General features: G+C 62.8%; 105 protein-coding genes, 5 tRNA genes, 1 other RNA gene and 1 riboswitch (2 of these 112 only partly in view). Of the genes, 78 read left to right on the top strand and 33 right to left on the bottom strand.

Translation table 11 applies throughout. From position 1 onward, the window contains the following. The 4 genes from serA to metG all read left to right on the top strand — a co-directional run. A protein-coding gene (gene serA / locus JOE60_RS10985) for a phosphoglycerate dehydrogenase (RefSeq protein WP_167262852.1) crosses the window boundary here: on the top strand, positions 1-493 show its end. 1,103 nt of this gene lie to the left of the window's left edge; 493 of the gene's 1,596 nt are visible here — the last part of the coding sequence; its start codon lies beyond the left edge, outside the window; the stop codon is at positions 491-493. Positions 494-704: 211 nt separating this feature from the next. Continuing rightward, the gene (locus JOE60_RS10980; RefSeq protein WP_167262850.1) at positions 705-3,515 is read left to right on the top strand and encodes an FtsX-like permease family protein; all 2,811 of its coding nucleotides are present in this window, start codon (positions 705-707) and stop codon (positions 3,513-3,515) included. Then, the gene (locus JOE60_RS10975) at positions 3,512-4,267 is read left to right on the top strand and encodes an ABC transporter ATP-binding protein (RefSeq protein WP_167262848.1); all 756 of its coding nucleotides are present in this window, start codon (positions 3,512-3,514) and stop codon (positions 4,265-4,267) included. The genes JOE60_RS10980 and JOE60_RS10975 overlap by 4 nt, the downstream gene beginning before the upstream one ends. Before the next feature lie 33 nt (positions 4,268-4,300). Continuing rightward, the gene (metG, locus tag JOE60_RS10970; RefSeq protein WP_167262846.1) at positions 4,301-5,860 is read left to right on the top strand and encodes a methionine--tRNA ligase; all 1,560 of its coding nucleotides are present in this window, start codon (positions 4,301-4,303) and stop codon (positions 5,858-5,860) included. Positions 5,861-5,942: 82 nt separating this feature from the next. Here the strand turns inward: metG and JOE60_RS10965 are convergent, their stop codons facing one another. From JOE60_RS10965 to JOE60_RS10950, 4 genes are all read right to left on the bottom strand, one after another. Further along, entirely contained in the window at positions 5,943-8,414 is a 2,472-nt protein-coding gene (locus tag JOE60_RS10965; RefSeq protein ID WP_167262844.1) for an ABC transporter permease, read from the bottom strand. Positions 8,415-8,417: 3 nt separating this feature from the next. Beyond that, positions 8,418-9,212, bottom strand: coding sequence for an ABC transporter ATP-binding protein (locus JOE60_RS10960; RefSeq protein ID WP_167262842.1), 795 nt, complete (start codon positions 9,210-9,212; stop codon positions 8,418-8,420). A gap of 140 nt (positions 9,213-9,352) precedes the next feature. Then, positions 9,353-10,066 (bottom strand): response regulator, encoded by a 714-nt coding sequence (locus JOE60_RS10955; RefSeq protein WP_167262840.1) that lies wholly within the window; start codon positions 10,064-10,066, stop codon positions 9,353-9,355. 2 nt (positions 10,067-10,068) lie between these two features. Beyond that, positions 10,069-11,253 carry a sensor histidine kinase gene (locus JOE60_RS10950; protein ID WP_167262838.1) on the bottom strand — a complete coding sequence of 395 codons (1,185 nt, stop codon included), beginning with the start codon at positions 11,251-11,253 and terminating at the stop codon, positions 10,069-10,071. 123 nt (positions 11,254-11,376) lie between these two features. On the opposite strand from JOE60_RS10950, the gene JOE60_RS10945 reads away from it, so the two are divergent. The 10 genes from JOE60_RS10945 (at position 11,377) to JOE60_RS10900 (ending at position 21,742) form a co-directional block, all read left to right on the top strand. Continuing rightward, positions 11,377-12,429, top strand: a complete 1,053-nt coding sequence (locus JOE60_RS10945) for a 3-isopropylmalate dehydrogenase (protein WP_167262836.1) — start codon at positions 11,377-11,379, stop codon at positions 12,427-12,429. A 119-nt stretch (positions 12,430-12,548) separates the two neighbouring features. After that, entirely contained in the window at positions 12,549-13,661 is a 1,113-nt protein-coding gene (locus JOE60_RS10940; RefSeq protein ID WP_167262834.1) for a branched-chain amino acid aminotransferase, read from the top strand. A 208-nt stretch (positions 13,662-13,869) separates the two neighbouring features. Continuing rightward, positions 13,870-14,685 (top strand): MBL fold metallo-hydrolase, encoded by an 816-nt coding sequence (locus tag JOE60_RS10935; RefSeq protein ID WP_239528851.1) that lies wholly within the window; start codon positions 13,870-13,872, stop codon positions 14,683-14,685. A 53-nt stretch (positions 14,686-14,738) separates the two neighbouring features. Next, complete coding sequence (locus JOE60_RS10930) at positions 14,739-15,515, top strand: fumarylacetoacetate hydrolase family protein (protein ID WP_167262832.1); 777 nt, start codon at positions 14,739-14,741, stop codon at positions 15,513-15,515. Between the two features lie 49 nt (positions 15,516-15,564). Next, complete coding sequence (gene gltX / locus JOE60_RS10925) at positions 15,565-17,076, top strand: glutamate--tRNA ligase (protein ID WP_167262830.1); 1,512 nt, start codon at positions 15,565-15,567, stop codon at positions 17,074-17,076. A gap of 13 nt (positions 17,077-17,089) precedes the next feature. Beyond that, positions 17,090-17,818 (top strand): HAD family hydrolase, encoded by a 729-nt coding sequence (locus JOE60_RS10920; RefSeq protein WP_167262828.1) that lies wholly within the window; start codon positions 17,090-17,092, stop codon positions 17,816-17,818. Positions 17,819-17,955: 137 nt separating this feature from the next. Continuing rightward, a tRNA-Gln gene (locus tag JOE60_RS10915) sits at positions 17,956-18,027 on the top strand. A 125-nt stretch (positions 18,028-18,152) separates the two neighbouring features. Further along, positions 18,153-18,225, top strand: a tRNA-Glu gene (locus JOE60_RS10910). 119 nt (positions 18,226-18,344) lie between these two features. Further along, a complete protein-coding gene (locus tag JOE60_RS10905; protein WP_167262826.1) occupies positions 18,345-20,126 on the top strand; it encodes a dynamin family protein in 1,782 nt (593 codons plus the stop codon). After that, positions 20,123-21,742 (top strand): GTPase, encoded by a 1,620-nt coding sequence (locus JOE60_RS10900; protein WP_167262824.1) that lies wholly within the window; start codon positions 20,123-20,125, stop codon positions 21,740-21,742. The genes JOE60_RS10905 and JOE60_RS10900 overlap by 4 nt, the downstream gene beginning before the upstream one ends. Here JOE60_RS10900 and JOE60_RS10895 read toward each other — a convergent pair. Next, a complete protein-coding gene (locus JOE60_RS10895) occupies positions 21,739-22,275 on the bottom strand; it encodes a DUF1697 domain-containing protein (protein WP_167262823.1) in 537 nt (178 codons plus the stop codon). The genes JOE60_RS10900 and JOE60_RS10895 overlap by 4 nt on opposite strands. A 2-nt stretch (positions 22,276-22,277) precedes the next feature. Next, positions 22,278-22,997 carry an IclR family transcriptional regulator gene (locus JOE60_RS10890; RefSeq protein ID WP_014922101.1) on the bottom strand — a complete coding sequence of 240 codons (720 nt, stop codon included), beginning with the start codon at positions 22,995-22,997 and terminating at the stop codon, positions 22,278-22,280. Positions 22,998-23,159: 162 nt separating this feature from the next. Between JOE60_RS10890 and leuC the strand changes: the two genes are divergently transcribed. The 6 genes from leuC (at position 23,160) to JOE60_RS10860 (ending at position 29,726) form a co-directional block, all read left to right on the top strand. Next, positions 23,160-24,611: a 3-isopropylmalate dehydratase large subunit gene (leuC, locus tag JOE60_RS10885; protein WP_167262821.1), complete on the top strand. Its 1,452-nt coding sequence runs from the start codon at positions 23,160-23,162 to the stop codon at positions 24,609-24,611. Positions 24,612-24,621: 10 nt separating this feature from the next. Then, a complete protein-coding gene (gene leuD, locus JOE60_RS10880; protein ID WP_167262819.1) occupies positions 24,622-25,230 on the top strand; it encodes a 3-isopropylmalate dehydratase small subunit in 609 nt (202 codons plus the stop codon). 200 nt (positions 25,231-25,430) lie between these two features. After that, a complete protein-coding gene (gene murA, locus JOE60_RS10875; RefSeq protein WP_167262817.1) occupies positions 25,431-26,756 on the top strand; it encodes a UDP-N-acetylglucosamine 1-carboxyvinyltransferase in 1,326 nt (441 codons plus the stop codon). Positions 26,757-26,767: 11 nt separating this feature from the next. Then, on the top strand, positions 26,768-27,541 hold the full coding sequence (locus JOE60_RS10870; protein WP_167262815.1) for a lysophospholipid acyltransferase family protein: 774 nt from the start codon (positions 26,768-26,770) through the stop codon (positions 27,539-27,541). Next, positions 27,538-28,590: an NAD(P)H-dependent glycerol-3-phosphate dehydrogenase gene (locus JOE60_RS10865; RefSeq protein ID WP_167262813.1), complete on the top strand. Its 1,053-nt coding sequence runs from the start codon at positions 27,538-27,540 to the stop codon at positions 28,588-28,590. The genes JOE60_RS10870 and JOE60_RS10865 overlap by 4 nt, the downstream gene beginning before the upstream one ends. 2 nt (positions 28,591-28,592) lie before the next feature. Beyond that, complete coding sequence (locus tag JOE60_RS10860; protein ID WP_338112506.1) at positions 28,593-29,726, top strand: D-alanine--D-alanine ligase family protein; 1,134 nt, start codon at positions 28,593-28,595, stop codon at positions 29,724-29,726. Between the two features lie 91 nt (positions 29,727-29,817). On the opposite strand, the gene JOE60_RS10855 is transcribed toward JOE60_RS10860, so the two are convergent. Continuing rightward, the gene (locus JOE60_RS10855; RefSeq protein ID WP_167262810.1) at positions 29,818-30,327 is read right to left on the bottom strand and encodes a DUF3515 family protein; all 510 of its coding nucleotides are present in this window, start codon (positions 30,325-30,327) and stop codon (positions 29,818-29,820) included. A gap of 65 nt (positions 30,328-30,392) precedes the next feature. Here JOE60_RS10855 and thiL point away from each other — a divergent pair, with 65 nt between their 5' ends. The 4 genes from thiL to rsmD are packed head-to-tail and all read left to right on the top strand — an operon-like array spanning position 30,393 to position 35,311. Next, positions 30,393-31,406, top strand: a complete 1,014-nt coding sequence (thiL, locus tag JOE60_RS10850; RefSeq protein ID WP_167262808.1) for a thiamine-phosphate kinase — start codon at positions 30,393-30,395, stop codon at positions 31,404-31,406. 22 nt (positions 31,407-31,428) lie between these two features. After that, positions 31,429-32,466, top strand: coding sequence for a DAK2 domain-containing protein (locus tag JOE60_RS10845; RefSeq protein ID WP_167262807.1), 1,038 nt, complete (start codon positions 31,429-31,431; stop codon positions 32,464-32,466). Continuing rightward, positions 32,456-34,711, top strand: a complete 2,256-nt coding sequence (locus JOE60_RS10840) for an ATP-dependent DNA helicase RecG (protein WP_167262805.1) — start codon at positions 32,456-32,458, stop codon at positions 34,709-34,711. Before JOE60_RS10845 ends, JOE60_RS10840 begins: the two co-directional genes overlap by 11 nt. A gap of 33 nt (positions 34,712-34,744) precedes the next feature. Then, entirely contained in the window at positions 34,745-35,311 is a 567-nt protein-coding gene (gene rsmD, locus JOE60_RS10835; protein ID WP_167262803.1) for a 16S rRNA (guanine(966)-N(2))-methyltransferase RsmD, read from the top strand. 12 nt (positions 35,312-35,323) lie between these two features. Here the strand turns inward: rsmD and JOE60_RS10830 are convergent, their stop codons facing one another. Further along, positions 35,324-36,118, bottom strand: coding sequence for a spermidine synthase (locus JOE60_RS10830; RefSeq protein WP_338112505.1), 795 nt, complete (start codon positions 36,116-36,118; stop codon positions 35,324-35,326). Further along, a complete protein-coding gene (locus JOE60_RS10825; RefSeq protein WP_167262795.1) occupies positions 36,115-37,389 on the bottom strand; it encodes an aminotransferase class I/II-fold pyridoxal phosphate-dependent enzyme in 1,275 nt (424 codons plus the stop codon). Before JOE60_RS10825 ends, JOE60_RS10830 begins: the two co-directional genes overlap by 4 nt. 35 nt (positions 37,390-37,424) lie before the next feature. Here JOE60_RS10825 and coaD point away from each other — a divergent pair, with 35 nt between their 5' ends. The 8 genes from coaD to JOE60_RS10785 all read left to right on the top strand — a co-directional run bounded on the left by coaD (position 37,425) and on the right by JOE60_RS10785 (position 43,685). Further along, positions 37,425-37,925, top strand: coding sequence for a pantetheine-phosphate adenylyltransferase (coaD, locus tag JOE60_RS10820; protein ID WP_167262793.1), 501 nt, complete (start codon positions 37,425-37,427; stop codon positions 37,923-37,925). Between the two features lie 164 nt (positions 37,926-38,089). Beyond that, on the top strand, positions 38,090-38,617 hold the full coding sequence (locus JOE60_RS10815) for a YceD family protein (protein WP_167262791.1): 528 nt from the start codon (positions 38,090-38,092) through the stop codon (positions 38,615-38,617). Positions 38,618-38,650: 33 nt separating this feature from the next. Further along, positions 38,651-38,854 (top strand): 50S ribosomal protein L32, encoded by a 204-nt coding sequence (gene rpmF, locus JOE60_RS10810; protein ID WP_090818901.1) that lies wholly within the window; start codon positions 38,651-38,653, stop codon positions 38,852-38,854. Positions 38,855-38,877: 23 nt separating this feature from the next. Then, entirely contained in the window at positions 38,878-39,588 is a 711-nt protein-coding gene (gene rnc, locus JOE60_RS10805) for a ribonuclease III (RefSeq protein WP_167262789.1), read from the top strand. Positions 39,589-39,591: 3 nt separating this feature from the next. Next, positions 39,592-40,539 carry a bifunctional DNA-formamidopyrimidine glycosylase/DNA-(apurinic or apyrimidinic site) lyase gene (gene mutM / locus JOE60_RS10800; protein WP_167262787.1) on the top strand — a complete coding sequence of 316 codons (948 nt, stop codon included), beginning with the start codon at positions 39,592-39,594 and terminating at the stop codon, positions 40,537-40,539. Between the two features lie 102 nt (positions 40,540-40,641). Continuing rightward, on the top strand, positions 40,642-41,355 hold the full coding sequence (locus tag JOE60_RS10795; RefSeq protein WP_167262785.1) for a hypothetical protein: 714 nt from the start codon (positions 40,642-40,644) through the stop codon (positions 41,353-41,355). A gap of 6 nt (positions 41,356-41,361) precedes the next feature. Further along, the gene (locus JOE60_RS10790; RefSeq protein WP_167262783.1) at positions 41,362-42,660 is read left to right on the top strand and encodes an MFS transporter; all 1,299 of its coding nucleotides are present in this window, start codon (positions 41,362-41,364) and stop codon (positions 42,658-42,660) included. Continuing rightward, on the top strand, positions 42,657-43,685 hold the full coding sequence (locus JOE60_RS10785) for a TolB family protein (RefSeq protein ID WP_167262781.1): 1,029 nt from the start codon (positions 42,657-42,659) through the stop codon (positions 43,683-43,685). Before JOE60_RS10790 ends, JOE60_RS10785 begins: the two co-directional genes overlap by 4 nt. A gap of 39 nt (positions 43,686-43,724) precedes the next feature. Here JOE60_RS10785 and JOE60_RS10780 read toward each other — a convergent pair whose 3' ends face one another. Further along, a complete protein-coding gene (locus tag JOE60_RS10780; RefSeq protein WP_167262779.1) occupies positions 43,725-48,611 on the bottom strand; it encodes a DUF4082 domain-containing protein in 4,887 nt (1,628 codons plus the stop codon). Positions 48,612-48,962: 351 nt separating this feature from the next. Between JOE60_RS10780 and smc the strand changes: the two genes are divergently transcribed. Both smc and ftsY read left to right on the top strand, forming a co-directional pair. Continuing rightward, positions 48,963-52,565, top strand: a complete 3,603-nt coding sequence (smc, locus tag JOE60_RS10775; RefSeq protein WP_204814914.1) for a chromosome segregation protein SMC — start codon at positions 48,963-48,965, stop codon at positions 52,563-52,565. Between the two features lie 20 nt (positions 52,566-52,585). Further along, positions 52,586-53,791: a signal recognition particle-docking protein FtsY gene (ftsY, locus tag JOE60_RS10770; RefSeq protein WP_167262775.1), complete on the top strand. Its 1,206-nt coding sequence runs from the start codon at positions 52,586-52,588 to the stop codon at positions 53,789-53,791. A gap of 64 nt (positions 53,792-53,855) precedes the next feature. On the opposite strand, the gene JOE60_RS10765 is transcribed toward ftsY, so the two are convergent. After that, the gene (locus tag JOE60_RS10765) at positions 53,856-55,079 is read right to left on the bottom strand and encodes an MFS transporter (RefSeq protein WP_167262773.1); all 1,224 of its coding nucleotides are present in this window, start codon (positions 55,077-55,079) and stop codon (positions 53,856-53,858) included. Positions 55,080-55,324: 245 nt separating this feature from the next. Between JOE60_RS10765 and JOE60_RS10760 the strand changes: the two genes are divergently transcribed. Then, on the top strand, positions 55,325-56,647 hold the full coding sequence (locus JOE60_RS10760; protein WP_167262771.1) for an ammonium transporter: 1,323 nt from the start codon (positions 55,325-55,327) through the stop codon (positions 56,645-56,647). Beyond that, positions 56,644-56,982 carry a P-II family nitrogen regulator gene (locus JOE60_RS10755; RefSeq protein WP_167262769.1) on the top strand — a complete coding sequence of 113 codons (339 nt, stop codon included), beginning with the start codon at positions 56,644-56,646 and terminating at the stop codon, positions 56,980-56,982. The genes JOE60_RS10760 and JOE60_RS10755 overlap by 4 nt, the downstream gene beginning before the upstream one ends. A gap of 128 nt (positions 56,983-57,110) precedes the next feature. Here the strand turns inward: JOE60_RS10755 and JOE60_RS10750 are convergent, their stop codons facing one another. Beyond that, on the bottom strand, positions 57,111-58,511 hold the full coding sequence (locus JOE60_RS10750) for a glucose-6-phosphate dehydrogenase (RefSeq protein WP_167262767.1): 1,401 nt from the start codon (positions 58,509-58,511) through the stop codon (positions 57,111-57,113). Positions 58,512-58,690: 179 nt separating this feature from the next. On the opposite strand from JOE60_RS10750, the gene ffh reads away from it, so the two are divergent. Further along, positions 58,691-60,274 (top strand): signal recognition particle protein, encoded by a 1,584-nt coding sequence (gene ffh / locus JOE60_RS10745; protein ID WP_167262765.1) that lies wholly within the window; start codon positions 58,691-58,693, stop codon positions 60,272-60,274. Between the two features lie 55 nt (positions 60,275-60,329). After that, positions 60,330-61,052, top strand: coding sequence for an alpha/beta fold hydrolase (locus JOE60_RS10740; protein WP_167262763.1), 723 nt, complete (start codon positions 60,330-60,332; stop codon positions 61,050-61,052). On the opposite strand, the gene thiC is transcribed toward JOE60_RS10740, so the two are convergent. Next, positions 61,040-62,830, bottom strand: coding sequence for a phosphomethylpyrimidine synthase ThiC (thiC, locus tag JOE60_RS10735; protein ID WP_208381109.1), 1,791 nt, complete (start codon positions 62,828-62,830; stop codon positions 61,040-61,042). The two genes, JOE60_RS10740 and thiC, sit on opposite strands and share 13 nt — an antisense overlap. Beyond that, positions 62,825-62,932, bottom strand: a riboswitch (TPP riboswitch). Its footprint overlaps the gene before it by 6 nt. 40 nt (positions 62,933-62,972) lie before the next feature. Here thiC and JOE60_RS10730 point away from each other — a divergent pair. The 17 genes from JOE60_RS10730 (at position 62,973) to JOE60_RS10650 (ending at position 76,233) form a co-directional block, all read left to right on the top strand. Beyond that, positions 62,973-64,055, top strand: coding sequence for an amidohydrolase family protein (locus tag JOE60_RS10730; RefSeq protein ID WP_167262761.1), 1,083 nt, complete (start codon positions 62,973-62,975; stop codon positions 64,053-64,055). Positions 64,056-64,130: 75 nt separating this feature from the next. Continuing rightward, the gene (locus JOE60_RS10725) at positions 64,131-65,003 is read left to right on the top strand and encodes a VOC family protein (RefSeq protein ID WP_167262759.1); all 873 of its coding nucleotides are present in this window, start codon (positions 64,131-64,133) and stop codon (positions 65,001-65,003) included. 130 nt (positions 65,004-65,133) lie between these two features. Beyond that, positions 65,134-65,571: a hypothetical protein gene (locus JOE60_RS10720; protein WP_204814913.1), complete on the top strand. Its 438-nt coding sequence runs from the start codon at positions 65,134-65,136 to the stop codon at positions 65,569-65,571. 234 nt (positions 65,572-65,805) lie between these two features. Further along, on the top strand, positions 65,806-66,228 hold the full coding sequence (gene rpsP, locus JOE60_RS10715) for a 30S ribosomal protein S16 (RefSeq protein WP_167262755.1): 423 nt from the start codon (positions 65,806-65,808) through the stop codon (positions 66,226-66,228). A 1-nt stretch (position 66,229) separates the two neighbouring features. Then, positions 66,230-66,472 (top strand): RNA-binding protein, encoded by a 243-nt coding sequence (locus JOE60_RS10710; RefSeq protein WP_167262752.1) that lies wholly within the window; start codon positions 66,230-66,232, stop codon positions 66,470-66,472. A gap of 125 nt (positions 66,473-66,597) precedes the next feature. Then, positions 66,598-67,152 carry a ribosome maturation factor RimM gene (gene rimM, locus JOE60_RS10705; RefSeq protein WP_167262750.1) on the top strand — a complete coding sequence of 185 codons (555 nt, stop codon included), beginning with the start codon at positions 66,598-66,600 and terminating at the stop codon, positions 67,150-67,152. Next, positions 67,153-67,953 (top strand): tRNA (guanosine(37)-N1)-methyltransferase TrmD, encoded by an 801-nt coding sequence (gene trmD / locus JOE60_RS10700; protein WP_167262748.1) that lies wholly within the window; start codon positions 67,153-67,155, stop codon positions 67,951-67,953. Between the two features lie 265 nt (positions 67,954-68,218). Beyond that, positions 68,219-68,572, top strand: a complete 354-nt coding sequence (gene rplS, locus JOE60_RS10695) for a 50S ribosomal protein L19 (protein ID WP_167262746.1) — start codon at positions 68,219-68,221, stop codon at positions 68,570-68,572. Positions 68,573-68,651: 79 nt separating this feature from the next. Continuing rightward, positions 68,652-69,329, top strand: a complete 678-nt coding sequence (lepB, locus tag JOE60_RS10690; protein WP_167262744.1) for a signal peptidase I — start codon at positions 68,652-68,654, stop codon at positions 69,327-69,329. After that, positions 69,330-70,097 (top strand): signal peptidase I, encoded by a 768-nt coding sequence (lepB, locus tag JOE60_RS10685; RefSeq protein WP_167262742.1) that lies wholly within the window; start codon positions 69,330-69,332, stop codon positions 70,095-70,097. Next, a complete protein-coding gene (locus tag JOE60_RS10680; protein WP_167262740.1) occupies positions 70,097-70,819 on the top strand; it encodes a ribonuclease HII in 723 nt (240 codons plus the stop codon). The genes lepB (JOE60_RS10685) and JOE60_RS10680 overlap by 1 nt, the downstream gene beginning before the upstream one ends. A gap of 92 nt (positions 70,820-70,911) precedes the next feature. Then, complete coding sequence (locus JOE60_RS10675) at positions 70,912-71,256, top strand: DUF2469 domain-containing protein (protein WP_018776202.1); 345 nt, start codon at positions 70,912-70,914, stop codon at positions 71,254-71,256. A gap of 102 nt (positions 71,257-71,358) precedes the next feature. Continuing rightward, positions 71,359-71,724 (top strand): YraN family protein, encoded by a 366-nt coding sequence (locus tag JOE60_RS10670; protein ID WP_204814912.1) that lies wholly within the window; start codon positions 71,359-71,361, stop codon positions 71,722-71,724. Then, complete coding sequence (locus tag JOE60_RS10665; protein ID WP_167262736.1) at positions 71,725-73,266, top strand: YifB family Mg chelatase-like AAA ATPase; 1,542 nt, start codon at positions 71,725-71,727, stop codon at positions 73,264-73,266. Next, the gene (gene dprA, locus JOE60_RS10660; RefSeq protein ID WP_167262734.1) at positions 73,263-74,504 is read left to right on the top strand and encodes a DNA-processing protein DprA; all 1,242 of its coding nucleotides are present in this window, start codon (positions 73,263-73,265) and stop codon (positions 74,502-74,504) included. Before JOE60_RS10665 ends, dprA begins: the two co-directional genes overlap by 4 nt. A 54-nt stretch (positions 74,505-74,558) precedes the next feature. After that, positions 74,559-75,485 (top strand): tyrosine recombinase, encoded by a 927-nt coding sequence (locus tag JOE60_RS10655; RefSeq protein ID WP_167262732.1) that lies wholly within the window; start codon positions 74,559-74,561, stop codon positions 75,483-75,485. 244 nt (positions 75,486-75,729) lie between these two features. Beyond that, complete coding sequence (locus tag JOE60_RS10650) at positions 75,730-76,233, top strand: DUF3145 domain-containing protein (RefSeq protein WP_167262730.1); 504 nt, start codon at positions 75,730-75,732, stop codon at positions 76,231-76,233. Positions 76,234-76,335: 102 nt separating this feature from the next. Here the strand turns inward: JOE60_RS10650 and JOE60_RS10645 are convergent, their stop codons facing one another. The 6 genes from JOE60_RS10645 to aceE form a co-directional block, all read right to left on the bottom strand. After that, positions 76,336-77,571, bottom strand: coding sequence for a beta-ketoacyl-[acyl-carrier-protein] synthase family protein (locus tag JOE60_RS10645; protein ID WP_167262728.1), 1,236 nt, complete (start codon positions 77,569-77,571; stop codon positions 76,336-76,338). A gap of 132 nt (positions 77,572-77,703) precedes the next feature. Further along, positions 77,704-77,949 carry an acyl carrier protein gene (locus JOE60_RS10640; RefSeq protein WP_167262726.1) on the bottom strand — a complete coding sequence of 82 codons (246 nt, stop codon included), beginning with the start codon at positions 77,947-77,949 and terminating at the stop codon, positions 77,704-77,706. A 104-nt stretch (positions 77,950-78,053) separates the two neighbouring features. Continuing rightward, entirely contained in the window at positions 78,054-79,115 is a 1,062-nt protein-coding gene (locus JOE60_RS10635; RefSeq protein WP_167262724.1) for a beta-ketoacyl-ACP synthase III, read from the bottom strand. Next, positions 79,112-80,041, bottom strand: coding sequence for an acyltransferase domain-containing protein (locus JOE60_RS10630; protein ID WP_204814911.1), 930 nt, complete (start codon positions 80,039-80,041; stop codon positions 79,112-79,114). The genes JOE60_RS10635 and JOE60_RS10630 overlap by 4 nt, the downstream gene beginning before the upstream one ends. Before the next feature lie 88 nt (positions 80,042-80,129). Beyond that, positions 80,130-81,374 carry a PucR family transcriptional regulator gene (locus tag JOE60_RS10625; RefSeq protein ID WP_167262720.1) on the bottom strand — a complete coding sequence of 415 codons (1,245 nt, stop codon included), beginning with the start codon at positions 81,372-81,374 and terminating at the stop codon, positions 80,130-80,132. 213 nt (positions 81,375-81,587) lie between these two features. Further along, a complete protein-coding gene (aceE, locus tag JOE60_RS10620) occupies positions 81,588-84,380 on the bottom strand; it encodes a pyruvate dehydrogenase (acetyl-transferring), homodimeric type (RefSeq protein WP_204814910.1) in 2,793 nt (930 codons plus the stop codon). Between the two features lie 379 nt (positions 84,381-84,759). Between aceE and JOE60_RS10615 the strand changes: the two genes are divergently transcribed. The 7 genes from JOE60_RS10615 (at position 84,760) to JOE60_RS10585 (ending at position 89,704) form a co-directional block, all read left to right on the top strand. Then, the gene (locus JOE60_RS10615; protein WP_167265770.1) at positions 84,760-85,179 is read left to right on the top strand and encodes a DUF3052 domain-containing protein; all 420 of its coding nucleotides are present in this window, start codon (positions 84,760-84,762) and stop codon (positions 85,177-85,179) included. Next, positions 85,176-85,679, top strand: a complete 504-nt coding sequence (locus JOE60_RS10610) for a peroxiredoxin (protein ID WP_167265772.1) — start codon at positions 85,176-85,178, stop codon at positions 85,677-85,679. Before JOE60_RS10615 ends, JOE60_RS10610 begins: the two co-directional genes overlap by 4 nt. 23 nt (positions 85,680-85,702) lie before the next feature. Next, positions 85,703-86,605, top strand: coding sequence for an NAD-dependent protein deacetylase (locus tag JOE60_RS10605; RefSeq protein ID WP_204815001.1), 903 nt, complete (start codon positions 85,703-85,705; stop codon positions 86,603-86,605). 82 nt (positions 86,606-86,687) lie between these two features. After that, positions 86,688-86,760 (top strand) — tRNA-Val (locus JOE60_RS10600). Positions 86,761-86,896: 136 nt separating this feature from the next. Further along, on the top strand, positions 86,897-87,187 hold the full coding sequence (locus tag JOE60_RS10595; RefSeq protein WP_167265776.1) for a hypothetical protein: 291 nt from the start codon (positions 86,897-86,899) through the stop codon (positions 87,185-87,187). Positions 87,188-87,407: 220 nt separating this feature from the next. Further along, positions 87,408-88,202, top strand: a complete 795-nt coding sequence (locus tag JOE60_RS10590; protein WP_167265778.1) for an IclR family transcriptional regulator — start codon at positions 87,408-87,410, stop codon at positions 88,200-88,202. Positions 88,203-88,354: 152 nt separating this feature from the next. Continuing rightward, the gene (locus tag JOE60_RS10585; protein WP_167265780.1) at positions 88,355-89,704 is read left to right on the top strand and encodes an MFS transporter; all 1,350 of its coding nucleotides are present in this window, start codon (positions 88,355-88,357) and stop codon (positions 89,702-89,704) included. Between the two features lie 62 nt (positions 89,705-89,766). Here JOE60_RS10585 and JOE60_RS10580 read toward each other — a convergent pair whose 3' ends face one another. Beyond that, the gene (locus JOE60_RS10580; RefSeq protein ID WP_167265782.1) at positions 89,767-90,834 is read right to left on the bottom strand and encodes a D-2-hydroxyacid dehydrogenase; all 1,068 of its coding nucleotides are present in this window, start codon (positions 90,832-90,834) and stop codon (positions 89,767-89,769) included. A gap of 127 nt (positions 90,835-90,961) precedes the next feature. Between JOE60_RS10580 and JOE60_RS10575 the strand changes: the two genes are divergently transcribed. The 3 genes from JOE60_RS10575 to JOE60_RS10565 are packed head-to-tail and all read left to right on the top strand — an operon-like array spanning position 90,962 to position 93,721. Then, positions 90,962-91,879: an NAD(P)-dependent oxidoreductase gene (locus JOE60_RS10575; RefSeq protein ID WP_167265784.1), complete on the top strand. Its 918-nt coding sequence runs from the start codon at positions 90,962-90,964 to the stop codon at positions 91,877-91,879. Between the two features lie 16 nt (positions 91,880-91,895). Next, a complete protein-coding gene (locus JOE60_RS10570) occupies positions 91,896-92,666 on the top strand; it encodes an SDR family oxidoreductase (protein WP_167265786.1) in 771 nt (256 codons plus the stop codon). Then, a complete protein-coding gene (locus JOE60_RS10565; RefSeq protein WP_167265788.1) occupies positions 92,666-93,721 on the top strand; it encodes an L-idonate 5-dehydrogenase in 1,056 nt (351 codons plus the stop codon). Before JOE60_RS10570 ends, JOE60_RS10565 begins: the two co-directional genes overlap by 1 nt. On the opposite strand, the gene JOE60_RS10560 is transcribed toward JOE60_RS10565, so the two are convergent. Continuing rightward, positions 93,718-94,452: a FadR/GntR family transcriptional regulator gene (locus JOE60_RS10560; RefSeq protein ID WP_167265790.1), complete on the bottom strand. Its 735-nt coding sequence runs from the start codon at positions 94,450-94,452 to the stop codon at positions 93,718-93,720. The genes JOE60_RS10565 and JOE60_RS10560 overlap by 4 nt on opposite strands. A gap of 218 nt (positions 94,453-94,670) precedes the next feature. On the opposite strand from JOE60_RS10560, the gene gndA reads away from it, so the two are divergent. Further along, entirely contained in the window at positions 94,671-96,107 is a 1,437-nt protein-coding gene (gene gndA, locus JOE60_RS10555; RefSeq protein ID WP_167265792.1) for an NADP-dependent phosphogluconate dehydrogenase, read from the top strand. A 100-nt stretch (positions 96,108-96,207) separates the two neighbouring features. Further along, positions 96,208-97,047 carry an oxidoreductase gene (locus JOE60_RS10550; protein WP_167265794.1) on the top strand — a complete coding sequence of 280 codons (840 nt, stop codon included), beginning with the start codon at positions 96,208-96,210 and terminating at the stop codon, positions 97,045-97,047. On the opposite strand, the gene epsC is transcribed toward JOE60_RS10550, so the two are convergent. From epsC to msrA, 3 genes are all read right to left on the bottom strand, one after another. Beyond that, on the bottom strand, positions 97,044-97,628 hold the full coding sequence (epsC, locus tag JOE60_RS10545; protein ID WP_167265796.1) for a serine O-acetyltransferase EpsC: 585 nt from the start codon (positions 97,626-97,628) through the stop codon (positions 97,044-97,046). The two genes, JOE60_RS10550 and epsC, sit on opposite strands and share 4 nt — an antisense overlap. 42 nt (positions 97,629-97,670) lie before the next feature. Further along, positions 97,671-98,606, bottom strand: coding sequence for a cysteine synthase A (cysK, locus tag JOE60_RS10540; RefSeq protein ID WP_167265798.1), 936 nt, complete (start codon positions 98,604-98,606; stop codon positions 97,671-97,673). Positions 98,607-98,673: 67 nt separating this feature from the next. Further along, positions 98,674-99,198, bottom strand: a complete 525-nt coding sequence (gene msrA / locus JOE60_RS10535; protein ID WP_167265800.1) for a peptide-methionine (S)-S-oxide reductase MsrA — start codon at positions 99,196-99,198, stop codon at positions 98,674-98,676. Positions 99,199-99,311: 113 nt separating this feature from the next. Between msrA and JOE60_RS10530 the strand changes: the two genes are divergently transcribed. After that, entirely contained in the window at positions 99,312-100,223 is a 912-nt protein-coding gene (locus tag JOE60_RS10530) for a Nif3-like dinuclear metal center hexameric protein (RefSeq protein ID WP_167265807.1), read from the top strand. Positions 100,224-100,311: 88 nt separating this feature from the next. Further along, the gene (locus JOE60_RS10525; RefSeq protein ID WP_167265809.1) at positions 100,312-101,049 is read left to right on the top strand and encodes a zinc ribbon domain-containing protein; all 738 of its coding nucleotides are present in this window, start codon (positions 100,312-100,314) and stop codon (positions 101,047-101,049) included. On the opposite strand, the gene JOE60_RS10520 is transcribed toward JOE60_RS10525, so the two are convergent. Beyond that, entirely contained in the window at positions 101,046-101,810 is a 765-nt protein-coding gene (locus JOE60_RS10520) for a peroxide stress protein YaaA (protein ID WP_167265811.1), read from the bottom strand. The two genes, JOE60_RS10525 and JOE60_RS10520, sit on opposite strands and share 4 nt — an antisense overlap. 58 nt (positions 101,811-101,868) lie before the next feature. Here JOE60_RS10520 and rnpB point away from each other — a divergent pair. From rnpB to JOE60_RS10500, 4 genes are all read left to right on the top strand, one after another. Then, an RNA gene (gene rnpB, locus JOE60_RS10515) (RNase P RNA component class A) lies at positions 101,869-102,258 on the top strand. Positions 102,259-102,521: 263 nt separating this feature from the next. After that, positions 102,522-104,009: a glyceraldehyde-3-phosphate dehydrogenase gene (locus JOE60_RS10510; RefSeq protein WP_167265813.1), complete on the top strand. Its 1,488-nt coding sequence runs from the start codon at positions 102,522-102,524 to the stop codon at positions 104,007-104,009. A 74-nt stretch (positions 104,010-104,083) separates the two neighbouring features. Then, positions 104,084-104,293, top strand: a complete 210-nt coding sequence (locus JOE60_RS10505; RefSeq protein WP_167265815.1) for a hypothetical protein — start codon at positions 104,084-104,086, stop codon at positions 104,291-104,293. Positions 104,294-104,404: 111 nt separating this feature from the next. Continuing rightward, the gene (locus tag JOE60_RS10500) at positions 104,405-105,205 is read left to right on the top strand and encodes an HNH endonuclease family protein (RefSeq protein ID WP_167265817.1); all 801 of its coding nucleotides are present in this window, start codon (positions 104,405-104,407) and stop codon (positions 105,203-105,205) included. Here JOE60_RS10500 and JOE60_RS10495 read toward each other — a convergent pair. From JOE60_RS10495 to orn, 4 genes are all read right to left on the bottom strand, one after another. Next, complete coding sequence (locus JOE60_RS10495) at positions 105,190-106,017, bottom strand: acyltransferase domain-containing protein (protein WP_167265819.1); 828 nt, start codon at positions 106,015-106,017, stop codon at positions 105,190-105,192. The genes JOE60_RS10500 and JOE60_RS10495 overlap by 16 nt on opposite strands. Before the next feature lie 13 nt (positions 106,018-106,030). Continuing rightward, positions 106,031-106,603 (bottom strand): peptide deformylase, encoded by a 573-nt coding sequence (def, locus tag JOE60_RS10490; RefSeq protein ID WP_167265821.1) that lies wholly within the window; start codon positions 106,601-106,603, stop codon positions 106,031-106,033. Positions 106,604-106,729: 126 nt separating this feature from the next. Next, a tRNA-His gene (locus tag JOE60_RS10485) sits at positions 106,730-106,805 on the bottom strand. Positions 106,806-106,937: 132 nt separating this feature from the next. After that, positions 106,938-107,573, bottom strand: a complete 636-nt coding sequence (gene orn / locus JOE60_RS10480; protein WP_167265823.1) for an oligoribonuclease — start codon at positions 107,571-107,573, stop codon at positions 106,938-106,940. A gap of 145 nt (positions 107,574-107,718) precedes the next feature. Between orn and mptB the strand changes: the two genes are divergently transcribed. Next, positions 107,719-109,275 (top strand): polyprenol phosphomannose-dependent alpha 1,6 mannosyltransferase MptB, encoded by a 1,557-nt coding sequence (mptB, locus tag JOE60_RS10475; RefSeq protein ID WP_167265825.1) that lies wholly within the window; start codon positions 107,719-107,721, stop codon positions 109,273-109,275. Positions 109,276-109,293: 18 nt separating this feature from the next. On the opposite strand, the gene JOE60_RS10470 is transcribed toward mptB, so the two are convergent. Beyond that, positions 109,294-109,974: a DNA alkylation repair protein gene (locus JOE60_RS10470; RefSeq protein WP_167265827.1), complete on the bottom strand. Its 681-nt coding sequence runs from the start codon at positions 109,972-109,974 to the stop codon at positions 109,294-109,296. Positions 109,975-110,094: 120 nt separating this feature from the next. Then, positions 110,095-110,664 (bottom strand): single-stranded DNA-binding protein, encoded by a 570-nt coding sequence (locus JOE60_RS10465; RefSeq protein ID WP_167265829.1) that lies wholly within the window; start codon positions 110,662-110,664, stop codon positions 110,095-110,097. A 206-nt stretch (positions 110,665-110,870) separates the two neighbouring features. Here JOE60_RS10465 and JOE60_RS10460 point away from each other — a divergent pair. The 3 genes from JOE60_RS10460 (at position 110,871) to ettA (ending at position 113,270) form a co-directional block, all read left to right on the top strand. Further along, positions 110,871-110,946 (top strand) — tRNA-Arg (locus JOE60_RS10460). A 340-nt stretch (positions 110,947-111,286) separates the two neighbouring features. Continuing rightward, positions 111,287-111,532: a DUF6993 domain-containing protein gene (locus JOE60_RS10455; RefSeq protein ID WP_167265831.1), complete on the top strand. Its 246-nt coding sequence runs from the start codon at positions 111,287-111,289 to the stop codon at positions 111,530-111,532. Between the two features lie 55 nt (positions 111,533-111,587). Next, on the top strand, positions 111,588-113,270 hold the full coding sequence (ettA, locus tag JOE60_RS10450) for an energy-dependent translational throttle protein EttA (protein WP_167265833.1): 1,683 nt from the start codon (positions 111,588-111,590) through the stop codon (positions 113,268-113,270). Between the two features lie 97 nt (positions 113,271-113,367). On the opposite strand, the gene JOE60_RS10445 is transcribed toward ettA, so the two are convergent. Further along, complete coding sequence (locus JOE60_RS10445; RefSeq protein ID WP_167265835.1) at positions 113,368-114,273, bottom strand: acyl-CoA thioesterase; 906 nt, start codon at positions 114,271-114,273, stop codon at positions 113,368-113,370. Positions 114,274-114,352: 79 nt separating this feature from the next. On the opposite strand from JOE60_RS10445, the gene JOE60_RS10440 reads away from it, so the two are divergent. After that, on the top strand, positions 114,353-115,024 hold the full coding sequence (locus JOE60_RS10440) for a DUF8185 domain-containing protein (RefSeq protein WP_167265837.1): 672 nt from the start codon (positions 114,353-114,355) through the stop codon (positions 115,022-115,024). A 68-nt stretch (positions 115,025-115,092) separates the two neighbouring features. Here the strand turns inward: JOE60_RS10440 and JOE60_RS10435 are convergent, their stop codons facing one another. Beyond that, positions 115,093-115,343: the 3' portion of a globin gene (locus JOE60_RS10435; RefSeq protein ID WP_167265839.1), read on the bottom strand. Its footprint extends 232 nt past the window's final position; only the last 251 of its 483 coding nucleotides appear in the window; its start codon lies beyond the right edge, outside the window; it ends in the stop codon at positions 115,093-115,095.

The following is a 115,343-nucleotide window of genomic DNA, read 5'->3' as shown; positions in this document are numbered from 1 at the left end:
TGCCGCACTGAAGGGTGTCTTCGCCGACGTCGTGACGGAACAGGTTTCCTACGTCAACGCGCCGGTTATTGCCGAGCAGCGCGGCATCAACACCCGATTGATCACCACCGCCGATGCTGAGGACTACCGCAACGTCCTGACCATCCGGGGTGCGCTCAGCGACGGCTCGCAGATCTCCGTGGCCGGAACCCTGACCGGTCCCAAGCAGGTGGAAAAACTGGTGGGCGTCAACGGATACGACGTCGAAATCCCCATCAGCGAGCACCTGGTGGTGGTGGCCTACGCTGACCGTCCCGGCGTGATTGGTACTATCGGACACATTTTGGGCATGAACAACATCAACATCGGCGGTATGCAGGTGGCCCGCCAGACCGAAGGCGGGCAGGTACTGGCCCTCCTGACCATTGACAGCTCGGTTCCGCAGCAGGTGCTGGAAGCCATCAAGGCCGGCATCGGTGCTGACATGGTCCGTGAGGTGGACCTGGAGGACTAGCACCGGGATTCTTCGGTTCAGTCAACGTGCCTGCGACACACCCCAAGGCACGCAGTAGTGGCCGGTCTGCTTACAATGGCTGGGTCCGGGATTCGGACCCGGCAGCAGGCCGGCCACAACTTTTTGCACATACAGCCCGGTATTCCCTTGCGTCTGACGCGGATTTCCGGACCATGTGTGCGCGCCCGCAATCAAGGTCTCAGGGAGCCCAATGAACGCCGTCCAAAGGTTCATCAGAAGCCGTGTGCTGCTGCTGACCGCGGCCATTTTGATCGTCGCCATGTGCTTGTCCGTGCTGGTCCAGAGTCAGTCCCAGGCTGCCCTGAACCGGACCGTGGATGAGAACTCCAGGGGACTCTACGACATCCTGGTCCAGGCCAAGCCTGAGCAGTCCCAGGACGGCCAGGGTGGTGCGCTGATCCAGCCCGAAATCGCCAACGGCCAGGGCGGCATCAGCTTTGACCAGTTGGAAAAGATCCGCGCCATGGGACAAACGGCCGTGGCCGCGCCCATCAGCCTGGTGTCCCGGGTCTCGCAGAACCTTGAAGCGCCAAAGCTCAACGCCATGGACTACCTGGGCTACAACTCCGGCCTGGCCGGTGCCATCACGGCCGGTGATCCATCGGCACTGGACGCCGGCAAATGGCCTGCAGCCGAATCCGTGTTGAGTGATACGCCGAAGAAGTACCGGCTGACCGCCTCCGCCACCAGCTCGGATGGCGTCAACCAGCAGACACTCTTCAAGACCAGCGCCGAAGGCACCCTGGGCAAGGGCCGCCTGGTCCAGGAGCAGGCAGCCGGCGGAAGCAACGTACGCATCGCCGGCCCGTCGGGGGAGACCGGCATTAAATTCCCGGCACCGGCACTGGGCTCTGAACACAACCTGTTCAATCTCTCAATAGCGCTTCCCATGGCGCCCGAGGTGACCGAATCCGTCGTCGCCGTTGACCCTGCCGCCGAACGGGCGCTTCTTGGCTCTGCCGGTGACTTCCTGGCACCCCTGGAAAAAGCTCCGCCGGCCGATGCGCGCGACGCAGGGGCCATTGGCCGCCACTTCGAAAGCCTGTTCACCACCGGATTGAGCATGAAACAGCTGGAAGAAGGCCCCGACTTCCTGGGCGTCAAGCTAAAATACTGGGCTCCCTTGATGACCCAGTACCAGCAGGCCAAGCGCGACGGTCTCCTGACCGACGATTCCAAGGCCATCCCGCTGATCGTCCGCACCGGTACGTCCCTTGACCTGCAGTACTCGGTGAAGATCGAGGAACTCGATGACAGCGGGAAGGTTGTCAAGGACGTCGGAACAGTGACGCGTTCGCTGGACAAGGATTACCTTCCGTTCGTTTCCAAGTCGCCTTTCGCACTCGAATGGCCGGGTTCCACCGACCACAGCCAGCTTTTGGGAAGCACTGCCTCCTTCAGCCAAGGCCTCTACAACCCCGCCACGTGGAGCGCGGATTTTGCTGCTGCTCCGCAGTACAAGGACGGTGACCAGGCCGCCAATGGCGCCTCGGACAAGAGTGCGACGCCGGGCGACTGGGTGACGGTCAACCGCCTGCCGGAGAAGTCCTCCCTTGGCGCAGCCGTGGACCAGACCCAGCGCAAACCTGTTGACGAGCGCTCGTATCGCGAGGACCTCGAGACCGGCAAGAAGCCTGCCGCCCCGTTGCCCATGGTGTACGGAACATTCGATCCGTCAGCAGTGCAGTCTGCCGCCGGCGATGTGAACAAGCTGCCGTTGGGTGGCTACGACCCAGCACCGATGACCCTCACCAAAGACGCCAACGGCAAGGACGTTGACCCCCAGGGCCTCAAGCCTTCGTTGAGCGCCACGGGCCTGGTCAGCCAGTCCGCCGGTGCCATCACCGATTACTATGGTCTCGCAGCCGCCCGGGGTTATGACTCCAACGCCAACGTGATTGACGCCGTCCGTGTCCGCGCCAGCGCGCCAGGCAACTGGAAGACCGCCCAGCCGGACGTTGAGAAGTTGGCCACCCAGATCCGGGAGCTTGGACTGGAAGCCACCGTGGTGGCAGGTTCAGCCCGTGAAGACGCGAACATCTTTGTTCCCGGATACAGCAAGGACGACGCCGGCAAGGAGTCTCCGCTGGGCACCGTCCAGCAGTCCTGGGTACGCCAGGATGCGGCTGATGCCGTCTCAGGGTCCCTCACCGGAACAAACATCACGCTGCTCTTCCTCACGCTGCTGGGCGCCACGTTGCTGACCGGTGCCTCCACCGTGAGTTACATCCGGCAGCGCCGTTCCGAGGCCGGCATTCTCCGCGCCATGGGATGGACACAGAAACGTATCCGCTCGTGGGTCTTGGAAGAATTCGCCGTGGGTGCCGCTGCACTGACAGCAGCGGGCGTTATTCTCAGCTTGCTGAGTTGGAACATCGCCACGGTCATCGTCTCGGCCACCATGCTGGTCATTTACTGCGCCGCAGCCTTGTTGGCCGCACAGCAGTTGCGCCACCGTGTGGTGGTTGACCAGGAACCCCAGCACGACGAGCGTTTGGTGACAGTGGATTCGCCGCTGACCTTCGCCAACCGCCAGCTCACCACCAACCGGTTCAACTCCATTTCCCTGGCGATCGCCGTGGGTGTCTTCGGCGCTGCGGTCGGTGCGCTGATCGCACTGCTGATCGATATTCCCCGGGCCGCTGGTGCCAGTGCCTTGAGTGGTTTGGCTGCCGCCAGCATCGCCCTGCCCAGCGTGATCCTGGGTGTGTTCGGTGTGGTGGTGGGATTGCTGCTGACCCTTGTCACCGGACGCTTTGAGCTCCACGCCAAGCGGGAGTACTTGGGGACCCTGCGTGCCATGGGCTGGAACCCGGACATGCTCGGCCAAGTGCGCTTCTTCGAAAACGCCTTGGTAGGTACGGTGGCACTTCCCCTGGGCGTCCTGGGTGCCCTCGGCCTGGGACTTCTCCTGGCCCCCTACGCAGCCTTGTGGGCCGGGCTGGCCGGTTTGCTGGCCGTAATTTGCTGGATTCCGATTGCAACGAAAGTAGTCAAATGACTGACAACCTCAACCCCGAGCTGACGGCCACCCCGGAATCCACGGAAGAGTCGCTGCAGACCCGCGCCAACACCATTGTCAGGGCCGCGGACCATGCCACTCCGTTGGAGCTGAGCCGTGTCACCATCCACTACGGCGGAGACAAGGGCGGAGCCGAAGAGGTGGACGTCGTGGACGACTTCAACCTCACCCTGCACGCGGGGGAGATGCACTGCATCGCCGGCCGAAGCGGCTCCGGCAAGACCAGCATCCTGACCGTCAGCGCCGGCCTGACCCTGCCGACGTCGGGCAAGGTCTTTTGGGAAGGCGTCCCGTTGGACTCCATGGGCGACGACGAGATCGCCGACCGCCGACGCGCCCTGATTGGTTACGTCGATCAAGGCGGTGCCCTGATCGACGGCATGAGCGCCCTGGAAAACGTGCTGCTTCCCGCGGTTCCGGATGGCGAGGTGGAACAGCGCACTGAGATGGCGAAGGACCTCCTTGACCTGGTGGGCCTTGGACGCCGTATGCGGCACCGTCCAGCCCAGCTCTCCGGCGGTGAGCGCCAGCGTGTTGCCATTGCCCGCGCACTCATCCTGGGTACCCGTGTCCTGGTGGTTGACGAGCCCACCGCCAGCCTGGACCGTGCCGCTGCAAATCGCATCATCGGAATCCTGAAGGACACCACCAGCGATGGCATCGCCGTCATGGTGGCTTCCCACGACCACGAGCTGGTGCGCCTCAGCGATACGCTGACCGAACTTAACTAAGCTGTTTCAACCGAATAAAGGTAACTTTTTAGAGTGACGTCTCCAGAGAAATCCCCGTTCTACATCACCACGGCCATCAGCTACCCCAACGGCGTGCCGCACATCGGCCACGCTTATGAGGTCATTGCAACTGATGCCATGGCGCGTTTCAAGCGCCTTGACGGTCACGACGTCTTCTTCATGACCGGGACGGACGAGCACGGACTGAAGATGCAGCAGTCCGCTGAGAAGGAAGGGATCTCCGCCAAAGAGCTCGCGGACCGTAACTCGGCTGCCTTCCAGCAGATGAGCCGTGACCTGGGGATCTCGCACGATCGCTTTATCCGCACCACTGACCAGGACCACCACGCCGCCTCGCAGGCCATTTGGAAGAAGATGGAAGCCAACGGCGACATCTACCTGTCCAAATACGAAGGCTGGTACTCCGTCCGCGATGAGGCGTACTACGTCGAGGACGACACCGTGGTGAAGGAGGACGGGCTCCGTTATTCCAAGGAGACGGACACCTTGGTGACTTGGACAGCGGAGGAAAGCTACTTCTTCAGGCTCTCCAACTACCAGGAGAAGCTGTTGGCCCTGTACGGGGACCAACCTGAGTTCGGTGCCCCGCAGTCCCGCTTCAACGAGGTGATCAGCTTCGTCAAGCGCGGACTGGAAGACCTCTCCATCAGCCGCACCACTTTTGACTGGGGCGTTCCCGTACCCGGGGACAAAAAGCACGTCATGTATGTGTGGGTGGACGCGCTGACCAACTACCTCACCGGCGTGGGGTACCCGGACGTGGAATCGGAATCCTTCAAGAAGTTCTGGCCGGCAGATGTCCATGTGATCGGCAAGGACATTTCGCGCTTCCACGCCATCTACTGGCCGGCTTTCCTCATGAGTGCGGGCCTGGAACTTCCCCGGCGCGTCATGATTCATGGCTTCCTGACCAACAACGGCGTGAAGATGTCCAAGTCGCTGGGCAATGTTGTGGCCCCGCAGGACTTTGTTGCACAGTACGGCCTGGATCAGTGCCGCTACTTCTTCCTCCGGGAAGTCCCTTTCGGCGCAGATGGCAACTACAACCACGAGGCAATCGTGGGACGCATGAACTCGGACCTTGCCAACAACTTCGGTAATTTGGCGCAGCGTTCGCTTTCCATGGTGGCAAAGAACTGTGAGGGACGCGTTCCGGCTCCGGCGGCGTTCACGGACGATGACACGGCCCTGTTGGCCCAGGCCGGAAAATTGTTGGACATCGCCCGCTCTGCCTATGAAAAGCAGGAGTTCAGCCGCGCCCTCGAGGCCATCTGGACCGTGCTGGGTGACACCAACGCCTACTTTGCCGAGCAAGCCCCGTGGGTACTGCGAAAGACCGACGTCGAACGCATGAACACGGTGCTGTACGTCACCCTGGAAGTTGTCCGCATTGTGGCGATCCTTTCACAACCGGTGATGCCGGCGTCGTCCGCGAAGCTCCTTGAGGTTCTTGGACAGCCGGAAGGCGAGGCGAGGCAGTTCTCCGCGATCGCAACGCCGCTCCTGGCCGGTACCCAGCTCCCTGCTCCGGCGCCGGTTTTCCCACGGTACGAAGAGCCGGCCGAAGCGTAGCCGCACACCCGCAAAAAGAGTGCCAACGGAACGCCCTCCCACCCCAGCCCTGGCGGCGCGGGTGGGAGGGCGTTGTGCGTTCTCAGGCGGTGGCCAAACCCTCCACCGGTGACAAGCGTGCAGCGCGCCGGGCCGGGAGGACGGAGGCCAGCAGACCCGCCATGACCGCCACAGCAAGGACGGCCAGCAACTGCAGCCACGGCACGGAGGGCGTCACCGTCGCTACGCCGCCGAGGGCTGACTGGGCCCCCATCCAACCGTAGACAGCACCCAGGCCGGCGCCCAGGACTGCCGCCACCCCGGCCACCAGCACGGCTTCGATCGCCAACATGCCCCGGAGCTGTCCCTTGGTGAGCCCCAGGGCGCGCAACAACGAGTTCTCCCGGGTTCGCTCAAAAACCGACAGGGACAGGGTATTGGCAACGCCGATCAGGGCAATCACCACGGCGATGGCGAGCAGCCCCGTGACCACCAGCAAGAGCACATCGATAATGCTGTTGAAGGTAACCCGTTCAATGGCTGCGCCACTGACAGTCCGTTCCTGCACGCCGAGGGCCGCGGCAACCTCCTTCTGGATGCCTTGAACCTGTTCAGTGGAGACGGCGTCGCCCAACTTCACCCAGACCATGGCCGGGGTCCCCGCCAGAGCCGCGGACGGGAGGCTTGAAGACTCCACGAAGGCCGGCACATTCCGCGTGCGGAGCACCTTTGACTCAAGCTGAACGGAACCTGCCGCCGTGGCCACATCAGTGGGTCCGGCAGGGGAGTCCTCCGGCAAGTAGACAATTCCCTTGGCCGGACGGATGCTGTTGTCCCGCAGGACCGCCGCCGCGTCGGCCCCGGACAGCGCATACACTGTACGGCCCGGGCCGGAGCTGTCGGGATCGGCCAAGGTAGCCACCGGCTGCAACAAGGTGGCAGAGCTGACGCCGTTCAGTCTTTTGATCTTCTCCACCGCCTGGCGCGGGTCGACCGAACCTCCATCCACGGCAGTTGGTGCCGAGAGGTCCACCGGGTAGTTTTCGGCCAGGGCGCCATTGAACGCCTGGCGTGACGTGGCGGCGCCCGTCATCATCATGGACACCAGGGTGACACCTATGAGCAAGGCGGCTGCTGTTGCCGAGGTCCTGGCAGGGTTCCGTGTGGCATTGACCGCAGCCAGTTTTCCGGGCACCCCCGCGGGTGCGGCGAGCTTGCCTGCCAGGGCCACCACTCCGGGAATGAACAAGGTGGAGCAGACCAACAGCCCCACAAAGGAGAGGGCGCCGCCCACCAGGGCCACAGGGAGGGAGACATTCATGCTGCCATATGCCAGCAGCGCTGTTCCGCCCACCACAGCCATCAAGCCAAGCACCAGCCGGACTTTGCCCCTGCGGTTGCGGACCGTAGCGTCGTCACTGGGCCGCAGCGCGGCAAGAGGGGCGACGGCGGTGGCCGCCTTGGCGGGGATCAGTGCGGCCAGAATGGTCAGCCCTGTACCGGCCACCAATCCCCAGATAATGGCCGACGGCGGGACGGCCAGTGTTGCGAAAGCCTGCTCCGGCTGGGACCTTGCCCAGGCGATGAGGCCGGTCATCAGGGCCGTGGCAGCCAGGACACCCAGCACGGAAGAGATGAATCCCACCACCAGTGCCTCCAGCATCACGGAGCCGCGAATTTGGGAACGCCCGGCTCCCAGGCATCGCAGAAGCGCCAGTTCCCTGGTCCGTTGAGCCACCAACACGGAGAAAGTGTTGGCCACCACCAGGGTGGACACCAGGATTGCAATGCCGGCAAAAGCCAGCAGCACAAGGGTCAGTTGATCCTGCCCCGCACTCAGCGTGGCAACGGTGGAAGTGACCTTCTCCTGGGCTGTTTCCAGGACCGGTGCGGTTGCACCGGCAGCCTCCATTCGGTGGAGGATGTAGTCCTTGGCCGCCTGAACGTCCTCGCCGGGCTTCAATGAGAACTGGACCCCGGAATAGCCCGAACCTGCATCCTGGACCGCATTCAGGACCGGTGCATCGGCAATGAACTGCGCCGCGGAGGAAGAAAAGGGATCGTTGGTGGATGTGAGCAAACCCGTGATGGTCACTTTGGCGTTCTTGACGGGCCCGGCACCGTGGAGCTCAAGGACGCTCCCCACACCGAGGCCAAGGTGCTCCGCTGTCTTGACGTCGAGCACAGCTTCCGAAGCTCCGGACGGCATCTTCCCTGAGGAGAGGGCGGACGCCTCGAGGGGTGCTGGCGCGGCATTGCGCAGGCGGCCAAACTGCTCGCCGCCCCCGGCCTGGAACGTCACACAGGTGGAGCGCTCGGCGTAGCTCTGCTCCACAGCGGGGGAGCCGGCCGCGGCATCCACCACTGATGGGGTGAAGGGTTCGCCGTTTCCGGGCGTCGCCACCAGGTCAGCGTTCCGGTAGGCCTCGCCGATGCTGGCCCCCAAGGAGGCCGTGGTGCTGGCGCCCACCATAAGGGTGGCTGAAAGGAACATCACGGACAACATGACAGCCAGCCCGATGGCAACAAATCGCCGGAAGTGGGTTGTCAGTTGGGACCATGCAACACGCAGCATGCCTCACGCCCCCAGTTTGCCAAGGGCCGTGAGCACGGAATCGGCCGTCGGTTGGTGGATTTCGCCCACCAGGCCGCCGTCGCTCATCAGCACCACACGGTCCGCGTAACTGGCTGCCACGGGATCGTGGGTGACCATGATGATGGTCTGGCCCATCTCCCTGCTGCTTCGTCGCAGGAGGGCGAGAACCTCACCTCCGGCTTTCGAGTCCAGGTTCCCCGTGGGTTCATCGCCGAACACCACATCAGGCCGGGTCAGCAACGCGCGCGCCACGGCTACACGCTGCTGCTGGCCACCCGAAAGCTCATGGGGACGGTGCTTCAGGCGATCCTTCAGCCCCAGTGTGCTGACAACGGTATCCAGCCATCCGGCGTCGGCGGTGGTTCCCGCCAAGGCCAGCGGCAGGGTGATGTTCTGCTCGGCTGTCAGCGTGGGGACCAGGTTGAAGGCCTGGAACACAAAGCCGATCCGTTCTCTTCTCAAGGCAGTGAGCTGCTTGTCATTGAGGCCCGTGAGTTCCGTACCGCCCAGGACGATGCGTCCGGAGTCGGCACTGTCCAAGCCCGCCAGGCAATGCATCAGCGTGGATTTGCCGGAACCGGAAGGACCCATGATGGCAGTGAATTTTCCGGCCTCGAAACCCACCGACACGTTGTTCAGTGCGGTGACACGGGTGTCAGCGCGGCCATAGCTCTTGGTCAATTCGAAGGCCTCCACAGCGGGAAGCGCCGGATCATGGGGTGTGCCGGAGACAGGGTGGCTGCCCGACGGGTGCGGAGAGGGCGTGAATGTTGTCATGACTCCACGCTAGGCAGCGGAGGTGTGCCGCCGCATCGGGCCGCAGGTCCATTGCCGGGAAAGCGTGCTCATACCCTGGTCTGATGGTCGTGGGCAGCCGGTATGACAGATGCTGTCTGGTGCTGCTGTCTGGTGCTTCGCTATGTGCCGGGGGAGACAACGCCGGTCTCGTAGGCAATGACCACCACTTGGACCCGGTCCCGGGCACCCAGCTTGGCGAGGATATGGCCCACATGGGTTTTCACCGTTGCTTCCGAGAGGAAAAGCCCTGCAGCGATTTCCGGATTCGATTGGCCTTGGGCGATCAACCGGAAGACTTCGTGTTCCCGGGCGGTAAGCCGTTCCACCGCTTCCGCGTGGAGGCTCTGTTCGGGGGTTTGCGTCCGGAGGAGCGGGGCCACGTGGTCCAGGAGGCGGCGCGTTGTGGACGGTGCTATCACGGCATCTCCGCGGTACACCGTCCGTATGGCCTCAAGGAGTTCTTCGGGCGGGGCATCTTTCAGAAGGAAACCGCTGGCCCCGGCTTGGATGGCCGCCAAAGCATACTCGTCCAGGTCGAACGTGGTCAGCACCACGATCTTGATCGCTGCCCGTTGGGAGCCTTCGGGTTCCGAGGCCGCCTGTTCCAGGATGCGGCGGGTTGCTTCGATGCCGTCCATGCCCGGCATGCGGACGTCCATCAGCACCACATCCGCGGCGGTGGCATTGAGGGCCTGGACAGCTTCCATTCCGTTGGCGGCCTCGGCCACCACCTCAAGATCCGGCTGCGAGTTGATGAGCATGCCGAAGCCCGAGCGGACAAGGTGCTGGTCATCCACCAGGGCAACGCGGATGGGTGATGGGAATTCTGGCATGCTCAGGCCTCCGAATAGGGGATGAATGCTGATACGCGGAAGCCGCCGCCGTGTTCCGGTCCCGCGGCCAAGGAACCATCGTAGAGGGAAACGCGCTCTTCCATTCCCCGCAGGCCGTTGCCCCCTCCAACCGCAGGCGGATCAGCGGCGGCGCCCCGGCCGTCGTCGTCAATCACTATCTGCAGCCCCCGCTGCTGCCACGTCAGCGTCACTGCAGCCGTCGCTTTTGGTCCGGCGTGCTTCATCACGTTGGTCAGTGCCTCCTGGATGATGCGGTAGGCCGTCAGTTCCGCGCCGGCAGGAAGCGGGCGCCGCGGATCGCCGCTTTGCTCGAAGGACACGTTCAAAGTGGCGGCGCGGAATCCCAGGAGGAGCTCGTCCAGGTCAGACAACCTGGGCTGCGGCCGGGTGGTGGAGTCGTTGTCCGACCGCAGGACGCCCAGCAACCGTCGCATCTCGCCCAGGGAAGACCGGCCTGTGGATGCGATGGTCGCCAGTGCCTCGGTGGCGAGTTCCGGGTTGGCCGCGGCGGCGTAGCGTCCGCCGTCGGCCTGCGTGATGATGACGGAGAGGGAATGCGCCACAATGTCGTGCATTTCCCGGGCGATGTGGGATCGCTCGTCGGCCGCAGCGAGTTGCCGTTCCTGCATCTGCTCCACTTCGAGCCTCCTGGTGCGGTCCTCCAGGGCCTGCAGCTGAAGTCGTCGGACACGGGTGAGGTCTCCGAGTGTCCAGCTCACCAAGACCAGCATCCAGATCAATACCGTATACAGGGTGCCGATGGTCAGGCCCAGAATGCCCGACTCTGCTGTGGAGGAGAAGTCCCGGGCGGTGAGCATGACCCCGCCCACCAGCCCTGCAAGAAGGACTGTGCGGCTGGCCCAAGCCGGGCCATAGGCAGCGGTTGCGTAGATCACCAGCGGTACAGCGATCTGTCCCGCCACCGGTTCGGCGCCGAACGCCCACTGGATAAGGCAAACCAGGATGACGACGCCGGCCGCCGTCACCGGGCGGGTACGTCGCCATGCCAGGGGGAGCAGGAGCCCGCACGACAGGAGGAACAGATACGGGTGGCCGGCCAGGAGGTAGACAGGACCAAAGAGGAGAATCAGCAGGCACGTGGCCGTCAGGTCTACCTTGAAGCGGTTGATCCGGAACCATTCGTATAACTTGTGCCTGCTGTCCACAGTAAGACTCTATGCGTTCCCGAGGACCAGGGGATCATGCCCAGGTCTGATCCTTGGGCAGCGGCTCGTTCGCAGAGTGAGACGATTTTGACCAACATGTGGATTCCTTGGCTAGATAGAACCATGAGTGCACCGTCCATCAACCTCGCTGTCATCCCCGGCGACGGCATCGGCCCCGAAGTAATTGCCGAAGCCGTCAAGGTCCTCGAAAAAGCTGTAGCTGCGGAGGGCGTCACCCTTGACCAGACGCACTACAAGCTCGGCGCCCAGCACTGGCTGGAAACCGGCGAAACTTTGCCGGACGAGGTTCTGGCGGATCTCCGCACCCGCGACGCCATTCTGTTCGGAGCCGTTGGAGCTGCACCAGGCGACACCCGGATCCCCTCGGGCATTATTGAACGCGAGATGCTGCTCAAGCTCCGTTTCAGCCTGGACCACTACGTTAACCTGCGCCCGTCCCGTTTGTACGGAACTGTCGGCAGCCCCTTGGCCAACCCCGGCGACATTGATTTCATCGTGGTCCGCGAAGGCACCGAGGGTCCCTACGTGGGCAACGGCGGAACCCTGCGGGGAGGCACCCCGCAGGAAGTGGCTACAGAGGTTTCCTTGAACACTGCCCACGGTGTGGAGCGCGTGGTCCGTGATGCCTTCCGCCGCGCCAGTGAGCGTCCCAGGAAGCACGTGACGCTGGTCCACAAACACAATGTCCTGGTTTTCGCCGGCCATCTCTGGAAGCGCACCGTGGAAGCCGTGGCGCAGGAATTCCCCGACGTCACGCACGATTACCTGCACATTGATGCGGCCACCATCTTCATGGTCACCAACCCTTCCCGCTTTGACGTCATTGTCACGGACAACCTCTTCGGTGACATCCTGACCGACCTCGCTGCGGCCGTTACCGGTGGCATCGGCCTGGCAGCGTCAGGCAACATCAACATGGACCGCACAGCACCGTCCATGTTCGAACCAGTTCACGGCTCTGCCCCGGATATTGCCGGCCAGCAGATTGCCGACCCCACCGCCGCCATCCTCTCGGCAGTGCTTCTCCTGGACCACCTTGGGTACCCCACGGCGGCCCGCAAGATCGAGGCGGCAGTGATCGCCGACGTCGAAAGCCGCACCGGCCAGCCACGCAGCACACGTGCGATCGGCGACGCCATCGCGGCCGCACTTTAGGCCCAAAACTCAGGCGTAAGCTTGTGATGAATTATTTACCTGCTTCCCTGGTCCATCGCTGAACCGCACCCCTCGGGGAAACCGGTTCGCCGTGCCAGGTGGCTGATTGTGGAGGAATCATGACTCAGACTGCCCACGGCGTCGAATTCAGCCAGCAGCACTCGGAAACCCCGAAGTCTGCTGAGGAGCGTGCAGCCATCCTGGCCAACCCGGGATTTGGCGACTACTTCACCGACCACACCGCGGTTGTCGACTACAAGGTCGACGCTGATGGCAACGGCGGTTGGCAGAACGCACGCATTGAGCCTTACGGACCCATCACCCTGGATCCTTCTGCCGCTGTGCTGCACTACGGCCAAGAGATTTTTGAGGGACTCAAGGCGTACCGCCACGCAGACGGTTCCGTATGGACCTTCCGTCCGGAGGCCAACGCGGCACGGCTGAATAAGTCCGCCCGCCGCCTGGCACTGCCTGAACTGCCCGAAGAGTACTTCCTCGGCGCGATCCGGGAACTGGTACAAGCAGACCAGGAATGGGTACCCTCAGGCGACGGCGAAGCCCTCTACCTGCGCCCGTTCATGATTGCCACGGAAGCATTCCTCGGCGTTCGCGCAGCACGCGAAGTCTCCTTCCGCGTCATCGCCTCACCCGCAGGAAACTACTTCGGCGGCGAGCTCAAGCCCGTCTCCATCTGGATCTCCCGTGAGTACGCCCGCGCCGGCCGTGGTGGCACGGGTGCGGCCAAGTGCGGCGGAAACTACGCTGCCTCCCTGATCGCGCAGCAGGAGGCCGAAGCGAACGGCTGCAAGCAGGTTCTTTTCCTCGACCACTTCAACGACGACGCCGTGGAAGAACTCGGCGGCATGAACGTCTTCTTCGTCATGAAGGACGGCTCGCTGGTGACTCCGGCGCTCAGTGGCACCATCCTCGAGGGCGTTACCCGCATGTCCGTCATCCAGGTGGCCAAGGACATGGGCCGGGAAGTTGTCGAGCGCAAAATCACCCTGGATGAGTGGCGCGACGGCGTTGCTTCCGGCGACATCGCCGAGGTGTTTGCTTGCGGTACCGCGGCAGTCATCACGCCGATCGGTGTCCTGAAGGACGAAACCGAGTTCATCGGTGCCGAGGACGCCAAGGCCGGAGAAACCACCATGGCCATCCGCGAGCAGCTTCTGGGGATCCAGACCGGCAAGGTCCAGGACACCCACGGCTGGCTGACCCGCCTGGTCTGATCGGCACCATCCAAAGACGCCGACGGCGGTTCTTCCCTCTCGCTGGAGACGGAAGGACCGCCGTTCTGCATCCCCCGTTGCTCTCTCACTTCCCGCTGGTTTTTTTGGGTTGCTCTCTCACTTCCCGCTGGAACCGCCGTTGGCAAGTGATAGAGGGATGTTGGATTGGGGGTGGGATGTGAGAGAGGGGCGATTGGGGGAAGATGGAATGGTGACTTCAGAATCGATGGCGACTCCCGGCACCCCACTCACGGACGGGTCCTCCCTGCAACGCGGCAGCGACTTGACCCGCTTCCGGCTCGCACCCAATCCCGGGCCCATGAGCCTTGACGGAACCAATTCCTACGTGATCGCAGCCCCGGGTTCCTCCCGGGTGGCAGTGGTGGATCCGGGGCCGGCTGACGAAGGGCACCTTGCTGCCCTTGCCTCGGCGGGAGATGTGGAGGTTGTGCTGATCACCCACCGCCACGCCGACCATACGGAAGCCTCGGCGCGATTCCACGAACTGACCGGGGCTCCGGTACGGGCGGCAGCACCCGACCATTGCCATGGCGGCGAACCCCTGATTGATGGGGAAATCATCCGGGCCGGAGGCGTGGACATCTACGTGCTGGCAACTCCGGGCCACACCTCCGACTCCGTATGCTTCCACCTGCCTGGCGACGGCCCCGCTGGATCAGTTCTCACCGGGGATACCATCCTGGGCCGCGGGACCACGGTGCTGGATTACCCGGACGGCAGGCTGGGGGATTATCTGGCCAGTCTGGACCGCTTGGAGGCTTTGGGTCCCGCAACCCTCCTTCCGGCCCACGGGCCCGTCCTGCCCGCCTTGGACGAAAAATGCCGCGAATACAGGGCGCACCGTGAGCAGCGCCTGGGCCAGATCCGTTCTGCCCTGGAAACCGTGGGCGGGAACGCCACCATCGAGGAAGTCACCGACGTGGTGTACGCCGACGTCGACCCGTCCGTCAGGTGGGCGGCTGAAACGTCGGTAGCCGCCCAGCTGGATTACCTCCGCAGCTGAATCCCGCATCTGCTGTCACAGGGGAGTTCAAGGGGGACGGTAGGCTTGGGATCATGCGTATCGCCCGGTTTGTAGTAGATTCTGATCCCCTTTACGGCGTTGTTGAAGGCGAGCCCGGCAGTGAGGAGATCACTGTCATCAACGGTGACCCGTTCTTCAATGGCGTGGAACGTACCCACGTCAAGCACAAGCTGGAGGACGTCCGGCTGCTGGCTCCGATCATTCCCCGCAGCAAGGTGATCGGCGTTGGCCGGAATTTCGCCGAGCACGCTGCCGAGCTGGGCAATGAGGTGCCCCAGCAGCCTTTGCTGTTCCTGAAGCCGAACACCTCCGTGATCGGCCCCAACGATCCGATCATCCTGCCCGAGTTCTCCGACGAGGTCTCCTTCGAGGCCGAGCTGTGCGTCGTGATCGGACGTATCTGCAAGGACGTTCCCGAAGAGCGCGCGGACGACGTAATTTTTGGTTACACCTGTGGCAACGACCTCACAGCCCGCGACGTCCAGAAGACGGACCTGCAGTGGGCGCGTGCCAAGGGCTTCGACACCTCCGCGCCGCTGGGTCCGTGGATTGAGACGGAGCTTGACCACGAGGACGTGAGCATCCAGGGCCGGCTCAACGGTGAACTCCGCCAGGACGGCAGCACCAACCAGATGATCCGCGGTGTCCGCGAGCTCGTCTCGATTGTTTCCCGTGCCTTCACCTTGCTCCCCGGTGACGTCATCATGACCGGCACGCCCGCAGGCGTTGGCTTGGTCAGCGAAGGCGATCGGTTCGAGGTAGAGATCGAGGGCATCGGCCGACTCTCCAATCCGGTGGTCCGCCGCTAGGGCGTCCCAGGAATCAGGGCGGTCATCTCGCGGTAAAGTTGGAACCACTATGACTACTGCTCCCGCGTCGAATACTGCCATTCCAGCCGTCAACGCTGACACTCCTGTCCGCGTCCGCTTCTGCCCGTCGCCTACAGGTACGCCCCACGTCGGCCTGATCCGCACCGCCTTGTTCAACTGGGCCTACGCGCGCCACACCGGCGGAAAACTGGTATTCCGGATCGAGGACACGGACTCTGCCCGTGACAGCGAGGAGAGCTACCACCAGTTGCTCGATGCCTTGAAGTGGCTGGGCATCAACTGGGATGAAGGCGTGGAAGTCGGCGGACCGCATGAGCCGTACCGCCAGTCGCAGCGCGGCGCGATCTACCAGGATGTCATTGCCAAGCTCAAAGCCGGCGGCCATGTCTATGAGTCGTACTCCACCCCGGACGAGATCGAAGCCCGCCACAGGGCAGCCGGCCGCGATCCCAAACTGGGTTACGACGGCTTCGACCGCCACCTGACGGATGAGCAGCTGGACCAGTTCAAGGCCGAAGGCCGGGAGGCCGTCCTGCGTCTCCGTATGCCGGACGAGGACCTCACTTTCAACGACCTGGTCCGTGGCGAGATCACGTTCAAGGCCGGTTCGGTACCTGACTTTGCGGTGGTCCGGGCCAACGGAGCGCCCCTGTACACCCTGGTCAACCCGGTGGATGACGCCTTGATGGGAATCACGCACGTGCTGCGTGGCGAGGACCTACTGAGCTCCACGCCGCGGCAGATCGCCCTGTACCGCGCACTCCACGCCATTGGCGTGGCCGAGTACATGCCGGAGTTCGGCCACCTGCCGTACGTCATGGGTCAGGGCAACAAGAAGCTCTCCAAGCGCGATCCCGAGTCCAGCCTTTTCCTCCACCGCGAGCGTGGGTTCATTCCGGAGGGCCTGCTGAATTACCTGTCCCTGCTGGGCTGGTCCCTCAGCGCTGACGAGGATATCTTCACGGTGGAGCAACTCGTAGCCAATTTCGACATCCACGATGTCCTGGGTAACCCTGCACGTTTCGACCTCAAGAAGGCCGAAGCCATCAACGGAACGCATGTCCGCATGCTCGAGCCGGAAGATTTCAAGCAGCGGTTGGTGCCGTACCTCCGCGCTGCCGGTTTCGTGGGGGAGATCCTCACGCCAAGGCAGGAGGAAATCCTTGCCGAAGCAGCACCGCTGGTACAGGAGCGCATCACGTTGTTGGGTGAAGCGCCGGAAATGCTGGCTTTCCTCTTCAAAGCCGACGATGCCATCGATGTCGCGGACGATGCCCGCAAGGGTCTTCCTGCCAACATTGAGGAAGTGCTCGACGCTGCCTTGGCTGCCCTGGAGCCTTTGGCGGATTGGAACGCCGAGTCCATTCAGGCTGCACTGAAGCAGGCCCTTGTTGAGGACCTGGGGATCAAGCCGCGGGCTGCCTTCGGTCCCGTAAGGACTGCCATTTCCGGACGCAGGATTTCCCCGCCGTTGTTTGAGTCCATGGTGATTCTGGGCAAGGATTCCTCTTTGGCCCGCGTCCGCACTTTCCGCGGCTAGGAACGGAACGGTCATGGTTGTTGATACTTCCTTTGGCGCCATCAATGGTGTCTTGTTCGATATTGACGACACGTTGGTGGACCTGGAGTACGCCATGACCACAGCGCTGCGTGAGGTCAGCGAACATCTCCTGCCCGGCCTGGACCAGGCCGGGTGGGTGAAGTTCGGCCGGATCTTTACCCACGAAACAACGCACTTCTACGACCGATATCTGGCTGGCGAGTTGACGTTCAATGAGCAACGGCTGCTCCGCGGCCGGGCGGCCCTGGGGCACTTCGGCGTCGATCTTGACGAGGGCGACGAATCCCAGGCCTGGGTGGCCGACTACCACCAGCGCCAAACGGCATACGTCAGGGCCTTTGAGGACGTGGCACCTGTGCTGGATGCCCTGGACGCTGCCGGAGTTCACTATGGAGCCGTGAGCAACAACGTCCATGACTACCAGAGGGCCAAACTGGACAGCGCCGGCCTCTCGCGCATCAAGGTGCTGGTGGGTACGGACACGATCGGCGCGGCCAAACCTGATCCCGCCATCTACCTCGAAGGTGTTCGGTTGCTGGGAACCCAGCCCGGAGAGACGCTGTATGTGGGGGACAACCGGCTGCTGGATGCTGACGGCGCTACGGCCGCCGGATTGGTGGGTGTGTGGCTCAACCGCAGCAACGAAGCAGTGGAAGGGTTCGGCGGGCGCCAGGTATCGTCCTTGCTAGATTTGATGGCAACGTCACCATCAGTAGCCTGAGCTCCATGTGATGCAGGTAACTGCCGGACGATTTGTGCAGGTGGCAAGACTCCGGTAGAGTCATTACTCGTGCTGAGGGGCACGGAGGGAAAAGCCAAGAGTTACAGAGGCTGGGAACTCCGGTCCGAAAGTCACTTTGGGATATGGTGTAATTGGCAACACTACGGTTTCTGGTACCGTCATTCTAGGTTCGAGTCCTGGTATCCCAGCTCTGAAAATCCGCGTAATGACGCGGAACTTCGGAAGTTCCAAACAGCGAAAGCGATTTGGAGCATAGCTGAAAGTATGAAATACTCATTCAGCTTGATCGCCGGAAACGGCGAAAAAAGTGCAAGGCCCCATCGTATAGCGGCCTAGTACGCTGCCCTCTCACGGCGGTAACGCGGGTTCGAATCCCGCTGGGGTCACAGAAAAATCCCCCGGAACTTTGGTTCCGGGGGATTTCTTTTTGCCCATTTCCATCCTTTTTCCAGAAAGCCGTGCCATACGGTCCGGGCAATCGGAACAGGGCTGGCATGATGATGCTGTGACCGCAAAAGATGAGCCCCCGGCATTCGCCGCAGCGCCAGACCCAAGGGGAGTGGCCGCCGCCGTCGACACCCTGGAGGGCGCGCGTGCCGCACTCGCGGAGACAACCCTTCCCCTCGCCGTGCAGGACGCTCCAGAAGCCCGCTTGTGGGTCCGTGAGTCACTTGCGCAACTGGATGACTACATCATTCCCCGCTATCGCAGCCTGGACGCTCCCTTGCTTGCGGTAGTTGGTGGTTCCACCGGTGCCGGGAAGTCCACGCTGGTCAACGCTTTGGTGGGCTTCCCCGTAACCCGTGCCGGCGCCATCAGGCCCACCACCCGGCAGCCCATTCTTCTGCACAACCCCCGTGACGAACAATGGTTTGCCGGCCACAGGATTCTGCCCAATCTGGAAAGAATCCGCGGGACGGTGTCCTCCCAGCCGGTCCCGGCCAACAGGGCGGGTGCGGCTCCGGACGCGCAGGCCATCACCTCCTTGGTGCTGGTGGGGCATGACCGGGTTCCGGCGGGAATCGCTTTGTTGGACGCCCCGGACGTCGATTCCATCTCTGACGACAACCGCCGGCTTGCAGGCCAGTTGTTGGCGGCCGCGGATCTTTGGGTCTTTGTCACCACCGCAAACCGCTACGCCGACGCCGTTCCTTGGCGGCTGCTTCTTGATGCGGCTTCACGGGACATCACCGTAGCTGTGGTTCTGGACAGGGTCCCGCCGGAGGCAGAAGCGGAGGTCAGCCAGGACCTGCGGGGCATGTTGCAGCGCCAGGGTCTTTCCCAGGCAGCGCTGTTTGTTGTTCCCGAAACCGGTCTTGATGCCCTGGGCATGCTGCCCCGCGATGCGGCGGTACCCCTTCGGACGTGGTTGGAGACCTTGGCTGCGGACTCGACGGGCCGGGCGGAAGTTGCCAGACGCACCTTGAATGGAGCGGTCAAAGCCGTTGCCCAGAGGTTGGAGGGGATCGCAGATGCTACGGCGGCCCAGGAGGCTGCTGCCCGGGATCTGGGGTCTTCCAGCAGGGAGGAGTACCAGCAAGCGCTCCAGAGGATTCTTGACGCCACCAGGGACGGGGCCCTCCTGCGAGGGGAAGTCTTGTCGCGTTGGCAGGACTTCGTGGGCACCGGGGAGTTCTTCCGGGCACTGGAGCAGAACATCGGACGCATGCGGGATCGTCTGGGCGCCTATTTCCGTGGCGAACCTGCGCCCGCGGTCAAAGTGGAAACGGCCATTGAAACGGGTCTGCAGGCCGTCATCGTGGACGAAGCCGCTACGGCTGCAGAGAACGTGGACAGGCGGTGGCGCGCCACCCCTGCGGGGCGGCAACTCCTGGGCCCGGACGACCTTTCCGGAACCAGTGAGGGCTTCGAGGCCAGGGCCGCAGCAGCCATCCGGTCCTGGCAGGAAGGCCTCATGGAAATGATCCGCACCCAGGGGCAAGGCAAACGGACCCAGGCCAGGTGGCTTTCCTTTGGGGTCAACGGACTGGGTGCCGCGCTCATGGTGGTGGTGTTTTCGATGACGGCCGGGCTCACTGGCCTGGAGGTGGGGATCGCCGGGGGTACGGCGGTAGTGGGGCAGCGATTGTTAGAAGCGGTGTTTGGTGAGGACGCGGTCCGCCGCTTGGCGCAGCAGGCCCGCGAGGATCTCCATACGCACTGCAAACTCCTCCTTGAAGGGGAGGAACAGCGGTTCCTGGCCCGTCTGGAGGCAGGATCTCCCAGCACCGGAAACCAGCTCGCCGCCCATGCCAAGGCCCTCCGCAGCTTGGCGGGTGCTGCATGAGCCGCCACAGCCAGGTCAGGGAGTCTTCGCAGCTTCAGCGCCGCCTGGAATCGCTCAACTCGGCCAGGGAGCTTGCAGAGGGCGTGCTCCCGGACGAAGACCTGCTCAACGTTTACGATGTCTTGGAACGTGCGGCATCGCGGCGCTCCTTGTCGGCCGGACACACGGTGATTGGCTTTTTCGGCGCCACCGGCAGCGGCAAGTCGTCGTTGTTCAACGCGGTTTCCGGAAGCGAACTGGCCACTACTGCGGCACGCCGGCCCACCACCTCCGCGCCTTTGGCGGGCATCTGGGGCGAGCCTGGAAGCGGTCCCCTCCTGGACTGGTTGGGCGTACTCGAGCGCCACAATCTTCCCGCAGTCCCCGGGCTCGCGGATGATGACTCCGGCTTGGTCCTGCTGGATTTGCCGGACTTCGATTCCACCCGGGCGGAAAACCGGGAAATCGTGCAACGGCTGGTTGGCATGGTGGACGTGCTGGTGTGGGTCATGGATCCGCAGAAATACGCGGACGCTGCTGTCCACAATGACTTCCTGGAGCCCCTGGCATCCCATGGAGCCGTGACATTGGTTGTCCTCAATCAGGTGGACAGGCTCACAGCGGACGACGCGGCGGGGGTCCTCGAGTCCCTGAAGGGGATATTGGCGCAGGACGGATTGGGCAAGGTTCCGGTGTTCAGCGCCTCTGCTGTCACCGGTGACGGCGTCACGGAGGTTCGTGGGGCGATCCGGAAGGTCGTGATTCAGCGGGAGGCCGCCACGCAACGCCTGGCGGCGGATGTGGCCGCTGCTGCCGACCGCTTGAGCGCGGTATCCGGTGAGGGGGAGGCGCGAGGGATCAAAGCGGGCAGTACCTCACGGCTTGCCGGTGAATTGGCGACGGCGGCAAACGTGCCTGTTGTTGTGGATGCCGTCCAGCGATCTTTCGCCAGGGAGTCGGCACGCAGAACCGGGTGGCCGGTGACCCGCTGGCTGCTTCGCTTCAGGCCGGACCCCCTCAGGAGGCTCAACCTGGGACGCAGTGACGCGAAGCCTGACGTGAACAGGACATCCTTGCCGCCTGCGGGAGCGCCCGAACGTGCAAGGACCGACGCCGCAGTGCGCGAGTTCGCGGACGAGGCGTCCTTGGGTGCGCCCGGGCCCTGGCGGGCTGCAATCCGCGCAGCAGCCAGGGAAGGACGGGAGCAATTGCCCGACGCCCTGGACCAGGCGATTGCGAATGTTGACTTGAAAACCACCCGGCGTCCTTTGTGGTGGTTCCTTTTCAATACCGTCCAGTGGCTTGCTTTGCTGTTGGCGGTGGGCGGCCTGCTGTGGCTGGGTGTCCTGGCGGCCCTGGGGTATTTCCAACTGCCGGTCCCCGAGGTTCCGCGGACTGAGGGCTGGCCCTGGCCGACGCTGATGGTGGCTGGCGGGGTATTGCTGGGCATTCTTTTGGCCATGACCGGGAGGGTTCTGGGCGGTTGGGCTGCCAGGGCAAAAGCTTCGGCTGCGTCCAGGCGCTTGAAGTCGGCAGTGGCAGAGGTCGCCCGGGAGAGGATCGTGGAGCCCGTGGAAGTGGAGATTGCCCGGCTGAAGGCCTTCACCGCAGCTTTGAAAGCTGCGCGCCAGCGCTAAAGGGCGGCAGCGGCATCCCGGACTTTGATAAGCGTACGAAGGTTCCGGGTGGTGGTGCTCGCCTTATACCGGGTTTTGGCTGTGAGCTTGCTGAAGGGACTGTCCAGGGTGCCTCCGGCGGGCGCCAACCATGCCAGCGCTTCCGGGCCAAGCCGGATTTGTTCAACGGTGCCGAGGTCCTGGCCCGCCTTGAACAATTCGTCCAGCATCCCGGCGTCGGAGGACAACGTCACGTAGCTGTGGGTGGATTTGTCATCCGCAGGGTAGGGGCATGCCTCCACCAGCCCGGCCACCCGGGGCGCGGAAAGAACCACCACCCATGCGTCATATCCGAAGGAATCCCTGAGGCACTTCTCGAACTGCGCCTTGACGTCCTGCGGGGGAAGGTCGGCCTGCAGGACCACGTTGCCGCTGGCCAGGAGCGTCTTGACCTTCTCGAAGGGGTAACCGACCAGGGCGGCTTTGAGGTCGGCCATTTTGATGTTGATCCCGCCCACATTGATTCCGCGGAGGAATACGGCGTAGGAATCCACGGCTAGTCGTTGTTCTTCCGCAGTGCCTCAGTGAGCACGCGGGCTGCGTTGCACACTACCTCGGCGTGGAGGCGGCCGGGCTGGCGGGTGAGGCGCTCAATGGGCCCGGAGATGGAGACGGCGGCGATCACCCTCCCGGAGGGGCCGCGCACAGGAGCGGAAACCGACGCAACCCCAGGCTCGCGTTCGCCGAGGCTCTGACCCCAGCCCCGGCGTCGTACTCCTGCCAAAACGGTGGGGGTGAACCTGGCGTTCTGCAGTCCTTCAAGGAGGCGGTCATGATCTTCCCAGGCCAGCAGGACCTGCGCTGCCGAGCCGGCTTTCATGGAGAGTTGGGTACCCACGGGAATAGTGTCCCGAAGTCCGATGGGACGTTCCGCGGAGGCAACACAAACCCGCCAGTCACCCTGGCGTCGGAAGATCTGGGCGCTTTCTCCGGTAGCATCGCGAAGTTGGATGAGAACGGGGCCTGCTGAGGCGATCAGGCGGTCCTCCCCGGCGGCGGACGCCAGCTCAACAAGGCGGCTGCCCAAAACGAACCGCCCCTGGATGTCCCGGCTCACCAGCCTGTGGTGGACCAAGGCCAGCGCGAGCCGGTGCACGGTAGGCCGGGCCAGGCCCGTGGCCGCAACAAGTTGGGCAAGAGTGGTGGGTCCTGCCTCGAGCGCATCGAGCACTTGTGCCGCTTTATCAATGACACCGACTCCACTAGAATTGTCCATGTAATGATATTGCCGTCTCAATATCTGAGATGCAAGTTGTTTCGCTGGCCTCTTTCAAGGCCGTCCTGATTCAGTAGAGGCAGAGATTGTGGATTCCTGCCCATCAGCGGATCCTCATGAGCCATCGGATAACCATCCAAAACGCAGTGAAGGGAGCAGGCCGTGGGAAAAACACTGGCCGAGAAAGTCTGGGACGCGCACATCGTGCGCAAGGGTGAAGGCGAAGGAGCCAACGCCCAGCCCGATCTTCTCTTCATCGACCTGCACCTGGTCCATGAGGTCACCTCGCCGCAGGCCTTCGAGGGTTTGCGGCTGGCCGGACGTCAGCTGCGGCGCGTGGACCTGACCATCGCCACCGAGGACCACAACACGCCGACGCTGGATATCGACAAGCCCATTGCCGACCTCACCAGCCGAACCCAGATTGAGACGCTGCGCGCCAATTGCAAGGAGTTTGGCGTCCGCTTGCACTCCTTGGGTGACAAGGAACAAGGCATTGTGCACGTGGTGGGTCCCCAGCTGGGGCTGACCCAGCCTGGCATGACCGTGGTCTGCGGCGATTCGCATACCTCCACGCACGGTGCGTTCGGTGCCCTGGCCATGGGCATCGGAACCTCCGAGGTGGAGCACGTCATGGCTACCCAGACGTTGTCGCTGAAGCCCTTCAAGACCATGGCGATCAACGTTGAGGGCACTCTGCGTCCGGGCGTCACCGCCAAGGACATCATCCTGGCTGTCATTGCGAAGATCGGCACGGGCGGCGGCCAGGGCTACGTGCTGGAATACCGCGGCTCGGCCATCCGCTCCTTGTCCATGGATGCCCGGATGACCATCTGCAACATGTCCATCGAGGCCGGCGCGCGGGCAGGCATGGTTGCCCCGGACCAGACCACCTACGACTACATGCAGGGACGCCCCCATGCGCCCGAAGGCGCAGACTGGGACGCCGCCGTCGAATATTGGAACACCCTCCACACCGACGACGACGCCGTGTTCGACGTCGAGGTGGATCTTGACGCCGATACGCTGGAGCCCTTCGTGACGTGGGGGACCAACCCGGGACAAGGCGTTTCGCTTTCCGCAAAGGTGCCCTCTCCCGAGGACTTCGGCGACGAAAATGCGAAGGCTGCCGCCGAGCGCGCCCTGCAGTACATGGGACTGGAAGCCGGCACCCCCATGAAGGACATCCGCGTGGATACGGTCTTCCTGGGATCCTGCACCAACTCCCGTATTGAGGACCTGCGTGTAGCCGCAGACATCATCCGTGGCCGAGAAAAAGACCCCAACATCCGCATGCTGGTGGTTCCGGGGTCCGCAAGGGTCAGGTTGGAAGCCGAGGCCGAGGGGCTGGACAAGGTCTTCAAGGAATTCGGGGCCGAATGGCGCTTCGCCGGCTGCTCCATGTGCCTGGGCATGAATCCCGACCAGCTGGAGCCGGGAGAGCGCTGTGCGTCCACCTCCAACCGGAACTTCGAAGGCCGTCAAGGCAAGGGCGGCCGCACCCACTTGGTGTCCCCGGTGGTGGCTGCTGCCACGGCCGTCCGCGGCACGCTGAGCTCACCGTCGGATCTTGAATCCGCGTCCGCGGGCACATTGACCGGCATCGCAGTCTAGGAGGATTCCCATGGAAGCATTTACCACCCACACCGGCATCGGCGTGCCCCTGCGTCAAAGCAACGTGGATACCGATCAGATCATCCCGGCCGTGTACCTGAAGCGCATCACGCGAACGGGCTTCGAAGACGCCCTGTTCGCCGCGTGGCGCAAAGACGAGTCCTTCATCCTGAACCAGGCCCCGTTCTCCTCGGGATCCGTGCTGGTTGCCGGCCCGGACTTCGGTACGGGATCCTCCCGCGAGCACGCCGTCTGGGCACTGAAGGATTATGGTTTCAAAGCCGTCCTGTCGTCCCGGTTCGCCGATATTTTCCGCGGTAACTCCGGCAAGCAGGGCCTTTTGGCGGCGCAGGTGTCCCAGGACGATATTGAACTCATCTGGAAGGTCCTGGAGAACGCCCCGGGCACCGAGGTAAAGGTTGACCTGGTCTCCAAAACGGTGGAGTGCGGCAATGTTGTTGCACCCTTCGAGATCGACGACTACACCCAGTGGCGGCTGCTGGAAGGGCTGGACGACATTGGCCTGACCCTCCAGCACGAGGAAGACATCACGGCTTACGAGGCGACCCGCCCGTCATTCAAACCAAAGACCCTCCCCGCTAAGGTCGACTCCCACTGACACGCTGAATCTTGCCTGCTGTTCATAACCGCCGGGCCCTCTCAACGAGGGTCCGGCGGTTCTTTTTTGGCGCGCACCCCTGTGAGCAGGAACGTCGCGGCGCGGGGCGGATGCATTTCGGTTCGGTAACACGAGCTTCTATGCTTAGTTGGAGCCTTTGTTAGTTTGGGGGGCGAGTAGTCGTGAGGAAACCGGTATAGATGAGTAGTGTTCTGACAATCCGCGGTGGCGTCCCCCTGACGGGACGAGTGACCGTTCGCGGTGCCAAGAACCTGGTGCCCAAAGCCATGGTGGCTGCGTTGCTGGGCAGCGAACCATCGGTGCTCCGCAACGTGCCGGAGATCAAGGACGTGGAGGTTGTCACCAGCCTTCTGCAGCTGCACGGGGTTACCGTGGCAAAGGATCCTGAGACGGGCGACCTGACTCTTGACCCCACTGGAGCGCAGACCGCGTCCAGCACCGCGATCGACGCCCACGCGGGCGACTCGCGGATTCCCATTCTTTTGTGCGGGCCGCTGATCCATGCCATTGGCGAGGCCTTCATCCCTGACCTTGGCGGCTGCAAGATCGGCGACAGGCCGATCGACTACCACCTTAACGTGCTGCGCCAGTTCGGCGCAGTGGTGGAGAAGCGCCCCGGCGGGATCCATATCTCAGCGCCCCACGGCCTCCAAGGTGCCAAGATCTCGCTCCCGTACCCGTCGGTGGGAGCCACGGAGCAGGTCCTGCTCAGCGCAACCCGCGCCGAAGGCATCACGGAGCTCATTGGAGCAGCTACCGAGCCGGAGATCATCGATCTCATTGCCGTGCTGCAAAAAATGGGCGCCATCATCAGCGTCCAAACGGACCGCACCATCCGTATTGAGGGCGTCAAGAACCTCCGCGGCTACAACCACCGGGCGCTGGCAGACCGTAACGAGTCAGCCTCCTGGGCTTCGGCGGCCCTGGTCACCCGCGGCGATATCTTCGTCGAGGGTGCGTCCCAGCGGGACATGATGACGTTCCTGAATACCTACCGCAAGGTGGGCGGCGGCATGGACATCGGCGACGACGGCATCCGCTTCTACCACCCGGGCGGCAAGCTCTCCCCATTGGTCCTGGAAACGGATGTGCACCCCGGCTTCATGACGGACTGGCAGCAGCCGCTGGTGGTGGCCCTGACCCAGGCCGAGGGAGTCTCGATCGTCCATGAGACGGTGTACGAGAACCGCTTTGGTTTCACCGAAGCCCTGGCCCGCATGGGTGCCAGCATCCAGGTCCACCGGGAGTGCCTGGGAAGTGTTCCCTGCCGGTTCGGCCAGCGGAACTTCCTTCACTCGGCAGTGATCTCCGGACCCACGCCGTTACGCGGGACCGACATCGACATCCCCGATCTCCGGGGCGGCTTCAGCCACCTCATTGCTGCCTTGGCCGCCACTGGAACCTCCCGGGTGACGGGCATTGACATCATCAACCGGGGCTACGAGCGCTTCACCGGCAAACTTGCCGGCCTCGGCGCCGATTTCGACATCACCACCACCAAGTAGCGGGGGATCCTGTGAAGGAACCGGCCAAGAGCCGCGCCACGTTCATTCTCCTTGCGGGGCTGGCCCGTCCGCTGATGAACCTCTTGATGAGCAAAAAGTGGGAGGGCTTGGAGAAGTTGCCCGAGGGCGGCTTCATCGTGGTGCCGAACCATTGCACGGAGATTGACCCCATCGTGGTGGGCCACATGGTGTACAACCAGAACCGCCCGCCGCACTTCCTGGCAAAGTCGGGCCTTTTCAAGGTTCCGGTGTTGGGCGCGCTGCTGCATGCCACGCGCCAGATTCCCGTTGAACGCTCGACGGCGGGCGCCAACCGCTCGCTGCAAGTGGCCAAGGAGGTGGTGGACGCCGGAGGCGCCATCATCATCTATCCCGAAGGCACCCTGACACGCGATCCCGATCTTTGGCCCATGAAGGGGCATACGGGTGCCGCGCGGCTTGCCCTGCAGACCGGAGCGCCAGTGGTACCTGTTGCGCATTGGGGTGCCCATGAGGTCTTTCCCCGGTATGCCAAGAGGTTCCACCTGTTCCCGCGGAAGACTGCCCGCGTCCTGGTGGGAGACCCCGTTGATCTGGGTTCCTTCCGGGACAGGCCGTTGGATCGGGCAACCCTCACGGAAGCCACGGAGGTGATCATGGACGCCATCACCGGGCTTTTGGAAACGCTGCGCGGCGAAAAAGCTCCTGCTGAACGGTGGGACCCTGCGCTCCACCAGCAGACCAAGCATGGCCGTTTCGCGGACGGGAAATCCACGGACGAAGCCGGTCCGGAGGGCGGCAAGTGAGCCTGCTTGAAACCCCGGGTTTCAGCCCGGCAAAGGTTGCTGTCCTGGGTGCGGGATCATGGGGGACGACGTTCGCCAAAGTGCTCGCCGACGCCGCTGCAGCCACCGGGGTGGAGCGCAGCGTTTGTCTTTGGGGCCGACGCCCTGAAGTGGTGGAGCAGATCAACTCTGTGCACCGCAATGAGCAGTACCTCAAGGACATTGAACTGCCCCACACCGTGGCAGCATCCACCGACGTGGCTGAGGTGCTGGCCGAGGCGGAACTGGTTGTCCTGGCAGTGCCGGCCCAGTCCCTGCGGCCACAGCTGGGGGAGTGGAAGGCGCTTCTTGCCCCCAACGCCGTGGTGGTGTCCCTGATGAAGGGCCTGGAGTTGGGGACCGATGCCAGGATGAGCGAGGTCATCGCCCAGGAACTGGGCCTGCCCGAGTCCCGGGTAGCCGTGGTTTCCGGACCGAACCTCGCTATGGAAATCGCCCGGGAGCAACCCACCGCCTCCGTGGTTGCCTGCACCGACAGCGACACCGCTGCGTCAATAGCCCTGTGTTGCACGGCCCCCTACTTCCGCCCCTACACCAGCACCGACGTCGTCGGAGTTGAAATAGGCGGAATCGTCAAGAACGTCATTGCCCTGGCTGTGGGTATCTGCGAGGGCCGGCAGATGGGTGACAACACCAAGGCTTCCGTCATCACGCGCGGACTTGCTGAAACCTCCCGGCTGGCTCTGGCCTTGGGCGGGGAAGCGCACACCATGGCAGGGCTGGCAGGGCTGGGCGATCTTGTGGCCACGTGCTCGTCGGCTCTTTCACGCAACCACACCGCCGGCCGGCTGCTCGGTGAGGGCCTCAGCCTCGAGCAAGTGGCCCTGAAGATGACCCAGACCGCCGAAGGCATCAAGTCCGGCCCGGCTGTCCATGAGCTTGCCGGCAAGCTCCATGTGGAAATGCCCATCACTGCGGCTGTGGTGGCGGTTCTGGAAGGTCGAATGTCCGTTGATGACCTGGGCCCACGACTCCTGGCCCGGGCACTGAAGTCCGAAGGCGACTACTGATAGTGACTGAACTAAACAAACCAGCAACAGGGCGCCCCCGGGTTGCCGTCCTTTTCGGTGGTCGCTCCAGCGAACACGCTGTCAGCTGCGTGACGGCCGCCGGCGTCATGGGTGCCATCGACAGGGACAAATATGACGTCATCCCTATCGGAATCGCCAAGTCAGGGCAGTGGGTCCTTGCATCGGGGGATACCAGCCAGTGGTCCTTGAGTTCGGCGGCCCTCCCGGAGGTTGCACCGTCCGGACAGACAGTCACCCTTGCCGAGGTGGGCGGCGAACACCAACTGATAGTGACCGAGCCCAACGCCGTTCCGCAGGAGCTTGGCTCAGTGGACGTGGTTTTCCCATTGCTTCATGGACCATGGGGTGAAGACGGAACCATCCAGGGTTTGCTCGAATTGTCCGATACCCGCTATGTGGGCGCCGGTGTGCTGGCATCGGCCGTGGGCATGGACAAGCACTTCATGAAGGTGGTTTTTGAAGCCGCCGGGCTCGCTGTGGGGCCTTACATTTCCGTCACGGACCGCGAATGGGTAACCGACGCAGAGGCCGTGCGGAAAAAGGTGGACAAACTGGGCTTCCCGGTGTTCGTCAAGCCCGCCCGCGCCGGTTCGTCCATGGGTATCTCCAAGGTCGATTCCCTGGATGGACTGGATGAGGCCATCGAAGAAGCCCGCCGCCATGATCTGAAGCTCGTCATCGAAGCTGGAATTATTGGCAGGGAAATCGAGTGCGCCGTTCTCCAGGGCCGTGGCACTGAGGCGCCGCGGACGTCCATGCCTGGAGAAATTGCCGTAGCTGCCGGTGAGCATCAGTTCTACGATTTCGCCGCCAAGTACGTTGAAGATGGCGCCGCCGCGCTCAGCTGCCCCGCGGATATGCCGGACGAAGCCATTGCGCGGGTAAGGGACCTCGCTGCGGTTGCCTTCGACTCGGTGGGTGCCGAAGGCTTGAGCAGGGTGGACTTCTTCTACACACCCGCCGGAGAACTCATCATCAACGAGATCAACACCATGCCGGGGTTCACGCCCAAGAGCATGTACCCCCAGATGTGGGCCGCCTCAGGGCTGGGCTATGCAGAGTTGATTGACGAGTTGATCCATTTGGCGTTGACCCGCAAGACAGGCCTGCGCTGACCCGAAAACGCGCTGACCTGAAACCGCGCTGACCTGGAAACTGCGTTGGCCGCATCAGGGCCATGGCCCCCTTGCTGTATCAGCGAGGGGGCTATTTGCTGCCCGGAAGATTCTGCAGGTCCTCTTGTCCCACACACTTGCCGGTGGCCTTGATCTTCCCCACTGCCGCTGCGAGTTCCGTCAGGACCGTGGCTGAGCTGATGTTGGCGGATTCAAGCTTGACCGGATCAACAAGTATTTCCGTGGCCGGCTGGCGTCCGAAGGTGGTCAGGGTGTAAACGGGATCACCTTCCTTGATAACCCAGTCGATCCCGTTGACACTGACGCAGCGGTCGGTGGTGGGACCCGGGACGTTGACACCGCAGCGAAGGATAACCTGCGAAGGGTCACCCCAGGCGGCCGTCGCCTGGCTGTTGGTTTTTCTCAGGTTCGCATCGCCGATCTTGTCGGGCAGGGCAACCATCATGGGGGCGCATGCGGGATTGGCGGCATCGGCGGCCGCGGTGACGTCCACGGTGGGAGCACATGCGGAAAGCGCCGGAACTGCTGCAGCAGCAATGAAAATGGCCGCGGCAGAGCGACGAAGCGAGGTGTGTTGCATGGAACCAGCCTATCCCGCGGGTACCCCGGCACTATCCTGTCGGGGGTTCGCGATAGCGTAGTTCCGTGCTTGTTGAACAACTGACAGTCCAGGACCTCACGGAGTCGCAACTCCTGGCCCGGATCTTCCCGCGTTTGAGCCAGGGGTCCGGGGTGTTGCTGGGGCCGGGCGACGATGCCGCACTGCTGGAATCACCTGATGGGCGGACCCTCATCTCCATCGACACCCAGACCCAGGACCAGGACTTCAGGCTGGTATGGAACAACGGCTACCGCACCACCGGGTTCGACGTCGGGTGGAAAGCGGCGGCACAGAACCTCAGTGACATCAATGCCATGGGAGGCACGGCAACCTCGCTGGTGGTAAGCCTGACCATGCCTCCCGGCACTCCCGTGGACTGGGTGGAGTCATTCGCGGATGGGTTGACTGCTGCCATCGAGCAGTTGGGCGCAGTTGGTTGTTCGGTGGCCGGGGGGGACCTTGGCCGGGGCCGCGAAATTGCGGTCACTGTGGCCGTCGTCGGGACCCTCAACGGGATGCCACCGGTGGTGCGGTCGGGCGCCCAACCCGGTGACACCGTGGCATTGGCGGGAACCCTCGGCAGGGCGGCCGCGGGACTGGCCCTTTTGGAAAGTTCCGTGCCGGTGGCGGACCTCCCGCCGGAGTTGCTGGCCCTGGTCAGGAACCAGTGCCGGCCCCAGCCTCCGCTGGCAGCTGGACCCTTGGCTGCCCGTGCCGGGGCAACGGCCATGCTGGATGTTTCGGATGGCCTCCTGAGGGATGCTGGCCGGATCGCCGCGGCCAGCGCAGTGGTCCTTGACTTTGATCCCCTGGCGCTGGGAAGACTTTCCGTGCTGCTGCGGCCCGCCGCGGAGATACTGGGTGTAGACGCCATGGAGTGGGTACTGGGCGGTGGCGAGGACCACGGCATTCTGGGGACCTTCCCGGCTGGAATTCAGCTCCCGGAGGGCTTCACTGCGATAGGCTCGGTGCAAGCCGTTGTCGAGCCACCAGGCAGCGGGGTCCGGATTGCCGGACAATCTGCTGACACCGTTGGATGGGATCACTTTGCAGACTAAGATCGCCGCGAACGCGCATGCCATGAAACGTTGGCTCAGCAAGGCGGAAGTGGTTCTGGGGAATCACAGCGATCGCCTGAACGCGATCAACATCTTCCCCGTAGCCGATGGGGATACCGGCACCAACTTGTATCTCACCGTCCGTGCGGCTGTGTCGGCCATCGGTGAAGCCGCGCCCGACGCTGCCGCAGCAACCACGGATGTTGGAGCAGTTCTCTCCAAGGCCGGCCAAGCTGCCATGGAGCAAGCACGCGGCAACTCAGGAACGCTCTTTGCCGTTTTCCTGTGCGCGGCTGCCGAACCTTTGGCAGGCAAAACGCGGCTCAGCGCGCCGCTCCTGGCAACCGCGCTGAACAGGGCGCAGATCCGTGCGTGGTCAGCCCTCAGCGAACCGGTGGCCGGAACCATGCTGTCAGTACTGGAAGCTGCGGCCCACGCCGCCCAGTCCGTGGAAGCTGCCCAAAGCGGTGATGACAGCAACCACGCCTTGGGTCTGTCCCTCGACGCAGTGGTGGATGCCGCTTACAAAGCCGTGGTCCGCACAGAGGGCGAACTCTCACAGCTGCAGGAGGCCCGGGTAGTGGACGCAGGGGGCGTTGGAATGCTCTTGGTCCTGGACTGCCTCCGCTCGGCCGTCCTGGGCGAGGAACTCCAGGATGATCTCTTGGACGGGTTGCACGGCTACAAGCTGCAGGACCCCCATATCCACGAGCACATGCCGGCCGACGACGGCGTGGAAGTCATGTGCACCATCAGCCTGTCACCTTTGAATGCGGCCATCCTCCGGCAGCGTTTGGATGAGATGGGTGACTCCGTGATCATGAGTCAGGTGGGCGGTGTCCAAAGTTCCGATGACGACGACGAGTCCGTGATGGAGGCAAGCTACCGCTGGCGGGTGCATGTCCACGTTCCGGACCCGGCGCCGGCTGTCGAGCTCATCCGTTCGCTGGGCGAGCCCACGGATATCGCCGTCAGCCAGCTTTCCGTTGCGTCCGGCAACGAAGCTCCGCCCGCAACGCAGCCGGCATCCGGCACTGGCTCCCTGCAGCATGGACTCTGAGCTTGAACTGCCCCTCGAACGCAGGATCGGTAAACGCTCTGCCGGAGTGATCGAGAAACATCTGGGCTTGAAGAGTGTCGGGGCACTGCTGAACTATTTTCCCCGCCGGTACCTGAGCCGCGGGGAGCTGACACCCATCAGTGAGCTTCCCTTGGACGAGGAAGTCACCCTGATCGCCCGCGTGGTCTCCAACAGCACACGCCAGATGCGTGCACGCCGCGGATCCATCACGGATGTTGTTGTCTCGGACGAGGTAGGTGGCAGCAGCACGCCTGGAACGCTCAAGCTCAGTTTCTTCAATGGCTTCCGGGCCAAATCGGAGTTATTGCCGGGCCGCCGCGCCATGTTCTCCGGAAAGGTGTCACGCTATGGCGGCGCTTTGGGTCTGACCAACCCTGATTTCATCCTGTTGGACGAGGACCCCGGTGCGGAAGGCTCCATGGATCCGGAGAAACTGGCTGCCATGCCCATCCCCGTGTATCCGGCCACTGCCAAGCTCACCAGTTGGTCCATCCACAAAGTCATCAGTGCGCTGCTCCAGACAATTGATCTTGACGCCATGGTTGACCCCCTTCCCCCCGCGATGGTGGGCAGGGACGGTCATGTGGGTGTCGCCGAGGCTTACCGGTTGATCCACATGCCGGACGTGGCGCGTGACTGGCAACGCGCGCAAGAGCGCTTCCGTTACCAGGAAGCACTGGTTCTTCAAACCGCCTTGGCCCGGCGACGTGCGCAGTTGGCTGCAGAAGAAGCCACCGCCCGGCGTCCACTGAGCGGCGGATTGTTGAGCGGCTTCGACCAAAACCTGCCCTTCACCCTGACGGCGGGGCAGTCCGCTGTGGGCGCCACCCTCGCCGAAGAACTGGCCAGGGACACTCCCATGAACAGGCTGCTCCAAGGAGAAGTGGGGTCCGGCAAGACCATTGTGGCCCTGCGCGCCATGTTGCAGGTGGTGGATGCCGGTGGGCAGGCCGCACTCCTGGCTCCCACGGAGGTGCTCGCCGCGCAGCACTTCCACTCCATTCGCAAAACCCTGGGTTCACTGGCCAAGGACAATCTGTTCGCGGGATCAGGCATGCTGGGCGGCGGGTCCGGCGGGAATGGCGTCCAGGTCACGCTCTTGACGGGTTCCATGCCCACGGCCGCCAAGAAACAAGCCATGCTCGATGCAGCCTCGGGCAATGCGGGAATTGTGATCGGCACCCACGCGCTCCTGAGCGACAAGACCAGTTTCCAGGACCTCGGCCTGATTGTGGTGGACGAGCAACACAGGTTTGGTGTTGAACAGCGGGACGCGCTGCGTGCGAAAGCCCAGCGGCCACCGCATCTTCTGGTGATGACGGCCACCCCCATTCCACGGACCGTGGCCATGACTGTGTTCGGTGATCTTGAGACGTCCATTCTGGATGAGCTGCCGGCGGGCAGGGCGCCTATCTCCACCCACGTGGTGGGTCTGGCGGAGAATCCCGGCTGGGTGGACCGTATCTGGAAGAGGTCCAGGGAGGAAGTCGACGCCGGGCACCAGGTTTACGTGGTGTGCCCGAAGATCGGCGATGACGACGACGGCGATTTCAGTCCCGGCGAAAACGAACCCAGCGATGCTGAACTGTCAGACGAGGGGCCGGCGAGGGAACTCGCGTCGGTGACCGCCGTCGTCGAGAGTCTGGTGCAGGAGCCGGCCCTGTCCGGTGTTCCCGTGGCCCCGCTTCATGGGCGGCAGGAGCCGTCGCTGAAGACGGACACCATGGCTGCGTTCGCGGCCAATGAGACCAAGATCCTGGTGTCCACCACAGTCATTGAAGTGGGTGTGGATGTTCACAACGCCACGCTGATGGTGATCCTGGACGCCGACCGTTTTGGGATCTCGCAGCTTCACCAGTTGCGTGGCCGCGTGGGCCGCGGCGGATTGCCGGGAACGTGCCTGCTGGTCACCACTTTGGAGCGCGGACACCCGAGCCGGCGGCGGCTCGATGCCGTGGCATCCACCACTGACGGTTTCGAATTGTCCCAGGAGGACCTGAAGCTGCGCAGGGAAGGCGATATTCTGGGGGCTTCGCAATCAGGCGGCCGCTCCACCCTGAAACTGCTGCGGGTCCTGGAGCACGAGGACGTTATTGCCCGTGCCCGCGCGGATGCCCAAAAGCTGGTGCAGGAAGATCCCACGTTGATTAACCAGCCGGGCCTTGCAGCCGCGATCGATGAGTATTTGAACCCGGAAAAGGAGGCGTTCCTTGAACGCGGTTAGACATCCATGGCCGGCCCTGCGCCGGGGTACCCCATGAGCCGGATCATTGCCGGAGTTGCCGGTGGAAACCCCTTGACCAGCGTCCCCGGGACGGCCACCAGGCCCACCACGGACAGGGTCAAAGAGGCACTGTTTTCCCGGTTGGAATCGCTGGCGGTCATCGACGATGCGCGGGTGCTGGACCTGTACGCCGGGTCGGGTTCCCTGGGCCTGGAGAGCGCCAGCAGAGGTGCCCGATCGGTGGCCCTGGTGGAGTTTGATGCCAAGGCCAGTGATGTTTGCCAGCGCAACGCCGGCATGGTTAACCAGATTTTGGGGCACAGGAGAGTGTCGGTTCACCGTTCCAAGGTTGAGTCCTACCTGGAACGCGCCGGCGACCGGGACGCCTGGGACCTCGTGTTCCTTGACCCGCCTTACCCCCTGGATGAGGAGGCCCTCACCGCAGTGCTGACCAAGCTCGCCCCGCATCTGGGGGAGGGCGCCGTGGTGGTGGTGGAGCGGAGTTCGCGCAGTCCCGAACCAGCGTGGCCTGAAGCGATGGAATGCTTTGCCGACAAGAAGTACGGCGAAACCACGCTGTGGTTCGCAGAGCCCGCCTGAGCCGCCGGTGACCTAACCGGTAATGCTGTCCAGGTCCACGCCCGTCAGGACAGCGGCCGGATGCGGGCCCCGCGCCAGCAACCTCTCGGTCCATTCCTGTGGCCAGGCATGGCGGGTGGCGGCCAGGATGATGTTGCCGGGATAGCGGCCGGCAAACATGCCCGTTTCAGCAGTGGCAGCAACATCCGTCATCGCCTGCCGGAGGGCCGCCACCTGGCTGCGGACCAGCGTCATGGCGGGCTCGTCTCCTACGTTGACGATCAGCACGCCCCGGGGTCCCAGGCGGGCCGCGGCTTCCTCGTAAAACTCCCGGCAGGCAATGTGCGCCGGCGCCTCGGGCCCGGAGAAAATGTCGAGAATAATGACGTCAAATGCCAGGGCCGCGGGCAACTCCGCCAGAGCGTCCCTGGCATCACCGATGTGGGTGGTCAATGACGTGCCAGCGGGCATGGGCAGTTTCTGCAGAACGAAATCCAACAGCTCGCGTTCCAGCTCCACGGCGTACTGGTCGGAACCCGGACGGGTGGCCTGGATGTACCTGGCAAGCGTGAGCGCTCCCGCCCCCAGGTGGAGGGCGCTGATGGGCTCTCCGGGCTCGGCGGACAGATCCACCAGGTGTCCGATCCGACGCAGGTACTCGTAGAAGATTTCCCCCGGCGCGGCCAGGTTCACATGGGATTGCTCGGCCCCGCCGATGGTGAGTATGTAGCTGCCTTCCACCAGGTCATCCGCCTCGATGGTGGCGTGCTGGCCGGTGGTACGGAGAAAACGGCTGGCATGCACGGGGTGCGGCGCCGACGGGCTCACAGGCGTTCCTTGAGGGTTGCCAGGCGTCCGGCCGCTTCTTCCAGGACTTCGGTTTTCTTGCAAAAGGCAAACCTCAGCAGGGAACGGGTTCGCTGGGCCCCCTCCGGATGGCAGAACACCGGAACCGGGATGGCGGCAACGCCCACCAGGCCCGGAAGGCGACGCGCCAGGTCAACAGAGTCAACAATTCCCAGCGGAGCTGTATCCACATTGATGAAATACGTGCCATCGGGGACGTAAACCCCAAAGCCCGCGGCCTGGAGGCCCTGTGCCAGAATGTCGCGTTTGTCGCGGAGCGTCCGGGCGGCTCCGGAGAAGAACTCATCGGGGAGCGCAAGCCCCACAGCTATGGCGCTCTGGAACGGAGTGCCTGAACTGTAGGTCAGGAATTGCTTCACGGTTCGTATCGCCGCCACCAAGTGGGCCGGGCCGCTGAGCCACCCGATTTTCCACCCGGTAAAGGAAAACGTCTTACCTGCTGAGGAGATCGTGATGGTCCGCTCGGCTGCGCCTGGCAACGTTGCCACGGGAAGATGGGCAGGACCAAAGGTCAGGTGCTCGTACACCTCGTCGGTAACAATCGTGGCATCGTATTTCCGTGCCAACTCCACCACCCGTGCGAGCACGTGCTCCGGGAAGACCGCGCCCGTGGGGTTGTGGGGGTTGTTCAGCAGAACCACCTTGGTGTTGCTGGTGAAGGCCTGTTCCAGGACAGCCATGTCCGGCATGAAGTCCGGTGCCAGCAGGGGAGCGGTGACATGCGTGGCTCCCGACATTCCGATGATGGCCCCATAGGAGTCATAGAACGGCTCAAAGGTCAGGACCTCGTCGCCTGGTTCAACAAGCGCCAGCAACGTTGCCGCGATTGCTTCCGTGGCGCCGGTGGTGATGAGGATTTCGGACTCCGGATCCGGCGTCAATCCGTAGAATCGCTGCTGGTGGCTGGCTACGGCTTCCCGAAGGACCGGAAGCCCTTTGCCAGGGGCGTACTGGTTGGCTCCCGCGGAGATGGCGGCCTGAGCCGCTGCCTTGATCTCCTGGGGACCGTCCTCGTCCGGAAACCCCTGGCCAAGGTTGATGGCGCCGGTGGAAACCGCCAGTGTGGTCATCTCCTCGAAGATGGTTACTCCCAGCGCACCGTCAGCGCCCAGCAGGTTGGCACCCAGCGCCGCCCGCTGCCACGGCGCAACAGTGCCGCCGTGCCCGCTGGTGATGCTGCCTGGGGTGGGGTCAAGGGGAGTGCTGCTGCCTGCGGGTGCCATGGCAGCCATGGTATCCCGATGAATCCATGGGGTAGGTTCGTCTCATGAGACGCGCGGTATGCCCTGGATCCTTTGACCCCATCCATAACGGACATCTCGAAGTCATCGCCCGGGCTGCCGGTCTTTTTGACGAAGTGATCGTCGCGGTGTCCACCAACTACGCCAAGAAGTACAGGTTCAGCCTGGAAGACCGGATGGAGATGGCCAGGGAAACCCTGGCCTCGTTGCGGGGGATCATCGTTGAGCCCATGGGTGAGGGGCTCCTGGCCGAGTACTGCCGGCATCGCGGAGTCTCCGCGATCGTAAAAGGGCTGCGCTCATCATCTGATTTTGATTACGAACTGCCCATGGCCACCATGAACCGTCAGCTGGCCGGCGTCGAAACCGTCTTTCTTCCGGCCGAGGCCCACTACGTCCATCTCTCCTCCACCCTCATTAAGGAAATCAGCGTGCTTGGCGGGGACATCTCCGATTTCGTGCCCAAATCCGTGTTGAGGAGGCTCTTGGCGGGCGAGCCGCCAGCGGAGTCGCCCCGCAAGGGGTAAGCTTGGCAGGTACCTTGCGCCTGGCAGTGAGGGTCCCCACCGAAATGAGCCCGTATTTACGCGCGCCCATCGTCGGTTTGAGTCCTTCGAACTGATCAGGCTAAGATGGTACGTCGGTCATATGTTCTACAGGAGTTCTCATTAAGCGAGATGCAAGTTCGCCCTTGGCGTTGGTAGTCAAGGACCTTGGACGCAGTCCAGGGACCATGCGGACACTGAACGAGCATGTACCTGCACCAAGTGACCTTGGTGTGGCGCTCATTGGCGTGAAGGAAGGCTCGGACATCGAGCTGGATCTTCGCTTGGAGGCCGTACACGAAGGAATTCTGGTATCAGGAACCGTAGTCGTTGAAGTAACCGGCGAATGCGGTCGATGCCTGGATCCCCTTGCGTATGACCTTGATGTCAATGTGCAAGAACTTTTCTTCTACGAAAGCTCTGAGCTTTCCGCTGAGGAAGACGATGAAGAGCAACGTCGGGTCGAGTACGATCTCATCGATCTTGAACCGCTGTTGCGGGACGCAGTTGTCACTATGCTGCCGTTCCAGCCGGTGTGCCGGGAAGACTGCCAGGGTCTGTGTTCCGAATGCGGAGCGCGCCTGGAAGACGAGCCGGGGCACCACCACGAGGTCATTGACCCTCGCTGGGCTGCCCTAGCTGATCTAGCTAAGACTGACCGGCAAACCGATTAGTAAGTGTTCGTCTAAGAGAGAAATGAGATAGCCGTGGCTGTTCCCAAGCGGAAAATGTCTCGCGCAAATACACGCGCCCGTCGTGCCCAGTGGAAGGCAACTGCCCCCAACTTGGTCAAGACCATCGAAAACGGTCAGGTTGTCTACAGCCTGCCGCACCAGGCAAAGGTCGTCACTGACTCTGCTGGCACCGCGCTGTTCCTTGAATACAAGGGCCGCAAGGTCGCAGACGCCTGATCTGCCCTACAGGCTGATTAAGGATGCCTTCAACTGAAGAGCTTCTGAAGCGTCTCGGTGTCTCCATTGACACCGAGACGCTTCGTCTTGCTCTCACACATCGCTCATACGCGTATGAGAATGGCGGGATACCCACCAACGAGCGCCTCGAATTCCTTGGCGACTCAATTTTGGGCTTTTCCGTGACGGATTCGCTGTACCGGGACAACCCCACGCTGCCTGAAGGCGAGCTGGCAAAGCGGCGTTCCGCCGTGGTCAGTACCCGCGCACTGGCCGGCATAGGCCGGTCCATTGGTGTGGGCGAATTCATTTACCTCGGTCAGGGCGAAAAGCTCACCGACGGCAAAAACAAGGCTTCCATCCTGGCTGACACCATGGAAGCCCTCATTGGTGCAACGTACCTCTCCAACGACATCGAGACCGCCCGCCAACTGGTGATGCGCCTGGTGGGCCCCCTGCTCAAGGATGCGGGAGCGCTCGGTGCCGGAACGGACTGGAAAACCAGCATCCAGGAACTTGCCGCGAGCCGGCAACTCGGCGGAATCCACTATGCGGTGGAGGGCTCCGGACCGGACCACGCCCGGACCTTCGAAGCCGTGCTCAACATCGGCGGAACTCCTTATGGCAGCGGCTCCGGCCACTCCAAGAAGGAAGCTGAGCAGGAAGCGGCCGCCGATGCTTGGCGGACCCTTAATGCTGTGGACGCCAGCCCGGCCGGCCCTGCCACGGCCTGAACCGTGCCCGAGCTCCCCGAAGTAGAGGTGGTACGCCGCGGACTGGCCCGTTGGGTCCGCGGGCGCACCATCACCGGCGTGGACGTTGTGGATCCACGGTCAATTCGCAGGCATTCATTGGGTGCCGAGGACTTCATCGGCAACCTTGAACATGCCACCGTGCTGGACGTCGTCCGCCGGGGCAAGTTCCTCTGGATGCCTTTGGCCATGGAGGGAACCTCCGAAGGTCTTCCGAAAGCGGCTTTGATGGCGCATCTGGGAATGAGCGGCCAGCTTTTGATGCAGGACCCCTCCGTTCCCGATGAGAAGCATCTCAAGGTCAGGATCAGCCTCAGCCCTTCTGCAGGGATGCCTGAACAGCTGAGGTTTGTAGACCAGCGGATCTTTGGCGGGATGTTTGTCACCGCGCTGGTACCCACCGCAGATGGTGGACCCGGAGGCCTGGGGGAAACCCCGTTGCCGGAGATCGCAGCGGAGGCCGCCCATATAGCCCGCGATCCTTTGGATCCGCATTTTTCGTTCGAGGACTTCTTTGGGAAGGTCAAGTCCCGCCGTACCGGTGTGAAGCGCGCGCTTCTGGACCAGGGCGTGGTTTCCGGGATCGGCAATATTTACGCTGATGAGGCACTGTGGCGTGCACGCCTGCACTATGCCCGGGCCACCGATACCCTGCGCCGTCCTGACGCTGCACGGCTCATTGAGGCCACCCGCGATGTCATGAATGCAGCCTTGGCCGCAGGAGGGACAAGTTTCGACTCGTTGTATGTGAACGTCAATGGCGACTCGGGGTACTTTTCCCGCTCTTTGAACGCCTACGGACGTGCCGGCGAACTGTGCCTTCGCTGTGAAGCGGTGGGCCTGCACAGCATCATCAAACGCGAGCAGTTCATGAACCGTTCCTCCTACACTTGCCCGGTCTGCCAGCCGCGGCCACGGAACGGACGTTGGTAGTCCCCACACTGTTCCGCAATCCGGATGGCAATGGCAGACTGTCCCCATGAAAAGGATGGGACCGCAACCACTGCCAGACGGCGAGTCCGGACCGGACCTGCCATGATGGCGCGGCGGCTGGTGATCGCGGGTATTTGCCTTGCAGTGCTGATCGCCGCCGCAGCAGTGCTTCTGGACCGGTTGGCCGCCAGTCCCGGGACCGCTTCAGCCCGGGAGACGTCGTCGAACGTTTCACCCGGTCCGGTGGCCTCAGGCACCCCGTCCCCATCCGGAAACCAGTCCGGCAACCAGCCAGCCAACCCATCCCAGTCCGGCAACCAACCAGGAAACCAGGCCACCGGCCAGGATCCGGGCGCCGGTGGCACGGCACTGTCGGACAAGCCTTTGGAAGTGCTGCCCCCGGTGGCGGAGACCGCCAAGGGCTTGCCGGCCCCGTCCGAGCCTGCACCTTTGCTGTCCGGCTCACTTCCCAAACCCGGAAGTGCCACAGGAAAACTGGTTGATGGGTGGCCGGGCGATATTGTGGCGCTTCCCGGTGGGACTGCCGTGGGCTCTACCTCGGTGTCATCGTCCGGCAATGTCCTTCAGGTATCCGCCGACGGCGTTCTCTCCAAGCCGCAAAATGAGGTCCTGGATTCATTTCGCCAATCGCTGGCAGCCCACGGGTTCGTCGCCGTGAGTGCGCCTGCCGCGGATGGCTCCGTTGCCTCATCGTTCAGCCGCGGCGCTGACACGGTGACCGTTTCTGTTTCCACCACCGGCACAGGAGCATCCCGCTTCCAGTTGTTGGGCAGCCTCCGCACCGCGGCGAAATAGGGAGCCATGTATATCTCTCTTTCCTACCGGGGCGGCAAAAAGGAAAAACCAGGCGGGCAAGGCATGGGGCTCCGCAGCGAGGTTCCCTTCAAACTGTCTCCGGTGATCCTGTGGCTGGGCATCGTCAGCATGGTGACGGACGTGTCCTCGGAATCCGTGACAGCGATCCTTCCCCTGTACGTGACGGGATTCCTGGGGCTCTCCACCATTGCTTTCGGTTTCATAGACGGCATCAACCAAGGCGCCAGTGCCATTGTGCGTATCGCCGCAGGCTGGGCATCGGACCGCAGCGGCCATCCCAAGCGCATTGCCATGGCGGGCTATGGCCTGTCCATGGTGGCCCGGATCGGCTTCCTCTTCGCAGGGGGCTTTTGGGCGATTGCGGCCATTGTCACCGGTGACCGAATCGGTAAGGGAATCCGTACAGCACCCCGTGACGCCCTGATTTCCGTCTCAGCCCAGCCTGAACATTTGGCCCGGTCCTTCGGTACGCACCGGATGCTGGACAACATCGGGGCTGCCGCCGGGCCGTTGATTGCGTTCTTTGTGTTGCTGATGATTCCCAATGGCTTCAGCACGGTCTTTGTTGTTTCGTTGGCTTTCGCAGTCATAGGTGTTGCTGTTCTGGCCCTGGTTGTGCCTGACATCCGGGCACGCAGCCTGAAGGGCGCGGAGGAACGCGAAAACCGCAAGATCCTGGCCTTCCGGTGGAGCCATTTCAAAGAGCCCGGTCTGGGCAGGGTGTTGGCAGCTGCGGGGCTCCTGGGGTTGGTGACCATTGGCGACGGCTTCATTTACCTTGTGCTGCAAGCCCGTGACTCCTTCGCGGTTCAGTGGTTCCCCCTGTTGTTTGTTGGAACGAACGTCGTTTTCCTGGCGTTGGCCGTGCCGATGGGTCGGTTGGCGGATCGCGTGGGAAGGGTCCCGGTGTTTGTTGGCGGGCATGTGGCACTGCTGGCCACTTATGTTCTGGCTGCGGCGCCCGCCGGCGGCTTGGGCACCACACTGGGTTGCCTGGTCTTGCTGGGCGCCTTCTACGCTGCCACCGACGGCGTACTGGCTGCGTTGGCCAGCCAACTGACGCCCCCCGGAAAACTGGCCACCGGCATAGCCTCCGCCCAGACGGTGGTGGCTCTGAGCAGAATGGCCTCCTCCGCGGGCTTCGGTGTGCTCTGGTACGCCGTGGGGGCTCCGATGGCCATGCTGCTGGCCGGAGCTGTGTTGGCTATCGCAGTAGTGGTCGTTGCGTTGATCCTGAAAACCCGTGATTCCCAGGGCATCCAGGATCCGGGCGGGGTGGCATGACAGGAACGTTGACCAACGGCAGGACCCGGTGGGGAGTTCTCCTGGTGGTGACTGCCGTGGTCCTCATCGCTGCTGCGGTCTACGCCTTTACTGCCTACCAGCGTTTTCAGGAAAGCCAGACGGCGGCCCCTGCCGTGGGCGTCACGGCGGCGGAACCACTCCCGGATGTCCCTTTCGTCCTTTTCAGGAATACAGCTGCCGGGCAGGGGTACGGCCGCGCAGCAACTGTTCCACTCTCCGCACCGTCCGGTACCCGGGCAGTGAGCGAGCAGGACTGCGACCGCGTTTATGGCACCAGCACCAGCGTCGTGTGCCTGCGGTCCAAGCGCGGCCTGGTCACGTCGTTCGATGCCGTCGTCCTGAACAGGGACTGGCAGCAGCAAAAGTCCTGGCCGTTGGCGGGTATACCCAGCAGGACCAGGATCAGTCCGGACGGCTCCATGCTTGCCACCACGGTATTTGTCACCGGCCACTCGTACGCCGCGGCGGGGTTCTCCACGGCCACGGAGATAACCCTTCCGGATGCTGCGCCGGAGAATCTGGAAAGCTTTTCCCTCCTGGTCAACGGCGAGCCCTTGCTGTCCGTCGACAGGAACATCTGGGGCGTGACGTTCGTCCCCGGTCAGAAGAATGCTTTTTACGCGACGGCTGCCTCATCAGGAAGGATCTGGTTGGTCCGCGGAAGCGTGTCGGCGCGGACACTTACCGCGGTGCACAACAACGTGGAGTGCCCTTCCATCTCACCCGACGGGACCAGGCTCGCCTTCAAGAAGAACGACGGCGGCGGGCTGGCAGCCCACTGGAAGGTCGCCATCCTTGACATCGCCTCGGGCCAGGAATCGGTGCTCTCGGAAACGCGCAGTGTTGATGACCAGATCGAGTGGTTGGACAACGACAGTGTCCTCTATGGATTGCCTGATGACGCGGTGGAGGGCGACAGCAATATATGGAAGCTCGGGACAGAGGCTGGGTCCACGCCAAGCCTGTTCATCGCCCATGCGTGGTCGCCGAGCGTTACCCGCTGAACGCACAGGGCCTGCGGGTAACTACGGAGCAACCAGGGCTTAGCAGATCCGCAGCAACCCGCAGACCAGTCCTCCTGACTGCGATGGGCTGGGGGAGGGCGTAGGTGTGGCCGTGGCTGTGGGAGTTGCTGTTGGAGTGGGTGTGGGCGTCGGGCTCGGGGACGGCGATGGTGCCGCGAGTTGCTGGGCCGGCGCTGCTGAGGAGTACAACACGTCTACGAAGTAGTTGGTGGCGTTCCATGAGCTTGCGGGCATGACCCCGCCTGTTCCGTACCGATACCTGCCGTTGTTGGGTCCTGCGGCGGTGAACACGCCGCTGGTCCACGTCTGGTTGAAGAACCCGGAAGTGGAGGAATAACGGCCGTTGGGGGCCCGATAGGACACCACATAGATTTGGCCGGTCACCAATGCTACGGGGCTGGCAAGCGTGGCGGTCTGCCAGCCCGTGGCGGTCTCATTGGTGAACGTCACCTGCGCCAACCGGGTACCGGCTGCATTCCACAACGAGCCCACGTGGGTGCCGGTATTTCCAGTCCCTTTGTAGAACCTGATGCCGGTGACGTTGCCGGGTTGGGAGACGGTGAAGGCAGTACCGAGTTCCACTGACAGGGGATCGGCGTTGGCGGCAGTCTGCGGCACCAGTGCGCCGAATATTGTGGATTGCTGCAAGGCCGGTGCCGCGGTGGTGAACTGCCAGGTGGTGGTAGGGAAGGCCTGCCCCTGTTGGGAGACCACGTTGGCCACGCTGGCCGTCACCGTCGTGCTGCCTGCCAAGGGCGAGGTGGGGGAGAAAGTGACAGTACGTGAATCTGCCGACAGGGAGGCTGCACCGGCTATTTGGCTACCGTTGGCCGTGAGGGTGAAGGACGCTCCGGTGCGGATCGCGGAAGAGAAGGTGATGGACGGCTTCACGTCAGCCGGGATTCCGGAGGCTCCAGGCGCAGGCACCTGCTCGCTGACGGTCAGCGGCGGAGTCGCCACGTTGAAGACCAGGTCCACCAGATAATTGGCTGTGGACGTGGAATTCGGGAAGTCGCTGTTATAGGCGAAGGCACCGGAGTCCGGGGCCGTCCGGAGAGGACCACTGGTGATGCCTTGCCCGAATCCATTGGCTGTGTAGGAGTACTTGCCCGTGGTGGATTTGTACGCCACCACATATTCCGTGTCCGCTTCCATGGTCACGGGTTGACTGAAGGAGGCAGTCTGCCACCCGGTGCTGGTTTCATTGGAGAAGGTGACGGTGCCAAGGAGCTGGCCGGCGGTGGTGTAGATTGCCCCGGTATGTGTCCCCGTGTTGCCCACGGACTTGTAGAACCGCACGCCGGTGGCTTGTCCCGCCGTGTTGCTGGCGAACCTGACACCCAAGGACAGCGGCACGCCGTCGTCAGCGTCCGGCGTCGTGGGTGTCACGGTGTCCGCGAAGAGGGAACATGGGCACACCCCGGGGGTGCCGGGCGCTTGGACGGTGGTGAAGGACCACGTCCCGCCTCCGGACATGGGTTGTCCGGAAACGGCCGTCGCCGTGACGGTGGCTGTATAGGCGGTACCCGCCGCCAGGGCGGCTCCGGGAGTGAACGTGACCTTTCGGTTGGACGGGTCGTAGGTGCTGGATCCGGCAACTGCCGCGCCATTGCTGATCTTCACGGCCATGGACACGCTGGAGGTCACTGCTGCTTCGGACAGCACTGCGCTCACCACGGAGTTCAGCGGCACACTTCCTGCGTTGGGCTGCGGGGACTGTCCGCCCACCGTAAAGGGCGCGTTGGGAACAGTGACCACAACGTCCACCAGGTAGCTGGCCGTTGAACGGGAGGACGCGAAGTCCCCACTGTAGGTATACGCTCCGGCGTCGGAGGCCGCCCTCAGGGGTCCTACGCTCATGCCGGAACCAAAACCGTTGGCCGTGGCCGAATAGGTGCCGGTCAGCGACTTGTAGGACACGATGTAGTCGGTGTTCGCGGACATGGGCACAGGTTGGCTGAACATTGCGGTCTGCCAGCCCGAGGCACTCTCATTGGTGAAGGCAACTGTGGCCAGCTGCTGTCCCGTGGCGGAGTAGAGCGCGCCGTTGTGGGTCCCGGTGTTGCCGGCTGATTTGTAGAAGCGGACACCGGTGACCTCTCCGGCGGAAACGCTGGAGAACCGGACCCCGAGTGTCACCGGAACGCCCTCACGCAGCTCGGCGATGCCCGGGGTCACCGAATCATCGAACAGGCTGCACGGACAAGCTCCAGGCACCGGAAGGGTGGCTGCAGTGGTGAAGGTCCACGTACCGCCAGCCGTCACGGGGCCACCTACCGAATCCGTCCCGGCCAAGGTGGCGGTGACCTGCGTACTGAACGGCAACGCGCTGGATGGCGTGAAGGTTGCCCTGCGGGTGGCGGCGTCATAGGCGGTGGTACCCGCCACCGGACCTCCCGGCGTGCTGACCGTGAGTTGGACGGAGGCTGCCGTAACGGGCTTGGAGAAGACCGCACTGACCTTGGTGTTGACCGGCACGCTGGACGACGACGGTATGGGAGTCTGTCCCGACACCGTCATGGGGCTGCTGTCCACGGTGCTGAACACCGCATCCGCGAAGTAGTTGCCACCGTTGAAGCTGGTGGTGGGGAAGCTGGAGGACGTCGCATAGACGCCGGCGGGCTCTGCGCCGAAGCCTCCGGCCACCTTCAGCGGTGCGTCCGTGGCTCCGAAGCTGGCCCACTGGGTGTCCTTGCTGGCGTAATGACCGTTGGGGGCCCAGTAAGAGACAGTGTATTTTTGGCCGGCCGCAACAGGGACGGCCTGGCTGAACAGGGCAGTTTGCCACCCTGAGGCTGTTTCATTGGTGAATGTTGTGGTGGCCAGGCGCTCGCCGGTTGAACTCCACAGCGATCCGGTGTGCGTGCCCGTGTTGGCCGTGCTCTTGTAGAACCGCACGCCGGTGATGAAGCCGTCCACGGACGGAGTGAAGCGCAGCCCCATTTCGTAGGCACCGCCGTCGCCGGAGTCCTTGACCACCGGAACGGTTTGGCCGAACACGCTGTAGGGGCCGATCAGCGTCAGATTGACGGTGGCTGCAGTTCCCGTATTGACGCTGTCATCGATGGCCCTGGCTTGGACGGTTGCCGTTGACAGGCCTTTCTGGATGTAGGTGTAGGTCCAGTTTTGCTTGCCTTGGGCCGGGTGCCAGGTGGCGCCTGCGTCCGTGGAGACCTCAACCCCTGCCACCACGCCTCCCACATCCGCTGCAGTTCCTGACACGGTGACGCTGCTGCCGTGGGCCACGGTGGCGCCATTGGCAGGGGAGGTGATGGTTGTTGTGGGCTTGGCGGTGTCCGTGCTCGCCACGGCAGCTGCCAGACCGGCGGCACGCGTAGCTGGCTGGGCGCCCATGTCGGCCAGCAGGTTTACCTGCGCCTGGCGCATGCGAACGTCCGCGGGGGCGCCGGCGCCGTCGTGTTCCTGGTCCAAGCCCCAGGTCCACTGGACACTGCCTGCAGAGAAGACCAGAGCGCCGCTGGGTGCACGGTAGAGAGTCACGTTGTGGGTAGTGGACCCGGGTGCCACGGTATTTCCGTAATCCTGGAGGTATTCGGGCACGCTGCCCACAGTGGTGGACAACCGGATCACACCGGCAGGACGGAAACCATTGTCCAGGTCCTCGTTGGATTCATACCCCACCGTATGGGGCGCAAGAGCAACTGACGACCCCGCCGGTATTGACGTCAGGGACGTGTTCCGCCACAACCTGGTTTTACCTTCGTCAGCTTTGACCGTTACCGGCAGGTCCGAGTGGTTGGACATGTACATGGTTCCCGTCAAGGCATTTTCCGGCAGGCCGCCACCGTTGGACTGCGCGGCGAACCGGGGATCGCGCCACGTGCCTGTCCACTGGCTGCTGGGATCAATTTTGGCGTTGCCCCAGGTTTCCTTGTAGCAGGTCAGCGTGCGGTTCGCCGTACCGTCAACTGCTGACGGCTCAAACCGCGTCCGCCAATACATCTCATTGCCGGACAGGAACTGGAGGTTCACGCCCGCGTCCCTCGCGGCTGTGACGTTGGCACGTTGCGGGCCGGACCAATATTCGTCGTGCCCAACGGAGAGGAACACTTTGTGGTTCAACAATTCGCCGCCGCTGCGGTCCGAGTCCAGGCCGCTGATGTAACTGACGTCGTAGCCGTTCTGCTCAAGGAACCGCACCATGGGGTACTCGTTGGAGAAGTAGAAATCCCTGCCACCCGGGCCATCGCGCGTAGCCATTGGACGGTTGTAGCTGACCTTGTAGGCCCGGCCGTTCGCTGCGCCCTGGTAAAAGTCCGATCCTCCATAGGTGTTGTACGCCTGCCAGGTTTGGTCAGCTGTCTGGAACACGACGGCGGACCGGTTGCCGTCGTTGCGGACAATAAAGGTGATGTGGCTCTTGGCTCCCGTATCCGGCCGCGTGAGCAGCGCTATATACACGCCGGACACCGCTGTGGCAGGAACCTGCCAGGTTGCGGAAACGGCCCATGTGCCGCAGTCATAGAGCTCGGTGGTGAGATCGCTCCGGCAAGCAGGCTGGGTCTGGCGAAGCACTGAGGGTGTGACATCGGCAATCTTCCGGGCGCCGTTGCCGCCGTACCAACCGGTGCGGTAGATCGCGATCATGTAATTCAAGGCCTTGGTATCCACCTTGAACCGTATGGGCTGGCCGGCGTTGACGCTGATGTCCGTCGCGAAGCCCTGGATGCTGTCATCGCCCGCGCCGTTGATATCCCACTCCGAGGGAGGACTGCCCGTCTTGGAGTTCTCGCACACCACCGCATTGACCACGGGGTCGCAGGGGCCGGCGGCAACCGCCGTCGTAGCCGTCAGTGGCAGCAGGGCCGCCACCAAGGTGACCACCAAAGGAACCAACAAGCTTTTCATGACCCGCAGAGGCCGTGGATCGGTGGGACCGGGCATCAGAACTCCTGGAGTGGTACGCCGATAGCTATGACGGGTCCGCTGCAACCACGCGGACCCAGCTTGTCGCTCCCCAGCCAGGGTCAAACCTTGGACTTCAGTTATGGAACATCGAGGCCTTCATCTGGAGGTAACGTTCCGAAGAACGGGACCGGAACCGGCACCTGACCGAACCTTGATTCGGATCCACGCCGGAACACCGGAACGCTAAGTCCACATTGCCCTTGGCAGGAGTGTAGGGGCGGGGTGGGCCGCCCGCAAGGCATTCCGCCTGAAGATCCGCGTATTTCACTCCAACCACAGTAGATTTGGTGGAGAGACAACCGGTCCATCCAGGAGAACCGAAGCACCTTGCACCTGAAAAGTTTGACTGTTCGCGGATTCAAGTCGTTTGCGTCGGCCACGACGTTCGACTTCGAACCCGGCGTCACCGCCGTCGTCGGCCCCAACGGATCCGGAAAATCCAATGTAGTGGACGCCTTGGCGTGGGTCATGGGAGAGCAAGGAGCCAAGACCCTCCGCGGCGGCAAAATGGAAGACGTCATTTTTGCCGGGACTTCCGGCCGCCCGCCGCTGGGCCGGGCACACGTCTCACTGACCATTGACAACGCGGACAACGCCCTCCCCATCGAATACAGCGAAGTCACCATCTCACGGACGCTGTTCAGGACCGGAGGATCCGAGTACGCCATCAACGGCGCCCCCTGCAGGCTCCTTGATATCCAGGAACTCCTTTCGGACTCCGGACTCGGCAGGGAAATGCACGTGATCGTGGGCCAGGGCCAGCTGGACCGGGTCCTTCATGCGACGCCTGAGGACCGGCGCGGCTTCATCGAAGAGGCCGCGGGCATCCTGAAGCACCGCCGTCGTAAAGAAAAGACCGTGCGGAAGCTCGAGGCCATGCAGGCCAACCTGGCACGGCTGGGCGATCTGACAGCGGAAATCCGTCGGCAACTGACCCCTTTGGGCAAGCAGGCCGAGGTTGCCCGCCGGGCCCAGACAGTCCAGTTCGACGTCCGCGACGCCCGAGCCCGGCTCCTGGCTGATGACCTGGTGCAACTGACCACCTCCCTTGAACAGGATGTAGCTGACGAAGCAGCCCTGAAAGAGCGCCGCACCGTAGTGGAAAGGGATTTGGGGGCGGGACGCCTCCGGCAGGCCGCCCTGGAACGCCAGGCAGCCGACGCCACACCGCGGCTCAACGCTGCGCGGGAGCAGTGGTACCAGCTCACCACCGTCCGGGAGCGGCTGCGTTCCTTGGGCTCCCTCGCCACAGAACGGCGACGCATCCTGGGATCTACCGAATCCCCCACGGACAGCGGCCGTGATCCGGACCAGCTGGAACGCCAGGCAGCGCGGGTCCGTGAGGAACAGGCAGCCTTGGAACACGACATTCTGGCCAAGCAGGCCGGCCTTCTTGAAGCAACTGTGGCGAAAGACGCTGCCGAGGCGCTCGCGGCCGCTGAAGACAAGCGGTTGACGGCCATGTTGCGGGCCGCCGCGGATCGCAGGGAAGGCCTGGCCCGGCTGGCGGGGCAGGTGGCTGCCGCACGCTCACGGGCGGAAGCTGCCGAGGCCGAGCGCGGACGGCTCCGGGAGTCACTGGCCGCAGGCAATGAGCGGCGGCGCCAGGCCAAGAGTGAATTTGTCGCCCTCGAATCACAGGTGGCCGGTGTGGAGGATGGCGAAGAGAGCCTCGATGCCGAGTACGAGGACGCCACCGCCATCCTTGACGAGGTGGCAGCGGAGATTGAAGAGCTCAAAGCCGCTGAGCGGGAGGCGCTCCGGGAACGTGACGCGCTGACTGCCCGCCGTGATGCCCTCCAGCTGGGGCTCAACCGCAAGGACGGCTCAGGAAAGTTGTTGGAGGCCAGCGGTGTTCTTGGAGAACTGGCTGCGCTGATAGCCATAGAGCCCGGCTACGAGGCCGCTGTTTCCGCGGCCCTGGGCTCTGCGTCGGATGCGTTGGTGGTTGGCAGTGCGGAGGACGCGGTGGCGGCCCTCGCCTTGTTGAAGGATGACGACGCCGGCCGGGCAACCCTGGTGCTTTCCGGCACCGACGCTTCTGGCATCCACAGTAACCCTCCAAGTATCCACAGTGACAAAACCCGCAGCGGGCTCCCGCTGGGATGCCGTTGGGCGGCCGAAGTAGTGAAAATCTCCGATCCCATCGCCCAGGGCGCTTTGGCCCTTCTTTCGGAGACCGTGGTGGTGGAGGACATCCAGGCAGCCGCTCCGCTCATCAAAGACCGCCCGGAGCTTAAGGCTGTGACGCGCGAAGGTGACCTTTTCAGTGCCTTCTCCGTAACGGGTGGTTCAGCCAATGCGCCCTCGCTCCTGGAAGTCCAGGCGGCTGTGGATGATGCGGTTGCACGGCTTCAGGACGTGACTTCACGGTTGGAGCGCGGACGATTCGCCCTGGCAGCTGCCCAGGCGCGACGCACGGAAGCCCAGGACCGGGCCGACTCCGCCTTGGAACGGCTCCACGAATCCGATGCCAGGCTGGCAGCCGTGGCTGAGCGGCTGGGGCATCTGAACTCTGTCCTGCGCAGTGCCGTGGGCGAAAGCGAACGCCTGGAAGGATCCTTGGCACAAGCGGAGGCGAACATCGCGGAGGCACAGCTGGACCTGGAAGTCGCGGCGGAGAGATTGGCCGCGGCGGAGGAAGCCCCTGACGAAGAGCCCTCCACCGACCACCGCGATGAGCTGGCGGCGGATGCCAGGACGGCGCGGGCCCTTGAAACGGAAGCCAGGTTGGCTCTGCGGACCGCGGAGGAGCAGTTGGGCGCCATCAGCAACAGGGCAGCTTCGTTGGAGAGGGCCGCCGCCACTGAGCGTCGCGCCCGGGAGGAAGCTGCCCGCCGGGCGCAACGGCGTCGCGCCCAAGCCCAACGTGCCGCTGCGGTTGCGGGCGCCGCCGAGCATACCCTCCTTTACGTGGACGTCTCGGTGGACCTCGCCGCCCGCGACCGCGATGTTGCCGAGGAAACCCGGGAGACCTTGGACAAGGACCTTGGCGCAGTCCGTTCCGCCAACGACGCCTTGGCGCGTGAACTGGCTGAATTGACCGACTCGGTACACCGGGATGAGATGGCCAGGACCCAGCAGCGGCTGCGGATAGAGGCCGTGGAAGCACGGGCCATCGAGGAATTGGGTCTTTCTGCAGAGCAGTTGGTGGGTGACTACGGGCCCCATTTGCCAGTGCCCCTGCCACCCGGCGCCACCACTGACAAGTGGGCTGAACTCCGGGCGCCCGTGGACCAGGACGGCGAGGCAATCATTGAGGGCGTGCCGTTTGTCCGGGCCGAACAGGAGAAAAGACTCAAGAAAGCGGAACGTGATCTGGCGGCTTTGGGCAAGGTCAACCCCTTGGCCCTGGAAGAGTTTGCTGCCTTGGAAGAGCGTCACCAGTTCCTCAGCTCGCAACTGGAAGACCTTAAGTCCAGCCGCAAGGACCTTCTGGACATCATCAAGGAAGTGGATAACCGGGTCCAGCAGGTCTTCGCTGAAGCCTTTGCCGATACCTCGGCCCAGTTCGATCACGTCTTTGCGCGGCTCTTCCCCGGGGGTGAAGGAAAACTGGTCCTCACGGATCCTGAGGACATGCTGACCACTGGAATTGAGGTGGAAGCACGGCCTGCCGGCAAGAAGATCAAACGGTTGTCCCTGCTCTCCGGCGGTGAACGCTCTTTGACAGCGGTGGCACTGCTGGTGGCAATCTTCAAAGCACGGCCTTCGCCCTTCTATGTCATGGACGAAGTTGAAGCAGCCCTGGACGATACCAACCTGGGAAGACTGATCACCATCTTCGAAGAGTTGAGGGAGTCCAGCCAGCTGATCGTCATTACCCACCAGAAGCGGACCATGGAGGTGGCCGACGCGCTGTACGGCGTGACAATGCGCGGTGATGGGGTGTCCACCGTCATCAGCCAGAGGCTCGGTGCCGGGGCTTGACTTTATGAGAAGGTAGGGGAGTGAACGATTTCCTTCCCATAATTTTGTCCATTGTCGCTGCGCTCGTAGTGGTCGGCGGACTCGTGCCGGTACTCCTGAAGGCCCGGAAGTCCGGGGCCAAGTACCCCGGACCGCGGGACGCCAACGATCCCGTCCAGTCGTCCACAGCAGGCAGTGGAACCCTGGTGGAGGACCGTCCTGATGCAGTAGCTGCTCCGCGTCCCACCCTCGACGGCACTGTTGCAGGTACCGATGTTCCAGACGACGCCGCCGGGCTTGAGACCATCGGTATTGACACTCCCGCCCCCGTGGAAGGCCGACTCAACCGCCTGCGCGCGCGCTTGGTCAAGTCCAACAACATCCTGGGCAAGGGACTGCTCGCGTTGTTGTCCGGGGACAATATTGACGAGAACGTCTGGGACGAGGTGGAAGAGACCCTTCTGCTGGCCGATCTTGGCACGGAACCCACCATGCAGCTGGTGGATGCCTTGCGCGAGCGGGTCAAGGTGCTGGGCACGCGAAGCCCGGAAGACGTCAAGGCAATGCTGCGCGAAGAACTGATCAAGCTCGTGGATCCCGGCATGGACCGGTCCCTGAACGTTTCCCGCAAGGGTGACCGTCCCGCCGTCGTCCTGGTGGTCGGCGTGAACGGCGTCGGCAAAACCACCACGGTGGGCAAGCTGGCACGTGTTTTGGTGGCCGAAGACAAGGATGTGCTCCTGGGCGCAGCCGACACCTTCCGCGCTGCGGCAGCGGAACAGTTGGCCACCTGGGGCCAGCGTGTAGGTGTCCCCACCGTCAAGTCGGACATCGACGGCGCCGACCCCGCCTCGGTTGCCTACGAGGCCGTCAAGGCCGGCATCGACCAAGAGGTGGATGTGGTCATGGTGGACACTGCTGGACGGCTCCAGAACAAGACCGGCCTCATGGACGAGCTCGGCAAGGTCAAGCGGGTCATTGAGAAGCTCGCCGAGGTTGATGAGGTCCTGCTGGTCCTGGACGCCACCACAGGGCAGAACGGCCTGAACCAGGCCCGGGTTTTTGCAGAGGTAGTCAACATCACCGGCATCGTCTTGACCAAGCTGGACGGCACAGCCAAGGGCGGCATTGTGGTGGCCATCCAGAAGTCGTTGGGTGTTCCCGTGAAGCTGATCGGCCTGGGTGAGGGCCCGGATGACCTCGCACCCTTTGACGCTGAGAGCTTTGTGGATGCGCTCCTGAACTGATTGACGTGTTGAACTGAATCAGCCTTCATGCTGACTGGAGCCCTGGCGCGACAAGCCCGGGGCTTCAGTCAGTTTTTGGTTTAAGCGGTTCCCGTGCCGGCAGCCAGGCAAGTGCCGTCACCAGCAGGACGCCGCCGGTAATTCCAAAGGCCCAACCGTAGCCCAACCGGTCAGCGAGGAGGCCCGCGACAATCGGGCCAACAATTGCCCCGGAATCGGAGGCCATCTGGAAGACGGCCAGGACCTTTCCGCCGGATCGTCCCCGGCCAATGACATCAGCGACGGCGGCCTGCTGCGCCGGGCCCAGCAATCCTGAGCCGAAGCCCGCTGCTGCGGAGGCGGCAAGGAACCACGGAAGTTCGGCTGTCAGTCCGATGACCCCGGTGGCCAATCCGGTCATCACCAAACCCGGAAGAATCAAGGGCTTCCGTCCCCAGGCGTCGGCCAACCGGCCGGAGAACGTCAGGGCAAGGGCGTTTCCGACGGCGAAGATCGCCAGGGCCCATGCCGCCGTCTCAGGCTTCGACTGCAGGACGGCAACGGCGAACAGGGGAATGGTGGCCATCCTGACGCCGAAGGTGACCCAGCCATTGCCGAAGCTGGAGAAGACGGCAGCACGGTAGGCGGAATCGCCCAGTGCTTCACGGAGTGACATGGGCGGGGACTGGACGGAGTCCACCGTTGCCCTGCCTTCCCCGCTGAGCATGGTGCGCACCACCACGGCGGCCACCAGGAGAGCTCCTGCGTAGGCCAGGAAGGGAACCCGGAGTCCGAAGCCTGCCAGGAGCCCACCAACAACCGGCCCCAGGACGCTGCCAATGAGGAACGACGAGGCGTAGGCGCCTGAGACCCGTCCCCGGCGTTCCGGGGGAGCGAGCCGGATGAGCAATCCCATGGCCGCAACGGTGAACATCACGGAACCCGCGCCACCAAGTCCACGGTAAATCAGCAACTGCCAGTAGTTTTGGGCGAAGGCGCAGGCGGCTGTGGAGACAGCCACGATCAGGAGCCCGGACACGTACACGTTGCGTTCCCCGAAGCGTCCTATCAGGGCGCCGCCGGCAGGCGCGAAGACCAGGCGCATGAAGGCAAAGATGCTGACGATCACTGCAGCGGCGGTAGCGCCGACGTCGAACGTGGTGGCGAACTGGGGGAGAACCGGAGCCACCAGGCCAAACCCAAGCGCAATCAGGAAGGCTGCTGCCAGCATCACTTTTATATCGCGGGGCAGCGGTGTCCTCTCAGGCCGGATCCTCGGGGTTGTGACGGATCGTGGCGACTGGGTCATGCGGCGGGCGTCCTTCAGGTGGGGTTGTGGAGGTGAAAAGCACCCCTCACGGGTCAAGTGGTTCGCCTGAAACATATCCGTAACAGAGGGGATATGCACCATTTACGTTGGGGAGGTTGTTGTAACCGGCCCGCAATATAAAACCCGCGCAAGCGAAACACGGTGGCACAAAACTCTTAAGCAGGACGCAAAGGGCGTCAGGACAGCGGTTGAACCGCAGATTCAGCAAGAGAGGAACGTGCACCATGGAACTTACCGCAGGTCACGTATGGGTCATGGTGGCAGCGGCGCTTGTGCTGTTCATGACACCTGGTCTGGCATTTTTCTACGGCGGCATGACACGCGCCAAAGCAGCCTTGAACATGATGATGATGAGCTTCATCTCCATTGGCATCGTAGGCGTTGTATGGGTGCTGTGGGGGGCATCCATGAGCTCCGGCGAGGGCTTCATGGAAATCGTGGGCAATCCGTTCGCCACCTTCGGCTTGGACGGCATCAACACTCCTGACGGCCTGATCAAGGTGGGCTACGCTGCCACCTTCGCCATCATCACCGTCGCGCTGATCAGTGGTGCCATTGCAGACCGTGCCAAGTTCGGTGCCTGGAGCATCTTCGTTCCGGTCTGGGTGACGCTGGTTTACTGCCCCTTGGCCTACATGGTCTGGGGTGGCGGACTCTTCGGCCCCGAAGGTGCAATCGGCAAGGCACTTGGCCCGGCAATCGACTTCGCCGGTGGAACAGTGGTCCACATCAACGCCGGTGTAGCCGCATTGGTCCTGGTCCTCATCATCGGCAACCGCCGCGGCTTCGGCAAGGACCCGAACCACCGCCCGCACAACATCCCGTTCGTCATGCTCGGTGCTGCAATCCTGTGGTTCGGTTGGTTCGGCTTCAACGGTGGCGCGGCCGCCACGGCTGAGCAGGCTGGACTGATCTGGGTCAACACACTGGCAGCTCCCGCAGCGGCCATGATCGGCTGGCTCATCACAGAACGCATCCGCGACGGACACCCCACATCGCTGGGCGCTGCCTCAGGTGTGGTGGCCGGCCTTGTGGCCATCACCCCCGCCTGTGCCAACGTCAGCCCTGTAGGTGCACTTGGCCTGGGCGTCGTAGCCGGTGTGGCGTCCGCCCTGGCTGTTGGCCTGAAGTTCCGCTGGGGCTTCGACGATTCACTCGATGTTGTGGGCGTTCACCTGGTTTCCGGCATCATCGGTACCGTGGCCCTGGGCTTCATCGCCCTCCCCGCCAACGGCGTGGGTGGCGGCCTCTTCTACGGCGGCGGAATGACCCAGATGTGGGCACAGCTCGCAGCAGCAGGTATTGCCATTGCTTTCTCGGCCATCATGACCGCGATCATTGCCCTGGCAATCCACAAGACCATGGGCTTCAGGGTCTCCACCGAGCAGGAAAATGTGGGCGTGGACCTGAGCCTGCACGCTGAGACGGCGTACGAATTCGGAGTCAACGGCCACGGTGGCAGCTTCCAGCCGCTGCACGAAGCCATGACCGGTAAATCTGAAGCAGCCAAGACCCCCGCAGAAGGCAAGGAGAGTGTCCAGGCATGAAGCTCATCACAGCGATCGTCCGTCCCGAAAAGCTTGAAGCAGTAAGGGAAGGCCTCGAAGCATACGGGGTCCAGGGCCTGACGGTCAGTGCGGCCAGCGGATACGGCCGGCAGCGGGGTTACACGGAGGTGTACCGCGGAGCTGAATACAACGTGGACCTGCTCCCTAAGATCCGCATTGAAGTACTGGCCACGGATGAGCAGGCAGATGACATCCTGGATGTCCTGATTGCCAGCTCCAACACCGGCCGGGCAGGAGACGGCAAGGTGTGGACCATGGACGTCTACGAGGCTGTCAGGGTGCGGACCGGAGAGCGCGGCGCTGCCGCCATCTAACGGTTACGCGGCCATCCTGGCCACATAACGCCGAAGGGCCGGATACCCGAGGGTATCCGGCCCTTCGTGGTCTCCGGCGGGATGCTTGCCTCGCCGAGCTGTTCCAATCGGTGGTGACCCCGGGGCGCCTAGCGCCTCCTGGAGGTGGACCAGTGGGCCGGACCGTTGCTGCCGGCGTCGTATTCCTCCAGTGGAACGGCGCCTGTTTCCCAGGCACGAAGCACGGGCTCAATGATCCGCCAGCAGTCCTCGGCGGTGTCACCACGGACTGAGAGCAGGGGATCGCCGTTGATGATTCCCTCCAGGACCTCGCCATAGGGGAGCATGCCGGCCGCGTTCAGTTCTGCCACCAGGCTTGCCCTGTCCAAGGAGAAGATATCGCCGGGACCATTGACGTCCACGTCCAACTCGAGGACGTCCGGGCCAAAGCCGATCCGCAGCTGGTTGGGTGAATCCACGCCGGAAAAGCCCTTGGGCAGGTGGGGCACGGGGCGGAAGGTGATGATGGCTTCTTTCCTCTTACGGCCCAGGGCTTTGCCGGATCGAAGAATGAAGGGCACTCCCTTCCAACGCCAGTTGTCGATGTCCACCCGAACCTGGGCAAGCGTCTCCGTGTTGCGGGAGGCGTCCACGCCATCCTCTGCGGCGTAGTCAGGGACCGCACGCTCGCCCAACGCGCCGGCGGTGTACCGGGCGCGCCGGGATGACTCGCCATAAGGGGCCTTGATGCTGCTGGCCCTCAGCACGGTGGCTACCGCATCCCGCAGGTCCCGCTCCTCGATGGTGGCCGGCGCGTCGATGGCAAGGAACGCCATGATGTGCAGGAGGTGGCTTTGGATCATGTCGCGCAGGGCGCCTGCAGTGTCGTAGTAGCGGGCGCGCCCCTCAAGCGCGAGGTCCTCGTCGAAGATGACCTCCACCTTCTCGATGTGGTCCCGGTTCCATACGGGCTCCAGGAACCTGTTGGCGAAACGCAGGCCCAGGATGTTCAGGACCGTGGCCTTGCCCAGGAAGTGGTCAACGCGGTGGATGCGGTCCTCCGGGACCAGGGCCGCAAGGGTCTTGTTCAACGCATGGGCGGATTCCGTGCCGGATCCGAACGGCTTCTCCATGACCAGGCGGGTGCCTGCGGGGAGCTGCTCGCGGCGCAGGACCTCACAGGCTTTCTGGCTGATGTGCGGTGGCAGGGCAAAGTAGATGGCCACCGGTCCTTCAAGGGTTTGCAGGAGGGCGGCCAGGGGACCATCGGCGGTCACGTCCACTTGGTGGTATTCAGTGGTAGCCACTACTGCGTCCAGGGCCGTCCGCCCGGCGTCGTCAGTGGCTTTTAATGCGGTGTCGAAGGCGCCCTCAACCCGTTCCAGCCATTGGTTGGGGGTCCAGGGATCGGACCCGGCGCCCACCAGCCGGAGGCCGGAAGCGCCCCCGCCGGCCAGGAGTCCGGCCAGGCCGGGCAGCAGGAGCCTGCCGGTGAGGTCCCCGGACGCACCGAGGATGAGCAACGTTTTTACAGTTGTTTGACTGGTCACTGTGCCAGCATGCCATCTTGGAGGTGCGACTTGGTACCCTAGATAGTCGAGTCCCGCAGTTGGATCGGATTTGTCGGTAGTTGCAGGTATCGAGGCAAATATCCGGGACAAGACACAGTCAAGACTCTGGCGAGTCGCTTGGCCGCCATTAGCAGACCATCGAAAGAAGTGCACGGCGCGTGTTCAATTCACTCTCTGACCGGTTGACAGCAACCTTCAAGAACCTTCGTGGCAAGGGCCGCCTCACCGAGGCTGACGTTGATGCCACCGTCCGGGAGATCCGCCGCGCCCTGTTGGACGCAGATGTTGCCGTGTCCGTGGTCCGTGAATTCACGGGCCGCATCCGCGAGCGTGCCCTGGGCGCAGAGGTTTCGGGGGCGCTGAACCCCAGCCAGCAGATCGTCAAGATCGTCAACGAGGAACTCCAGGAGATCCTCGGTGGCGAGACCCGCCGCATCCGTTTGGCCAAGAACGGCCCCACCATCATCATGCTTGCGGGCCTGCAGGGTGCCGGTAAGACCACCTTGGCGGGCAAGTTGTCCAAGTGGCTCAAGTCGCAGGGCCACAGCCCCATGCTGGTGGCCTGTGACCTCCAGCGTCCCAATGCCGTTACCCAACTCCAGGTGGTTGGCCAGCGCGCGGGTGTTCCTGTGTTCGCGCCGCACCCGGGCGCCACGTCCACCGAGCTGGACCACCCCGCCGGCGATCCCGTGGCAGTTGCCAAGGCCGGCGTGGAGGAAGCCCGCCAGAAGCTGCACGACGTCGTCATTGTTGACACCGCCGGCCGCCTTGGCGTCGATGCCGAAATGATGGACCAGGCTCGCCGCATCCGCCAGGCGATCATTCCCAACGAAGTCCTCTTCGTGATCGACTCCATGATCGGCCAGGACGCCGTCAACACGGCCATGGCCTTCGATGAAGGCGTCAACTTCACGGGCATCGTGCTGTCCAAGCTCGACGGCGACGCCCGCGGTGGTGCCGCGTTGTCGGTGGCATCTGTGACCGGCAAGCCCGTGATGTTCGCGTCCACTGGTGAAGGCCTGGACGACTTCGAACTCTTCCACCCGGACCGTATGGCCTCGAGGATCCTGGACATGGGTGACGTCCTCACCCTGATCGAACAGGCCGAGAAAGCCTGGGACAAGGACGAAGCAGCCCGGATGGCAAAGAAATTTGCCGACCAGGAAGACTTCACCCTGGACGACTTCCTCGCCCAGATGCAGCAGATCCGCAACATGGGCTCCATGAAGAAGATGCTCATGATGATGCCGGGGGCGCAGAACATCCGGCAGCAGCTGGAGAACTTTGATGAGAAGGAGATCGACCGCGTTGAGGCGATCGTCCGCTCCATGACTCCCCACGAGCGCGTTGCTCCCAAAATCATCAACGGATCCCGCCGTGCCCGTATCGCCAGGGGCTCAGGTGTCCACGTCTCCGAGGTCAATGGCCTGCTGGAGCGATTCGGACAGGCCCAGAAGATGATGAAGAAACTTGCTCAGGGTGGGGGCATGCCGGGGATGCCGGGGATGCCCGGCCTTGGTGGACCAGGTGGTGGCCGCAAGAACGCGAAGAACGCCCCCAAGAAGAAGGCGCGTTCCGGCAATCCGGCCAAGGCAGCGCAGGAACTGCGTGATGCCCAGGCCAAGAAGTCTGCTGCAGCGTCGGCCGCTCCCACGGGTGCGGCGTTCGGCCAGGGCGCGGCCGACTTTGATCCTTCGCAACTGAACCTGCCCAAGGGCTTCGACAAGTTCCTGGGCAAGTAGGAATTCCACGGCTCCGCCTCCGATGGATGTCGGAGCCGTGGAATAGTCTGATCTGATGCACAAGCAGCGCGTAGTTTTTGTCCACGGCCTTGGCAGTTTTGGAGCTGCGGCCTGGCCAAAGCAGCACGGAATGGCGCTGTCCCATGACGCACTTTTCTTGAGGCGCCATGGCTTCGACGCCACCGCCGATCCCTTGGAATCCAACGTAGCCGCGGACATGGCCATTATTATCAATGCCTTGCGGGAGTCCGGCGGAGGCCACGTAGTAGCCCACGAACAGGGCGCGATCTCCTCAATGCTGACCGCCATTGAACGTCCGGACCTGGTCTGGTCGTTGACCCTGGTGGAACCGGCGTGTTTGTCCCTCACAAGTGAGCTCCCGGCAACCGCTTCGCACAGGTCACTCATGGAGCCCCTGTTTGCGGTACGGAACCAGCTCAACGACTCCGATTACCAGCGCGAGTACTACCGCCGCGCATTCTCTGCCGAAGCCGGTGACCTGGATACGCCGGAGGCGCGCCGTTCCGCACGCCGTCTTCGACTGCAGGCTCCCCCGTGGGAGGCGCCACTGCAGATAGTGCCCGGTGTTCCCACCCTTGTCCTCACCGGTGGCTGGGAGCCGTTGTACGAAGAAATCGCGGGTTACCTCCGGGAAACCGGCGCCGTCCACCGTGTAGCAGCGGGCGGGCACCGGCCCCAGGACTCAGCCGACGGAGACCGTATCATCAGGTCTTTTGTGGCTGATGCCGGACGAGGTATCTCTGCTCAAGCCTCCTGAACCGCCGGCTGTTCCTTCCGAAAGGACAGGGGGGCCGCGGGATCCGGAAGGTACACCTTTCCGAATTCGTCGCGGATGTCCTGGCTGATCCGCATGGAGCAGAACTTGGGGCCGCACATCGAGCAGAAGTGGGCCGTCTTGGCCGGTTCAGCAGGCAGTGTTTCGTCGTGGAACGCCTCGGCGGTGACAGGGTCGAGGGACAGGGCGAACTGGTCGCGCCAACGGAATTCGAACCTAGCCTTGGAAAGGGCGTCGTCTCTCTCGTTGGCCCCGGGGTGGCCCTTGGCGAGATCGGCAGCGTGGGCTGCGATCTTGTAGGTAATGACACCGGTCTTCACGTCATCCTTGTTCGGCAGCCCCAGGTGCTCCTTGGGAGTGACGTAACACAGCATGGCCGTGCCGTACCGTGCGATTTCGGTTGCTCCGATGGCCGAGGTGATGTGGTCGTAGCCGGGCGCCACGTCGGTGACCAGCGGGCCCAGTGTGTAGAAGGGGGCTCCCTTGCACAGCTCCTGCTGGCGTTCAACGTTTTCCCGGACCAGGTGGAACGGGACGTGGCCGGGGCCTTCCACCATCACCTGAACATCGAATTCCCATGCCCTGTGGGTCAGCTCGGCGAGGGTATCCAGTTCGGCGAACTGTGCGGCGTCGTTGGCATCTGCCGTGGCGCCGGGGCGCAGGCCATCGCCCAGGGAGAACGCGACGTCGTACTGGGTGAAAATTTCGCAGAGCTCGTCAAAATGCGTGTACAGGAAGTTCTCCTGGTGGTGTGCAAGGCACCAGCCGGCCATGATCGACCCTCCACGGGACACTATGCCAGTGACCCTGTTGGCGGTGAGCGGCACATAACGCAGGAGCACACCGGCGTGGATGGTCATGTAGTCCACGCCTTGCTCACACTGTTCAATGACGGTGTCGCGGAAGATCTCCCAGGTGAGCTTGTTGGCTTCGCCGTTGACCTTTTCCAGGGCCTGGTAAATGGGTACTGTGCCGATCGGGACAGGGGCGTTGCGGATGATCCATTCACGGGTGGTGTGGATGTCGTCGCCCGTGGAGAGGTCCATCACCGTATCCGCGCCCCACTGGGTGGCCCACTGCAGTTTGTCCACTTCTTCGGCGATGGAGCTTGTCACGGCGGAGTTGCCTATGTTGGCGTTGATCTTCACCAGGAAGGCCTTGCCGATGATCATCGGTTCTGATTCCGGGTGGTTGATGTTGTTGGGAATGATGGCCCTGCCCGCGGCGACTTCGCTGCGGACCAGCTCAACATCGCAGTTCTCCCGCAACGCGACGAACTGCATTTCCTTTGTCACGATTCCCTGCTTGGCGTAGTACATCTGCGTGACTCTTTTCCTCTCGACAGCGCGGCGGGGAATGGGTTGGCCGCCTTTCCATTCCGCTGATGCCGCCCCGCGCCGGACCGCGGACTTGCCGTCGTCGAGCAAGTTGCGTTCGCGCCCGGAGTAGGGCTCGGTGTCGCCACGGCCCTCGATCCATGCTGAGCGGAAGGGCTTCAGTCCCACCACCGGATCACTGCCGGGTCCGGCTGTTCGGTACACCTGCAAGGGCTCGTTGGCCACGCCATTGGGAGAGGGCTCCAGCGCAATCTCTGTGACAGGAACGCGGATGCCGGTCCGGGGGTCCTCCACCCATGCCAAGGAGTGGGATTTCAGCGATTGCGTGACGGTTTCTGCCGTCTTCCGGGCCGCGTTGACCGGGTTTTGGACAGGGCTGATCTGGTTTTGGACAGGGCTGTGCTGTGTTTCCGTGGTGCTCAAGGATTACTCACTTCCTTCGCCGGCATTACCCGGACAGGTTCAACGGTCGCAGACTGCATCAGTCCGATCTCAGCCCCTGCAAGGGCACCCGTGTGGTCGTAGACGAAGCTACCACAGCTGCTGCCGGGACTAGGCTTTTCCCATGCCAAACATCATCGAATTCACCGGTCCAGTGCTCGTTTCGGGGGAGGAGGAGCGTCATGGTTTGTGGTCCGTGGACGGAGTCCTCACGTTTGACCGGCCGGTGGATGCCCCGGACGTGCTGCTGGACGGTTGGGTGCTGCCGGGCTTCGTGGATGCCCACTGCCACATCGGGCTCGGAACCGGTGGGGCGGTGGACCACGGCACCACCCTGGCCCAGGCAGTGGCGGACCGCGACGCCGGAACGCTGCTGATCCGGGACGCCGGTTCACCGTCCGATACCAGGTGGGTTCAGGAGCGCGGGGACTTGCCGCGGCTGATCAGGGCAGGCCGGCACATTGCCCGGAGCAGGCGATACCTCCGCGGGCTGGGGCATGAAATCGAACCTGCCCAGCTGGTGGAGACCGTCCGTAAGGAGGCCCGCGACGGCGATGGCTGGGTGAAACTCGTGGGGGACTGGATCGACCGCGGCCTTGGAGATCTGGCTGCCTCGTTCCCGGCGAAGACCGTCAAGGACGCCATCGCTGCGGCGCATGATGAGGGTGCCCGCGTCACCGCCCATTGCTTCGCCGAGGACACCATCGATGAGATGTTGGATGCCGGGATTGACTGCATCGAGCATGCCACCGGGCTTTTGCCCCGGCATATTCCGCGGCTGGTTGAGCAGTCGGTTCCCATTGTTCCAACGCTGGTCAACATCGCCACTTTTCCCGATATTGCCGGGCAGGCCGCCGGGAAATTCCCGGAGTATGCCGCACACATGCTTCGGCTGTGGGAGGGGCGCCGGGAGCGGGTGTTGGAGGCGTTCGAGTCCGGTGTTGCCATCTACGCGGGGACAGATGCCGGCAGCGTCATCAAGCACGGCAGGATCGCCGATGAAATGCAGGAACTGCACGACGCCGGCCTGCCGCCTGTCGCGGTGTTGGAGGCTGCCGCGTGGGGCGCCCGGGAATGGCTGGGAGCTGGGGGTATCAGCGAAGGTGCCAGCGCCGACGTCGTGGTGTGCGCAGCAGATCCACGCCGGGAGTTGGGAACCGTACAAGAGCTCAGCCACATTGTTTTGCGGGGCCGGGTCATCCGTTAGGAATAAATTGAAGCTTCAAGTAATTTATAAGGGTAGATGATGTCGAACCGGCGGCATCAGAACCAGGAGTTTCACATGAAAGCGACACCAAAACAGGATCTCCTTCCTGCCGAACTGACCATGGGCACCGTGATGCTCAAGGTTGGCGACATGAAGACCATGAACGACTACTACCAGCAGGCCCTCGGCCTGGACGTCGTGGCTGAGCAGGACGGCGGCCTGTATCTTGGCCGCGTCGGCAAGCCCCTGGTTCACTTGGCGCCCGCAGCAGGACTCCAGGTTCCCGGTCGGGGAGAAGCCGGGCTGTTCCACACTGCGATTCTCTTCGAGGACCAGCCTTCGCTGGCCGCAACCGTTGCCACGGCTGCCGAATTCGAACCCCGCGCTTTTGCCGGCAGCGCCGACCACCTGGTCAGCGAGGCTTTCTACTTCACCGATCCTGAAGGCAATGGCATCGAGCTCTACTACGACAAGCCTCGTAGCCAGTGGCAATGGGACGGCGGGACGGTTGTCATGGACAATGTGGCGCTTCCTCCGCAGCGCTACCTTCAGCAGCACCTGAGTGAAGCAGCCGTAACGGGCCAGCGGGAGTCCGCAGCCGGCGTCGGGCACGTTCACCTGCAGGTGGGAGACGTCCAGACCGCCAGTGACTTCTACGTGGGGACCCTTGGATTTGAGCGGACTGCGGGATGGCATGGCCAGGCCCTGTTTGTCTCTGCCGGCGGCTATCACCACCACATGGCGATGAATGTGTGGAACAGCCGGGGCGCCGGCCCCCGCCGCGACACCCTGGGCCTGGGGGAAGTCCTGATCGAGGTGCCGTCCTCCGAGGACGTTGCCCAGTTGGCTGACCGGTTGAAGGTGGCAGGGGTTGCCAGCCACCACACGGGGCTTGAACTCCGATTTGATGACCCGTGGAAGAACAAACTCCGGGTGGCCGTCCGCTAAAGGTTCGGTGCTTCTGCCCTTGGGCCGACACCCCTCACGGCTGCCGCTGCATTAGGCTGGATTTGGACGGCGTCCATCCACTGGTGCCGCGCCGCCGCCCCGTCAGCACGAAGGATTGAGAGTAGTCTCCATGGGCTTTGCCGAAATTTTTGTTGCCACCCACAATGAAGCGCTCAAGCGGGCAGCTGCCCTGGAGAAGGGGGCCGGGGTTTCCGGCCCCGCAGTCCGCATCGAAGGTGTCACCGACTACGAAGTGGAGCAGCTGGGCGATCTTGCCGGCCAGGCCGTCCACGCGTCGGGGGCCGACTACGAGCTGGCGCTGGTTGATGTCACCAGTGATTCCCTCCTTGGCGTTCCCGAGGCCATGGTCCGCGCCCTTGCTGAGTTGCTGACCTACGAAAGTGAAGGCGACGGCAACGTCCTGGATGATGTAGCCGCGGCTTGGGCGCAGCAGGATGACATGCCCTTCGATTCCGCTGCCGCGCGGCAATTGGTGCAGCAGCTGGCCGCCTTGGCAACTGATGTGGAAAAAGCGGACAAGGCTGGGCTGTACGTCTGGTCCGAGTAGGGGGACGGCCGCCCCGCGCGCCGCTTGTGCAGGCCCGTGTGGGGTAAAACACGCCGGGTTACGGCGCGTGAGTCGTAATTGCCACGGGTATCTGGCACAATAGACAGGTACTCGATCGGTACGGCCCCTCTCTCCGTGTCCGCATCTTGTCCTTCGAACCGTCCAGTATGGCCCGCCCCACGGGTGCAGAACGTCGGGTTCAACCCCGTTTCAGAAACAGGAGTGACCACAAAAGTGGCCGTAAAGATTCGCCTTAAGCGCTTCGGTAAGATGCGCGCACCGTACTACCGCATCGTCGTCATGGATGCCCGCGCCAAGCGCGATGGCCGTGCCATTGAAGAAATCGGCAAGTACCACCCCACCGAAGAACCGTCGTACATCGAGGTCGCTTCCGAGCGTGCCCAGTACTGGCTCTCCGTTGGCGCCCAGCCCACTGAGCAGGTTGCTGCGATCCTCAAGATCACCGGTGACTGGCAGAAGTTCAAGGGCCTGCCGGGCCAGGAAGGCACCCTGAAGACCAAAGCTCCGAAGGAAGCCTTCGTAGCCCCGGAGAAGGGTTCCGTCATCATTCCGGAAGCCATCACCAAGAAGGCCAAGCAGTCGGACGCCGATGAGGCTCCCGCTGAAGCTGAAGCAGAGACCACCGAGGCTGAGTAAGTTGCTGGCAGAAGCGCTCGAGCACCTGGTTCGCGGGATCGTTGACAGCCCTGAGGATGTCAAGGTCAGCGCAAAGAACAACCGCCGCGGGGAATCCCTCGAGGTGCGCGTTCACCAAGAGGACCTCGGCCGTGTTATCGGTCGTCAGGGACGCACTGCACGCTCCTTGCGAACAGTAGTTGCGGCCTTGGCGGGCGGCGAGCAGGTCAGGGTCGACGTCGTCGACACCGACCGTCGCCGGTAGCGCTCAGCAATTCTTGTCTTAAGTCCGGCCCCTTCACCGAATATGGTGGAGGGGCCGGACTGCTTTATCCCCATTCATTACCGCGCCCGCCCGGCGGCCGGCAGAACAGAAATTCAGAGGAATCCATGCAGCTTCAGGTGGCCCGGATCGGTAAACCCCACGGCATCAGGGGTGAAGTAACCGTGCAGGTACTGACGGATGCTCCCGCGGAACGCTTTGTAGCAGGTACTGAGTTCGTGGTGGAGCCGGCTTCCTCCGGCCCGCTGACCATTCGCAGCGCGCGGTGGAACAAGGACATACTGTTGTTGGGCTTCGAGGAAGTGGCCGACCGTAATGCAGCGGAAGCCGTCCGTGGCGCCAAGCTCTTCATCGAAACAGAAGAACTCGACGATGAGGATGACGACGAGGGCTGGTACGAGCACGAGCTCGTGGGCCTGGAAGCCCGCGTCGGTACGCAGGTGGTAGGGAAGGTCACTGCCCTCACCACCCTCCCGGTGCAGGACCTCCTGACCGTCACCTCGGCCGACGGCAAGGAGATCCTCATACCGTTCGTGGATGAGATCGTTCCCGAGGTCAACATTGAGGACGGCTACATTCTGGTGACCCCGCCTGAGGGGCTCTTCGAGATCAACAGCGCTTCCTCGGAGGAACCTGAGGGTGACACCGGGGATGATGCCTGAATGCGCATCGATGTTGTCAGTATCTTCCCGGAATATCTGGCGCCCTTGGAACTGTCCCTCATTGGTAAGGCCCGGCAGGATGGCCTGCTGCAGCTGAACGTCCATGACCTCCGCAGTTTCACCACCGACAGGCACCGCACGGTGGACGACACTCCTTATGGCGGAGGGGCGGGTATGGTGATGAAGCCTGAGCCGTGGGCCCAGGCGCTGGAGTCCGTGGCGGGAGCCGCCGGGGACAAGAAGCCCGTACTGATTGTGCCTTCGCCTGCGGGGGAGAGGTTCAACCAGGCCTTGGCCTACGAGCTTGCAGAAGAGGATCAGCTTGTCTTCGCCTGCGGGCGGTATGAAGGCATCGACGAGCGGGTCATCGACTGGGCCAAGGACCATTTCACTGTCCGGCCCGTCAGCCTGGGGGACTATGTCCTCAACGGCGGTGAGGTGGCCGTTCTGGCCATGGTGGAAGCAGTCGGCCGTCTCCTTCCGGGAGTCGTCGGCAACCCTGAGTCCCTCATTGAGGAGTCCCACTCGGACGGCTTGTTGGAGTACCCGGTCTACACCAAGCCGTCGTCCTGGCGGGACCACCAGGTTCCCGATGTCCTCCTCAGTGGCAACCACGGCAAAATCGCCCAATGGCGCCGGCACGAGCAATTCCGCCGCACCGCAGAACGGCGCCCGGACCTAATGGAGGACTTCGACGCCGGTTCCCTGACCCGCGCCGACCGCAACGCCTTGGGGGAACTGGGCTACGACGTCGTGGATGGTCGCTTGCGTGCGCGGCCGGCCGGTGACCTGCAGGGCTGACGCCTTGCGCCGCCGTCGGGCGTTGGCAGTTCGCGCACTTGGCCGTACGCCTCCCCATATGGCAGAATTAACCCTTGTGTCTACTGGGCTGACACCTGCCACAGGGGGAGTTCAGCCAACAGTGAGGCAACCCGGCGATGCCAATCAGTGGCGTCACTGGGCACAAAGAAAACTTCGGCGGTAATTTCCGGTGCGCTTAGGCTGCCCGGGCTTGCCCGCCGTAACCCAAAGTGAATGACCTGTGGCGTTCACCAGGAGTGGATTAATGCATATCCTCGATAGCGTAGATGCAGCATCGCTGCGTAACGATGTTCCTGAGTTCCGCGCGGGTGACACCCTCAAGGTTCACGTCAACATCATCGAAGGCAAGAACTCCCGTGTCCAGGTATTCCAGGGCTTCGTCCTGGGCCGCCAGGGTGACGGCGTTCGCGAAACCTTCACCGTTCGCAAGGTCTCCTTCGGCGTCGGCGTAGAGCGTACCTTCCCGGTACACTCCCCGATCATCGACAAGATCGAGGTCGTCACCAAGGGTGACGTCCGCCGCGCCAAGCTTTACTACATGCGCGCACTGCGCGGTAAGGCTGCGAAGATCAAGGAAAAGCGCGACTTCGTCAAGTAAGTCCCGTAGCTTTCGCAACGGGTCCAGGATTCGTGCCCGGTGTTCCGGAGCAATCCGCAACGCACCAGGGATACGAGTCATGGACACAACAGAACGCCAGCCCCGAAAACAGGGCTGGCGTTTTGTTTTGCTCGCCCTCATCCTGGCCGTCGGCATCAGTGGCCTTGTCCGCTCCCTATGGCTTGACGTGTACTTCATCCCGTCAGAGTCCATGGAGCCACTCCTGGGAACCGGTGACAGGATCCTGGTCTCGCGGACGGCATTTGCCGGCGAGCCCATAGCCCGCGGTGATGTTGTGGTGTTTGATGGCCGCGGTTCCTTTGCGCCATTGAACAGCGGCAAGGGGCCCTTCGTCGATGCCGCAGCGGCGGCGAGCCAGTGGTTTGGGCTCACCGGCAGCGATACAACCTACGTCAAACGGGTTATTGGCGTCGCGGGGGACCACGTCATGTGCTGCGATGCGCAGGGGCTGCTCACAGTGAACGGTCAGGCTCTTGAGGAACCCTATCTGTACCCGGGGGACCAACCCAGCAGGCAGAAGTTCGACGTCGTCGTGCCCGACGGCCGCTTGTGGCTGATGGGCGACCACCGCTCGCGCTCAGCGGATTCCCGAGGGTTGCTGGGCGCTCCCGGCGGAGGCATGGTCCCGGTGGAGCGCGTTATTGGGCGACCGGTCCAGATCATCTGGCCACTTGATAGATTTGCAGGGATACCTCGCTCTGCGCAGGTCGGAACACCTTTGAAGGACGGACAGTAAATGCCGGATAAAGCTCCCGGGAATTCCGAGCGGCACGACGACGACGCCCGGCTCCAGGACGGAACGGCGACGACCGCCGGCAAGCCCCACAAGAACCCGTTGATGGTGTGGGTCAAGGAGATAGCCACAGTGGTGGCCATCGCCCTGGTGCTGTCCTTCCTGCTCAAGACTTTCCTGTTCCGGGCGTTCTACATCCCGTCCGAGTCCATGGAAAGCACCCTGGACGTCAATGACCGCATCTTCATCAATCTTCTGGTGCCGGGACCCTTCGATTTGTCCCGCGGTGACGTGGTGGTGTTCAAGGACACCCAGGCCTGGTTGGAACCCGTACCCGAGAAGCCCGCTGGTCCCTTGGATTGGGTGGGGGACAGCTTGGAATTCGTTGGGCTGATGGCTGACCAAACCGATCAACACCTGGTCAAGCGGGTCATTGGGCTGCCCGGCGATCACGTCAGCTGCTGCGATGCCCAAGGGCGTGTCAGTGTCAACGGCGTTCCGCTGGAAGAAACGTATATCAATCCGGCTGAAACGCCGCGGCCCGATGCCTTCGATGTGGTTGTCCCCGCAGGCAAGGTCTGGGTCATGGGCGACAACCGTAACCATTCGGCCGATTCCCGGCTGCATCAGGACGTCAACGGCGGCTTCATCAATATTGAGGACGTAGAAGGTAAAGCGACGGTCATCGCGTGGCCCATATCCCGCTGGACCATTCTGGACAACCACTCGGACGTCTTCCGTAACGTTCCCCAAGGGACCCCGGCGAAGTAATGGCTGCTACGTCCACGTCCAAAACCCGTGGAAAGACCAAAGCATTGGGCTTTCCCACGTTGGACCATGAGCGTTCATTCCTTGCCCCGGGCGTACGCCTCCTTGCAGGGGTGGATGAAGTGGGACGGGGCGCCTTGGCAGGGCCCGTCAGCGTGGGCATCGCCGTGGTCAACCTTGAGGACCATTCACTGTTGGCTGATGTCCGTGACAGCAAATTGCTCAAGCCGGAGGACCGCGAGCGTCTGGAACCCATGGTCCGGCAGTGGGCAGTGGCCAGCGCGGTAGGGCATGCCACGTCCGGGGAGATAGACCGGATCGGCATCATCGCCGCGCTCAGGCTGGCCGGAACCCGGGCCTGGTTGGACATCCTGGCGGGTGGAACCCGGCCCGACGTCGTCCTGTTGGATGGCAGCCATAATTGGCTCTCCCCGGAGGTCCAGGCGTCCCTTTTCGACACGGCCCCCGTGGTCCCGTCGTGCGACGCGCCGGTCCACACCAAGGTCAAGGCGGACATGACGTGCCTCAGTGTTGCCGCCGCCAGTGTCCTGGCCAAGGTGGCCCGGGACCGGATCATGGTGGATCTGCATGACGGGTCCCCGGCCTACGGGTGGAATGAGAACAAGGGGTACGCCACGTCCTCGCACCGGGATGTCATCCGGATCCAAGGACCCAGCATCCACCACCGGACCAGTTGGAATCTCACGGGTCCCGCCATCCCCTGATTGTCGGGTCCGCTGAGCCGCGCGGTCCCGTCGTGTGGCGCGCAGCCCCCTGCGTGGCGCGCTGCGTCCGGACCATGGTGCAAGATGGAACCATGAGTGCCGAAGACCTTGAGAACTATGAAACCGACATGGAGCTGCAGCTCTACCGCGAATACCGGGATGTCGTTGGTCTGTTCAGCTATGTGGTCGAGACGGAACGGCGTTTTTATCTTGCGAACCATGTTGACCTTCAGGCCCGGAGCGCGGACGGCGAGGTGTACTTCGATCTCACCCTCCAGGACGCGTGGGTGTGGGACGTCTACCGCTCGGCCCGTTTTGTGAAGAACGTCAGGGTGATCACCTTCAAGGACGTCAACGTAGAGGAACTCCCGCGCAGCGAAGACCTGGCTTTGCCGAAAGACGGCGGCCTGGGTGACCTCGGCGATCTGGGCAACTGAGGTCCCACTGTCCCTCCACATGGGCCGTAAACCCCTGTTTATCCACATAGGCCCGTAAGCTCCTGCCGCCTGCCCCGGCCAGCGTGAAAGCTGGTAGCGGAGGTGATGGTCATGAGAGCAAAAGACCTGCTGGGCCACGATGGTGAGGCATTGGCCGCGGAATTCCTGGAAAACCAGGGCATGCGGATCATGGACCGCAATTGGAGATGCGCCGACGGCGAGATCGACATTGTGGCGTTCGAAGGCGACGTCCTGGTTGTTGCGGAGGTAAAAACCCGGAGGTCGCTTGACTACGGGCACCCCTTCGAAGCTGTGGGTGCGGCCAAGCTTGCTCGCTTGGGCCGTCTGGCCAGTGCCTGGTGCTCAGCCCGGGGCATTAGTGCCGTCCGTCGACGGATCGACGTGGTGGGTATCGTTGCCGATGGCCGGAGCGTGCCCCAGGTGGAACACCTGCAAGGTGTGGGCTGAATGGGAGTGGGCCGCTCCTACTGCATGGCATTGGTTGGCCTGAACGGCTTCATCGTGGAGGTGGAGGCGGACATCGGCCAGACTTTGCCAAATTTTGTGATCCTGGGGCTTCCTGATGCCGCATTGAACGAGGCGAAAGAGCGCATCCGTTCAGCTGCCCAAAATTCCGGGTTGCCGTTGAGTCGACGGAAGATCACCGCCAACCTGATACCTGCATCACTTCCCAAACGCGGGTCAGGATTCGACCTCGCCATCGCCATGGCCGTGCTCGGTGCCGCCAAGGACGTTCATCCCACGGGCAGAACAGTCTTCATTTCAGAGCTGGGCCTTGATGGCAGGCTCAGACCGGTAAGGGGCGTATTGCCGGCGGTCATGGCTGCCGTCAAAGCGGGGTTTCCCGACATCGTGGTGGCGGAGGCAAACTACGCCGAGGCGTCCCTGGTTCCCGGCGCGAAGGTGCGTGGCTACAGGACGCTTGCGCGGCTTGCAGTGGACTTCGGCGCGAATTCCCGGGACCTGGTACTTGACCATGACCCCTCCGAGGTCATCAGTGATGACGGCGGCGGACCAGGCGTCACACCCACGCCGGACCTTCGCGATGTTTCCGGACAGGGCGAAGCCCGCAGGGCCCTGGAAGTGGCCGCCGCGGGAGGCCACCACATGCTTCTGATGGGACCGCCGGGGGCGGGAAAGACCATGTTGGCCGAACGTATGCCGGGGCTTCTGCCGGATCTGACGGACACGGCTGCCATGGAAGTGACGGCCATCCATTCGTTGGCCGCGGTCCAAGCCTCTACGTCTGCTTTGGTCCGGCGGCCTCCCTTCGAGAATCCGCACCACAGCGCTACGGCCGCAGCTGTCATCGGCGGGGGCTCAGGATTGCCACGGCCCGGAGCAGCGTCGCGGGCCCACCGTGGTGTCCTGTTCCTCGACGAAGCCCCCGAGTTTGAGCGGCGCGTCCTCGATGCCCTCCGCCAACCATTGGAAAGCGGTGAGCTTGTGATTCACCGGGCCGCGGGAACAGCGGCCTATCCTGCACGTTTCCAATTGATCCTGGCGGCCAATCCGTGTCCGTGCGGCAAAGCGACCGGCAAAGGAACCGACTGTACGTGCACGGCCATGTTGCGCCGGCGCTACCTGGGAAGGATCTCAGGCCCCTTGCTGGATCGTGTGGACATTCAACTCCATGTGGAACGGGTGTCGTTGGCTGATTTCGGCAGCGGCGGTGATGGAGAAGACTCCGGAACCGTTGCTCGAAGGGTCAGGGGTGCCCGGGCGGTGCAGCTGGAGCGGCTGGCCCCGTTGGGGCTTGAGACAAATTCACAGGTCCCCGGGAGGGTGCTGCGTGGTGGGTTCCGTCTGGAACCGGGGACCACCCGGATTCTGGACACTGCTCTGGAACGCGGCAATCTGACAGCACGCGGCTACGACCGCGTCCTTCGCCTGGCGTGGACACTGGCCGATCTGGACCAGATGGACAGGCCGGGGGCTGACCACATCGGACAGGGGCTCGCCCTCCGTCAAGCAGCGTCGGCAGCATGAGAAGCGCACATACGAAAGGACGTCAGGCCGTGGTGGTCAGTGGAGCGCAGGAAAAGGAACGGATAGCGCGGGCTGCTTTGGCCCGGCTCATGGAACCGCAGGATATGGCGGGCCTGGCTCTGGTGAAGGCCGTGGGGCCCTTGGAAGCCCTGGGGATTGCTACCGGGGAGGTGGCAGCGGGCCCACGCCTGGAGCAGGAGCTCACGTCCCTTCTTGTGGACGCAGGCGGCCCGGGGCAGTGGCCAGGGCTCGCCGCCAGCCTGCGCAGGTGGGGACCCAGGGTGCCGGACCTCGCGCCGGAACGGGACCTTGAAACCATGCGCCGCCTTGGTGGCAGGGTGGTGGTTCCCGGCGACGACCTATGGCCGGCCCAGTTGGCAGATCTGGGTTTGCAGGAGCCGCTGTGCTTGTGGTGGCGGGGACACGAAGAGCCGTTTCCCTCCGCTCGGCAGAGCATCGCGTTGGTTGGCTCCAGGGACAGCACCGGCTACGGCGGTTCGGTGACCGGAGATCTGTCGTATGGTCTGGCCCAGAGAAGCTACACGGTTGTTTCGGGTGGTGCCTACGGGATCGATGCCCATGCCCACAGAGGCGCCCTCGGCGGCAGTATTACGGCCATGCCCACCATCGCGGTTATGGCGGGCGGTGTGGACAGGTTCTATCCGTCCGGGAACGAGGACCTCCTGAGGACGGTTGCGGCCAGGGGAGCGGTGATAGCCGAGGTACCACCGGGGTCGGCGCCCACCAGGTACCGGTTCCTGCAGCGGAACCGCATCATTGCGGCCTTGGCATCCGTCACTGTGGTGGTGGAAGCCAGATGGCGGTCGGGGGCGCTCAACACGGCCCACCATGCGGAAACCCTTGGGCGGGTTGTTGCGGCCGTGCCCGGCTCCGTCCATAGCGCGAATTCCGCAGGCTGCCACCGTTTGCTCCGTGAAGGTGGTGCTGTGTGCGTCACGGACGTCGCCGAGATTACCGAGTTGGCGGGTGCCATGGATGTGTCGGGCAGTGAAGGGCCGGCCGCGCCTGCGTCACCGCACGATGGCTTGTCCCTGGAGGACCTGATACTGCTGGACGCTCTACCCCTCCGGGCCACCACGTCCGTAGAGAAATTGTGTGTGGTGGCCGGCATGGGTCCGGACGCTGTGCGGGCCGGGCTCGGAAGGTTGGGCCTGTTGGGCCTGGCTGTTTCGGACCGGGGTGGCTGGAAACGTTCCAGGACTTCGCCGGCATCCTAGGCAGCGGCATGTTGCTGTGATCAGTTGGGCAACGAGGCTGGCAAAGTAGTAAGGGTGGACAAACAGGACCTGCCGGTAGCCCTGCAGAAGACGGTCGGTGACTTCCGGCGTTACCTTGATGGTGAGCGGGCGCGCTCCGATCACACTATCCGCGCGTATGTCGCGGATGTGGAGAGCCTGCTTGGGTTCGCTGCACTGGAGGGCATCAGTGATCTGAAAGACCTGGATCTTGGGTGCCTCCGGCGCTGGCTGGGTGCCCAAAGCGAATCGGGCATGGCCCGGTCAACACTGGCCAGACGTGCAGCAACCGCCAGGTCTTTCCTCGCTTGGGCACTTCGGGAGGAACTGATTGACGTTGATCCCGCGGTCCGGCTTCGTGCACCCAAACGGGAAAAGTCACTTCCCGGTGTCCTTCACCAGCAGCAAGTGGGCCGTATCGTGGATGATCTCGCCGTGGCGGCTGCTGACGGCGCGCCCATGGCCGTGCGCAACAAGGCCATCGTGGAACTTCTGTACGCAACGGGTGTCCGGGTGGGGGAGCTGGCTGGTTTGGACGTGGACGACCTCGATCAGGACCGTCGTACCCTGCGGGTCCTGGGCAAAGGCAACAAGGAACGAACCGTTCCCTATGGTGTTCCGGCAGCAGTGGCCGTGGACGACTGGATCCGGCGGGGCCGTCCGGTGGTGGCAACGGGCCACAGCGGCCCGGCGTTGTTTCTGGGTGCCCGCGGAAACCGCATAGACCCCAGGCAGATCAGGGAAGTGGTTAATAATTTACTGCGGTCCCTAGGCGACACCTCAGCTACTGGGCCGCACGCCCTTCGGCACAGTGCGGCCACCCATTTGCTGGATGGGGGAGCCGACCTGCGCGCTGTCCAGGAAATTCTTGGGCACAGCAGCTTGGCCACCACCCAGATCTACACCCACGTGTCCGTGGACAGGTTGCGGCAGAGCTACCAGCAGGCCCATCCCAGGGCCTGAACTGGTCCCGGCTGCGCATGTTGCCGTCACTGCACTGGCGGAAACCGGTGTGGTACGGCAAAATGAGAGCACCATGGGAGACCTTCACTACGTCCTTGAAGGATATTTCTATGCCAAGATCGTCAGTAGCATTATAAATAACTGAAAACAGAGGGCCCGCAGAGCGCAGGGCATCCGGCAGCACAAGGCAGCCATTCCGGCAGAGGTCGTTGGGGAAGACGTACCTACAGCTATGGAGGATGGAATGTCTGTTGCAACAACCCGCGGTGTCTTGTTCGTGCACTCAGCCCCTACAGCACTGTGCCCGCACGTTGAGTGGGCCATTGGATCGGTTGTCGACAAGAGAACCGATCTTGAGTGGACCCCTCAGCCGGCTGCGCCCGGAATGTTCAGGGCCGAGCTGTCCTGGACCGGCGCGCCCGGCACAGGTGCCCTGCTGGCATCCGCGCTGCGAGGATGGGCACATCTGCGCTATGAGGTCACGGAGGAACCAAGCCAGGGCGTCGACGGGGCCCGTTGGTCCCATACGCCCGAGCTCGGAATTTTCCATGCGGTGACCGACGTCCACGGCAATATCATGGTCACCGAGGACCGCATCCGCTATGCCTACGAATCAGGGGCGGGTGACGCCTCCGCTGTTTACCACGAACTGTCGCTGGCGCTCGGTGAGGCCTGGGATGAAGAACTGGAGCCGTTCCGCCACGCAGCCGAGGGTGCTCCGGTCCGCTGGCTGCATCAGGTCGGATAGGAACCCGAAAAACCCACAATCCCCATAGCAACAGGAGAGGGCCCCACCATCAGGTGGGGCCCTCTCCTGTTTGCTTCACCGGAATGCGGCGGCGGGTAATTGTCAGACGTTACGCACAGCGATAACGGCGTTGTGGCCGCCAAACCCGAAGGAGTTGCTGAGGGCCACGATGTCCCCTGAGGGAAGGTCGCGGGCAGTCGTCACAACGTCGAGGGGGATCTCGGGATCCTGGTTCTCGAGGTTGATGGTCACGGGCGCCTTGCGCTCATGGACGGCCAGGACGGTCAGGACGGCTTCCACGGCGCCCGAAGCACCCAGGAGGTGGCCCATCTGGGACTTCGTAGCGGAGACCGCCACGTTGTCCACGTGGGTGCCCAGGGCGGCCCTCAGGGCCGTGTACTCGGGCTTGTCGCCCACGGGAGTGGAGGTGGCGTGCGCGTTGACGTGCACCACGTCTTCCGCCTGGATACGGCCGTCGAACATAGCGGCCTTGAGTGCGCGGGTGGCACCCAGTCCTTGGGGATCCGGGGCCGTGATGTGGTAAGCATCCGCGGTCACGGACGTTCCGGCAAGCTCGGCGTAGATGCGGGCACCGCGGGCGAGGGCGTGCTCTTCGGCTTCCAGAACCAAAGCGCCGGCACCTTCACCCATGACGAAGCCGTCGCGGTCGGTGTCGTAGGGTCGCGATGCGCGCTCGGGAGCATCGTTTCGGCGGGACAGCGCCTGCATGGAGGAGAAGGCGGCCATCGGCATCGGGTGGATGGCAGCTTCGGCGCCGCCGCACATGACCACGTCGGCTTTGCCGGAGCGGATCAGGTCCAGCCCAAGGTGCAGTGCCTCGGTTCCGGAAGCGCAGGCAGAGACAGGGGTGTGCGCGCCGGCGCGGGCGCCGAGGTCCAGGCTCACGGCCGCGGCGACGCCGTTGGGCATCAGCATGGGAACGGTCATCGGCAGCACACGGCGGGGGCCCTTGTCGCGAAGAGTGTCCCAGGCGTCCAGAAGCGTCCACACGCCGCCGATGCCTGTGGCGAATGCGACTGCCAGACGGTCGTGGTCGATTTCTTCGATGCCGGAATCGGCCCAGGCTTCCCGGGCGGCGATGACGCCGAACTGGGTTGACGGGTCCATCCGCTTGGCTTCAACGCGGCTCAGGACATCCAGGGCCGGCGTCGTGCACCGGGCTGCAAAGTGGACGGGGAGGTCATACTTGGCCACCCAGTCATCACCGAGCGTGTGGGCACCGGAGACCCCTTTCAGCGCGTTCTGCCACATTGTGGGTACGTCGCCGCCGATGGGAGTGGTGGCCCCCAGACCGGTTATGACTACTTTGCGTGCCATGCGATCACTCTCTGTAGGGTCAGCCGTCCCGGCTGTGAAGACCACAGGGGAGGCAAAAAATCTTTGGGCTGGTGCGGCTGTGCCGGGCACGGGGAACTGGCTGGTCCCGGCCCGGCGCAGCTGGAAACAGGACTAGGCCTGTGCGTTGGCGATGAAGTTGACGGCGTCGCCGACGGTCTTGAGGTTCTTGACCTCTTCGTCGGGAATGCGTACGCCGAACTTCTCTTCAGCGTTGACGACGATCGTCATCATGGAGATGGAGTCGATGTCGAGGTCTTCGGTGAAGGACTTGTCGAGCTCGACTGCTTCGGGGGCGAGGCCGGTTTCTTCGTTGACGATTTCAGCCAGGCCGGCCAGGATTTCTTCGTTGCTAGCCATGATTGGCTCCTTTTCTTGTTGTACCGGCTACTGCCGGAAAGGGGGCAAACCGTGGTTACGGTTTGGGTTTGTAAGCCGTATTAAGTTGGGGGCGTTGTCCGGGCCTATGGCAGGACAACCACTTGGGCGCCGAAGACCAGTCCTGCGCCGAAACCGATCTGCAGGGCAAGGCCACCGCTCAACTCAGGATTCTCCTTGAGCAGGCGGTGGGTTGCCAACGGGATGGACGCGGCGGACGTGTTTCCGGCCTGGGCAATGTCCCTGCCGATCACTACGGACTCGGGAAGCTTCAGTTTCTTGACCATTTCATCGATGATGCGCATGTTCGCCTGGTGCGGGACGAAAGCAGCAAGGTCGGTGGCCTCGATGCCGGCTGCGTCCAGCGCTTGCTGGGCAACCTTTGCCATTTCCCACACCGCCCAGCGGAACACCGTCTGGCCGTCCTGACGGAGGGTGGGCCAGACGTCCTGGGTGGCGGAAAGGATCGCAGGGTCATCGATTTCATCGGAGTGCCGGGCCGATTCGCCGAGCTTCTTGACGTCTTCCAGGGAGTGGGTCATGCCGATGGCATCCCACTTGCTTCCGTCCGAGCCCCACACGGAAGGTCCAATGCCGGGCGTGTCGGACGGGCCGACCACAACGGCGCCAGCACCGTCTCCGAGCAGGAACGAGATGGTCCGCTCGTGATTGTCGATCACGTCGGAGAGCTTCTCGGCGCCGACCACCAAAACGTACTCCGCCGCTCCTGACCGGACCAGGGCGTCAGCTTGCGCGACGCCGTAGCAGTACCCGGCACAGGCTGCCGAGATGTCGAAGGCGGGTGCCGGCGTCGCTCCCAAACGGTCGGTGAGGGCCGCAGCAGCCGACGGAGTGGCGTAAGGATGAGTCACGGTGGACACGATCACGGCACCCAGCTGGGATGCCTCGATACCGGCCTGCTGCAGGGCTTCGCGGGCTGCGCCCTCAGCCATGTCAATGACGCTGACATCGGCAGCGGCGCGATGGCGTGTGATGATGCCTGTGCGCTGGCGGATCCACTCGTCGGAGGAGTCGATCCATTGGCAGACGTCCTCGTTGGTGACGATGACGTCGGGGCGGTAGGCGCCGATGCCAAGAATCCTTGCGTTCTCGTTGACCGCAGCCTTTTTGAGTACCGGAGTGCTCATGCCTGTCCTTCCAATTCAGCAAACAGCGCCAGAGCCGCGGACAAGTCATCCGGGGTCTTCACAGCAACGGTCTTGACGCCCGGCATGCCGCGCTTGGCAAGACCGGCCAACGTTCCGGCAGGAGCCAGTTCGATGACACCCGTGACACCGCGGTTGACCATGGTTTCCATGCACAGGTCCCAGCGGACCGGACGTGACACCTGGGCAATGAGGCTGTCGACGGCGGCAGTTCCCGCCGTGACCTCCTTGCCGTCGTGGTTGGACAACAACGGAACGGAAGGATTATGCGGCGACAAGGAAGGCTTCAGGGCCTCCAGCGCGCTGACTGCGGGCGCCATGTGCAACGTGTGGAAGGCACCGGCTACCTTCAGGGGGATAACCCGGGCTTTTGCCGGCGGGTTATCCGCCAGTGCCTTGAGTTGCTCAAAGGTTCCTGCGGCGACGGTCTGTCCGGCACCGTTGACGTTGGCGGGAGTTGCGCCGGCGGCTTCAATCGCCGAGAGAACCTCTGCAGGGTCTCCACCCACAACAGCGCTCATGCCGGTGGGTGTGACGGCGGCTGCGGCCGCCATGCTGTTGGCGCGTTCGCGGACGAAGGACATGGCGTCCGCTTCGCTCAGGACTCCGGCCAGGGCAGAGGCGGTGATCTCGCCGACAGAGTGCCCGGCAAGGAGAACCGGGAGGGTGCTGAGCTCAACATCGAACAAGGACTTGGCGGCCACCAAGCCGGCTGCCACGATCAAAGGCTGGGCAACAGCAGTGTCCTTGATGGTTTCTTCATCAGAGGTGGTGCCATGGGCCTTGAGGTCCAGGCCCGCGATCTCGCTCAGGGAGGCCAGATGACCTTCTACGGAGGGGAGTTCCAGCCAGGGAGCCAAAAAACCGGGGGTCTGGGAGCCCTGTCCAGGGCAGACGATTGCAAGCACGTATCCAGCTTTCCAAATTGCCGCGTGATCCACTGGTGTTTCGGTACACCAAGCTCACTGGGTCGGTTTGTAGGAAGTCTACAACGGTTCAGTTCTGCGAACGGGACGAATGACGCTCTGGAGCGGCTTTCGGCTGGGCTGAAAGGCGGCCCACCACCAACGCGGTTTGCAGCACGAATGCCTCCCGCGGCAGCAGTGGATCCCATCCTGTGACGTCACAGACGCGCTTTAGACGGTAGCGCACTGTATTGGCATGGACGAACAGTTCACGTGCCGTGGCTTCCAGGGAGTGGCCCAGCTCGAGGTATGTCCCCAGGGTCTCCACCAAGCCGTTGGAGGCAGCCAGCAAGGGCCTGTAGATGTTTTTGATCAGGGATCTGCGGGCGGCGTCGTCACCGGAGACCACGCGCTCCGGCAGAAGGTCGTCGGCAGCTACAGGGCGGGGGGCGGACGGCCATGCGCGGGCCGCGGTGAGTCCCGCAAACGCTGCCTGCGCGGAACTGCTGGCCTCCACCAGGGAACCCGCCTCCGGCCCGTAAACAACCGCTCCCGGGGCAAAAAGTTCACTGAGCTTGACGTATGCGGTGTCCCGGTCCTGGAGTCCTCCCAGGATCAGAATGAGCCGATCGCCTTGGATGCCTACCAAAGCGTCTTCTGCAAAGCGGCCGGCTGTCCTGCGAAGTTCGCTGACATAGCTGGCGCTGGGTTCGGACGGCGAATTGCCCACCATGACGGTGAACCGCTCCTGTGCTTTCCATCCCAGTGCGGCGATCCGGGACCTCAGAGCATCGGTATTTTCTCCGCGGAGTATTGCGTCCACTATGAGGGCTTCCAGCCGGGTGTCCCACGAACCGCGTGATTCTGCAGCGCGTGCGTACACGTCAGCTGCGGCAAAAGCCACTTCGCGGGAATACCTGAGGACGGCTTCCCTGAGCGAGGGCTGATCCGCTTCCGGCGCGATGACGGGAACCTGGTCCTCCACCACTTCAACAACGATCCGGATGAGTTGGAGGGCCTTTTGCAGGCTGATGGACCGCGTGAGTTCTGTGGGTGCGTTGCCGAAGACGTCGGTGAGGATCCATGACGGCGAGCTGGGGCGCTCGTACCAGGTCACAAAAGCTGCGATGCCGTTTTGGGCCACCAGCCCCAGTGCCGAGCGTTCATCGGAACTCAAGCGGCTGTACCAGGGGAGTGACTTCTCCAGTTTCCGCATGGTGCTGGTGGACAGTTGGCCAACGTTGGCGCGCAACTGCCGCAGGGTTTCGGCCTTTTCCGGCGACAGTGCCGCTGATGCTGCCTTGCGCTTGGAAGTTGATGTGGTGGGCTCGGCCATGGAATGAGCATACGGCCCATTCCGGGCAAGCTCCATTTGTGAGAAGGCTACAACTTGCGTTGTTGCATGTCACCTCCGTCCTGGCCCCGCTCCCGCGGGCCCAACAGGAGCGTCCGGAGATTAAAAGTACGACGGCGGCCCCCACCTTACGGTGGAAGCCGCCGTCGCGGTACTTCTGGCACTACGGGAATTCAGGCCCAGGGCCTCAATTCATCAGGCGTCTCCGCCGGCGCCGCCGGTGGTGCCGGCGTTCACGTCCAAAAGCTGGTACTTCTCGATTGCCTTTTCCAGCGACCCGGCTGCAACTTCTCCCTTGGCTTCAAGGAGTTGCAGGGTTTTGGTGACGATGGAGTGGGTGTCGTTTTTGAAGTAGCGGCGTGCGGCTTGGCGGGTGTCGGAGAAGCCGAAGCCGTCTGCTCCGAGGGAGGCGAAGTCGTTGGGGATGAATTGGCGGATTTGGTCGGGGACGGCTTTCATGTAGTCGGACACGGCGATGACGGGTCCGGTGGTGTTGGCGAGTTGTTGTGTGATGAAGGGTGTTTGGGTGGGTTGGCCGGGGTTGAGGAAGGTGTGTTCTTCGGCGGCGAGTCCGTCGCGTCGGAGTTCGTTCCAGGAGGTCACTGACCAGACGTCCGCGGCGACTCCCCAGTCTTCGTTGAGGATGCGGGCGGCTTCGAGGGCCCAGGGGACGGAGACGCCGGAGGCGAGGATGTTCGCGGTGGGCCGGTTCCCGTTGTTCCCGTTGCTCTCGCCGGTGGGGGCTTCTGCGAGGCGGTAGATGCCTTTGAGGAGTCCGTTGATGTCGAGGTTTTCGGGTTCAGCGGGTTGGGTGATGGGTTCGTTGTAGACGGTGAGGTAGTACATGACGTTTTTATCGTCTGAGGCGTCGCCGTACATTTGTTCGAGGCCGTGGCGGATGATGTGGCCGATTTCGTAGCCGTAGGCGGGGTCGTAGGTTTTCACGGCGGGGTTGGTGGAGGCGAGCAGGGGTGAGTGTCCGTCGGCGTGTTGGAGTCCTTCGCCGGTGAGGGTGGTTCGTCCTGCGGTGGCGCCGATGATGAAGCCGCGGGTCATTTGGTCTGCTGCTGCCCAGAACGAATCGCCGGTGCGTTGGAAGCCGAACATGGAGTAGAACACGTAGATCGGGACCAGGGGTTCGCCGTGGGTGGCGTAGGAGGTTCCGGCGGCGGTGAACGCTGCGACGGCTCCGGCTTCGTTGATGCCGGGGTGGATCAGTTGTCCGGCGGGTGATTCTTTGTAGGCCAGGACGAGGTCGCGGTCCACGGAGAGGTAGTTCTGGCCTTTGGGGTTGTAGATTTTCGCGGTCGGGAAGAACGCGTCCATCCCGAAGGTCCGGGATTCGTCCGGGACGACGGGCACGAAGCGTGCGCCGAAGTTTTTATCCCGCATGAGGTCCTTGAGCAGCCTCACGAAGGCCATGGTGGTCGCGGCTTGTTGTTTACCGGATCCGCGTTTGGCTACGTCGTAGGATTTCGCTTCGGGGAGGGTGACCTCGGTGTGGGTGCGGCGGCGTTCGGGGACGAACCCGCCGAGCTCTGCCCGGCGTTCCATGAGGTATTTGATTTCGGGGGCGTCCATGCCGGGGTGGTAGTACGGGGGCCGGTAGAGGTCAGCGTCGAGTTGGTCATCGCTGATGGGGATCCGGAGGTGGTCACGGAAGGCTTTGAGGTCTTCCATGGTGAGCTTCTTCATTTGGTGGGTCGCGTTGCGGCCCTCGAAGTGGGGTCCGAGTCCGTAGCCCTTGACGGTTTTGGCCAGGATCACGGTGGGTTTGCCCTTGAACTCCGTGGCGGCTTTGTAGGCGGCGTAGACCTTGCGGTAATCGTGGCCGCCTCGTTTCAGGCCCCAGATCTGTTCGTCGTCCAGGTCCGCGACCATGTCTTTGGTGGCCGGGTTCTTCCCGAAGAAGTGTTCCCGTACGAACCCGCCGGACTCGGCTTTGTAGGTTTGGTAGTCACCATCGGGGGTTTCGTTCATGATTTTCACCAACGCCCCGTCGGTGTCTTTCTCCAGCAGGGAATCCCATTCCCGGCCCCAGACGACCTTGATCACGTTCCAGCCCGCGCCGCGGAAGAACGCCTCGAGCTCCTGCATGATCTTGCCGTTACCGCGCACCGGCCCGTCCAGGCGCTGGAGGTTGCAGTTGATCACGAAGTTCAGGTTGTCCAGGTTCTCGTTCGCTGCCAGTTGCAGCAGGCCACGGGACTCGGGCTCGTCCATTTCCCCGTCCCCCAGGAACGCCCAGACCTGCTGGTCCGCGGTGTCTTTGATCCCACGGTTCTGCAGGTACCGGTTGGACTGGGCCTGGTAGATCGCGTTCATCGGGCCGATACCCATCGACACGGTCGGGAACTCCCAGAAATCAGGCATCAGGCGCGGGTGCGGGTACGAGGACAGGGCATGGCCCTCCTTGGACTTCTCCTGCCGGAACCCGTCCAAATCCTCTTCCGTCAAGCGCCCTTCCATGAACGCCCGCGCGTACATCCCCGGCGACGCGTGGCCCTGGAAAAACACCTGGTCCCCGCCCGAAGGGTGGTCCTTGCCGCGGAAGAAGTGATTGAACCCCACCTCATACAACGTCGCAGCACCGGCATACGTGGAAATATGCCCACCCACACCAATATCAGCCCGCTGCGCACGATGAACCATCACCGCAGCGTTCCACCGCATATACGCCCGGTACCGGCGCTCGAACTCCTCGTTCCCCGGGAACGGCGCTTCCTGATCCACCGGGATCGTGTTCACATAATCAGTCGTCGTCACCATCGGCACGCCCACACTCCGGGCACCAGCACGCTGCAACAAACTCCGCATAATAAACTGCGCACGCTCAGTACCCTGCTCCGCGATCAACGCATCAAGGGACTCAATCCACTCCGCAGTCTCTTCCGGATCACGATCAGGCAGCTGGGCAGTCAACCCGCTGAGGATGTGTGAGGTCTCTTCTCCTACAGCCACGTCCAACCTTCCTTTAGGCGCATGCATCGGCGCCTCAGGTCCGGCAGGGTATCTGCCCGTCGTGAACGCGTCGTGTGCGACATGTCGTTTCAACAGCCCGGTCCGATGCGCCGGGCAGGTCTGTGAGCGTACGGCTGCCCAGTAGAATTCTTCGGGGCGATCGCCCTGCAGCCATAGCGCTCATGGCCACTCTAGCTTTCACTGCGCCGCGATGCGTAGCCGTGGGCCTTGGGACGCGTTGTATGTCACATCGGTTTTGCTGTGGTGATGGAAACCACGTCGCAGTCTTGGCCCCAAAACGGGCCTGATGGTGCGGATTGTGGCCCGCGGCAGGGACAATGGCTTGAAGCACAAGCCCAAAGGGTGTTGGCTGTTAGTAATGGAAGTCACTTCAAAAGGAGGAAACGTGAGCGAGGCCGACGCCGCCACATCGGTAAATGTGGCGGAACGAATGGGTTTCAAAGACGGGGATCTGATTCAGGAGCGCGGCTACGACGATGACGTTGACTTCGACTTGCGCGACGACATTGAGGACCTCACAGGTTCTGAATTGTTGGATGAAGAAGATCATGACGTCGTGGATGCCGTTGTCTTTTGGTGGCGCGATGGAGATGGCGACCTCGTAGATGCCCTCATGGATTCGCTCACTACGCTCAAAGAAGGTGGAGTTGTCTGGGTACTGACCCCCAAGTCAGGCCGTGACAGCTACGTCTCGCCGGCTGATATCCAGGACGCCGCCCCCACATCCGGGCTGCACCTGACCACCTCCGCTGGAGTCTCCAAGGACTGGAGTGCAACGCGGTTGGTGCCTAAGAAGAACAAGTGACCCAAACCCGACCCGCGCCACGGCAGCGAGTCATTCCAGCCGTGGGTGATCCCGCGCCTGACTTCACGCTCCCCAACCAATACGGGGAGCCCGTCCGGTTGTCCGGCTATCGTGGCCGGAACGTCGTTGTGGTCTTTTTCCCTTTCGCTTTTTCAGGTATTTGTACCTCTGAGCTCAGCGAAATCCGGGACAATCGGGCGGTTTTTGAGGAATCCGATGCCGTGGTGCTGGGCGTATCCGTGGACAGCAAGTTTGCACAGCGCGCTTACGCTGAGCAAGAAGCACTGGAGTTCGACCTCCTGTCCGACTTTTGGCCGCATGGTGCGGCTGCCAGTGCTTACGGAGTCTTCGACGACGGGAGCGGCATGGCATTGAGGGGAACCTTCATCATCGATCCCAGTGGCGTCGTCCGCTATGTAGTGGTCAACCCGAGGGGTGAAGCCAGGGACTTCTCCGGCTACCGCCGGGCTCTGGAGGAACTTTCCGGGCGGTCAGCGTGAGCAACCCAGGTCCAGGCATCGGTATGACCGGCTTCGCGAGCATGGAACCCACGGAAAGCAGTCCGCTGGCGTCCGTTGACGTTGAGGCAGTTCAGGAAGCGACGGAGATCCTCAGTTCCAAGCGCCTCGCTGTACTCACCGGAGCGGGCCTCAGCACCGATTCCGGAATCCCGGATTACCGTGGCCCCGGATCCGCACCGAGGAAGCCGATGACTTTCCAGGAGTTCATCGGCAGCCAGGCGAACCGGCGTCGCTATTGGGCCCGCAACCACATTGGCTGGTCTCACATCAGGCACGCCGACCCCAACACGGGGCACCGCGCCATCGCCGCGATGGAAAGCAGGGGCCTTCTGACGGGTTTGATCACCCAGAACGTCGATCGCCTCCATGAGGACGCGGGGAGCGTCAACGTTGTTGATCTCCACGGCCGGTTTGACCAAGTGATTTGCCTGGACCATGGGCATGTTTTCTCCAGGTCTTTAATTGCCGGCATCCTTGAGGAAATCAACCCAGGTTTCCTGGAGGCTGCAACTGAAACCGGTGTGGTGGAAATGGCGCCGGATGCTGATGCAACTGTGGAAGATCCGGAGCTGATTACCTCGTTCGTGATGGCTGTTTGCCCGGTATGCGGCGGGATTTTGAAGCCGAACTTCGTGTATTTCGGGGAGAACGTACCCAAGGATCGCGTCGAAAGATCCTATGCCATGGTGGACGCGGCCGAAGCTTTGCTGGTAGCAGGTTCATCACTGACGGTGCAGAGCGGCCTGCGCTTTGTCCGGCACGCTGCCAAGGCAGGCAAGCCCGTGGTCATCATCAACCGTGGATCAACCCGCGGCGATGAGTTCGCCACGGTCAAATTGGACCTCGGCGTCAGTGCAGTCTTGGAGCATTTTTCGGAGGTCTTTCCCGATCTTCCGGTCCAGTAACTGCCGATTGGTGTTTCCAGCGGATCATGATGTAGAGTCATTGTTCGTTGGTTGAAGCGCTAAGGCACTGAAGCCGCATTACGGGTCTTTAGCTCAGCTGGTAGAGCGCCACGTTTACACCGTGGATGTCATCGGTTCGATCCCGGTAGGACCCACAAGGAAAGTCCCGGTATTCGTCAGAATACCGGGACTTTTTTGTGTGCTGATTTCCCCGACAAGCCCGCGGCAGCATGTGCCCACCGAAGGGTTGGTTACCCAAAATTGTCGGTGGCCTGCCCTAGTGTCCGGGTCATGGAATACGTGGAAGTCCGGACAACGGAACTCGGGGCACCATCAACGATCACCAGGAATGGGCATGACTGGGACATTGTGGTGGAGCCCACGCGCTGGTTTGAGAGGATCCCGTGGTGGGAGACCTCCAAGCGCATGCCCCGCGGCCATGGCAGGGTGGACGTCGAAGTATGGCTGGTCCAAGTCATTCCCTGGGGGAGGGAAAAGCATGATCCAGTGACTTGGGAAGTGGTGTGCTCCGGCGACGGACAGGAATGGCATCTGCGGGCTGAGCTGGCGTTGGCCGCGTGAAGTGCCGCTTAAGTGGATGAGCTCTCCACCGCGGCTATTGGGGGATGCCGCGGTGGAGAGCTCGTGAATGAATATACAGTGAACTCTTCCCCTTTGAAAAGTGATTCCGCCGGATTGCGCTGACTGAATGCAGTACGACAACCGCGACCCCACGGCAAGCCACTATGATGGGTACTGTCCAGCTGAATGAACAGTAGGGCGACGTTGACGAAGGAGAATCATGGCGGATTCACGTACCACCCGCACAGAGGGGTTGGGCGCTTCGTCGCCGGCCCCGGCTGTCACCCGCGCGGCCGCCGTGCTGGAGGCCCTTGCGGACTCGCCGTCCGGTCGGTTGACCCTCAGTGATTTGTCCCGTGAGCTTGGCATCCCGAAGTCCTCCACCTCAAACCTGTTGCTGGCGCTGGAAGAATCGCGGTTGATCACCCGGCAAGGAGCGGATTTTGCCCTGGGCCGGAAGCTCGTGGAGCTTGGCGCCGCCTATCTAAGCCGCTTGGATGAAGTGCAGGAGTTCTATAAGTACTGCGAGCAAGCTCCAACTCTCTCCGGGGAAACGGTGAGGATCGCGATGCTGGATGGCGATCACGTGATCTACCTTGCGCGTTATGAAGGTCACCCTGCCGTGCGGCTGACGTCCAACATCGGCGACAAGATGCCCGTGTCGCTCTGCAGCGTCGGCAAGGCCCTGCTGGCCCAGCTTCATGACCACGATATTGACGCCATGTTCCCTGATGGCATGGCACTTCCCGTCATGACGGCAAACTCCCTGCGGACCGCCGAGGAGCTGAAGGCGCAGTTGGAGGCCATCCGCAGCCAGGGTTTCGCCTTCGAAGACGAAGAATCCACCGTGGGTGTGGTGTGTCTCGCCGTGCCAGTACCCACCCATGGAGCCCATGGCCCCAGCCTGGGCCTGTCCGTAACTGCCCTGAAGGCCACGTATTCGGACGAGCAAGGAGCCCTGATGGTCAAGGAGCTGAAAGAGTTGGCGAGATCGTTGGGCAACCCCATGGGCTGACCAGCCCGCGGAGTCGTTTTCTATAAATCCGATTTTATTCTTGGCACTGCGTTCAATCAGCTGTACTCTGTTCAACATAGTGATCTTGGCGGTGATGCCGTTCACTATCTCACTGGGCCAACGGGGGCCCGGAGTGATTTGAGGGAGTGCTCGTGACAACTCGTACTAAGACAAATTCAGCGGAGGCTGACGAGGCCGTAGTTGAGCCGGAGCAGCTGAGGCGGGCGACGCTTGCCAGCTCCGTCGGTTCGGCGCTGGAATACTACGACTTCTACATTTACGGCCTGGCCTCGGCCCTGATTTTCGGGCCGCTGTTCTTTTCCCCCTTGGGCCCGGACGGCGCGTTGATCGCATCTTTCGCTACCTACGGCGTGGGCTTTGCGGCCCGGCCGTTCGGCGGACTGATCTTCGGCTATATCGGAGACCGGTTCGGGCGCAAGATGGTCCTCATCCTGACCATCGCCCTGATGGGAACTGCTAGCTTCGCCATCGGCCTCCTGCCTACCTTTGAGCAGGCCGGCATGCTCGGAGCCATCCTGCTGGTGACGCTGCGCATCGTCCAGGGACTCGGCGCCGGTGCTGAACAGGCCGGAGCCACCACGCTGATTTCGGAAGTTGCACCGCGCCGCCGTCGTGGTTTCTTTGCTTCGCTTCCGTTCGTTGGCATCCAGCTGGGCACATTGCTGGGCGCCGGAACATTCGCCCTCATCACCATGGCAGACAAGTCTGTCCTGGAGGGGTGGTTGTGGCGGGTACCGTTCCTGGCCAGCTTCGTCCTGATCGTGATCGCGGTCTTCATCCGCCTCAAGCTCAAAGAGACGCCGGCGTTCCAGGAGCTCGAAAAACACAAGAACGTGGTCAAGAACCCCATTGGTGAGTTGTGGAAGCACTCACGCAAGAATGTGCTGATCGGCATTGGCCTGCGGATGGGCGAAAACGGCAACTCCTCCATCTACTCGGCGTTGCTGGTGTCCTTCATGAGCATGCCCGCCGGCGTGTTCGCGGGGAACAATTCGATCGGCCCCGTGGGCCTTCTGATTGCTGCAGGCTTCGCAGCGGTCATGGTTGTGACGTTCGGAGCGTTGTCTGACCGCTTTGGACGCGTTCCGGTGTACCGCTACGGCGCATTGTTCCAGGCAATCATCGCTGTACCCGCGTTCTACCTGGTCACCTTGGGCAACGTCACTCTGGTGTGGGTTGTCATGACGGTGGGCATCGCTCTGGGTGTGCAGTCGATGCTTGGTCCCCAGTGCCCGTTGCTGCCCGAACTCTTCGGCTCCCAGTACCGCTTCACCGGGGTGGCCATGAGCCGGGAAATCTCTGCAGTGCTGGCCGGTGGCCTGGCCCCGTTGCTGGGCGCTTTGATGCTGGCTGCCACCAACCACTCCTGGATGGTTTTGGCCATCTACTCCCTGGTGCTGGCCCTGATCTCCTTCGTGACAACGTTCTTCACGCCGGAAACTGTTGGCCGCGACCTCGTCAGCACCGAGGACGCAAAATAGCAGTACCGCCAAGACAACAACAGCGCGGCACCCCGGAGGGTGCCGCGCTGTTTTCATGTCGTCTAGTAGAAGTGGATCGGATCCACTACGTGGGGCAGTTCGCCGCCGGCAAGGAAGGTGCGCAGGTTGCTGCAGAAACGCTCGGCAATCAGGCGGTTTTCCGCGGAGCTGAGGGCGGACGTGTGCGGGGATACCAGGACCTTGGGGTGGCGCCACAGCGGGCTGTCCTGGGGAAGGGGCTCCACGGCAAAAACATCGAGGCAGGCGTAGGAGACCTGGCCGTTGTCCAGCGCTTCCAGCAGTGCTTCCTCATCCACCACTGTTCCCCTGCCGACGTTCACAAAGACCGTGCCCGGCTTCATGGCGGAGAAAAGGTCCTTGTTGAAGAGCTTCTCGGTGTAGGGGGTGCCGGGAAGTGTGTTGACTACGGCATCCGCCTTCGCGAGCAGTCCGGGCAGTCCGGCATTGTCCGTCACTTCGTCGATGCCTTCAATGGCTTCAACGTTGCGCTTGGAGCCACTCACCTTCATGCCCAACGCCTTGGCGATCCTGGCGGTTTCCATGCCGATCTCACCGAGACCGGCAATGACCACTGTGGAGCCGTTGGCCAACTTGGTGGGTGTTCGAAGTTCAGGCCACACCTTTGCTGCCTGGTCCTGGGCCATTTCCGCGCTCCGTTTGAAGCCGTTCAATATTCCGAAGGCCGAGAATTCGGCGAGCGGAAGTGCGTGGACCCCGGCGGAGGTGGTGACCCGGAATTTCCGGAGTGTCTCCGTGTCCAGGCCTGACGCCTTGACTGCGCCACCGGCGCCTGCTGCCATGGCGTGGATCCACTCCAGGTGGGGGTTGCTTTTGGCAATCTTCGCCAGCCCTGCAGGGCTCTCGTTGGGCAGGCCGTAAAGGATCTGCGCCTTGTTGAGTATTGCCCAGTAGCGTTCTTCCTGCTCAGGGGTCCGCTTGAAGTTGGGGTCGCCCGCGTGGTCTGCGGGGAAGCGCTCCGGGGGAAGCAGGTCTGGTTCGTAGAGAACCGTGATGGAGGGATCTACAGCGCGGATCAGCTCTACGTGCTCAGCTTCGAGTGGTACAGCGATGGCGATGGTAAGTTCATCAGTCGTCATAGTGTTCATCATACTGAATAGCGGCTAGGATATTGAACAGATTTCCGGGCGTGACATCGACGCCGGTTGACCTCCGCAAGCAAGCACCGCGCCGCAGAAACCACGCGGCAACTACCCACAGAGAAGTGAGGACGGGTTCATGACCCCCACAGGGACTGTCGGCTTTGTAGGCCTGGGACTGATGGGCGCCCCCATGGCTGCGAACCTGGCCCGCGCCGGTTGGGGCGTTACTGCATGGAACCGCTCGGACGCGGTCTTTGAACGCCTTGACGGAATACAGCGGGCAGCGGGGGTTGCGGAACTCCGCGATCAGCCGGTCATCATCTTCATGCTGCCCGATCTCTCTTTCATCGAGGACGCTGCCGGCGGGCTGCTTGACGCCTGGCGCGCCAAGCCTCCGCAGCCGGGGACCGCCGTCGTTGTTATGAGCAGTGTCTCGCCGGAGGCCGTCCGTGCGTTCGGTGAAACCGTCAGCAGCGCCAGCGGTGGAAACGCCGTAGTGGTGGATGCACCCGTCAGCGGCGGTACGGTAGGCGCCCTGAATGGCACGCTGGCCATCATGGCGGGCGCATCACAGCATGACTTCGACAGGCTGGCGCCGCTGTTCGCCGCCATGGGAACAACGGTGCGTCGGATGGGCCCATTGGGTTCGGGTTCGCTGGCGAAGGCCTGCAACCAGTTGATTGTGGGGACCACGACGGCGGCACTCGCCGAGGCCGCAGAGCTTGCCGAACGCTCGGGAATGGACGTTGAAGCCCTCTACGAGGTCCTCTCCGGAGGGCTCGCCGGAAGCAGGGTCCTGGACGTCGTAGGACCACGCCTGGCCGCAAAAGATTACGCCCCCACAGGGCCGGCGAAATTCATGCACAAGGACCTCTCTTTCGTGGTCCAAAGCGCCGGGGCCGTTGGGACCTCCGTGCCGATGGCGACCGCCGCCATTGAACTCTATGCAGAGCTTAAACGCCAGGGACTCGGGGATCAGGACCTCGCCGTTGTCCGCCAAACCATTGCCACCATGAGCCTGGCCGACGCCGGCTCCAACGGCACCAACCTTTAAGGAAAGAACACAGAACATGAGTGGACTCTTCGACCTGACAGGGCGCATCGCGCTGGTCACCGGTTCAAGCCGGGGGATAGGAAGTGCGTTGGCCCGCGGGCTGGCAGATGCCGGAGCGACGGTGGTATTGAACGGCATTAACGAGGAAAGGCTCGCTGCCGCCCAGCGTGCGCTGGCCGCCGATTTTCCCGAGGGCCGCATTCACAGCCGTGCCTTCGACGTCACGGATGCGCAGGCAGCCGCGGACGGTGTCGCTTGGATTGAAAGCAACGTAGGCCCCTTGGACATTCTGGTGAACAACGCGGGGATCCAGCACCGCGTTCCCATGCTGGAACTCGATGTCAAAGACTGGGACCGGGTCATCACCACGGACCTCACCAGCGCCTTCCTGGTGGGCCGGGAAGCCGCCCGACACATGATCCCCCGGGGCCACGGCAAAATCATCAACATCTGCTCGGTCCAGACGGACCTTGCCCGTCCAACCATCGCACCCTACGTCGCGGCCAAGGGCGGCCTGCGCAACCTGACCCGGGCCATGACCGCCGAGTGGGCCGCCTCCGGCCTGCAGATCAACGGTATTGCGCCGGGCTATATCCACACCGAAATGACCCAGAACCTGGTGGATGACCAGGATTTCAATGAATGGATCCTTGGCAGGACTCCGGCCAACAGGTGGGGAACGGTGGCTGATCTTTCCGGGCCCACCGTGTGGCTGGCTTCGCAGGCCTCCAACTTCGTCAACGGCCAGACCATCTTTGTTGATGGCGGAATGACGGTGGTGGTCTGATGGGCATCACTCTTCCCCGCTCCGGGCCCGCAGTGGTGGCCCATGGCAAGGGCGATCTGCGCATCGAGGACATTCCCCTGAATACGCCGGCGGCTGATGAAGCGATCGTGGAGATTGCCTACGGTGGCATCTGCGGTTCCGATCTTCACTACTGGTTGCACGGAGCTGCGGGGGAGTCCATTCTCAAGGAACCCATGGTGCTGGGACACGAAATCGTGGGCACCGTTATCCAGCAGGCTTCGGATGGAACGGGTCCTGCCGTGGGAACACCCGTGGCTGTCCACCCCGCGACCCCCGCGGCGGGAAACGTCAGGTACCCGGAGGGCAGGCCCAACCTGTCGCCTGGTTGCACCTACCTCGGCAGTGCCGCGCGCTATCCCCACACCGATGGCGCATTCAGCCGGTACGCCACGCTGCCAACCCGGATGCTGCGCCCGTTGCCTGCGTCTTTGGACCTTCGCACGGCGGCTTTGATCGAGCCGGCCAGTGTGGCCTGGCATGCGGTGGCAAGGGCCGGGGACGTGGCCGGCAAAACGGCGCTGGTAATTGGCAGTGGCCCCATCGGCGCGCTGGTTGTCGCGGTCCTGAAGAGGGCCGGGGCTTCCCGGATCACAGCGGTGGACATGCATGACAAGCCCCTGGAGATTGCGCGCGCTGTTGGTGCTGACCACGTCCTCAAGGGCGATCAGGACGATGAGATCGCAGCCGTGGATGCCGACGTCGTCATTGAATCCTCCGGCAGCCACTTTGGGCTGGCTTCTGCCATCAAGGGTGCAACCCGTGGAGGAAAAGTGGTGATGGTGGGCCTGCTGCCCTCAGGGCCGCAACCGGTGTTCATCTCCTTGGCGATCACACGGGAGCTCGAGCTGGTGGGCTCTTTCCGGTTCAATGACGAGATCGATCACGTGATTGAAGCACTGGCGGACGGTTCGCTGCAGGTGGATCCTGTGGTGACCCACGAGTACAGCCTGGAAAAGGGATTGGAGGCTTTCGAGGTGGCAAGGAACTCCGCGGAGTCCGGCAAAGTGCTGTTGAACTTCCGGCCGCAGCCCTAATCCTGGTTCTTGGCTACGGGAACAAACACGCGGGGCTGGTTGTCCCAGCTGGGCGCCAGCTCCGCGATGGTTTGCCGCATGATCTTGGCGGCAGCCTCCCGTGCAAGCTGGCCATTGCCGGCCTGGATGGCTTGGGCTACGTCCATGTGCCACTGCAGGGCCTGCTTTTGCGGGTGCTCCGGCATCAGCCCGTGGACTGTCCGCCCGGTCAGTGTTTCGGTGACCTGGCCTATGAGGTTGGCGAACATCTCGTTGCCGGAGCCGGATAGAACCAGCGCGTGGAAGCGGATGTCAAGGTCCAGGAAACGCGCCATATCCCCGGCGTCCCCTGCTTCCTTCATGGCCACGGAGATGGCTACCAGCTCCTGGCGCAACTGCTCCGGGGCGTTTCCCGCCGACAACTCGGCGGCAACGGGCTCGACGGCGGAGCGGAGTTCAGCGAGGGACCTCAACTGGGCGCCGCGGCCTTCGCCCGCAAGCCGCCAGCGGATCACCAACGGATCGAAGGGGTTCCACCGGTGGGCGGGAAGGACACGGATTCCGACGCGCTTGATGGTTTCCACCAGTCCCAGGGACTGCAGGACCCGCACAGCTTCCCTGACCACTGAACGCGAGACGTTGAGCTCGTCTTCCAGCTGCTCGGCCAGCATGACGTGTCCGGCGGGGAGTGCGCCGCCTACAATCCGGGTGCCCACATGCTCTATGGCTCGGTGGTGGAGGCTGGTTGACATAGACGTAAGCATAGTGGCGCGGAAGGGACCGACGACGCAGGGTCAGGTCGGCACCATAGACTGTTTATGACGTGGAGACGTTCCACAAAGTGGGCGTCCCTTTCCCGCTTCTTGGAATAATACGTATGGTTTATTACAGCCCCTGGATTTGATGAAGCTTCCTGCGTCCCACGTCGGGAAACAGGCATCTGTATTAACACGAACGAATTGGAGTTTTGATGTCAGCACACATCGGTGTCACCGGCCTTGCGGTGATGGGTGCCAACCTGGCCCGCAACCTCGCCCGCAACGGCTTCACCGTGGCTCTCCACAACCGCTCCGTGGAAAAGACCGACGCGTTGCTGGAAAAGCATGGCTCCGAAGGTGATTTCATTCGCACTGAAACGCTGCAGGAACTTGTTGACTCCCTCGAGAAGCCCCGCCGTGTCCTGATCATGGTCAAGGCCGGCGCGCCCGTTGACAACGTCATTGAGCAGCTCGAGCCGCTGCTCGAAGCAGGCGACATCATCATTGACGCAGGCAACTCGCACTACGAGGACACCCGACGCCGCGAAGCCGCCCTGGCAAAGAAGGACCTCCACTTTGTTGGTGTTGGCGTCTCCGGTGGCGAAGAAGGAGCGTTGAACGGTCCGTCCATCATGCCCGGTGGATCACGTGAGTCTTATGACGCACTGGGACCGCTGCTGGAAAAGATCTCCGCCAAGGTGGACGGCGAGCCATGCTGCGCATGGATCGGCACCGACGGTGCAGGCCACTTCGTGAAGATGGTCCACAACGGCATTGAATACGCTGACATGCAGGTTATCGGCGAAGCCTTCGATCTCCTCCGCTCCGGTGCCGGGATCGAACCTGCCGAGCAGGCCAAAATCTTCACCGAATGGAACAAAGGCGACCTCTCTTCCTTCTTGATCGAAATCTCGGCCGAGGTCCTCGGCCACGTGGATGCCAAAACGGGCAAGCCGTTCGTGGACGTGGTGGTTGATGCTGCCGGCCAGAAGGGTACCGGCCGCTGGACGGTCATCTCGGCCCTGGAACTTGGCTCGCCCGTATCCGGCATTGCCGAGTCCGTGTTTGCGCGCGCACTGTCTTCCCAGGCTGAGCAGCGCAAGCTGGGCCAGGAACTGCTGGCCGGCGAGGAAGCCGACGTCGAAATTCCCGAGACCTTCGTGGAGGACGTACGCCAGGCGCTTTACGCCTCCAAGCTGGTCTCCTACGCCCAGGGCCTGGATATGCTGACGTCCTCGGCCAAGGAATACGGCTGGGATCTGAAGCTGGACGAGATCGCCTCCCTGTGGCGCGCAGGCTGCATCATTCGTGCCGAGCTGCTCAAGGACATCACGAAGGCCTACGCCGCTGATGAGAAGCCGGCCAACCTGCTCTTCGCACCGGCCTTCACCAAGGCCATTGCCGAGGCACTGCCGGCATGGCGCCGTGTGGTTGCCACCGCTGTGCAGTTGGGCATCCCGGTGCCCGTGTTCTCCTCTTCACTGGCCTACTACGACGGCCTGCGCCGTAAGCGTGTTGCCGCTGCCCTGATCCAGGGCCAGCGCGACCTCTTCGGCGCCCACACGTACGGCCGCGTGGACACCGAGGGCACGTTCCACACCCTCTGGGGCGAAGACAAGTCCGAAATTTCGGCAGTCGACACCCACTAGCAGCAGCTTTCTCCCGCCAAGGCCGGCCCGCCCAGCTACGCTGGGTGGGCCGGCCTTTGCCGTACTCAAGAGCCAGGCCAAACAGCTGAAGGAGGCCACCATGGCAGCCCGGATTGCGCTGGTCACCGGCGCCTCCACCGGAATCGGTTTTGACACAGCCATTGCCCTCAGCGCTGCCGGATTCACCGTGTACGCCGGAGCGCGCCGGATGGACAAGATGGAGCCGTTAAAAGAGCACGGCATCAATGTCCTGTCTCTGGATGTCACCTCTGAGGACTCCATGGTCCAGGCAGTGGCGGCGATAGAAGCGGTACACGGCACAGTGGACGTGCTGGTAAACAATGCCGGTTACGGGTCATACGGCTCACTGGAGGAAGTTTCGCTGTCCGAGGGGCGGCGACAATTCGACGTCAATGTCATGGGTTTGGCGAGGATGACCCAGCTGGTGATTCCCGGGATGCGAAAGGCACGCGCGGGCCGGATCATCAATGTCACCTCCATAGGCGGCAAAATTTACGAGCCCTTGGGGGCCTGGTATCACGGCACCAAATTCGCGGTGGAGGGGATGAGCGATTCGCTGCGGCTGGAACTGGGTCCCCACGGAATCGACGTGGTGATCGTGGAACCATCGGGAACCAACAGTGAATGGGGAACCATCGCCGGAGAGGGTCTGTTACTCTCCTCAGGCAGCGGGCCCTACAGCGATCAGGCGCACATTGTGGCTTCCGCGCTGGCCTCGACCTCCGGAGCTGGCCATGTGATGGCTACACCGGCCACTGTTGTGGCTCGAACAATTGTTCGGGCTGCAACGGCAAAACGCCCCAGGACCCGCTACCCGGTGGGCAGGGGTGCCTGGAGCGTCCTGGCATTGCGACGTATTCTTCCGGACCGGGCCTTCGATGCCGTCTTCTGGAACCTTTACCGGAGGCTGGCCGGCTAGATCCGGTATTCGATGTAGTACTCCGCAGGATCGACGGCAGGCTTGGTTTCAGACTTCGCATCGCGGTGGCGCCACGTGGCAGGTATGCCGGTGATGATGGACTCCGGCGGTGCGTCCTTGACCACCACGGCATTGGCGCCCACTGCGCTGCCCGCGCCGATGGTGATGGGGCCCAGCACTTTGGCGCCGGCGCCGATGGTCACGCGGTCCCCAATGGTGGGGTGGCGCTTGACCTTGGCCAAGGATCGCCCGCCAAGGGTGACCCCGTGGTAAATCATCACGTCCTCGCCGATTTCGGCGGTCTCTCCGATCACCACTCCCATGCCGTGGTCAATGAAGAACCTGCGGCCGATGGTGGCGCCGGGGTGGATTTCGATGCCGGTCATGAACCGCGCCAGTTGGGAGATCAGGCGTGCGGGAAACCGAAGCGCAGGATTTTGCCACAACCGGTGAGTCACCCGGTGTGCCCAGATGGCGTGGAGGCCGGAATAGGCGAAGAAGTTCTCAAAAGAACCTCGAGCCGCCGGGTCATGCGACCGGGCGGCGTCGAGGTCTTCCTTAAGCCTTGCGAAGAAGCTCACAAAGACCTTTCTACAGGAAACGAAGGGGGTGCTGGCCTGGTGTTAGCCGCGGATATCGTCGAACAGCACAGTGGAGATGTAGCGTTCGCCGAAGTCGCAGACCACTGCCACGATCAACTTGCCGGCGTTCTCGGGGCGCTTGGCGAGTTCCAGGGCGGCCCAGACGATGGCACCTGAGGAGATGCCACCAAGGATGCCTTCCTTGGCGCCGAGTTCCCGGGCAACCCGGACGGAATCCTCCAACGTGGCGTCAAAGACTTCGTCGTAGACGTTGGTGTCCAGGATTTCAGGCACGAAGTTGGCGCCGATGCCCTGGATCTTGTGGGGACCGGGGGCGCCACCGTTGAGGATGGCCGAATCCTTGGGCTCCACTGCCACGATCTGGACGCCCGGCTTGCGCTCTTTGAGGACCTGGCCGACGCCGGTGACGGTTCCGCCGGTGCCGACGCCTGCAACAAAGATGTCCACTTCGCCGTCGGTGTCATCCCACACCTCTTCAGCCGTGGTGGCACGGTGGATAGCGGGGTTTGCTTCATTCGCAAACTGCTGCGCCCAGATGGCGTTCTCCGTGGTGGCGACAATTTCCTGGGCCTTCTCCACGGCGCCACGCATGCCTTCGGAGCCGGGGGTCAGCACAATCTCGGCACCGTAGGCGCGCAACATGACGCGGCGTTCGGTGGACATGGTCTCCGGCATGGTGAGGATGACTTTGTAACCGCGTGCTGCGCCCACCAGGGCCAAGGCGATGCCGGTGTTTCCCGAGGTGCCTTCAACAATGGTGCCGCCGGGCTTGAGGGCCCCGGACTTTTCTGCGGCGTCAACAATGGCCACACCGATGCGGTCCTTGACGCTGTTGGCAGGGTTGTAGAACTCGAGCTTGACTGCCACGGTGGCGTCGAGGCCTTCGGTAAGCCGGTTCAAACGGACCAGAGGGGTGCGGCCCACCAGCTGCGTGACGTCGTCGTAGATCCTTGCCATGAAGATTATGCCTGTCTCTGAGGAGGGAAATGCTGAGGTCAGCCTAACCAGCGGAAACGAAACCTTGCTAAGCAGTAAGCCATGCAGAGTAATATTTCCGGGCCTTGGCCAGCTTCGGGTTGATGATCACCTGGCAGTAACCCTGATAGGGGAACTTGGCGTAGTAATTCTGGTGCACGTCTTCTGCCTCGTGGAACTCGGGAAGCCTGCTGATCTCGGTCACAATCGGATCGGTCCAGAGGGCTTGGGCGCGCTCGATCGCCTTCTCGAAGAGTTCCTTCTCCTCGGCAGTGGTGTAGAACATCGACGACCTGTACTGGGTCCCGACGTCGTATCCTTGCCGGTTCAACGTGGTGGGGTCGTGCAGGGCGAAGAACATGTCCAGGATGACCTCTTCCGGGACCACAGTCTCGTCAAAGGTCACCGCCACCACCTCCGCATGGCCCGTCGTGCCCGAGCACACCTGGTAGTAGTCAGGATTGCGGACATGGCCGCCGGTGTAACCGGACACCACTGAGCTGACACCCCGGGTCTTTTGGTAAACAGCGTCCAGGCACCAGAAGCAGCCACCGCCAAGTACGAAAGTTTTCATGTCCTCTTCAATGTCCGGGAAGCCGTGATGATTCCCGCAACACCTTACGGGACAGTAACGTGTGCTGCCCGGACGAGGCTGCTTCATTTGTTCCAGTAGGTAAGAATAAGAGTATGGAAGCTGTAAACACCGACATTTCCGATGCGGATTCCGGCGATGACGACGGTTTGGCTGAAGAGTCCGGGGAGCCGACACTCGGCGAAGTGTTGCTCGCTGTGGAGGAACTGTGGCCGGAGTCTTTGGCGGAAGACTGGGACAAAGTCGGGCTGGTGGCAGGACATCCGGATGCCCTGGTGACCAAGGTCCTCTTTGCGGTGGACCCCACCCTCGAGGTGATTGACGAAGCCATCGAATGGGGTGCCGGGCTGTTGATAACGCATCACCCCCTCCTGCTCAAAGGCGTGAATTCGGTGGCAGCCACGTCGGCCAAAGGACTGGCAATCCACCGCCTGATTGAAGCCGGCACGGGACTCCTCACGGTGCACACCAATGGGGACTCGGCCGTAGGCGGTGTCTCGGACGTCCTGGCGGACGCCCTGGGGCTGGGCAACGTGACGCCGCTGTCGCCTGCGGGCAACGGACTGCCAGAAGAAGGGATCGGCAGGGTGGGCGATCTTGCTGAGCTGACCACCCTGGGGGATTTTGCAGCACGCGTCTTCGAAATCCTTCCGGCCGTGGCCGGGGGAGTGCGCGTCGCCGGCGACAAGGATGGATTGGTGCGGCGGGTAGCCGTCTGCGGCGGCGCCGGGGACAGCCTCCTGGACGCCGTGGGGGCCAGCAACGCTGATGTGTACGTCACCGCGGACATGCGTCACCATCCCGCGTCCGAGGCCAGGGAGGGTTCCGGCAATGGACGCCCTTATCTCATTGACGTTTCACACTTCGCCAGCGAATGGCTGTGGCTTCCTGCGGCAGCGGGTGCCTTGGGAAACGTGCTCGCGGACCAGGGCTTCGACGTCGAAATCCGTGTCAGCGGCATCAACAGTGATCCGTGGGACTTCATACTCACTCCCGGCGGCGACTAGAGTCTAAGGACATAAGGACGGCTCGTGAAGATGATCCCGTCCGGCTGGACCTGAACGGCAGGCCGGCAATGAGCAAGCGGAGGCAAGCGTGGCGAAAGCAGCACCGGCAGAACAACTGAAATTGCTTGAACTGCAGGGGCTGGATGCCAAGCTGAAATCGTTGGCGGGTCGGCGCAAAGTCCTGGAGACGGATCCCCGCATCACTGACCTGACGGATGCGCTTGGTGTGGCTAACGGGGAGTTGGGCTCGGCCAAGGTTGCCGTGCATGACGCCGAGGCCGAACTGCGGCGGGCGGAAGCCGACGTCGAGCAGGTTGCGTCCCGGATTCAACGGGACGAAACACGGCTGAACAGCGGTACCGGCCTTTCCAAGGATCTTGTGGCCCTGCAAAACGACATTGCCTCGCTGAACAAGCGCCGGTCCGATCTGGAAGACGTGGAACTTGAGATCCTTGAGCGCCTGGACTCGCTGCGGGAGCGCCAGTCGGCCCAGCAGGCGATCGTTGATGACATCCAGGGTTCTTTTGGCAGTATCCGGGCCGAGCTTGACGAGGCCATCGCCGAAATTGCAGCTGAAGAAACCGTGGTTCGTGGACAGCGGGCCGCTTTCGCGGATTCCCTGGACACTGGAATGCTTGCCGTGTACGAGAAAACCATTGCCAAGCGCGGCGTTGGCGCCGCCCGGCTGTTCCACGGAAAGTCGGAGGGCTCGGGCATGATGCTGAGCCCTGGCGACCTCGCGGAGGTTAAAGCCGCAGCCGAGGACGAGATCGTCTTTTGCCCGGATTCAGGCGTGATCCTGGTCCGCTCGGCGGAGTGGAACTAGCCCGCCAGAATAATGTTCAGTGCGTGCGGCTTCCGGGCCGTGGCCTGTAACAGTTCGGCATTCCATTTTTCCCGCGCTGCTTTGGCCAGCTGTTCCGGCGTTGCCGGAGCCTTGCCGCGGCGCGTCAGCAGGTGCCGTGCCAGTTCGCCGCGGGTGTGCTTGGCGAAGTGGCTCACCACCGTCCGTTTTCCGTTCGCCTCGCTGAAGACATTCACGTTTACTGTTTGCCCCGGAGGTGGAGCCCAGGCCGCGGCGTAAGTGCTGGAGCGGCAATCCACCAGAAGCTCATCTGCAGCGCGCCCGGCCAGGGCCGCGCTGAGCTGGGGCTTCCAGTAGGAAGCCAGGCGTCCGACGTCGGGCAGTGCAGTTCCCATGGACAGGCGGTAGGCGGGAACATGGTCGCCAAAGCCGATGGCTCCCCACAGGGCAGAGACAACAAGGATCGATTCGGTTGCCTTCCGGCGTTGCGTGGGCGTCATGCTGTCATATCCCAAAGCATCGTAGAGGACGCCCGAATAGACCTGGTGGGCGGGAGCAGCCGGTTCAGCGTGGAGGCGCGTATTGCGTTCGACGTCGTCCCGCAAGGAGGGGCCGACGCCCAGCAACGCCAGGGCATCCTCATGCGCGCTGACGGTTCCCAGCGCCTCAAGAACCGCCGCCCGGTACTGGTTCAGTTCGGGAAAGCTCAGCGAATCCCAATCGACGGAGGGGCCTTTGGTTGCGGGGGTCTTGCCTTCGGATGGCGGCAGCAGAATCAGCACCAGTCGATATTACCGTCGGACTTTGGAAGGTTCCGACGCCGGTAGACTGGACTGCGGATGGGTCGACCAGGCGGCCGCGCGTCACGCAAGTGGCTCGAGGAACGTCCGGGCTCCACAGGGCAGGGTGGTGGGTAACGCCCACTCGGGGTAACCCGCAGGCCAGTGCCACAGAGAATAGACCGCCTGTGCTTTCCGGTATTGCACCGGTTGCGGCAGGTAAGGGTGAAACGGTGGTGTAAGAGACCACCAGCTCCCTGGGTGACCGGGGAGGCTAGGTAAACCCCACCCGGAGCAAGGCCAGACAGGACACGTTCGAGGGCTGCCCGCCCGAGTGTCCGGGTAGGCTGCTGGAGGGCGTCGGCAACGGCGTTCGTAGATGGATGGCCGCTACTCCCTTGTTGGCAACGGCGAGGGATGACAGAACCCGGCGTATCGGTCGACCCATCCATTTATGACTGCCTCAGCGGCGGCCCTGTGAGTGATTTCACGCCTGGTAGAGAACCAGCAAGACCCTTTCCACCCTAGAATGGTTACTGAACGTAGATGTTCTGCCGCCGGGACTGCGTTCGCAGCCGGCGGATTTTCTTTGCTCTCGTTCAAGGCGCTGTGGGTGGACCGAAGCCCGCCGGCGCATGTGCCGCAGGACTACTCCGGGCGGCCGCTGCCATCTGCATACGAGGACGTATGTGGTTGACCAAGGAAGGTAGTTCTGTGAGCCAGACGTCAGATTCTTGTCTTGATAAGTGGATGGGCCGGGAGGCTCTCGCCGAAGCCATGATTCCGGTGATCGGCCGGCTGTACCGGGAAAACAACGTGGTCACCAGCATCCATGGCCGGAGCTTGATCAACAAGTCCACCATGAACATCCTGAAGGCCCACCGCTTTGCGCGCCGGATGAGCAACCACGAGCTTCTGCTCGAAGAAACCGCACCCCTGCTCAACGCCCTGTCCGAGTTGGAACTGGGCGCCGCAGCGATCGACATTGCGCGTCTGACGGAGAAGTACCGGGCTGAAGGCAATGGCGCTTCGCTGGACGAGTACTTGCGTGCGGAACTTGCCGACGTCGTAGGCAAGCGCGGAGCGGACGACCGCACCAGCACCGACGTCGTCCTTTACGGCTTCGGCCGCATCGGCCGCCTGCTGGCCCGTCTCCTCATCGAAAAGGCAGGTGGCGGCCATGGCCTGCGCCTCCGCGCCATCGTCGTCCGCAAGGGCGCCGAGAACGATCTGGTCAAGCGTGCCAGCCTGCTGCGCCGCGATTCCGTCCACGGTTCCTTCGAAGGCACCATCCGTGTGGATGAAGAAGCCAACACCATTACCGCCAACGGTGTCCAGGTCCAGGTCATTTACTCCGACAACCCGGCAACGGTCGATTACACGGCCTACGGCATCAAGGACGCCCTGGTGGTGGACAACACGGGCCGCTGGCGCGATGCCGAAGGGCTCTCCCAGCACCTGAAGAGCAAAGGCGCCGCCCGCGTCCTGCTGACCGCCCCGGGCAAGGGCGACTTGAAGAACATTGTTCATGGCATCAACCACCGCGATATTTCCAACGATGACCAGATCGTCACGGCGGCCTCCTGCACCACCAACGCCATCACCCCGGTGCTGAAGGCCATCAACGACAAGTTCGGCATCATTCATGGCCACGTGGAAACGGTCCACTCGTTCACGAATGACCAGAACCTGATTGACAACTTCCACAAGGGTGACCGCCGGGGACGTTCTGCCGCCCTCAACATGGTGATCACCGAAACCGGAGCCGCCAAGGCCGTGGCCAAGGCGCTTCCGGAACTGCAGGGCAAGCTCACGGGCAATGCCATCCGCGTTCCCACCCCGGATGTCTCCATGGCCATCCTGAACCTGAACCTGGAGAGCGGCACCACCCGCGAGGAAGTCAACGACTACCTCCGCGAGATGTCCCTGCACTCTGATCTTCGCAAGCAGATCGATTACATCGACTCTCCGGACGTGGTCTCCACCGACTTCGTTGGTTCCCGCCGCGCCGGCATCGTGGACGGACTGGCGACCATTTCCAACGACAAGAACCTTGTTCTCTACGTTTGGTACGACAACGAGTTCGGGTACTCCTGCCAGGTTGTGCGCGTCATGGAAGAAATGGCCGGAGTAAACCCGCCGTCCTTCCCCGCCAAGGACGTCATTGCTCCCATCGCAGTGCTGGAAACGGCAGACGCCTAAAAACGGGGTAAGTTTTCAGGGATTTCCCGGCTGGCTCACTGGCGCCGGCCGGGGAACCTGATGACAATGGGGGCATGGAAAACGAATCAACCCTTGAGCACCAGACCACTTTGGAGCACGCGCTGGATGTGGCACGTGCCAATCACAAGCAGGCCCAGAAACTTCTGGATCAGGCCGTCGCGGCCAACGCCGCCGGAGACGTGACGGATCAGCGCGTGGAGCAACTGCGAACGCTGCTTGATACCGCCACCGAGGACCTGCAAAGGGTCACCAGGGAGCAATAGGTCCACATCTGCCAGGGGTCACTGTTCCTGCACACTGTGGAAACCGACTCTTATTGTCGGAGGCTTGTCCTACGCTCGTAGGGCAAGCCTTTTTCCTTTGACTGGAGCCCCTTGAGTACCACATGGACCGCCTACACCCGTGCCCGACGCCGGTCACGGCAAGCTTGGACAATCCTCGTTATGGCCGCCGTCCTGGTGGTTTCCGGGGTGGGGTGGTTCTTCACCACGGGACAATTCGACGCCGCGGGCAGCGCAACAGGTGGGCCAACGGAGGCGCCGGTCCTCAACCCCGATTTCATGAAGCCCATCAACGGAGTGCCGAAGGTTGCTCCCGGGCGTGCCTTGGACGCCCTTGCGAAGCTCGACGTGAAGGGCAGGGCGCCCTCTTCGGATTACGACCGGGCAGCCTTCGGGCAAGCGTGGGCAGACGTGGACCGGAACGGCTGTGATACGCGGAACGACATCTTGAGGAGGGACCTTTCCGGCGTTCAGTTCACGGAGGGATCCTTGTGCAGGGTCGCGTCCGGCGATTTCGCAGAACCGTACACCGGCGTCGCCGTGAGCTTCCGGCGGGGACAAGAGACAAGTGCCGCTGTGCAGATTGACCACGTGGTGGCCCTCGCGGATGCATGGCAGAAGGGTGCGCAGCAATTAACGGCACAACAACGTCAGATGCTGGCCAATGATCCGCTGAACCTCGTGGCAGCAGACGGTCCCGCGAACCAGAAAAAGGGCGCGGGGGATGCCGCTACATGGTTGCCGGCCAATAAGAACTTCCGGTGCCACTACGTCGCACGCCAGATTTCGGTCAAAAGCGCCTACAAGTTGTGGGTCACCGCGGCCGAAAAGGAAGCCATGGGCCGCGTCCTCGCCTCGTGCCCGGGGCAGGAAACGATTTACAACTCCAGGTGACCGTGCCCCAGTTGCCAGGTTCCGCCGTCGTCAATACGTTCCAGTACCACCCTTTGGAGAGTTGTGTCCCGCGGCAAGGCGGCCAGATTCTCCAAGCCGCGTTGCCTGAAGGTGAAGTACACGGCATCCGTTGGGGCATCGGAGCAACGATCCACCACAAAGCGTTGCGCGAAGGATGCGATGTTGCTGCCCGGAAGCCTGGCTACCAAGTATGGGTCAAGCATCCAGGAGTCGCAGGTTGCGGTGTGAACGTGCTTGTCCGGAAAGTGATGCCCGAAAAATTGGCGGGCTTCCGCGAAACTTTCGTCCACCAGTGCAGGGGACAGACTGCCGCCTTCAGGAATATGAACACCCAGTGTCCACTCCGGTTGCTCCGGCCTGCCCAAGGTGCCGTCACTGGTGACCAGATGAAACTGGAGCCGTCCCAGGCGGAAAAGGTTTCCCACCATGTGAAGAGTCAGCCAGCTCCACGTATCCAGCCCGAAGCGCCCGTGAACTGTCCTGTTGATCCGTAATTGCAGCCCGACATCGCCCAAGGACGCTGCCGAAATCCCAGGACTGATCCCCAGTTCAGCGTGGTAGGCGTGAACCGTTGGTGCGAATCGCAGCAATGCTTCGATCCAGACCTCCTCCCGCTCTTCTTCGGCAGGGATTCCGTGGGACGTAAAAGTACCCAGGCGGGTTTGCATGGCATCGACAGCCCGTTGGACAGCAGCGTCCGGTGGGGTGTCCAAAAGTGCGCTGCAGGCCTCGGCATCCTGGCCCGTGATGTCGAGGAGTTCGAAGAGCCCGCTCCTGGAGATGCTTGTCATGGTTCAGGGTCCCCTAGTGGCCGAACGGATCGGGGTCCACACCAGGCATCCAGGTCAGCCCTGGGACGCCCCACCCGTTTCTCTTGGCTTGCTTCTTCGCCTTCTTGGAGTACTTATCAATGAGGCGATCCACGTACAGCTTGCCATCCAAGTGGTCGAACTCATGCTGAAGGATGCGGGCAAACCAGCCGGTCGCTTCGAAATCGACAGGGTTTCCCTCACCGTCGAAACCCCTCACCCGGGTCCAATCTGCCCGCTGGAGGGGATAGTACTCGCCGGGGAACGACAAGCAGCCCTCCACATCTTCGTCCGGATCGGGAAGCGCGCCCGATACTTTGGAAAGAGTCAGTTCCGGGTTGACCACAACGCCTTTCTCCGGGACACCGTCGTCATTGGCATACTTGTAGACGAAGATCCTTTTGCCCACCCCGACCTGCGGAGCTGCCAGGCCGACGCCATTGGCCGCGTCATTGGTCTCGAACATATCGGCGATCAACGTGCGGAGTTCGTCGTCGAAGACGTCGACTTCGCTGGCCCGGTTGTGGAGGACTGGTTCGCCCCAAATGGTCACTGGGAGGACGGTCATGTCTGTATTCCTCTGTCGATCGCTGCGGTCCGTCAGCGGCCTGAAGCCGCCGACGGGTTAAAAGCAAAGGCCGTACCGGATAACCGGTACGGCCTTTGTGGAAACCGGCTTTACAGCCAATCTCGGTGGGGTGAGCTACGGGGGTTGAACCCGCGACCTCCTGGACCACAACCAGGCGCTCTGCCAACTGAGCTAAGCCCACCATGTGCCTCGTGCAGTCAGCCGGTAACACCAGCTTTCCTCGAAGGCAACGACAAATAGCTTACCTGCTGTTTTGGGGTGCAATGTCCACTTTTGCCGGTTTTGAGGAAAAAACCTCGAAAAATGTTGCAGATCACACGGATTCGTCGGATTTCAGGGTTTCAGCGGAAGCCATGACATCCTTGGAGATTTTCTGGGCCGTGGCGGTGTCCGGACCGGGGGCGGGGACAAACACGGCTTCGCGGTAGTAGCGGAGCTCGTCGATGGAATCTTTGATGTCTCCCAAGGCCCGGTGGCCACCGTGTTTGGCGGGGGACTGGAAGTAAGCGCGCGGGAACCAGCGCCGGGACAGTTCCTTGATGGTGCTGACGTCGATCACGCGATAATGGAGGTGCTCAACAATGTTCGGCATGTCCCGGGCCAGGAACATCCGGTCAGTTCCCACGGAATTACCACCCAGGGGAGCCTTGCGGGGGTCCGGAACCCATTTCTCAATGTATTCGAGCACCTCAGCTTCCGCCTCCGCCATGGTCTTGCCGTGGGGGAGTTCATCAAGGAGCTTGGAGCGAGTGTGCATGTCCCGGACAAAGTCGTTCATTTGTTCCAGTGCGGCGTCGTCCGGCTTGATCACGACGTCGACTCCGTCGCCGAGGATGTTGAGCTCGGAATCCGTCACCAAAGCGGCTACCTCAATGAGGGCGTCGTTCTCAAGATCCAAACCGGTCATTTCGCAGTCGATCCACACGATGCGTTCGTTAGTTATAGGCACGCGCCTAGCCTATCCTTCAGGCGCATCGAAGTGCTCCGATGGTACGATTTCCGGGCGTGACAGTGTGGTTGATTCCTGTTGTGCAAGGCCCGATGACTCAGAATGTGACCCGAACGCAGCGGGTGAAGGATTGGACGACGACTACATGACGGTGCCCCTACCCGCCGCCCGGACGGCAGGGAAAGCAGTGTCGCCTGTGGGTCCCGTCATCGGTGAGGTTGATAACGCCCGTTCACCCCTGATCGCCGGATTCATCGGCTCCATGTTCATGGTGTTCGGTTCCTTGGGCGTCGGATGGCTGGCGCCGGCCTCTGAACTCCGCCGGCTGCCCCTGTTCATCTGGATGCGCACCGAGGGCCTGGGCGTCGCGCTCTCCATTGTCCTTCTCGCAATCGGCGGCATGTTGCTGGTGAGGGCCTGGCTTCGGTTGGGGCAGCGGGTCAGGGTGTGGGGGAAGGAAGCGCGCAAAGCCACGTTGATGGCCGTGGCGGCCTGGGGCTTGCCCATGATGTTCACCATCCCGCTCTTCAGCAGGGATGTCTATGCGTACATTGGCCAGGGCCGGCTGATGGTGGAGGGCATCAACCCTTACGAAAACGGCATTTCCGCCCTTCCCAACTACTTCCAGCTTGGCGCGGACAAGATGTGGACCGAAGCCCCCGTGCCGTACGGGCAACTGTTTTTGTGGATCGAGCAGTTTGTGGTGTGGGTGACGAACGTCCAGCCGGAGGCGTCCATCATGCTTTTCCGTTTGGTTGCCGCGGCTGGAGTAGTGCTGTGCATCATCTACGTCCCCAAGCTGGCCGAGCTCCACGGCGTCAATCCACACCGCGCCTTGTGGCTGACAGCAGCCAACCCCCTGTTCCTCACCAATTTCATTGCCAGTGTGCACAACGATGCATTGATGATTGGACTGGCTCTGGCGGGCCTTTACTATTGCGCAACCCGCCGGGTGATTCTGGGAATCGTCCTGGTGACACTCTCCATCGCGGTCAAACCCATCACCGTGGTGTTCCTTCCTTTCATCGGCCTGTTGTGGGCGGGCAAGCATGCATCGTGGCCCCGCAGATTTGTTTTTTGGTTCCTCACCGCTGCGCTGAGTTTCGGCATCCTGTATGCGCTGAGCCTGGTTAACGGTTATGGGTTCGGCTGGATCAACGGACTCTCGGCCCCTGGAAGCGTGGCCATTTGGTACGCCCCCGTGGGCTTGATCGGCATGGTGGTGGCCTCCATCGCGAGCGTCTTGGGCCTGGATGGCTCCGTAGTAGCCAAGGCTGTTTACGATGCGGGGAAGGTGGCAATGGCTGCCGCCGTGGCGTGGTTGATCTTCCGCGGAGACTACGACCGCCTGATGCGACGCCTGACGTTGGCTTTCGCTGTCATTGTCCTGCTGGCGCCCATGATCCAGTCGTGGTACGTGGTCTGGCTGATCCCGCTTTTCGCGGTCACGGGGATCCGCAATGACTGGCAGGTCAAGGCGCTGTACTTCGTAGTGTCGTTCTTCATGGTCTACGCGACCTCGGACCAGCTGGATGTGTTCCCGTATCTCCAAAGCGAAGACCTGGGCCTGGCCCTCCTGCTGGCCAGGGTAGCCGCGGCGGTCATCGCCCTTTTCTTCGCCATTTACCTCATCTTCATGGATCCCAAAACCAAGAGCCTCTTCCGCAGCCGGGATGAACCGGGACTTCGCCCGATCATCTGATCAGACCCATCAGGCCCATCAGGCCTTGGGCATCAGGCGCAGCGCTTCCCGACGCGACAACGGGCTAAGGGCACATTCGGTGGCAAAAGTCCTGACCCAGCCCGGGTCGGTCTTGCTGTACTCCCGCAGTGCCCACCCGATGGCCTTGCGGATGAAGAATTCGGGATCGGCGGCGTTGGGAATGATGACTGCCGACAGCAGTTCGGTGTCAGTGTTGGACTTCGCGGACAGCTGTGACGTGATTGCAGCCCTGCGCACCCACATGGTGTTGTCAGTGGACCAACGCAGCAGCACTGGCTTGATGATGTCCGGCCGGGCGAACAGCAGCTCACAGATCCGCGGTGCCACACCGTCCACCAGATCCCACCAGGCTCCGGTCCGGATCATCTCCTCGAAGACGCCCAGCATCTCCGGATCACCACGTACCATTTTGAGCCCGGTCAGGTCGATGGCCGCATACCGTTCCTCGCGGGCCACAGCTGAGCGCCACAGTTCAAGGGCAGCCGAGCGGAGCTCATCGGGCGCACCAGGTGGGAACTCGCGTGCACAGGCTTTCACCAGGGCCCGGACATCGGGCACCCGAACTCCCAGGGACGGCATCTCCGACTTCATATACGCCTGTGCGCTGCGGCCCCGCACCGGATCTGCCGAAGCACTAAGACGGGAGCGGATGGCCTTCACAAGGTCAGGGGAATTCATTTCCTGGCCCTCCAATCGTGAAGGCGACCCATACGCATACGGCTGAAGACCGTGGCCGCTTGCGAAGCGCACATAGGTTGTTGCATGGCCCCAATATATGCCGCCCCGTCGGACCGCGCGTTAGACCCCCGATCCCACCAGCTCTCCCGTGGAGGTGTCCACCAGAACCGAGCCACCGCCGTCGGGGTCCTCCCCAAGGTCCTCAGCCGCATAGTCCCCGGAAGGTGCCTCGCCGTTGTACTCAGCACCCCAATCGCCGGCAACCTGCAGTGACCCGGACGAGTCCGGTGCCGACGATTCGGGGGCCGCCCCGGTGTCCGGAGCTGCCGAACTCCCGTTCATGCGCGTGAAGTTCGCAGAACCCCACATCAGGTCATGCCCCACTGACTCGGCGTCGATTTCCGCCACATGGTAAATGCGGCCCTCATGTTCCCATTGCCTGAGTCGCAGCTTGCCCACCACCATCACCCGCTGGCCCTTCTTGATGCTGCACCCGACATGCGCGGCGAGATAGCGGAAGGACTGTATTGAGTACCAGTTGGTGTTTCCGTCCACCCAGGTGTTGGTGGCCCGGTCAAAGCGACGTTCCGTGGTTCCCAGCCTGAACGTCGCTGTAGAGGTACCCCGCGGGGTGGTGGATGTTTTGACCTCCGACGCCACGAAGCCCCGGACGGTGATGATGTCATTCATGGGTGTCCTTCCCTGTAATTAAGACTGCCTTTACCGGCTCCTCCAGCTTGGTCCCGCCTCCACTCCGGCGGGAGGGAAGTTCTTGGCTATGTGGAAAAGGGTGGTTGGGGAGGACAGGACGGCCGGTGGGGTTGTCCGGGCCCGACCGGAACGCACTGTAAACTCTTTACGGCGCCAGCGGCCTGATCATGTCGCGGTGCCGGTACGCCCCAGTAGCTCAGGGGATAGAGCAGCGGCCTTCTAATCCGCCGGTCGGGGGTTCGATTCCCTCCTGGGGCACCACACGCCATCCCCCTCGGACTCTGCTTCCGAGGGGGATGTTCTGTCCGCGGCACCGTCCGTCCCGGTCCCCGGTGAATGGCACAATGGCTTGGTGATCATCGGAACTGGACGGCAGCGAAACCGGCCGACAACCAGGCTCTCAACGGCTGCAAGGCTCGCCGGAGCCCTTCTGCTGGCTGCAGGCTGCGCTTGCGTGTCCGCCTGTACAGCCCCGACGCCAGCCAGTCAGCCGACAATCCTGCCGTCGGGGGCCCCAACTGCTGCACCAGGAGCGGCGACGACAGAGGATCCAGCGCTCGCCGCAACAAAATCCACGGTCGAATCCACACTGAAGAACCTTGTGGCGGGGAACCCCAAGCCGGACAGGGACGCTCTCAAGGCGGCCCTGGTGGCAGCCGGAATTCCTGCTGCCGCCCTTGAGGTCTCCGTCAGTCGGACCCCTACCGGCCTGGACGTCGACGCGATGGAAGCTGCGGCTTTGACCGGGGGGCATTGCGTCATGGGTCAGATCCGCGACGGCGGGGTGGCTGTCACTGTCCTGCCTGTTCTGGCGACCGGAAAGTGTTTCGTAGGGGACGTCCGCTAGCGGAACCGGGCGTCCGAATGTGAGTTATCCTCGCCGAGCCACTAGATTTAAGGGTATGGCGGAATTCATTTACACGATGACCAAGGCTCGCAAAGCCGTTGGCGACAAACTTATTTTGGACGATGTCAGCATGTCGTTCTATCCCGGCGCCAAGATTGGCGTCGTGGGTCCGAACGGAGCTGGCAAGTCCACCATCCTCAAAATCATGGCCGGGCTGGATACCCCGTCCAACGGCGAAGCCCGCCTGAGCCCCGGTTACACCGTTGGCATCCTCTTGCAGGAACCGCCGCTCAATGAGGAAAAAACCGTTCTGGGCAACGTCCAGGAAGGCGTGGGAGAGATCTACGCCAAGATCCAGCGGTTCAACGAAATCTCCGAAGAGATGGCGAACCCGGACGCGGATTACGACACCCTTCTGGACGAGATGGGCAAGCTCCAGGAAGCCATTGATGCTGCCGACGCCTGGGACATCGACTCCCAGCTGGAGCAGGCCATGGACGCCCTTCGGTGCCCGCCGGCAGATGCGGACGTTACTGTCCTCTCCGGTGGTGAGCGCCGCCGCGTTGCGCTCTGCAAGCTCCTCCTGCAGAAGCCGGACCTCCTGCTGCTTGATGAGCCCACCAACCACTTGGACGCCGAGAGCGTGCTGTGGCTCGAGCAGCACTTGTCCCAGTACCCCGGTGCCGTCCTCGCCGTGACCCACGACCGGTACTTCCTCGATCACGTTGCTGAGTGGATTGCAGAAGTCGACCGTGGTCACCTGTACCCGTACGAGGGCAACTACTCCACCTACTTGGAGAAGAAGAAAGCCCGCTTGGAAGTCCAGGGCAAGAAGGACGCCAAGCTCTCCAAGCGCCTGACCGAGGAACTTGAGTGGGTCCGCTCCAACGCCAAGGGCCGCCAGACCAAGTCGAAGGCCCGTTTGGCCCGCTACGAGGAAATGGCTGCTGAGGCTGAGCGCACGCGCAAGCTGGACTTCGAAGAAATCCAGATCCCGCCGGGACCACGCCTTGGATCTTTGGTGATCGAGGCCAGCAAGCTGAAGAAGGGCTTCGACGACCGTGTTCTGATCGAGGACCTTTCCTTCTCGTTGCCCCGCAACGGCATCGTCGGTGTCATCGGGCCCAACGGCGTCGGCAAGTCCACGCTCTTCAAGACGATTGTGGGCATGGAGCCTCTGGACGCCGGCGATCTGAAGATCGGCGAGTCCGTGAAGATTTCCTACGTGGACCAGTCCCGTGGTGGCATCGACCCCAACAAGTCCCTGTGGGAGGTTGTGTCGGAAGGCAACGACTTCATCCAGGTCGGCCAAGTGGAGATGCCCTCACGCGCCTACGTTTCGGCCTTCGGCTTCAAGGGGCCGGATCAGCAGAAGAAGGCTGGTGTGCTCTCCGGTGGCGAGCGTAACCGCCTGAACCTGGCTCTGACGCTCAAGCAGGGCGGCAACTTGCTGCTCCTCGACGAACCCACCAACGACCTCGACGTCGAAACATTGAGCAGCCTCGAGAACGCTCTCCTTGAGTTCCCGGGATGCGCAGTGGTGGTCTCGCACGATCGCTGGTTCCTGGACCGGGTGGCCACCCACATCCTTGCCTATGAAGGCGATGATGAGAACCCCTCGAAGTGGTACTGGTTCGAAGGCAACTTCGACGCCTACGAGGAAAACAAGGTGGAGCGCCTGGGTCCGGATGCGGCCAAGCCGCACCGCGTGACGCACCGACGCCTGACTCGCGACTAATACCCGCGGTCAACGCAGCCGGCTTACAGACCCAAACGACAGCAGCCGGTTCCCCACAGGGGACCGGCCGCTGTCGTCTGCTGTCATGCCACCAAACTCAGGGGATTCTGACCATGCCCTCTTGGGCCACGGTGGCCACATGCAGGCCATCCCGGCTGAAGATCCTGCCTGTAGCCAATCCCCGTGCGCCCTGTGCGCTGGGGGACTCCTGAACATACAGCATCCACTCGTCCACGCGGACCGGCCGGTGCCACCACATGGCGTGGTCCAGGCTGGCGACACTCATGCCCGGAGTCATCCAGGACAGTCCGTGCTTACGGAGAATCGGCTCCAGGAGCGTGTAGTCGCTGGCGTAGGCAAGGGCCGCACGGTGGAGGTTGGGGTCCTCGGGCAAGGGACCCATGGTTTTCATCCACACCGCATTGGTTGCCACGTGGTCATCCGGTGCCGAGACGTAAAGCGCCGGATCAATGTGCCGGACATCGAAGGGCCGTTCAGAGGACATGTGCCGCGCCATTGGATGGTCTATCCGGGACAGCAGCTCGGCAGTGCTGGGGAGGGATTCCGGGTCCGGGATGCCCTCCGGCATGGTGGCCTGGTGATCCAGTCCGCTGTCTTCCACCTGAAAGGAGGCGATCATGGACAGGATGGGAACCCCGTCCTGGTAGGCATGGACGCGCCTGGCCGAGAAGGACCTGCCGTCGCGGAGCCGTTCGACTCCAAAGGTGATGGGCTTGTTGGCGTCGCCCGGGCGGAGGAAGTACCCGTGCATGGAGTGGGCGGACCGGTCCGGTTCCACCGTCCGCATTCCGGCCATCATGGACTGCGCCAGCACCTGGCCACCGAACACCCGGTGCCGTGGCTGCTTTTGGGATGGGCCCAGGAAGATGTCCTCGTTGGTCCGCGCTCCGTCAAAATCACCCAGGTCCAGCAGGCCGATCAGCACTTCCATGGGGTCTTCCGGGGCCGCCTGCACCCCGGGGGCAGCGTTCGTCTCAGTCATGGTTCGACTTTAGACGGAGCCCGCACCCCTCTCAAACGCAGACATGCCCAAACGCGGACATGCCGGTAAGGTCGATGATGTGCCAGACGTCGTGACCCAGTCCCTCCGCTTCCCCGATTCCCGTGACCTTGATGATCTGCGAACGTTCATCACCAGGGCCAAAAGCATTGACGACGGCGCCATCCGCCTTCAGGGCGCAGGCGATGTCCTTGCGGCTTACGTATGCGTCCTGCGTCCGCGCATCCTGGGGGAGTCCACCCCCACCATTCTTGGCATGCGAACCATGGCCCTCGCCGAGCCCGCCCGGGTTGATGTCACGGTGACGCTGGCCTCGGTGCTGGATCGTTTGGCGCGCGCAGGCGGCGGGGACACAGAGCTGCCTATTCCGCCAACAACCGTGGCAGAGTCCTGGGCCGGGGTGAGCGCGCCCCGTACCGGGTGGGAGGATCACGGCACTGTACCGGACGCAGTTCTTACTGCAGCTGCCGTGGACGGCATCGGCGAAGTGGCCGGGGTGATTCCCGACCAGGCGGGTGCCGCCGTCGTCAATAGTGCCAGGGCCGCCGTTTGGGGCAGGGAGCTTCCGGAACTTGGCGCGCTGCCCGCTGGTGCGGCTTTCGCCGCCTACGGCTTGGGCTTCCTGGGGGACGGCGAGCAGAAGATCCTCCGAAACGGCCGCTGGTACAGGCTCAGCGGGCCCCGCGGCCATGTGTTGGTCCGCACGGGCGCGGGGCTCGGCCTGGGGTTCTGAGGCCAGCATCACGCAGCCGGCATTACGCAGCCGGCCTCTTGCAGCCGGCCTCGGGTCAGACTTCCGGGTCAGGCCCCGGGTCCTGCTGACGGGCTGTTGACCATGGTCAGTGCTGCCCGTTCCATGTAATCCCAGAGCGTGCCTTCGTGCAGGGGCGGGAGCTCCAGCGAGTCAACTGCTGTCCGCATGTGGTACAGCCAACGGTCTTTGGCCTCGGGCGTGACTTGGAAGGGCATGTGCCGCATGCGCAGGCGTGGATGTCCCCTTTCCTCGCCGTAGGTGGTGGGACCGCCCCAGTACTGCTCAAGAAACATCAGAA

The organism is Paenarthrobacter ilicis (assembly GCF_016907545.1).
Lineage (GTDB): Bacteria > Actinomycetota > Actinomycetes > Actinomycetales > Micrococcaceae > Arthrobacter > Arthrobacter ilicis.
The sequence above is the reverse complement of the archived record's forward strand: the minus strand, read 5'-3'. Positions and strand labels throughout refer to the sequence as shown.

What these genes read in the sequence shown, in the direction of transcription:
- JOE60_RS10980 (WP_167262850.1), top strand. Translation starts at nt 705, where the DNA reads ATGAACGCCGTCCAAAGGTTCATCAGAAGCCGTGTGCTGCTGCTGACC.
- JOE60_RS10975 (WP_167262848.1), top strand. Translation starts at nt 3,512, where the DNA reads ATGACTGACAACCTCAACCCCGAGCTGACGGCCACCCCGGAATCCACG.
- JOE60_RS10965 (WP_167262844.1), bottom strand. Translation starts at nt 8,414, where the DNA reads ATGCTGCGTGTTGCATGGTCCCAACTGACAACCCACTTCCGGCGATTT.
- JOE60_RS10960 (WP_167262842.1), bottom strand. Translation starts at nt 9,212, where the DNA reads ATGACAACATTCACGCCCTCTCCGCACCCGTCGGGCAGCCACCCTGTC.
- JOE60_RS10955 (WP_167262840.1), bottom strand. Translation starts at nt 10,066, where the DNA reads ATGCCAGAATTCCCATCACCCATCCGCGTTGCCCTGGTGGATGACCAG.
- JOE60_RS10945 (WP_167262836.1), top strand. Translation starts at nt 11,377, where the DNA reads ATGAGTGCACCGTCCATCAACCTCGCTGTCATCCCCGGCGACGGCATC.
- JOE60_RS10940 (WP_167262834.1), top strand. Translation starts at nt 12,549, where the DNA reads ATGACTCAGACTGCCCACGGCGTCGAATTCAGCCAGCAGCACTCGGAA.
- JOE60_RS10935 (WP_239528851.1), top strand. Translation starts at nt 13,870, where the DNA reads ATGGTGACTTCAGAATCGATGGCGACTCCCGGCACCCCACTCACGGAC.
- JOE60_RS10930 (WP_167262832.1), top strand. Translation starts at nt 14,739, where the DNA reads ATGCGTATCGCCCGGTTTGTAGTAGATTCTGATCCCCTTTACGGCGTT.
- gltX (WP_167262830.1), top strand. Translation starts at nt 15,565, where the DNA reads ATGACTACTGCTCCCGCGTCGAATACTGCCATTCCAGCCGTCAACGCT.
- JOE60_RS10920 (WP_167262828.1), top strand. Translation starts at nt 17,090, where the DNA reads ATGGTTGTTGATACTTCCTTTGGCGCCATCAATGGTGTCTTGTTCGAT.
- JOE60_RS10900 (WP_167262824.1), top strand. Translation starts at nt 20,123, where the DNA reads ATGAGCCGCCACAGCCAGGTCAGGGAGTCTTCGCAGCTTCAGCGCCGC.
- JOE60_RS10890 (WP_014922101.1), bottom strand. Translation starts at nt 22,997, where the DNA reads ATGGACAATTCTAGTGGAGTCGGTGTCATTGATAAAGCGGCACAAGTG.
- leuD (WP_167262819.1), top strand. Translation starts at nt 24,622, where the DNA reads ATGGAAGCATTTACCACCCACACCGGCATCGGCGTGCCCCTGCGTCAA.
- murA (WP_167262817.1), top strand. Translation starts at nt 25,431, where the DNA reads ATGAGTAGTGTTCTGACAATCCGCGGTGGCGTCCCCCTGACGGGACGA.
- JOE60_RS10855 (WP_167262810.1), bottom strand. Translation starts at nt 30,327, where the DNA reads ATGCAACACACCTCGCTTCGTCGCTCTGCCGCGGCCATTTTCATTGCT.
- JOE60_RS10845 (WP_167262807.1), top strand. Translation starts at nt 31,429, where the DNA reads ATGAAACGTTGGCTCAGCAAGGCGGAAGTGGTTCTGGGGAATCACAGC.
- JOE60_RS10840 (WP_167262805.1), top strand. Translation starts at nt 32,456, where the DNA reads ATGGACTCTGAGCTTGAACTGCCCCTCGAACGCAGGATCGGTAAACGC.
- rsmD (WP_167262803.1), top strand. Translation starts at nt 34,745, where the DNA reads ATGAGCCGGATCATTGCCGGAGTTGCCGGTGGAAACCCCTTGACCAGC.
- JOE60_RS10825 (WP_167262795.1), bottom strand. Translation starts at nt 37,389, where the DNA reads ATGGCTGCCATGGCACCCGCAGGCAGCAGCACTCCCCTTGACCCCACC.
- coaD (WP_167262793.1), top strand. Translation starts at nt 37,425, where the DNA reads ATGAGACGCGCGGTATGCCCTGGATCCTTTGACCCCATCCATAACGGA.
- rnc (WP_167262789.1), top strand. Translation starts at nt 38,878, where the DNA reads ATGCCTTCAACTGAAGAGCTTCTGAAGCGTCTCGGTGTCTCCATTGAC.
- JOE60_RS10795 (WP_167262785.1), top strand. Translation starts at nt 40,642, where the DNA reads ATGATGGCGCGGCGGCTGGTGATCGCGGGTATTTGCCTTGCAGTGCTG.
- JOE60_RS10790 (WP_167262783.1), top strand. Translation starts at nt 41,362, where the DNA reads ATGTATATCTCTCTTTCCTACCGGGGCGGCAAAAAGGAAAAACCAGGC.
- JOE60_RS10785 (WP_167262781.1), top strand. Translation starts at nt 42,657, where the DNA reads ATGACAGGAACGTTGACCAACGGCAGGACCCGGTGGGGAGTTCTCCTG.
- JOE60_RS10780 (WP_167262779.1), bottom strand. Translation starts at nt 48,611, where the DNA reads ATGCCCGGTCCCACCGATCCACGGCCTCTGCGGGTCATGAAAAGCTTG.
- JOE60_RS10765 (WP_167262773.1), bottom strand. Translation starts at nt 55,079, where the DNA reads ATGACCCAGTCGCCACGATCCGTCACAACCCCGAGGATCCGGCCTGAG.
- JOE60_RS10760 (WP_167262771.1), top strand. Translation starts at nt 55,325, where the DNA reads ATGGAACTTACCGCAGGTCACGTATGGGTCATGGTGGCAGCGGCGCTT.
- JOE60_RS10755 (WP_167262769.1), top strand. Translation starts at nt 56,644, where the DNA reads ATGAAGCTCATCACAGCGATCGTCCGTCCCGAAAAGCTTGAAGCAGTA.
- JOE60_RS10740 (WP_167262763.1), top strand. Translation starts at nt 60,330, where the DNA reads ATGCACAAGCAGCGCGTAGTTTTTGTCCACGGCCTTGGCAGTTTTGGA.
- JOE60_RS10730 (WP_167262761.1), top strand. Translation starts at nt 62,973, where the DNA reads ATGCCAAACATCATCGAATTCACCGGTCCAGTGCTCGTTTCGGGGGAG.
- JOE60_RS10725 (WP_167262759.1), top strand. Translation starts at nt 64,131, where the DNA reads ATGAAAGCGACACCAAAACAGGATCTCCTTCCTGCCGAACTGACCATG.
- JOE60_RS10720 (WP_204814913.1), top strand. Translation starts at nt 65,134, where the DNA reads ATGGGCTTTGCCGAAATTTTTGTTGCCACCCACAATGAAGCGCTCAAG.
- rimM (WP_167262750.1), top strand. Translation starts at nt 66,598, where the DNA reads ATGCAGCTTCAGGTGGCCCGGATCGGTAAACCCCACGGCATCAGGGGT.
- trmD (WP_167262748.1), top strand. Translation starts at nt 67,153, where the DNA reads ATGCGCATCGATGTTGTCAGTATCTTCCCGGAATATCTGGCGCCCTTG.
- rplS (WP_167262746.1), top strand. Translation starts at nt 68,219, where the DNA reads ATGCATATCCTCGATAGCGTAGATGCAGCATCGCTGCGTAACGATGTT.
- lepB (WP_167262744.1), top strand. Translation starts at nt 68,652, where the DNA reads ATGGACACAACAGAACGCCAGCCCCGAAAACAGGGCTGGCGTTTTGTT.
- lepB (WP_167262742.1), top strand. Translation starts at nt 69,330, where the DNA reads ATGCCGGATAAAGCTCCCGGGAATTCCGAGCGGCACGACGACGACGCC.
- JOE60_RS10680 (WP_167262740.1), top strand. Translation starts at nt 70,097, where the DNA reads ATGGCTGCTACGTCCACGTCCAAAACCCGTGGAAAGACCAAAGCATTG.
- JOE60_RS10675 (WP_018776202.1), top strand. Translation starts at nt 70,912, where the DNA reads ATGAGTGCCGAAGACCTTGAGAACTATGAAACCGACATGGAGCTGCAG.
- JOE60_RS10665 (WP_167262736.1), top strand. Translation starts at nt 71,725, where the DNA reads ATGGGAGTGGGCCGCTCCTACTGCATGGCATTGGTTGGCCTGAACGGC.
- dprA (WP_167262734.1), top strand. Translation starts at nt 73,263, where the DNA reads ATGAGAAGCGCACATACGAAAGGACGTCAGGCCGTGGTGGTCAGTGGA.
- JOE60_RS10650 (WP_167262730.1), top strand. Translation starts at nt 75,730, where the DNA reads ATGTCTGTTGCAACAACCCGCGGTGTCTTGTTCGTGCACTCAGCCCCT.
- JOE60_RS10645 (WP_167262728.1), bottom strand. Translation starts at nt 77,571, where the DNA reads ATGGCACGCAAAGTAGTCATAACCGGTCTGGGGGCCACCACTCCCATC.
- JOE60_RS10640 (WP_167262726.1), bottom strand. Translation starts at nt 77,949, where the DNA reads ATGGCTAGCAACGAAGAAATCCTGGCCGGCCTGGCTGAAATCGTCAAC.
- JOE60_RS10635 (WP_167262724.1), bottom strand. Translation starts at nt 79,115, where the DNA reads ATGAGCACTCCGGTACTCAAAAAGGCTGCGGTCAACGAGAACGCAAGG.
- JOE60_RS10625 (WP_167262720.1), bottom strand. Translation starts at nt 81,374, where the DNA reads ATGGCCGAGCCCACCACATCAACTTCCAAGCGCAAGGCAGCATCAGCG.
- aceE (WP_204814910.1), bottom strand. Translation starts at nt 84,380, where the DNA reads ATGCATGCGCCTAAAGGAAGGTTGGACGTGGCTGTAGGAGAAGAGACC.
- JOE60_RS10605 (WP_204815001.1), top strand. Translation starts at nt 85,703, where the DNA reads ATGACCGGCTTCGCGAGCATGGAACCCACGGAAAGCAGTCCGCTGGCG.
- JOE60_RS10595 (WP_167265776.1), top strand. Translation starts at nt 86,897, where the DNA reads ATGGAATACGTGGAAGTCCGGACAACGGAACTCGGGGCACCATCAACG.
- JOE60_RS10590 (WP_167265778.1), top strand. Translation starts at nt 87,408, where the DNA reads ATGGCGGATTCACGTACCACCCGCACAGAGGGGTTGGGCGCTTCGTCG.
- JOE60_RS10580 (WP_167265782.1), bottom strand. Translation starts at nt 90,834, where the DNA reads ATGATGAACACTATGACGACTGATGAACTTACCATCGCCATCGCTGTA.
- JOE60_RS10575 (WP_167265784.1), top strand. Translation starts at nt 90,962, where the DNA reads ATGACCCCCACAGGGACTGTCGGCTTTGTAGGCCTGGGACTGATGGGC.
- JOE60_RS10570 (WP_167265786.1), top strand. Translation starts at nt 91,896, where the DNA reads ATGAGTGGACTCTTCGACCTGACAGGGCGCATCGCGCTGGTCACCGGT.
- JOE60_RS10565 (WP_167265788.1), top strand. Translation starts at nt 92,666, where the DNA reads ATGGGCATCACTCTTCCCCGCTCCGGGCCCGCAGTGGTGGCCCATGGC.
- JOE60_RS10560 (WP_167265790.1), bottom strand. Translation starts at nt 94,452, where the DNA reads ATGTCAACCAGCCTCCACCACCGAGCCATAGAGCATGTGGGCACCCGG.
- gndA (WP_167265792.1), top strand. Translation starts at nt 94,671, where the DNA reads ATGTCAGCACACATCGGTGTCACCGGCCTTGCGGTGATGGGTGCCAAC.
- JOE60_RS10550 (WP_167265794.1), top strand. Translation starts at nt 96,208, where the DNA reads ATGGCAGCCCGGATTGCGCTGGTCACCGGCGCCTCCACCGGAATCGGT.
- cysK (WP_167265798.1), bottom strand. Translation starts at nt 98,606, where the DNA reads ATGGCAAGGATCTACGACGACGTCACGCAGCTGGTGGGCCGCACCCCT.
- msrA (WP_167265800.1), bottom strand. Translation starts at nt 99,198, where the DNA reads ATGAAAACTTTCGTACTTGGCGGTGGCTGCTTCTGGTGCCTGGACGCT.
- JOE60_RS10530 (WP_167265807.1), top strand. Translation starts at nt 99,312, where the DNA reads ATGGAAGCTGTAAACACCGACATTTCCGATGCGGATTCCGGCGATGAC.
- JOE60_RS10505 (WP_167265815.1), top strand. Translation starts at nt 104,084, where the DNA reads ATGGAAAACGAATCAACCCTTGAGCACCAGACCACTTTGGAGCACGCG.
- JOE60_RS10495 (WP_167265819.1), bottom strand. Translation starts at nt 106,017, where the DNA reads ATGACAAGCATCTCCAGGAGCGGGCTCTTCGAACTCCTCGACATCACG.
- def (WP_167265821.1), bottom strand. Translation starts at nt 106,603, where the DNA reads ATGACCGTCCTCCCAGTGACCATTTGGGGCGAACCAGTCCTCCACAAC.
- mptB (WP_167265825.1), top strand. Translation starts at nt 107,719, where the DNA reads ATGACGGTGCCCCTACCCGCCGCCCGGACGGCAGGGAAAGCAGTGTCG.
- JOE60_RS10470 (WP_167265827.1), bottom strand. Translation starts at nt 109,974, where the DNA reads ATGAATTCCCCTGACCTTGTGAAGGCCATCCGCTCCCGTCTTAGTGCT.
- JOE60_RS10465 (WP_167265829.1), bottom strand. Translation starts at nt 110,664, where the DNA reads ATGAATGACATCATCACCGTCCGGGGCTTCGTGGCGTCGGAGGTCAAA.
- ettA (WP_167265833.1), top strand. Translation starts at nt 111,588, where the DNA reads ATGGCGGAATTCATTTACACGATGACCAAGGCTCGCAAAGCCGTTGGC.
- JOE60_RS10445 (WP_167265835.1), bottom strand. Translation starts at nt 114,273, where the DNA reads ATGACTGAGACGAACGCTGCCCCCGGGGTGCAGGCGGCCCCGGAAGAC.